The sequence below is a fragment of the Sulfuriroseicoccus oceanibius genome (assembly GCF_010681825.2).
GTDB lineage: Bacteria > Verrucomicrobiota > Verrucomicrobiia > Verrucomicrobiales > SLCJ01 > Sulfuriroseicoccus > Sulfuriroseicoccus oceanibius.
Genome location: NZ_CP066776.1, coordinates 2,420,123 through 2,535,465 on the forward strand (window position 1 = coordinate 2,420,123; position 115,343 = coordinate 2,535,465).

At 58.8% G+C, this 115,343-nt stretch carries 102 protein-coding genes, 2 tRNA genes and 1 other RNA gene (2 of these 105 running past the window's edge); 69 read left to right on the forward strand and 36 right to left on the reverse strand.

The genetic code is table 11. The features are described from left to right. From G3M56_RS09730 to G3M56_RS09755, 6 genes are all read right to left on the reverse strand, one after another. A protein-coding gene (locus G3M56_RS09730) for a purine-nucleoside phosphorylase (RefSeq protein WP_235203370.1) crosses the window boundary here: on the reverse strand, nucleotides 1-687 show its 5' portion. The gene continues 120 nt to the left of window position 1, outside the view; 687 of the gene's 807 nt are visible here — the first part of the coding sequence; it begins with the start codon at nucleotides 685-687; its stop codon lies off the left edge, out of view. Between the two features lie 5 nt (nucleotides 688-692). Beyond that, complete coding sequence (ptsP, locus tag G3M56_RS09735) at nucleotides 693-2,486, reverse strand: phosphoenolpyruvate--protein phosphotransferase (protein WP_164362468.1); 1,794 nt, start codon at nucleotides 2,484-2,486, stop codon at nucleotides 693-695. 220 nt (nucleotides 2,487-2,706) lie between these two features. Next, a complete protein-coding gene (locus G3M56_RS09740; protein WP_164362467.1) occupies nucleotides 2,707-2,973 on the reverse strand; it encodes an HPr family phosphocarrier protein in 267 nt (88 codons plus the stop codon). A gap of 43 nt (nucleotides 2,974-3,016) precedes the next feature. Continuing rightward, entirely contained in the window at nucleotides 3,017-3,994 is a 978-nt protein-coding gene (gene hprK / locus G3M56_RS09745; protein ID WP_164362465.1) for an HPr(Ser) kinase/phosphatase, read from the reverse strand. Between the two features lie 181 nt (nucleotides 3,995-4,175). Then, nucleotides 4,176-4,415 carry an acyl carrier protein gene (gene acpP / locus G3M56_RS09750; protein ID WP_164362464.1) on the reverse strand — a complete coding sequence of 80 codons (240 nt, stop codon included), beginning with the start codon at nucleotides 4,413-4,415 and terminating at the stop codon, nucleotides 4,176-4,178. Nucleotides 4,416-4,516: 101 nt separating this feature from the next. Next, nucleotides 4,517-5,236 (reverse strand): hypothetical protein, encoded by a 720-nt coding sequence (locus G3M56_RS09755; protein ID WP_164362462.1) that lies wholly within the window; start codon nucleotides 5,234-5,236, stop codon nucleotides 4,517-4,519. A gap of 123 nt (nucleotides 5,237-5,359) precedes the next feature. Here G3M56_RS09755 and G3M56_RS09760 point away from each other — a divergent pair, with 123 nt between their 5' ends. Beyond that, nucleotides 5,360-6,226 (forward strand): bestrophin-like domain, encoded by an 867-nt coding sequence (locus G3M56_RS09760; protein WP_164362461.1) that lies wholly within the window; start codon nucleotides 5,360-5,362, stop codon nucleotides 6,224-6,226. 16 nt (nucleotides 6,227-6,242) lie between these two features. Here the strand turns inward: G3M56_RS09760 and G3M56_RS09765 are convergent, their stop codons facing one another. The 5 genes from G3M56_RS09765 to argA form a co-directional block, all read right to left on the reverse strand. Next, nucleotides 6,243-6,869 carry a peroxiredoxin gene (locus G3M56_RS09765; protein ID WP_164362460.1) on the reverse strand — a complete coding sequence of 209 codons (627 nt, stop codon included), beginning with the start codon at nucleotides 6,867-6,869 and terminating at the stop codon, nucleotides 6,243-6,245. 179 nt (nucleotides 6,870-7,048) lie between these two features. Further along, nucleotides 7,049-10,816 (reverse strand): CotH kinase family protein, encoded by a 3,768-nt coding sequence (locus G3M56_RS09770; protein ID WP_235203372.1) that lies wholly within the window; start codon nucleotides 10,814-10,816, stop codon nucleotides 7,049-7,051. Between the two features lie 227 nt (nucleotides 10,817-11,043). Then, nucleotides 11,044-11,517 (reverse strand): YehS family protein, encoded by a 474-nt coding sequence (locus tag G3M56_RS09775; RefSeq protein WP_164362458.1) that lies wholly within the window; start codon nucleotides 11,515-11,517, stop codon nucleotides 11,044-11,046. Between the two features lie 131 nt (nucleotides 11,518-11,648). Beyond that, nucleotides 11,649-11,723, reverse strand: a tRNA-Val gene (locus tag G3M56_RS09780). Between the two features lie 93 nt (nucleotides 11,724-11,816). Continuing rightward, the gene (gene argA / locus G3M56_RS09785; protein ID WP_164362457.1) at nucleotides 11,817-13,088 is read right to left on the reverse strand and encodes an amino-acid N-acetyltransferase; all 1,272 of its coding nucleotides are present in this window, start codon (nucleotides 13,086-13,088) and stop codon (nucleotides 11,817-11,819) included. A gap of 107 nt (nucleotides 13,089-13,195) precedes the next feature. Here argA and G3M56_RS09790 point away from each other — a divergent pair, with 107 nt between their 5' ends. Together G3M56_RS09790 and G3M56_RS09795 are read left to right on the forward strand one after the other, a co-directional pair. Then, a complete protein-coding gene (locus G3M56_RS09790) occupies nucleotides 13,196-14,419 on the forward strand; it encodes a glycosyltransferase family 4 protein (RefSeq protein ID WP_164362456.1) in 1,224 nt (407 codons plus the stop codon). A 7-nt stretch (nucleotides 14,420-14,426) separates the two neighbouring features. After that, nucleotides 14,427-14,909: a septal ring lytic transglycosylase RlpA family protein gene (locus G3M56_RS09795; RefSeq protein WP_164362454.1), complete on the forward strand. Its 483-nt coding sequence runs from the start codon at nucleotides 14,427-14,429 to the stop codon at nucleotides 14,907-14,909. 17 nt (nucleotides 14,910-14,926) lie between these two features. Here the strand turns inward: G3M56_RS09795 and lnt are convergent, their stop codons facing one another. Then, nucleotides 14,927-16,822 carry an apolipoprotein N-acyltransferase gene (gene lnt, locus G3M56_RS09800; protein WP_164362452.1) on the reverse strand — a complete coding sequence of 632 codons (1,896 nt, stop codon included), beginning with the start codon at nucleotides 16,820-16,822 and terminating at the stop codon, nucleotides 14,927-14,929. Between the two features lie 46 nt (nucleotides 16,823-16,868). Then, nucleotides 16,869-18,815: a phospho-sugar mutase gene (locus G3M56_RS09805; RefSeq protein WP_164362450.1), complete on the reverse strand. Its 1,947-nt coding sequence runs from the start codon at nucleotides 18,813-18,815 to the stop codon at nucleotides 16,869-16,871. A 69-nt stretch (nucleotides 18,816-18,884) separates the two neighbouring features. Here G3M56_RS09805 and G3M56_RS09810 point away from each other — a divergent pair, with 69 nt between their 5' ends. Continuing rightward, on the forward strand, nucleotides 18,885-19,829 hold the full coding sequence (locus G3M56_RS09810) for a class I SAM-dependent rRNA methyltransferase (RefSeq protein ID WP_164362448.1): 945 nt from the start codon (nucleotides 18,885-18,887) through the stop codon (nucleotides 19,827-19,829). Nucleotides 19,830-19,982: 153 nt separating this feature from the next. Here the strand turns inward: G3M56_RS09810 and G3M56_RS09815 are convergent, their stop codons facing one another. From G3M56_RS09815 to rpmH, 5 genes are all read right to left on the reverse strand, one after another. Then, complete coding sequence (locus G3M56_RS09815) at nucleotides 19,983-20,306, reverse strand: HigA family addiction module antitoxin (protein ID WP_164362446.1); 324 nt, start codon at nucleotides 20,304-20,306, stop codon at nucleotides 19,983-19,985. 234 nt (nucleotides 20,307-20,540) lie between these two features. Continuing rightward, entirely contained in the window at nucleotides 20,541-22,412 is a 1,872-nt protein-coding gene (locus G3M56_RS09820; RefSeq protein ID WP_164362444.1) for a YidC/Oxa1 family insertase periplasmic-domain containing protein, read from the reverse strand. 81 nt (nucleotides 22,413-22,493) lie between these two features. Then, a complete protein-coding gene (yidD, locus tag G3M56_RS09825; RefSeq protein ID WP_164362442.1) occupies nucleotides 22,494-22,796 on the reverse strand; it encodes a membrane protein insertion efficiency factor YidD in 303 nt (100 codons plus the stop codon). Then, nucleotides 22,793-23,197, reverse strand: a complete 405-nt coding sequence (gene rnpA / locus G3M56_RS09830; protein WP_164362441.1) for a ribonuclease P protein component — start codon at nucleotides 23,195-23,197, stop codon at nucleotides 22,793-22,795. The genes yidD and rnpA overlap by 4 nt, the downstream gene beginning before the upstream one ends. A 265-nt stretch (nucleotides 23,198-23,462) precedes the next feature. After that, the gene (gene rpmH / locus G3M56_RS09835; protein ID WP_164362439.1) at nucleotides 23,463-23,642 is read right to left on the reverse strand and encodes a 50S ribosomal protein L34; all 180 of its coding nucleotides are present in this window, start codon (nucleotides 23,640-23,642) and stop codon (nucleotides 23,463-23,465) included. A 225-nt stretch (nucleotides 23,643-23,867) separates the two neighbouring features. Between rpmH and G3M56_RS09840 the strand changes: the two genes are divergently transcribed. After that, nucleotides 23,868-24,776 (forward strand): endonuclease/exonuclease/phosphatase family protein, encoded by a 909-nt coding sequence (locus G3M56_RS09840; protein ID WP_164362437.1) that lies wholly within the window; start codon nucleotides 23,868-23,870, stop codon nucleotides 24,774-24,776. A gap of 4 nt (nucleotides 24,777-24,780) precedes the next feature. On the opposite strand, the gene G3M56_RS09845 is transcribed toward G3M56_RS09840, so the two are convergent. Next, complete coding sequence (locus G3M56_RS09845; protein WP_164362435.1) at nucleotides 24,781-27,081, reverse strand: NfeD family protein; 2,301 nt, start codon at nucleotides 27,079-27,081, stop codon at nucleotides 24,781-24,783. Between the two features lie 209 nt (nucleotides 27,082-27,290). Between G3M56_RS09845 and G3M56_RS09850 the strand changes: the two genes are divergently transcribed. From G3M56_RS09850 to G3M56_RS09870, 5 genes are read left to right on the forward strand one after another with little or no spacing between them, the layout of a single operon-like run. Further along, the gene (locus G3M56_RS09850; RefSeq protein ID WP_164362434.1) at nucleotides 27,291-27,569 is read left to right on the forward strand and encodes a BrnT family toxin; all 279 of its coding nucleotides are present in this window, start codon (nucleotides 27,291-27,293) and stop codon (nucleotides 27,567-27,569) included. Between the two features lie 25 nt (nucleotides 27,570-27,594). Next, a complete protein-coding gene (locus G3M56_RS09855; RefSeq protein ID WP_164362432.1) occupies nucleotides 27,595-27,876 on the forward strand; it encodes a CopG family antitoxin in 282 nt (93 codons plus the stop codon). A gap of 28 nt (nucleotides 27,877-27,904) precedes the next feature. After that, entirely contained in the window at nucleotides 27,905-28,387 is a 483-nt protein-coding gene (locus tag G3M56_RS09860; RefSeq protein WP_164362431.1) for a VanZ family protein, read from the forward strand. A gap of 21 nt (nucleotides 28,388-28,408) precedes the next feature. Next, nucleotides 28,409-30,613 (forward strand): NAD-dependent DNA ligase LigA, encoded by a 2,205-nt coding sequence (gene ligA / locus G3M56_RS09865; protein WP_164362429.1) that lies wholly within the window; start codon nucleotides 28,409-28,411, stop codon nucleotides 30,611-30,613. 27 nt (nucleotides 30,614-30,640) lie between these two features. Further along, nucleotides 30,641-31,198: a DNA-3-methyladenine glycosylase I gene (locus G3M56_RS09870; RefSeq protein ID WP_164362428.1), complete on the forward strand. Its 558-nt coding sequence runs from the start codon at nucleotides 30,641-30,643 to the stop codon at nucleotides 31,196-31,198. A gap of 414 nt (nucleotides 31,199-31,612) precedes the next feature. Here the strand turns inward: G3M56_RS09870 and G3M56_RS09875 are convergent, their stop codons facing one another. The 4 genes from G3M56_RS09875 to G3M56_RS09890 form a co-directional block, all read right to left on the reverse strand. Further along, a complete protein-coding gene (locus G3M56_RS09875) occupies nucleotides 31,613-32,611 on the reverse strand; it encodes a Mul1B family putative transporter subunit (RefSeq protein ID WP_164362426.1) in 999 nt (332 codons plus the stop codon). Nucleotides 32,612-32,695: 84 nt separating this feature from the next. Then, a complete protein-coding gene (locus G3M56_RS09880; protein ID WP_164362425.1) occupies nucleotides 32,696-35,629 on the reverse strand; it encodes a tetratricopeptide repeat protein in 2,934 nt (977 codons plus the stop codon). Nucleotides 35,630-35,967: 338 nt separating this feature from the next. Further along, complete coding sequence (locus G3M56_RS09885; protein ID WP_164362423.1) at nucleotides 35,968-36,927, reverse strand: acetyl-CoA carboxylase carboxyltransferase subunit alpha; 960 nt, start codon at nucleotides 36,925-36,927, stop codon at nucleotides 35,968-35,970. A gap of 170 nt (nucleotides 36,928-37,097) precedes the next feature. Next, nucleotides 37,098-37,547 (reverse strand): hypothetical protein, encoded by a 450-nt coding sequence (locus tag G3M56_RS09890; RefSeq protein WP_164362421.1) that lies wholly within the window; start codon nucleotides 37,545-37,547, stop codon nucleotides 37,098-37,100. Between the two features lie 137 nt (nucleotides 37,548-37,684). Here G3M56_RS09890 and G3M56_RS09895 point away from each other — a divergent pair, with 137 nt between their 5' ends. The 4 genes from G3M56_RS09895 (at nucleotide 37,685) to G3M56_RS09910 (ending at nucleotide 40,745) form a co-directional block, all read left to right on the forward strand. Next, the gene (locus G3M56_RS09895) at nucleotides 37,685-37,951 is read left to right on the forward strand and encodes a hypothetical protein (RefSeq protein WP_164362419.1); all 267 of its coding nucleotides are present in this window, start codon (nucleotides 37,685-37,687) and stop codon (nucleotides 37,949-37,951) included. Nucleotides 37,952-38,005: 54 nt separating this feature from the next. Then, complete coding sequence (locus G3M56_RS09900; protein WP_164362418.1) at nucleotides 38,006-38,842, forward strand: TatD family hydrolase; 837 nt, start codon at nucleotides 38,006-38,008, stop codon at nucleotides 38,840-38,842. 174 nt (nucleotides 38,843-39,016) lie between these two features. Then, the gene (locus tag G3M56_RS09905) at nucleotides 39,017-39,364 is read left to right on the forward strand and encodes a P-II family nitrogen regulator (RefSeq protein ID WP_164362416.1); all 348 of its coding nucleotides are present in this window, start codon (nucleotides 39,017-39,019) and stop codon (nucleotides 39,362-39,364) included. Nucleotides 39,365-39,524: 160 nt separating this feature from the next. Further along, nucleotides 39,525-40,745, forward strand: a complete 1,221-nt coding sequence (locus G3M56_RS09910) for a glycoside hydrolase family 10-like protein (protein WP_164362410.1) — start codon at nucleotides 39,525-39,527, stop codon at nucleotides 40,743-40,745. Nucleotides 40,746-41,059: 314 nt separating this feature from the next. Here G3M56_RS09910 and G3M56_RS09915 read toward each other — a convergent pair whose 3' ends face one another. Then, the gene (locus G3M56_RS09915; RefSeq protein ID WP_164362408.1) at nucleotides 41,060-41,527 is read right to left on the reverse strand and encodes a Jag family protein; all 468 of its coding nucleotides are present in this window, start codon (nucleotides 41,525-41,527) and stop codon (nucleotides 41,060-41,062) included. A gap of 202 nt (nucleotides 41,528-41,729) precedes the next feature. Between G3M56_RS09915 and G3M56_RS09920 the strand changes: the two genes are divergently transcribed. From G3M56_RS09920 to G3M56_RS09945, 6 genes are all read left to right on the forward strand, one after another. Then, entirely contained in the window at nucleotides 41,730-42,851 is a 1,122-nt protein-coding gene (locus tag G3M56_RS09920; RefSeq protein WP_164362406.1) for an Lrp/AsnC family transcriptional regulator, read from the forward strand. Between the two features lie 74 nt (nucleotides 42,852-42,925). Further along, the gene (locus G3M56_RS09925; RefSeq protein WP_164362404.1) at nucleotides 42,926-43,642 is read left to right on the forward strand and encodes a hypothetical protein; all 717 of its coding nucleotides are present in this window, start codon (nucleotides 42,926-42,928) and stop codon (nucleotides 43,640-43,642) included. A gap of 88 nt (nucleotides 43,643-43,730) precedes the next feature. Beyond that, complete coding sequence (gene dnaX, locus G3M56_RS09930) at nucleotides 43,731-46,025, forward strand: DNA polymerase III subunit gamma/tau (protein ID WP_235203375.1); 2,295 nt, start codon at nucleotides 43,731-43,733, stop codon at nucleotides 46,023-46,025. Nucleotides 46,026-46,065: 40 nt separating this feature from the next. Then, complete coding sequence (locus G3M56_RS09935) at nucleotides 46,066-46,377, forward strand: YbaB/EbfC family nucleoid-associated protein (RefSeq protein ID WP_164362402.1); 312 nt, start codon at nucleotides 46,066-46,068, stop codon at nucleotides 46,375-46,377. A gap of 42 nt (nucleotides 46,378-46,419) precedes the next feature. Continuing rightward, nucleotides 46,420-47,469 carry an endonuclease/exonuclease/phosphatase family protein gene (locus tag G3M56_RS09940; RefSeq protein WP_164362400.1) on the forward strand — a complete coding sequence of 350 codons (1,050 nt, stop codon included), beginning with the start codon at nucleotides 46,420-46,422 and terminating at the stop codon, nucleotides 47,467-47,469. Between the two features lie 27 nt (nucleotides 47,470-47,496). Then, nucleotides 47,497-50,037, forward strand: coding sequence for an AsmA-like C-terminal region-containing protein (locus tag G3M56_RS09945; protein WP_164362398.1), 2,541 nt, complete (start codon nucleotides 47,497-47,499; stop codon nucleotides 50,035-50,037). 295 nt (nucleotides 50,038-50,332) lie between these two features. Here the strand turns inward: G3M56_RS09945 and G3M56_RS09950 are convergent, their stop codons facing one another. The 5 genes from G3M56_RS09950 to G3M56_RS09970 form a co-directional block, all read right to left on the reverse strand. Beyond that, entirely contained in the window at nucleotides 50,333-50,761 is a 429-nt protein-coding gene (locus G3M56_RS09950) for a hypothetical protein (protein ID WP_164362396.1), read from the reverse strand. Nucleotides 50,762-50,791: 30 nt separating this feature from the next. Beyond that, complete coding sequence (locus tag G3M56_RS09955; RefSeq protein ID WP_164362394.1) at nucleotides 50,792-51,391, reverse strand: sigma-70 family RNA polymerase sigma factor; 600 nt, start codon at nucleotides 51,389-51,391, stop codon at nucleotides 50,792-50,794. Nucleotides 51,392-51,421: 30 nt separating this feature from the next. Beyond that, nucleotides 51,422-51,835: an OsmC family protein gene (locus G3M56_RS09960; RefSeq protein ID WP_164362392.1), complete on the reverse strand. Its 414-nt coding sequence runs from the start codon at nucleotides 51,833-51,835 to the stop codon at nucleotides 51,422-51,424. Nucleotides 51,836-52,023: 188 nt separating this feature from the next. Further along, nucleotides 52,024-54,777: a protein kinase domain-containing protein gene (locus G3M56_RS09965; protein WP_235203376.1), complete on the reverse strand. Its 2,754-nt coding sequence runs from the start codon at nucleotides 54,775-54,777 to the stop codon at nucleotides 52,024-52,026. Between the two features lie 69 nt (nucleotides 54,778-54,846). Next, nucleotides 54,847-55,524 (reverse strand): sigma-70 family RNA polymerase sigma factor, encoded by a 678-nt coding sequence (locus G3M56_RS09970; protein ID WP_164362381.1) that lies wholly within the window; start codon nucleotides 55,522-55,524, stop codon nucleotides 54,847-54,849. Nucleotides 55,525-55,778: 254 nt separating this feature from the next. Here G3M56_RS09970 and ssrA point away from each other — a divergent pair. From ssrA to G3M56_RS10055, 17 genes are all read left to right on the forward strand, one after another. Continuing rightward, nucleotides 55,779-56,133, forward strand: a transfer-messenger RNA (tmRNA) gene (ssrA, locus tag G3M56_RS09975). A gap of 947 nt (nucleotides 56,134-57,080) precedes the next feature. Continuing rightward, nucleotides 57,081-57,818, forward strand: a complete 738-nt coding sequence (locus tag G3M56_RS09980) for a hypothetical protein (RefSeq protein WP_164362379.1) — start codon at nucleotides 57,081-57,083, stop codon at nucleotides 57,816-57,818. 575 nt (nucleotides 57,819-58,393) lie between these two features. After that, nucleotides 58,394-59,581 (forward strand): tyrosine-type recombinase/integrase, encoded by a 1,188-nt coding sequence (locus G3M56_RS09985; protein ID WP_164362376.1) that lies wholly within the window; start codon nucleotides 58,394-58,396, stop codon nucleotides 59,579-59,581. Between the two features lie 34 nt (nucleotides 59,582-59,615). Continuing rightward, nucleotides 59,616-60,386 carry a hypothetical protein gene (locus G3M56_RS09990; RefSeq protein ID WP_235203377.1) on the forward strand — a complete coding sequence of 257 codons (771 nt, stop codon included), beginning with the start codon at nucleotides 59,616-59,618 and terminating at the stop codon, nucleotides 60,384-60,386. Between the two features lie 146 nt (nucleotides 60,387-60,532). Continuing rightward, nucleotides 60,533-60,769, forward strand: a complete 237-nt coding sequence (locus tag G3M56_RS09995; protein WP_164362372.1) for a helix-turn-helix domain-containing protein — start codon at nucleotides 60,533-60,535, stop codon at nucleotides 60,767-60,769. A gap of 43 nt (nucleotides 60,770-60,812) precedes the next feature. Then, nucleotides 60,813-61,247, forward strand: coding sequence for a hypothetical protein (locus G3M56_RS10000; protein ID WP_164362370.1), 435 nt, complete (start codon nucleotides 60,813-60,815; stop codon nucleotides 61,245-61,247). Between the two features lie 64 nt (nucleotides 61,248-61,311). Continuing rightward, nucleotides 61,312-61,488: a MerR family transcriptional regulator gene (locus G3M56_RS10005; RefSeq protein WP_164362368.1), complete on the forward strand. Its 177-nt coding sequence runs from the start codon at nucleotides 61,312-61,314 to the stop codon at nucleotides 61,486-61,488. 124 nt (nucleotides 61,489-61,612) lie between these two features. Then, entirely contained in the window at nucleotides 61,613-63,097 is a 1,485-nt protein-coding gene (locus G3M56_RS10010; RefSeq protein ID WP_164362365.1) for a DNA primase family protein, read from the forward strand. Between the two features lie 68 nt (nucleotides 63,098-63,165). Continuing rightward, complete coding sequence (locus G3M56_RS10015) at nucleotides 63,166-64,137, forward strand: small VCP/p97-interacting protein (RefSeq protein ID WP_164362363.1); 972 nt, start codon at nucleotides 63,166-63,168, stop codon at nucleotides 64,135-64,137. Nucleotides 64,138-64,792: 655 nt separating this feature from the next. Beyond that, complete coding sequence (locus G3M56_RS10020; RefSeq protein WP_235203378.1) at nucleotides 64,793-65,662, forward strand: hypothetical protein; 870 nt, start codon at nucleotides 64,793-64,795, stop codon at nucleotides 65,660-65,662. A gap of 5 nt (nucleotides 65,663-65,667) precedes the next feature. Continuing rightward, complete coding sequence (locus G3M56_RS10025; RefSeq protein WP_164362359.1) at nucleotides 65,668-65,880, forward strand: hypothetical protein; 213 nt, start codon at nucleotides 65,668-65,670, stop codon at nucleotides 65,878-65,880. After that, entirely contained in the window at nucleotides 65,877-66,278 is a 402-nt protein-coding gene (locus G3M56_RS10030; RefSeq protein ID WP_164362357.1) for a hypothetical protein, read from the forward strand. Before G3M56_RS10025 ends, G3M56_RS10030 begins: the two co-directional genes overlap by 4 nt. A 197-nt stretch (nucleotides 66,279-66,475) precedes the next feature. Next, nucleotides 66,476-66,925: a hypothetical protein gene (locus tag G3M56_RS10035; protein WP_164362355.1), complete on the forward strand. Its 450-nt coding sequence runs from the start codon at nucleotides 66,476-66,478 to the stop codon at nucleotides 66,923-66,925. A gap of 331 nt (nucleotides 66,926-67,256) precedes the next feature. Further along, complete coding sequence (locus tag G3M56_RS10040; RefSeq protein WP_164362353.1) at nucleotides 67,257-67,883, forward strand: hypothetical protein; 627 nt, start codon at nucleotides 67,257-67,259, stop codon at nucleotides 67,881-67,883. After that, on the forward strand, nucleotides 67,880-68,131 hold the full coding sequence (locus G3M56_RS10045) for a hypothetical protein (RefSeq protein ID WP_235203379.1): 252 nt from the start codon (nucleotides 67,880-67,882) through the stop codon (nucleotides 68,129-68,131). Before G3M56_RS10040 ends, G3M56_RS10045 begins: the two co-directional genes overlap by 4 nt. Then, nucleotides 68,124-68,276, forward strand: a complete 153-nt coding sequence (locus tag G3M56_RS10050) for a hypothetical protein (RefSeq protein WP_164362349.1) — start codon at nucleotides 68,124-68,126, stop codon at nucleotides 68,274-68,276. Before G3M56_RS10045 ends, G3M56_RS10050 begins: the two co-directional genes overlap by 8 nt. Then, nucleotides 68,273-68,476 (forward strand): hypothetical protein, encoded by a 204-nt coding sequence (locus G3M56_RS10055; RefSeq protein ID WP_164362347.1) that lies wholly within the window; start codon nucleotides 68,273-68,275, stop codon nucleotides 68,474-68,476. The genes G3M56_RS10050 and G3M56_RS10055 overlap by 4 nt, the downstream gene beginning before the upstream one ends. Nucleotides 68,477-68,870: 394 nt before the next feature. Here the strand turns inward: G3M56_RS10055 and G3M56_RS10060 are convergent. Both G3M56_RS10060 and G3M56_RS10065 read right to left on the reverse strand, forming a co-directional pair. Then, nucleotides 68,871-68,958, reverse strand: a tRNA-Ser gene (locus G3M56_RS10060). Between the two features lie 49 nt (nucleotides 68,959-69,007). After that, nucleotides 69,008-69,463 carry a hypothetical protein gene (locus G3M56_RS10065; protein ID WP_164362344.1) on the reverse strand — a complete coding sequence of 152 codons (456 nt, stop codon included), beginning with the start codon at nucleotides 69,461-69,463 and terminating at the stop codon, nucleotides 69,008-69,010. Nucleotides 69,464-70,343: 880 nt separating this feature from the next. On the opposite strand from G3M56_RS10065, the gene G3M56_RS10070 reads away from it, so the two are divergent. From G3M56_RS10070 to G3M56_RS10125, 12 genes are all read left to right on the forward strand, one after another. Further along, entirely contained in the window at nucleotides 70,344-71,606 is a 1,263-nt protein-coding gene (locus G3M56_RS10070) for a hydroxymethylglutaryl-CoA reductase (protein ID WP_235203381.1), read from the forward strand. Nucleotides 71,607-71,639: 33 nt separating this feature from the next. Then, nucleotides 71,640-72,569: a UbiA family prenyltransferase gene (locus tag G3M56_RS10075; protein WP_164362341.1), complete on the forward strand. Its 930-nt coding sequence runs from the start codon at nucleotides 71,640-71,642 to the stop codon at nucleotides 72,567-72,569. Between the two features lie 63 nt (nucleotides 72,570-72,632). Beyond that, complete coding sequence (locus tag G3M56_RS10080; RefSeq protein WP_164362340.1) at nucleotides 72,633-75,086, forward strand: PEP/pyruvate-binding domain-containing protein; 2,454 nt, start codon at nucleotides 72,633-72,635, stop codon at nucleotides 75,084-75,086. Beyond that, nucleotides 75,083-76,186 carry a BtaA family protein gene (locus tag G3M56_RS10085; protein ID WP_164362337.1) on the forward strand — a complete coding sequence of 368 codons (1,104 nt, stop codon included), beginning with the start codon at nucleotides 75,083-75,085 and terminating at the stop codon, nucleotides 76,184-76,186. Before G3M56_RS10080 ends, G3M56_RS10085 begins: the two co-directional genes overlap by 4 nt. A gap of 935 nt (nucleotides 76,187-77,121) precedes the next feature. Continuing rightward, a complete protein-coding gene (locus tag G3M56_RS10090) occupies nucleotides 77,122-78,453 on the forward strand; it encodes a diacylglycerol/polyprenol kinase family protein (RefSeq protein WP_164362335.1) in 1,332 nt (443 codons plus the stop codon). A 316-nt stretch (nucleotides 78,454-78,769) separates the two neighbouring features. Further along, nucleotides 78,770-79,720 (forward strand): GNAT family N-acetyltransferase, encoded by a 951-nt coding sequence (locus tag G3M56_RS10095; RefSeq protein WP_164362334.1) that lies wholly within the window; start codon nucleotides 78,770-78,772, stop codon nucleotides 79,718-79,720. Nucleotides 79,721-79,732: 12 nt separating this feature from the next. Next, entirely contained in the window at nucleotides 79,733-81,271 is a 1,539-nt protein-coding gene (locus tag G3M56_RS10100; protein WP_164362333.1) for an AMP-binding protein, read from the forward strand. 751 nt (nucleotides 81,272-82,022) lie between these two features. After that, nucleotides 82,023-82,982 (forward strand): MotA/TolQ/ExbB proton channel family protein, encoded by a 960-nt coding sequence (locus tag G3M56_RS10105; protein ID WP_164362332.1) that lies wholly within the window; start codon nucleotides 82,023-82,025, stop codon nucleotides 82,980-82,982. A 45-nt stretch (nucleotides 82,983-83,027) separates the two neighbouring features. Next, nucleotides 83,028-83,438: an ExbD/TolR family protein gene (locus G3M56_RS10110; protein WP_164362331.1), complete on the forward strand. Its 411-nt coding sequence runs from the start codon at nucleotides 83,028-83,030 to the stop codon at nucleotides 83,436-83,438. A 51-nt stretch (nucleotides 83,439-83,489) separates the two neighbouring features. Next, nucleotides 83,490-84,488, forward strand: a complete 999-nt coding sequence (locus G3M56_RS10115; RefSeq protein WP_164362330.1) for a TonB family protein — start codon at nucleotides 83,490-83,492, stop codon at nucleotides 84,486-84,488. A gap of 91 nt (nucleotides 84,489-84,579) precedes the next feature. Continuing rightward, the gene (locus tag G3M56_RS10120) at nucleotides 84,580-85,752 is read left to right on the forward strand and encodes a PD40 domain-containing protein (RefSeq protein WP_164362329.1); all 1,173 of its coding nucleotides are present in this window, start codon (nucleotides 84,580-84,582) and stop codon (nucleotides 85,750-85,752) included. 50 nt (nucleotides 85,753-85,802) lie between these two features. Next, nucleotides 85,803-86,324, forward strand: a complete 522-nt coding sequence (locus G3M56_RS10125) for an OmpA family protein (RefSeq protein ID WP_164362328.1) — start codon at nucleotides 85,803-85,805, stop codon at nucleotides 86,322-86,324. A gap of 453 nt (nucleotides 86,325-86,777) precedes the next feature. Here G3M56_RS10125 and trpD read toward each other — a convergent pair whose 3' ends face one another. Further along, nucleotides 86,778-87,836, reverse strand: a complete 1,059-nt coding sequence (gene trpD, locus G3M56_RS10130; protein WP_164362327.1) for an anthranilate phosphoribosyltransferase — start codon at nucleotides 87,834-87,836, stop codon at nucleotides 86,778-86,780. 135 nt (nucleotides 87,837-87,971) lie between these two features. Here trpD and G3M56_RS10135 point away from each other — a divergent pair, with 135 nt between their 5' ends. Continuing rightward, on the forward strand, nucleotides 87,972-88,514 hold the full coding sequence (locus G3M56_RS10135) for a YqgE/AlgH family protein (RefSeq protein ID WP_164362326.1): 543 nt from the start codon (nucleotides 87,972-87,974) through the stop codon (nucleotides 88,512-88,514). Nucleotides 88,515-88,902: 388 nt separating this feature from the next. On the opposite strand, the gene tdh is transcribed toward G3M56_RS10135, so the two are convergent. Together tdh and G3M56_RS10145 are read right to left on the reverse strand one after the other, a co-directional pair. Continuing rightward, nucleotides 88,903-89,937 (reverse strand): L-threonine 3-dehydrogenase, encoded by a 1,035-nt coding sequence (gene tdh / locus G3M56_RS10140; RefSeq protein WP_164362324.1) that lies wholly within the window; start codon nucleotides 89,935-89,937, stop codon nucleotides 88,903-88,905. A 153-nt stretch (nucleotides 89,938-90,090) separates the two neighbouring features. Beyond that, entirely contained in the window at nucleotides 90,091-90,687 is a 597-nt protein-coding gene (locus G3M56_RS10145; protein WP_164362323.1) for a hypothetical protein, read from the reverse strand. A gap of 82 nt (nucleotides 90,688-90,769) precedes the next feature. Here G3M56_RS10145 and G3M56_RS10150 point away from each other — a divergent pair, with 82 nt between their 5' ends. Further along, complete coding sequence (locus G3M56_RS10150; RefSeq protein WP_164362320.1) at nucleotides 90,770-91,387, forward strand: 5-formyltetrahydrofolate cyclo-ligase; 618 nt, start codon at nucleotides 90,770-90,772, stop codon at nucleotides 91,385-91,387. Between the two features lie 188 nt (nucleotides 91,388-91,575). Here G3M56_RS10150 and G3M56_RS10155 read toward each other — a convergent pair whose 3' ends face one another. Then, nucleotides 91,576-91,953: an ApaG domain-containing protein gene (locus G3M56_RS10155; RefSeq protein ID WP_164362318.1), complete on the reverse strand. Its 378-nt coding sequence runs from the start codon at nucleotides 91,951-91,953 to the stop codon at nucleotides 91,576-91,578. 81 nt (nucleotides 91,954-92,034) lie between these two features. Here G3M56_RS10155 and thiD point away from each other — a divergent pair, with 81 nt between their 5' ends. Both thiD and G3M56_RS10165 read left to right on the forward strand, forming a co-directional pair. Next, nucleotides 92,035-92,877, forward strand: a complete 843-nt coding sequence (thiD, locus tag G3M56_RS10160; protein ID WP_164362316.1) for a bifunctional hydroxymethylpyrimidine kinase/phosphomethylpyrimidine kinase — start codon at nucleotides 92,035-92,037, stop codon at nucleotides 92,875-92,877. Nucleotides 92,878-93,085: 208 nt separating this feature from the next. Next, nucleotides 93,086-95,158 (forward strand): DNA gyrase/topoisomerase IV subunit A, encoded by a 2,073-nt coding sequence (locus G3M56_RS10165; RefSeq protein ID WP_235203382.1) that lies wholly within the window; start codon nucleotides 93,086-93,088, stop codon nucleotides 95,156-95,158. 44 nt (nucleotides 95,159-95,202) lie between these two features. On the opposite strand, the gene G3M56_RS10170 is transcribed toward G3M56_RS10165, so the two are convergent. After that, complete coding sequence (locus G3M56_RS10170) at nucleotides 95,203-96,498, reverse strand: SHD1 domain-containing protein (RefSeq protein WP_164362315.1); 1,296 nt, start codon at nucleotides 96,496-96,498, stop codon at nucleotides 95,203-95,205. A 385-nt stretch (nucleotides 96,499-96,883) separates the two neighbouring features. Here G3M56_RS10170 and nuoD point away from each other — a divergent pair, with 385 nt between their 5' ends. The 16 genes from nuoD to G3M56_RS10250 form a co-directional block, all read left to right on the forward strand. Continuing rightward, nucleotides 96,884-98,143 (forward strand): NADH dehydrogenase (quinone) subunit D, encoded by a 1,260-nt coding sequence (gene nuoD, locus G3M56_RS10175; protein WP_164362313.1) that lies wholly within the window; start codon nucleotides 96,884-96,886, stop codon nucleotides 98,141-98,143. 98 nt (nucleotides 98,144-98,241) lie between these two features. Beyond that, the gene (locus tag G3M56_RS10180; RefSeq protein ID WP_235203383.1) at nucleotides 98,242-98,619 is read left to right on the forward strand and encodes a GxxExxY protein; all 378 of its coding nucleotides are present in this window, start codon (nucleotides 98,242-98,244) and stop codon (nucleotides 98,617-98,619) included. Nucleotides 98,620-98,708: 89 nt separating this feature from the next. After that, the gene (locus G3M56_RS10185; protein ID WP_164362311.1) at nucleotides 98,709-99,233 is read left to right on the forward strand and encodes an NADH-quinone oxidoreductase subunit NuoE family protein; all 525 of its coding nucleotides are present in this window, start codon (nucleotides 98,709-98,711) and stop codon (nucleotides 99,231-99,233) included. Nucleotides 99,234-99,294: 61 nt separating this feature from the next. Beyond that, a complete protein-coding gene (gene nuoF, locus G3M56_RS10190; protein ID WP_164362309.1) occupies nucleotides 99,295-100,692 on the forward strand; it encodes an NADH-quinone oxidoreductase subunit NuoF in 1,398 nt (465 codons plus the stop codon). A gap of 57 nt (nucleotides 100,693-100,749) precedes the next feature. Beyond that, a complete protein-coding gene (locus tag G3M56_RS10195; protein ID WP_164362306.1) occupies nucleotides 100,750-102,501 on the forward strand; it encodes an NADH-quinone oxidoreductase subunit G in 1,752 nt (583 codons plus the stop codon). Nucleotides 102,502-102,556: 55 nt separating this feature from the next. Next, nucleotides 102,557-103,681: an NADH-quinone oxidoreductase subunit NuoH gene (gene nuoH, locus G3M56_RS10200; protein WP_164362304.1), complete on the forward strand. Its 1,125-nt coding sequence runs from the start codon at nucleotides 102,557-102,559 to the stop codon at nucleotides 103,679-103,681. A gap of 42 nt (nucleotides 103,682-103,723) precedes the next feature. After that, on the forward strand, nucleotides 103,724-104,290 hold the full coding sequence (locus G3M56_RS10205; RefSeq protein ID WP_164362302.1) for a NuoI/complex I 23 kDa subunit family protein: 567 nt from the start codon (nucleotides 103,724-103,726) through the stop codon (nucleotides 104,288-104,290). A gap of 35 nt (nucleotides 104,291-104,325) precedes the next feature. Then, the gene (locus G3M56_RS10210) at nucleotides 104,326-104,685 is read left to right on the forward strand and encodes a four helix bundle protein (RefSeq protein WP_164362299.1); all 360 of its coding nucleotides are present in this window, start codon (nucleotides 104,326-104,328) and stop codon (nucleotides 104,683-104,685) included. A gap of 38 nt (nucleotides 104,686-104,723) precedes the next feature. Then, on the forward strand, nucleotides 104,724-105,308 hold the full coding sequence (locus tag G3M56_RS10215; protein WP_164362297.1) for an NADH-quinone oxidoreductase subunit J family protein: 585 nt from the start codon (nucleotides 104,724-104,726) through the stop codon (nucleotides 105,306-105,308). A 55-nt stretch (nucleotides 105,309-105,363) separates the two neighbouring features. After that, complete coding sequence (gene nuoK, locus G3M56_RS10220) at nucleotides 105,364-105,678, forward strand: NADH-quinone oxidoreductase subunit NuoK (protein ID WP_164362295.1); 315 nt, start codon at nucleotides 105,364-105,366, stop codon at nucleotides 105,676-105,678. A gap of 60 nt (nucleotides 105,679-105,738) precedes the next feature. Next, on the forward strand, nucleotides 105,739-107,583 hold the full coding sequence (gene nuoL, locus G3M56_RS10225) for an NADH-quinone oxidoreductase subunit L (protein ID WP_164362293.1): 1,845 nt from the start codon (nucleotides 105,739-105,741) through the stop codon (nucleotides 107,581-107,583). Between the two features lie 51 nt (nucleotides 107,584-107,634). After that, nucleotides 107,635-109,128, forward strand: a complete 1,494-nt coding sequence (locus G3M56_RS10230) for a complex I subunit 4 family protein (protein WP_164362291.1) — start codon at nucleotides 107,635-107,637, stop codon at nucleotides 109,126-109,128. 58 nt (nucleotides 109,129-109,186) lie between these two features. Next, nucleotides 109,187-110,680, forward strand: coding sequence for an NADH-quinone oxidoreductase subunit N (locus tag G3M56_RS10235; RefSeq protein WP_164362289.1), 1,494 nt, complete (start codon nucleotides 109,187-109,189; stop codon nucleotides 110,678-110,680). Between the two features lie 188 nt (nucleotides 110,681-110,868). Further along, entirely contained in the window at nucleotides 110,869-111,660 is a 792-nt protein-coding gene (locus G3M56_RS10240; protein ID WP_164362287.1) for a helix-turn-helix transcriptional regulator, read from the forward strand. 330 nt (nucleotides 111,661-111,990) lie between these two features. Further along, nucleotides 111,991-112,920, forward strand: coding sequence for a dihydrodipicolinate synthase family protein (locus tag G3M56_RS10245; protein ID WP_164362285.1), 930 nt, complete (start codon nucleotides 111,991-111,993; stop codon nucleotides 112,918-112,920). 120 nt (nucleotides 112,921-113,040) lie between these two features. Beyond that, nucleotides 113,041-115,343, forward strand: the 5' portion of a protein-coding gene (locus G3M56_RS10250) for a sodium:solute symporter family protein (RefSeq protein ID WP_164362283.1). It continues 436 nt past the right edge of the window; only the first 2,303 of its 2,739 coding nucleotides appear in the window; its start codon is at nucleotides 113,041-113,043; its stop codon lies beyond the right edge, outside the window.

Sequence of the window (115,343 nt, forward strand, 5' to 3'; positions counted from 1 at the left end):
CACATTCGTCAGACAAGAAACCCCGGCGACCCGCAGCCCTCTGGCCCTCGCCTCGATCACCTCAAGCACCGTCGACATCCCGACCGCATCCGCACCCAGCGCACCCAACATCCGGACCTCCGCCGGAGTCTCGTATTGTGGCCCACGGACACACGCGTAAACCCCTTCACCCACCCCCACACCGCAGGAAGCCGCCGCATCAAGCAACTCACCCCGCCACTGAGGACAATACGCGTTGGTCATATCGATAAAGCCGGCAGCCCCGTCGAGCGGACTGACTGAGGTCAAATTCAAGTGGTCGGAGAGCACCATCAGCCCACCAACCGAAAGCCTTGGGCTAATCCGGCCGGCCGCGTTGGTCAATAGCAGCGAACCAACACCCGCGGCAGCAAACAACCGGACCGTCGCCGTGACATCCCGCGCGGCCCACCCCTCGTAAAGATGCACGCGGCCACATGCCATTACCACCCGCAACCCGGCAAAGCACCCCCAAACCAACCTCCCCACGTGCCCAGGCACGGAAGAAACCGGCAACTCCGCATCAGAAAACGAACACGCCCCAACCTCGCGCACAGACGAGACCAGACCACCAAATCCGGATCCAAGCACCACACCCAACTCGGGGCGAAACGCCCGCAATTCGGACAGCACCCCGTCGTCGAACTGATCTGAACCCGCGCCCACCATAAAAACTAGGACAACAGCTCAGGATAACAACGCATCGCCATCGCACGACAATCCTCTTCGATCCGATCGGTGCTAGCTCCAGCCACCAAGCGCTGCACCAACTTGGCGCACTCGCTGGAATCGAGCTGACGGATCGCATGGCGGATCGTCAAAATCTGACGCGGCCCCACACTAAGTTCGTCCACGCCCATTCCCACCAACAACGGCGTGAATGTCGGGTCGCCTGCAGTCTCCCCACAAACGCCAACCCAGATCCCTGCGTCATGCGCGGCTTTCACCACGTGCTGAAGCAAGCGAACCACGCCGGTGTGCGTCGAGCGGAACAACGGCGCCACTCGATCATTCACCCGGTCCACTGCCAAGGTGTACTGCGTCAGGTCATTGGTCCCAACACTGAAAAAGTCGACATGCGGAGCAATCAGGTCCGCCACAAGCGCTGCGGACGGGATCTCAATCATCGCCCCCACCTCAATGTTCTCATCGAAAGGCAACTCCTCATCAATCAGCTCCGCTTTGGCAGCCTCAAGAATCTGCTTGGCCTGAACGACCTCCTCCGGCGACGCAACCATCGGGAACATGATGCGAATCTTACCATGTGCGGACGCCCGCAGAATCGCGCGCAACTGAGTTTTGAAAACCTCAGGACGCCCGAGGGACACCCGGATCCCGCGCCATCCCAGAAACGGATTGGGCTCCGGTCCATCGAATGGAGAGTTCGGCAGTTTATCTCCACCCAGATCGAATGTCCGGATGATCACGCCATGCTCTTCGCAAGCCGCCGCGACCTCAGCGTAGGTCTGAGCCTGCTCAGCTTCCGTTGGCAACGCATTGTCACGCAGATAGAAAAACTCGGTTCTGAACAAGCCCACACCGGCGCCACCATTTTCGGTGATCATCGCCATCTCACGCTTGAACTCAATATTGCCGGAAAGAACGATATGCTTGCCATCGATCGTATCCGTCGGCTTGCCGACCTCACCCTTGAGACCGCCGAGCGTCTGGGCGTGACGTTCGATAATCCGCTCGTATTCGTCGAGCGTCTCCTGCGACGGATTCACCACGACCAGGCCACGGTATCCATCGATCAACACCTCCTCACCACTACTGATCTCGTCAGTCAGATCAGGAATCCCGGCAATCGCCGGCAGCCCTAGACTCCGGGCAATAATCGCGGCATGCGACGTCTGACTCCCCGTCTCATTCAGGAAGCCCAACACAAGATCGCGGTCCATGGCCGCCGTATCGGACGGCGTCAACTCACGCGCCGCAATAATGTGCGGGCGCGACAATTCACGCATGACCAGCGGTGTCCCCTCGCCCAGCATGTGCCGCAACACACGCTGCGCCACATCCTTCACATCTCCCATGCGCTCACGTAGGAATTCATCAGGAATCGCATCCATCGCTTCCACGTAGCGCTTGGTCACTTGGTAAAATGCCCAATCCGCGCTGACATTGCGCTCACGCACAGCCTTCTCAACGTCGTCCAGAATCATCCGATCCTCGAGGATCATCAAATGGGCGTCAAAAATACCCGCTTCACGCCCGCCTCCGGCCTCTTCAATCCGAGTCCGCAGCGCATCCAAATCCTGGCGCGTCTTCTCCAGTGCCTCACCCAGACGCTCCAGCTCACGCGCTTTCTGGTCATCGGAAATCCGAACCTTCGGCGGAATCGAAACCCCGCGGTACAAGGTTAAAACCTCACCCTGAGCAATCCCATCAGACAGCCCCACGCCCTGGTAACGTCGCTCAGCCCGGAGCGAGATCGGTGTCGTTCTTTCTTCGTGAAGCTTCTTCATAGGGAAATCCGTGCAGAACACTAAAAGCCATCGCCCCTCACCACGCCAAGATAATTCTTAAGCCGCCCACAACCACCCCACCCGCACAACCCGATACCCCGAACAGGATCAACCACTTGGAACCCACCCACGCCCACATTTTATTAAATCCTTATTAACAAAAAACCCGCCAGCATCTCTGCGGGCGGGTGAAAATTGTACTTGAGAGTCGCGCGGGCGCTTACTCTTCCTTGAAGCCGCTATTAATCAGCTCCTCAACAGCTGCGAGAGCGTCTTCCTCGTCGCCACCATCGACAGAAACCGTGATAGTGGAGCCATGACCGGCTGCCAACATCATCAGCCCCATAATGCTTTTGCCGTTCACTTGCTCGGAGTCCTTCTCGACCCAAATCTCGCTTTCGAACGTATTGGCGAGCTTCACAAGCTGCGCGGCCGGGCGAGCGTGCAGTCCGAACTTGTTGACGACGGTGAATTCCTTCTTGATCATAGCGGTTTGGTGAACTCGACTTTATTCAGAAATTGGATTTTGGCTAACGATTTCTTTCGTTTCCTTGAGCTTCCATCAAATCAATCAACCTGCGGTTGAACTCTTCGGCGGTATCATAACCCAAGCCGCGCAACTTCTGATCAAGCGCTGCCACTTCCACCATCCGCGCCATGTCACGACCCGGCGCCACTGGCAACTCCACGTACGGAATGTCATGCCCCAGCACCTTGACGGTCTTACGCGCAACACCGACCCGCTCGATATCCTCCATATCCCCTTGCGGAGTCATACGCACGACAAAGTCCAGCCGCTTCTCCAGCCGAATCTTCGCGATCCCGAACAAGGCCGCCACATTGATCAAACCCAGCCCACGCACCTCCATGTGTGCACGGGCCAGTTCAGGCGAACGGCCAATCACCTCACCGCCGACAGCACGCAGCCTCACCAGGTCGTCCGCGACCAAACTAGCTCCACGGTCGAGCAAGCCGACCACCGTTTCACTCTTACCGCTGCCACTCTTACCGAGCACCATCACCCCGATCCCCTGCACGTCCACCATGCACCCGTGTACACTCGTCATCGGAGCAAACTCCCACTCGAGCGCCAGCGTTGCCTGATTGATGAACTGCATCGAGATCATCGGCGTGCGGAACACCCCGATCCCCGCCTCATTCGCCACCTCAACCAATCGCGGCTCAAGCGACGCTCCACGCGAAATCACCAGCATCGGCAGATTGCGGCGGCAGAGTTCAATAAAACGCGCCTCTCGCTGCTCCGGCCCCAAGGTCCGCAGGTAGGACATCTCGGAGTTACCCAGCACCTGAACACGGTGGCGAGCAAAATAAGTGAAGAAGCCAGCCAAAGCCAAGCCCGGACGGTTCACTGTAGGCTCACCGATCCGCCGATCACCACCAACCGCAGCTCCCTGCCGCTCCAGCGACAACTCATCACCAAAGCGCTTCAAAAAATCATCGACGCTCAGATCGGTGATCCGGCGCCCCTGGTCAAAATTGTCATCCATGAGTGCGTCTAGAAAAATTATACGTGGCACAAACCAGCCAGCCCGGCAGGCATCACGCTGGTCTGGTTTTGGCGGATAAACCACCAGTCATCAAGTACACCTTGATAAAAAAAATCCGGCTGTGTGAAAATCACACAGCCGGATCGAAAATTTCACTCGTCAGTCGAGTGGCGTGAGGGGATTAGCCCTGTGCCGACTCAACGTAGGAGATCACAGCACCAACCGAAGTCAGCTTCTCTGCCTCTTCGTCTGGCACGTCGATGCCAAACTCTTCTTCGAAGGCCATCACCAGCTCGACGGTGTCGAGGGAATCTGCACCAAGATCATCGATGAACTTGGCTTCTGGTGTCACTTGCTCAGGAGTCACGCTAAGCTGCTCCACGATGATGTCTTTGACTTTTTGCTCGATGCTATCGGACATAATAGGATGGTTGGATTGGTTTAATGAAAACGCAACAATGGGTAACGGTGACCCCATGGGTTGGCAACTAAATAAATCGAAAATTAAGACAGCTTAACGACCTACTCGTTAGGCGCTGTCTCGTCCTCCTCCTGCAGCTCGATCAGCTCACCATCGAAGCCCTGCACAATGCGTCCAAGGATCTGATCGGCGATGAACGGCTCCGGCTTGATGAAGCCTCCGTACTTCAGACCGTCGATGCGTGCACTCCCTTTCGAGCCCGCCTGATCCTTGTAGTAGATCGTGGCCAACCCCTTGTTGCCCCAGCGGCGGGTATCCACTTTATGGATGTCGGCAAACTTCACATTACGCCCGTTGGGCAGCGTCACCGAGTCCCCGTCCACCGAGAGCTTCTTGCCAAGATTGAGGAACATCCAAATCAACACACCCACAGCCAACACGCCCGAGCCCACACCAAAGTTGAACTGCTCCTGAATGTCATCGCTGGTCACCTCGTTGTCAGGAGACAAATCCACTCGGTCAATCTCCCACTCCTTCTCAGCCGACAGATCGACCCACGCTTTCTGCGCAGCCTCCACTCCCTGTTGGTCCCCGATCGCCACAAGCCGCTCTTTCTCGTCGCTGAACTTCGTATACTCCTCCATCGCAGCCTCATACTCCGCCTTTTTCGCAGGGTAGCCCACCTTCCAGTCGTAAAAGAAGAATCCGGAGAGGAAAACAAACAAGCCGAGCATCATCAACATCCGTTTGATGAACCACGGCGTAATCTTCCCAGTTACTACCATCGCGGAGCCCGGGTCTTCAACAGAGTCTGTAGTCATAGAAATCAAGTTATTATCCAGGGCCGTCCCCGAATTACCGGCTCTAACTACCAATCCTCCCTGCACCGGTCAACCCCGAACCTCAGGCTTCTGCACCCCACCGGCAATTCCCCTATCCACGCTATGCAGATCCCCGTCATTTACGAGATACCGATCGTCGCTAGCGGCCTTCTGATAGTCGTCATTCTTCTCGGCTGCGCGGAGCTCAGCTACCGCGTTGGAAAATGGCAGTACAAACGAGGCAAAGGCTCAGCCCAGGACTCCAGAGGCGACTCCATCCTCAGCGCGATGATTGGTATGCTGGCACTGGTCCTCGCCTTCACCTACTCCTATACCGTCACTCGGGCAGACAACCGGAAACACGCGGTCATCTCACAAACCAACGCTCTTGGTACCGCGTTCGATCGCGCCGGACTCATCGATGAGCCCTACCGCACCAGACTGCGCCAACAACTCCTCGATTACACCGCTGCCTTGGAGATCAGAGCCGAATCCATGAACACCCGCGAGAAACGCGCAGCGAAATTCGAGGAGATCAGTGCGCTTGAGGCAAAGCTATGGCCGACAGTTGAGGAATTCATCGCCCAGTCCGATTCCCCCGGCCCTCTAAAGGTGGCCGTTGCGACGTCGATCAACGATGTACTCGACTCGATGAATCTGCGCCTCCACGCCGGCCTCGACCGCCTTCCCACCGCGATCCTATGCATGCTATTGTTCATCGCTGCAGCCGCGCTCTCGGTAGCTGGATTCAGCGCAGGAAGAGCCAACAACCTTAGACGCTGGCGCATGACCGCACTGATCCTGTCGATCGCAGCCATCATGCAAACCATCACAGATTTCGACCGCCCGGGAAGTGGCTTCATCCGAACCAACCAATCCAGCTTCCCTCGCCTCGAGGCGGAAATGAGAGCCCGCCTCGCTCTCCCACACCCACCGCAAAAACAAAACGCCCGCTCCCCGGAGAGATCCAGAGAACGGGCGGTTGATTGAAAATCAACAATTCCAATTACTTGGAGAGGTAGCTCGAGACGCCGCTGTGGTCAGGCGTCATGGCGTCGTCGCCCTTCTGCCAGTCCATTGGGCAAACTTCACCGTGCTGCTCGAAGTGCTGAAGAGCGTCAATCACGCGGATCGCTTCTTTGATCGAGCGGCCGAGAGGCATGTCGTTGACCACCTGGTGGCGCACCACACCGTCTTTGTCGATGAGGAAGAGGCCGCGGTAAGCAACGAGCTCACCCTCGATTTCGATTTCACCGAACTCGTTCTCAACGTACTCACCAGCGAGCACGTCGTAGTCCGACGAGATGGTCTTGTTGGTGTCGGCAACGATTGGGTAGTTCACACCCTGGATGCCCCCCTTGTCGCGTGGGGTCTGGAGCCATGCCCAGTGCGAGAACTCGGTATCGGTCGAGCAACCCACAACCTGCACGTTGCGCTTTTCGAACTCAGCAAGCTCTTCCTGGAAGCGGTGAAGCTCGGTTGGGCAGACGAAGGTGAAGTCCTTCGGGTAGAAGAAAAGAAGAACGTACTTTTCACCGAGGAACTGCTCGAGCGAGAAATCTTCAATGATGGTCTCCCCTTTCACTGCCTTGGCAGAGAAAGCCGGTGCTTGTTTTCCTACGAGAACTGACATGGGTAATTTCGTTTTGGTAACTCAGATCGATAACCGGGCCGCCCGCCAAGCGAACCTCATTAACACCCGGACATTGCAATCTACCGCGCCACAAAACGCAAAATCCGCACAAAGTCAACCAAGAGTCGGCGCAGCAACCCGGTCACCCGTCGTCCGAACATCACGCCCCCGCCTCCGACTCACCGCTCCAACACCTTCACCCGGAAGAACTGGGGCGCTTGCTCAAGTGGCCGCACAGACCGCCACACCTGGGTCGCGCTACCATCTCCATTCGGTGTGTCACTCAGCAGCAGCAAATACGCATCACCGGCATCCCAACCATCCAGCGTCGATGACCACTCCACATGCCCAATGACATCGTCCGCACCGATCTGGTAGCGCACTTCCAAGGTAGGAAAAACCTCACCGAGCTCACTCACCAAGGCCTGACCGACGGTCATGCGGTTCATTCCCTCCGTCGCTACAGAGTCAGACGTTCCAAGAAAATGCTCAACCAATGCCGACACCCCATCTCCATCATTGTCGGCCGAGGCCGTGCCCGTGAATGCGGCCCGCGCGTCTGTCGCCCCTGGGTTTCCGTTAGGCATCTGACTTCCCCGCCAGTTCTCAGCCACCGTGTGATCCGGATTGGACTCGGGCTCTTTCAACACAAGCGAGTAACCAGCACCGTCCGCAGACTCAGGCCACGGAGCAGAATCCTGGTAGGTGAAGTTCTGGTACTCGAAGCCGAGATGCGAGTCGCGCAGCACAATCTGGTCGCTGCTATTACTCAAAGTCCCCACATACTCACCCGCCACCGGATGGCCTGTACCGTGACGAGTCTCGAATGCGCTCCGGTTGGCGACCACCAACACACGACCACCTGGCGCCAGCTGAGCTTGGGAGCCTTGGGCAAAGTCGAAACTCACGCCACCACCGAGCGCGAGCACAGACAGATCCACAGCCCCCGCACCGATATTCTGAAACTCGACATACTCAAAACCATCGTCGCTCGAATACCCCGCTGCCACTTCATCTGCCGTAGGAGCCCCCGGGTGGTACGCAACCTCACTAACCACCAACTCCGGCAACTCCGCTGCCTGGTAGTAATCTTGCACCACCTTGCCGCTCCACCGCCCGCCATCATATGTGCGCGCCACAACCCGCGTCCGCTGCGTCACAACCAACGGCGAGGAATACACACTCGCCCCGGCCGCCACCGCTCCGCCCCACGCCCTTGGGTCCGAACCATCCGTCGTGAAGTAGACCACCCCGCCATCAAGCGGAGCCATCGTCACGCTCACACTGTCGGAAAACTCACGTTGGGTCGGACTCACCGTCGGCAATGGCTCGTATTGAGCATCCAAGTACCGAGCCCGAGTCACCATCCAATCCTTCATAATCTCCAACTCCGACAACCACGTCGAATAGCTCACACCACTCGCCTCAATCTGATCCTGCTTGAGACCTGCTGCCCCGCGGTCGACCAATGCACGCAATGCGTCATCCGTGATTGTCGTCCGACGCGCTTCCTGCCAGGCATCCTGATGAGACTGACGGAAATTGCTGTCACCAAACAATGCTGCATACCAATCCCGGTCAGACGCCCAAAGCGGATGAGCCGAAGCACTTCCCTGAAACGCATACGCCCGGTCAAAATCCCACAGCGGCCCCATCTCAATCTTCGCGCCCGGCGTGCGCTGGAAGATCCGGGTCGAGAGCACGATCGCGTCCTGATTGCGTGAGAAGTTGTGCACCAGGTAATAACGCACCCAGCTGTCGACATCGATGACCGCAGGATACCCCGTCTCTTGGTTGCCAAATCCAGCCGACCACATCATCGCGTCCATCGCCCGAACCCGCGTCTGCACCTGGTTGCGCTGATCCGGCAGGATCTCGTAGCCGTCCGGCTCGGCGAAGTTGAGGAACGAATGATAGTAAGTCGAGATATCGTCCTCGGATTGCGGGCTGCTATCCCCATCGACATCATCAGGAATCTCAAGGATCCCATTCGGCCCGGCACAGTGGAAGTTAGGCTGCACCGTATCCGCAGGCATCCCCACAGGGATGGAGTCCAACCGGTCGATCTCAATCATCCACCCACCACTCATCCCATCGGCACTCATCTCCTCGAAGTCCGTACCAATTCGGTTACGCTCGACCTTCTCCATCAGCACATAGACACCAGCCAGATCGTTCAGCCCGATCTTCCCTCCATCCTTGTTCTGGAAAACCACCACCACCCGGCTCTCCGGTGCCGCCGCTCCAATCAGCTTCCCGAACTCAAAGCTCACAAAATTGTGAAGCAAGGTTCTATCGTAGTTCTGATACGGCGCGTACAACGCCCAGTCAGCCTCCGCCGGCATCCCCAAGGGGGAAATCGTGTCGTTGTCGTCATCGTTGTCGTCCCAGAACTCAACTGAAAGCGACTTGCGAGGGAAGGTACTCGAACTCGAACCGCGCACCCGGCACCCCGTCCGTGATTCCAGCGACGGCGACTGTGAGAATGGCAGACCGTTTCCAGCAACATCGTAAAAACTCACCACATTCCCCTGCCACGGCAACTTCACCACATTATTGCCATCCGCAGACCTTCCCTTGTTCGGATAGGCACCTGCGCCGAAGTTGTCCATCACGATCACCGGCACATCCGAGGCATACTCAAGCAAACTTGCATCGAGGAAGCTGTAGTCACCCTTCGCCACCCGGCCACCTGTTTTATCGGGCTCGTAAGCTCTGGCCCGCAACTGCACAGGATCCGAAATCGCAAGAGGTCCGCTGTACAATGCACTCGATTCATCCGGGTCGGTACCATCCAGCGTGTAACGGATCTCCGCATCTACTGCAGGCGTGCTCAGCGTGACGCTGATCGCCCCGGACTTCACCCCACTGGGCACCGACACCGTCACATCCCCCGACGGCAACCCGGGCTCGGTATTGTTAACACTTCCGGGAGTTGGCTCCACAAAGTACGAATACGCATCAGGCGTAGTGTCTGCCGCGCGCAGCAAATCCAACTTGGGCAACATCAGCAAATCCGAGCTCGTCGTCTTGTGATTCAACAAGTGGATCGCGAGCACATTGGTTCCGTCCCTCAGGCTTGCCAGATGCTCAGAGATGTCCCAGCTATCGAACGTATTAGGATCCGTCTCGGACGCGAGGGCGGCACTGTCCCAGTTTGCCGGGCTCGGAGCATTCTGACTCACCAAAAGCTGACCATTCAGATAAGCGACGAACCCGTCGTCACAAATCGTATGCAAGCGCATTTCTTGAACTGCCGCCTTGTCGGCGAGATCGAACAAGTAACGCAAATAGATGGACGTATGCACTCCATAGGTATCCGACTCGATATCCGTCGTGATGAACGGATCAAACTCATTCCCTGCCGACCTTTCATAGCCCACACCTGAGACCGCAGCGCTCCAGGTTGAGTCATCGAATGCAGCGCTATTCCAATCCGCTACCGGGCCGGTCGGAACGTGATACCGCAAGTCCGCCCCCTCATCCACCACAGTCTCCGCCACCAGGCTTTGCTGAGGTAAGCCATAGGAGATGTCGGTAATTTGCGCCGGATACAGATTGAACTCGGTACTCTTGGTTACCCCGTCAGGCATCACCAACGCCAAATACTCACCTCCCGCAGACAACTTGAAGTTGGTGTGCAATTCACTCCCGGTAACCGCACGGTTCTTCTTAGACGCGAACACAACCAGATAGCCGCCCTCCGGAACACTCACCGCCGGAAATGTCCACTGCGTAGGCACCGCCTCATCATCCGTCAGATGCCATCCCGTCAAATCGACCGCGCCCGGCCCCGGGTTGTAAATTTCAATCCAATCCGCGAACTCACCGTCTTCATCGGCAATCGTCGTGTCATTCGATGCCATGAACTCCGAGATCACAGGAGCTCCGCTCGCCGCCCCGGCGCAGCAGAACATAAAAGATAAAAGGATGGCACTGGTTTTCATAATCACAAAAGCCCCAGCAGATAGTCCATTCATCAAGCTCACCTCATAATCCGCGGCGCGCGGGGTAACACGCCAGCCTCACGACCACCAGTGCTACACAAACGTCACACAAAAACGAACTGCAATCGCAAGGTGTAGTCCTGCAACCTTTTGCGAACAACGTTTCGCCACCTCCCCCCCCCTCGAGCTGTAATCCCCCACTCAGCTCGCACCTACCTCAGCTTTTGTTACTTGCGGTAGGGAGTCGGGCGCAACTTCTTCTGCAAACCTTGCAAGAACATGCGTAGCGCGTGGTCGTTGCACTCGCGGAAGTTGCGGTGCCCCGGTTTGCGGAAATAGGCGCTAAGCTCATGCTTGCTCATCGGGAAGTCGACCAGATTCAAAATCTCCAAAACCGCATCCGCCTGTAGGTTCAGAGCGATCTTCAACTTCATAAAGATGACGTTGTTGGTAAGCTTGCTTTCAGGGGCCGGCTGCGGCCCGTCCTTTTTCCCACGCAAGCGGTTGATCAAACCATTGAGAAACACTGCAAGATCACGATCCGAACACGCAGCAAAACGCGAATCCTCTTCCCGGCTCAACCAGCCCGTCACGCTCTCGGTCGCGACCTCCTCACCAGCCTCCGCGCAGATCGCAGCCATCTCCGCGTCCGAATAGTCAAAGATGTAGCGAAGGCGGCGAAGAATGTCGTTGTTGTTCATAGCGTGTTGGTCGTCGATTTTCCTGCGATGACGCTAGCACGGGATCAGCCCCGCGTCGCATGGGATGTGAGGCCGCTGCCAAATGAACACAAAAAAGCCCGAGCGGAAACACTCGGGCGGATCATGGAAAATGGTGCGCGGTGCAGGATTTGAACCTGCGACATCATGCGTGTGAAGCATGCGCTCTACCCCTGAGCTAACCGCGCTTTGGTCGTCTCGTGACGGGACTGCGACCATACACCCGCCCGCGCCGACGGCAACTTAATTTTACAGAAGAACCCCTCAAAAAATGACCCTTATCACCGCACCTGCTTGATCATCACCAAGCTACGACGACCACTTACTTGCAATTTTTCCGCACGCTCCGTCGGCAAATCACTCTCGCTCCCCAAACTGAAGCCCAGACTCTCCACAAAATAATCTTTCGCACGCGTGGTCAATGCCACCACGCGCGAGACTCCGGCATCCGCAGCCAACGCCAACGCATGCTCGACCAGCTTGCGCGCATACCCTTGGTTTTCGTGGTCGCGCTTCACGTACAAACAGGCCAACTCCGCAGCATCCGAGCCATCGTAAAAGTGCAACGCCACGCTCCCCACAATGTTGTCGTCGACCACGATCACACGGTAATCATCGAGCCGCTCGAGAATCTCGGTCGCCGACCGGGCCACCAAGGCATCGTCCGCCACCGAGTTACGCATCATTGAAACCAACTCGGGCACATCGCGCTCTTCCAGTTTGCGCAGCTGAAGATAATTGTCAGCAAACACCATCAGCCCCACCCCTTCGTTACTGAAGACCTCCGCCAGCAGAGCATCGCTTTCCATACCATTGAGGAAGTGCGCACGCGCCACACCATCCTCACAGGCCCGCCGCGCATGGTCGATCCGCGACCGCCATTCGTCGTCAAGCTTCTCCGCCAGCGCCGCTGCATCGTGCTTGGCCACCGCATAGTGCGGCCGCTCACCAGTCAAAATCGGCACCGGCCCGCCACAAAGAAAGATCAACTTATCAGCACCAACGGCCGCTGCCACTTTCCGCGCTACTGCATCCGAGTTCGCTCGCAATTGGTTTCCTCCCGATGTGATCACCAAAGGAGGAATCACTGGAACCATCCGGCTATCAATCAAGCTGGTCAGAGCCTCGCTGTCGACCCACGAAACCCGTCCGGTAAATTGATGATCCACCCCTTTGACCACGCCCTCGGAATGCCCGTGGATCGCATTCGGCGTCGCCGCCTGAATCCGACTCGACGCCAACTGCCGCAGAACTTCCAAGTTCAACCGCGACACTGCATCCATCACCACCTCGTGCGTGGCAGCATCCGTCACACCACGCCCGTCAATGGAACTCAACTCAACTCCACGCGCCTTGCCCAAATCGACCACCTGGCGCCCAGCCCCCAGAACCAACACCACACGCACACTCAAGGACTCCAGCACAGCCACATCCAACAGTACATTCGAGAACACCTCCGACGCCGCAACTTCGCCGTCGATCGCTATCACGAATGTCTTGCCCCGAAACTGCGGAACATATTGAAGAATTCCTCTGAGGTCGCCAAATCCCATAACGATCTATTCATCCACCAAAGCATCACACTCAGCAAGTCTTGAAACTAAACCGACGCATGCTTCGGAATTGACGCATTTCCGGAACCCGCTCATCTTCCATCCCGATGCGACTGTCTATCATTACCGACACATTTCCACCCGACGTCAACGGGGTGGCGCTTACCCTCCGTCGCCTGCAGAGCGAACTGACCAAGCTGGGCCATGAGGTCACCGTTCTGATGCCCTACCAGCTCTACGAGGACGGACTGAAAGAGGCCACCAAACGCATCCGAGCCGGCGAGATCGTCAGCGAACCCGTGCCAGAGCCGCCCATCACCATTCAGGCACTTCCGCTGCCCGGCTACAAAGGACTGCGTTTCGGGCTCCCATCCAAACAACTGCTGGTACCATTCTGGCGCAAGCCATCAAACCGCCCGGACCTCATCTACGTCGCCACCGAAAGCCCGCTCGGGTTTTCCGCTGTTCAGGCAGCCCGCAAGCTCAATATTCCAGCCGTCTCCGGCTTCCATACCAATTTCCACACGTACATGGCAGACTACAATCTGGCCATGCTCGAAGACATGGCGGCAGACTACCTGCGCATGGTGCATAACCAAACCCTCGCCACATTCGCTCCATCCGACGACGTCATCGCGCAACTCACCAAGGACGGCTTCCACAACGTCCGCCGTCTCGGCCGCGGGGTGGACACGGAACGCTTCTCCCCCAACCTGCGCGACGAGGCTCTTCGCGCCGAATGGGGTGCCGGCCCGAACGACCCGGTCATGCTCTACGTCGGACGCGTGGCTCCGGAGAAGAACATGCCGCTCTTCTTCAAGGCCTACGATGCGGTCAAAGCAGACCATCCGTCGGCCAAAGCCGTTGTTGTCGGAGGTGGCCCAAAGCTCGACGATTACAAAAAGAAGCGCCCGGACATCCACTTCGCCGGCATGCGCAAGCGCGAGGAACTCGCCCGCCACTACGCATCGGGAGATGTCTTTGCATTCCCAAGCACGACGGAAACCTTTGGCAATGTGATCCTCGAAGCCATGGCCAGTGGCGTCACGCCGGTAGCCTACAACTACGCTGCAGGCAAAGCCTACATCCGCAGCGGCGAAAATGGCTATGCTCCTGAGTTCAACCAACCGGATGCATTCGTCCACGCCATACGCCAGGCCATGGACCGCGCATTCGACCAGCCACTCCGCACTGCCGCGCTCGAGACCGCGCAGTCGCTCTCTTGGGCGTCCGTGGCCGATCAGTTCCTCGACGACCTCCGCGACATCGTCGAAAACTGGGAATACACAAAGGACTCCGCCGCCCGAAAGCAAACCACACCAGCCCTCTGACACGCGCATGAAGCCATCCCCCGTTCGTTGGCTGTGCGCGCTAATTCTCGTTGCCGCCATCACCTCGTGCAGCAGCCCCTACCCGGGCTACAAACACAAGCCCTACACCATCAAAGGGCAGCGCTACCACCCTATCCATCCCAACCACGCCGTAGGCATCAAACAACAAGGCGGTGCCTCGTGGTACGACGAACGCCGATTCTTCTCATCGGGCACCACCGCACTTGGAGAAAAGTTCCGCGCCGGTGCCATGGCCGGCGCCCACAAGACGCTGCCCATCCCCTGCGTGGTAAAAGTCACCAACCTGCGCAACGGCCGCAAAGCCATCCTCCGCATCAACGACCGCGGACCGTTCATCCCAGGCCGGATCCTCGATGTCACCCCGAAAGCAGCTCGCCGCCTCGGGTTCTACAAACAAGGGATCACCGAAGTCGAAATCAAAGTCCTCAGCGTAGGCGACGGCAAACACCGCATCACCCGCCGCCGCTAGGAAAAGCAACGCGGCCGCTATTCCTCTCCTTCGTCCGCCCCCCGATTGCGCAACGCGCCCACTCCGCGCCCAAGGATCACCAGACCGACACTCCCGGCGCACACCATCGCAAACCAGTCGCCCGCCCACGCGTACAACGTCATCTCACCAGAAACCGGCAGGTACGCATTGCCAAACAACACGCCCTCGACCTGCGTCGTCTCACCACTCGCGTCCAGCAGCACCTGCGGCTTACTCCGATCGTCGCGATGCCGATCATAAAAGCTGCCCGTCGAGTCAATGATACACGTCATCCCCGTGTTCGCCGCCCGCACCATAGGCCGCCGCAACTCAATGCACCGGAACATGGCATTCGCCGCATGCTGACGCCCCGCCAACTGCCCGGCAAACCACCCATCGTTGGTGACATTCACCATCAATTGAGGCCGCCCCTCACGCACAAACTGGCGCGCATGCTCACCGATCGTGTCCTCGAAGCACAACAACGGGATCATGTCTGCTGACGGTTCGCCATTGCGCAACAGCAAGTCCAGCGGTTCGGTGCTCGTTCCGCGGTCGAAGTCCCCCGGCACGGCACGGCCGGCAATCCACTCGATCGGCGGGATCCAACGCAGGGGCAAATATTCACCAAACGGCACCAAACGCATCTTGTGGTATTCGTCGGCGTAGTCGCGCCCATTCAAAAAAGCCGCCACCGAGTTATACTCCTCCGGGTCTTCCGCATCGATCTTCTGGCCCATCAGCCCCATCACCACATCGCTGCTGGCACCCGCACTCACCAAGCGAACCTGGCGCGCGAACTCATAGCTATGAGGGTCCTGGATCACCCACGGCACCACACTCTCGGGCAGCACCACCAGATCCAAATGTGGCGACTGCAACTCGACTTCCTCTCCACTCAAAATCGCAGCTTCGAGCACCTGCGTCATCTCCACTTCGCGCGCGATCATCTCGTCGCGCAACAACCCCACGATCGAGATCGCATTATCGGTAGCCGCCCGCCTGTCGTGCTTCTGATCCTGACTCATCAGCGGCTGAACCGCCGCCACCTGCATGGACATCACCTCAGGCTTCTCCGACAGCCGCCTCACGCCATAGACAAAACACGCGACCACCAGCAAAACCGCCACCCCGACTTCAGGATGCGGACGCCACCGGCCACGTGAAATCTCCAGATGTACCCGCCGCAGCGTCACATACAACACATAGCCACAGAACACAGGAACAAACGAAAGCCCGGTCACCCCGACCAAATCGGCAGCCTGGATCAACGTTGCATTCTGATGCATCCCGACCGCCAAGCCATTCCAACCAAAGCCGGTCATCAACCAACCGCGCACCCACTCCAGGGCGACCCACGCCGCGGCCGCGATTGCCGCATTGCCCAATACCATCAACGAACCACGCAACCACTTTGGCATTGCCGGGCGCTTGCGAGCTTCCACGTGCTCACTCCAGCTCTCCAGCGTCGGCTTGCCGCCCTCGACCGGCGCAACCGTCACACCGGAAAACTTCTTCTTCTCCTCAGGCTCGAGCAACTGCCAATCAGTCCGCGCCAGCCACCCGACCAACGCCGACCAAACCCCAAAATACATCGCCAGATACGACGACAACAAAAACCAGCCCAACAAACTCAAAACCGGACCGGCACTCCAAATGTCACTCAACCAACGCAGTGTGATCAAATGAAACGTCACCCCAGCCAACCACCCCGTGCGGAAGTTGCGCCAAGCCCAACTCCGCCCGCCGATCTCAAAACAGGCTAACAACAACGGGAGCCAAAACCACAGCCCCACCCCGATATCAATCCCGGGAAAGGCCACCGCCAAAACCGCGCCAGAACCAACGGCAAAAATCCGCCGAACCCAGCGCAGTCCGCGCGTACCAGTCACCATTGATTTGAATTTTGCCATAATGAAGCTGGTACGCGCGAGTTTGATTCCTAACGGACGCCCCCGCTTAAGCGAGGCGCTCGTCGATGTCTGATTCAAGCGCCGCCCACAGTGAATCGATCGAGGCTCCGACCTCAGCCTTGGCTGTGGCGAGCTGGGCGTCGCTCAGTGAGCTTCCCTCGTCAGGGCGACGGTTAGCAAACAAATAATATTTAATCTTCGGCTCGGTACCGGATGGACGTACCGCAAAGCTGCGCCCGTCTTCCAAGTCAACAAAGAGCATCTTCTCTTTCGGGATCAGATCACCCTCTTCGTCGTAAATCTCGTCCTTGGAGAAATCGCGCACGTTGACCACTTTCGAGCCATCCACCTCGGCCGGCGGATTGTCCGCGTAGGAAGCCGCCAGTTTGGCAATCTTCGCCGCACCTTCAGCCCCCTCGAACACCTTCGATTTGTTCACCTCCAGGAAGTACCCGAAGAGCTTGTAGATATCGTCAAGCAGCTCGATGATCGTTTTGCCTAGCGACTTGGCGTACGCCGCCAACTCCGCAAACATCACAACGGCACCATTGCCGTCCTTGTCGCGGATCGCATCATTCCCGAGATAACCGTAGCTCTCCTCTGCTCCGAAGATATAGAAGCGCGAGTGGGCCAAGCGCAGCTCACGGCTCTTCTCCGCCGACAACGAGCGATAATCGTCATAGAGGTCGGTAGGGATCGCGGCCTCGTACTTCTTCATCTTGGCGGCGATGTACTTGAAGCCGGTCAATGTGTTGACGCAGCCCACTCCGTAGTGCTCGCAAATCGCGTCCTGCAGCGCACTGGTCACGAAGGTCTTGATCACCACGGCCTGTTCGCGGTTGGCGTCGGTGATGATCCCCTGGTCGATCATCGTCTTGACTCGGTAGTAGGTCATCAGCGATCCGGTCTGGTTGCCGGTGAGCAAATGCAACTGACCATCCTTGCCGCGCACGGCCACGCCCATGCGGTCACAGTCAGGGTCGGTTCCGATCACAATGTCGGCTCCTGTGGCATTCGCCTGGTCGACCGCCATCTGCAAGGCCGGTGCGTTTTCCGGGTTCGGGCTGGCCACGGTTGGGAACGCACCGTCCTGCACGTCCTGCTCGGCCACGGTGTCGCATGGCATTCCAAGTCGCTCGAGGATCGGCACCGCGATATGGCCACCCACACCGTGCAGGTTGGTGAAGACGATCTTCGGAGGCTCGGCATCCGCGACGAGTTGCGGGTTGAGCAAAAGCGACTCCAGCGTCTTCATGTACGCCTCGTCCATCTCATTGCCCACGCTGTGCAATGTCCCCTGGTCCGCAACTGGATCGTACTGCTCGCTTCGCACTTCGTTCACCAGCTCGATCAACTGGGTCGCCTGCGGCTCGATCAACTGCGCCCCGTCACTGAACGACACCTTGAATCCGTTGTCGTGCGACGGGTTGTGCGATGCGGTCAACACCACACCTGCAGAGGTGCGCAGATGACGCACGGCAAACGACAGCTCAGGCGTCGCCACGGCAGTTGCGAAAAGATAAGCGTCCACGCCGAGATCAGTCGCCACTTTGGCGCAGAACTCAGCGAACTCGCGCGAGAAATGACGCGTGTCATGGGCAATCGCAATGCTTGGCTTGCCCTCACCCTGGTGCTCGCGCTGGATAAATTTAACCAACCCCTGCATCGCGCGCGACAGGTTGAAGAAGTTCATCGAATTGGTGCCCACGCATGGATACTCCGGACGCGCACCTTCATCAGCACTTCCCTGCTCGGCGGAGGTCACGACCTTGCCCACCGTGCGCCCGCGCAATCCACCGGTACCAAATGCCAGCTTGCGGAAGAAGCGGTCGTTCAGCTCCGCCCACTCACCGCCTTCGACGAGTTCTGTGATCGATGCTTCCGCCAATGGGTTCGACGACGAATCTAGCAAGCTGTGAATGTTGTCGAAGGTGGATTCGAGGATCTGACCTCCGTCACGGGCTGCGGTGAGTTTTTCTTGAAGTGTGGACATTGTCGATGAGGGTGTGGAAAATTCCGATCAACCCAGGCGGACAATTCAGTCCCCCAACCCAGGTCGCCGATGCACAGTAATATGCTCAACATAGCTGAACAAAAAAGAAAGGACGGAAAATTTTCGACCCAGTCCGCATTTCGGCTGCTAGACGGAATTGGCGACAATCTTCCCGGCATCACCATCGACAGCTTTGCAGGCCGCCTGCTCGTCCAGTCGGAGGGCGACACGCTCCCACCTGCACTCGTTCAGGAACTTCAGTCGCGCGGCGCGCCTACCTACTGGAAGAAACTCAGCATCGATCAAAAACAACCACCCGCCCACCTCTGTGGCCCTAAGGTCGATGAACCATTTCTAATCGAAGAAAACGGACTGATGTTCGAAATCGATTTCGCCGCCGGCTACTCCCAGGGCATCTTCATCGACCAGCGCGACAACCGCCGCCGCGTCATCGAACGCACGCGCCCACGCCACCGCGTGCTCAACACATTCGCCTACACGTGCGGGTTCTCGGTCGCTGCCGCCAGCGCCGGTGCCACCAGCACCAGCCTCGACCTCTCCCAGACCTACCTCGACTGGGGCCGCCGCAACCTGGAGCACAACGGAATCGACCCGCAATCCCAGTACTTCGTGCGCGGCGACACACTGGAATGGCTCGATGCCTTCGCCCGTAAAGGCCGCACGTTCCACGGCATCATCCTCGACCCACCGACCTTCTCACGCGTCAACTCGAACAAATCACGCCGCGGTAAGTCGAAGGCAAAATCGTCGACCACCTGGCGCGTCGAGCGCGACCTGCCATTGCTCGTCGAAAAAGCCGCCCTCGTCGTCGAACCTGGCGGGTGGATCCTTTGCTCGTCCAACTGCCGCAAAATGAGCCCGGCTGAGTTCTCCGCCAACCTCACCACCGGATGCCGCGCCGCAGGCCGCAAAGCGAAAGTCGTGCACACCAAGATGCCGCTCGACTTCACCGCGCCAGCCTACCTCCACAACGCGTGGCTCGAGTTTGAATAGTAGAGCACCGCACGTTATTCACTTCAACCGGCCACAGATGCTCACGGATGTGGCACAGATAGCCTCTTCCTGAAGCGCCGCGCGAAAGCCACGCACCGCTGGTGGGTTGACATTCCTGTCGACAACCGCCCCACCGAGCGCAGCGAGCATTTCCTACACTGCCTGCTCGACCGGCTTCACCTCCGAGGCGATCGCGGCCTCCTTCTTGTGCCAGGTCGTGCAGTAGTCATGGAATGACTGGGTCTTCACCAGCCACTCAGACGACACGCCAAAGCACTTCTCGAAGCGGATCGCAAATTCGACGCTTACCCCTTTCTTCCCTTTCACGATATCGGAAATCAAACCAGGGCTGACGTTCATCGCGCGCGCCACTTCTGCCTGGCTCAATCCAAAATGCGAAATGGTATCGGCAACGATTCCGCAGGCGGCATTCGTTGCAAGCTTTGGAACTTTGGTCACTTTCATTTGATCGCTCATCGCTAATGGGTGTCTTCAATTTTCACGAGCTCCACATGGCTCATCTCCTGAGTGGCTGTGCCCGATTGAACCCGTGGCGGGACTGGAGCCCGCTGCTCCGTTTCATCCTTCGTGTATTTCGTGCTCTTCGTGGTTCCCACCTCTGAACCCAGTTCGCGTCCTGCCGTAAAAACAAGAAACGCAGCCGGATTGAGCTCCGACTGCGTTTTGTAAAATTCCAGCTATTGCGGCGGATTAACCACCGGTGCGCGGCTGGCGCTTCTTCGGCTTTTTCGGTTCTTCGTCCACCGTGCGGCCCTGGCTCATTGCTGCGCGCTGCTTTTGCAACTCAGCCAGCGATGGGCGCTTCTTCTTTGGCTTCTTCACCAACTCCACGTCCGGCTGGCGGCTCGCCCACCAGGTCTGACCGATCGAGAAGATGTTCTGTGTCGTCCAGTACAACGCAAGCGCCGAGGCGAAGTTGTAACAGATGATCAGGAACACGAACGGCAGGAACATGAAAATCTTCTGCTGCGCGTTGTCCGTGGTCTTCGGCGTGATCTTCATCTGGATGAACATCGTGACAGCCATCAGCAATGGCAGCACATTGATCGGGAAGCCAAAGACATGATCAAGGGTATCCGGCTGGGAAAGGTCAGGCACCCACAAGAATCCTTCGTGGCGCAGTTCCGCTGCGTACTGGAGCATGCGGTAGAAGCCGAAGAAGATCGGCATCTGGAGGAACATTGGCAAGCAGCCGCCCATTGGGCTCACACCGTAGTCGCGGTAGAGCTCCATGGTCTTCATGTTCATCTTCTGCGGGTCATCCGCATACTTTTCGCGGATCTCCTGCATCATTGGAGCCAGCTTCGACATCCGCTTCATCGTCTTCTGCGACTTCGCGTACAGCGGCCAAAGCACGATGCGGATGAGCAAGGTGATGCAGATAATGGCGATACCGTAGTTCACGCTCACCGTCTGGATCTTGTGCATCCCCCAGTTGAGCAAGCGCGAGAACGGAGCCGCGATGAAGCCGATCACCGGCATGTCATCGTAGAACATGACCAACTGACGCTCACCGCCCACCTTCTTGAGCATCTCGTAGTTCTTCGGTCCGGCGTAGAGCTCGAACTCAAAATCCTTTTTGGTGCCTGGAGCCACATTCACGCTCCCGAGCCCGAGGTATCCGCTCACCGCTTTGACATCCTTGGCATCGCCAGGCTGACGTCCTTCCACGGTCACATTCACCGGACGGGCAATCAGACGAGCGTCCCCCTCGAGGCCACTGGTCGGCGACAGCACCAATGCGTAGAACTGGTTCATCACCGCCACCCAGGTCGGGTTGGTCAGTGTCTCGCTGATCTCGTCGCGATCGTCGCTGAACATACCGCCCTTGAACTTGGTCGCGCTGGTGAAATCAGTCTCACCATCAACCAACCAGCCGAAACCGCTGAGCTGCACACCCTCTTCTGCGATTTCCGGTCCGATCTCACCGAAGAACATACCGATCGAATCAGTGGTGATCACCCCTTCGCCCGGAAGCTCAAGGCTGACCTTCACGGTCAGGCGGTAGTTCGCGCCTTCTTTCGATGTCGCTTCAACCAGCTCGTAGCGCTTGGTCGCGACCATTCCCTGGAATGTGTTGCCACGGAACTCAATGAAGCGCTCGCCCTGCGCAACCACCTCGTAGCCGCCGCGCTCGATGTCATTGCCAAAAGTCAGTGCACCGATAGCGAAGTTCGAGTTCTCGTTGACGATCTTCGGTCCATTGGTGTGTTTGTTGGACGGGTCATCCAAGTACTCGATACGGGCCAAGCCACCACCAATGTTGGTGAAGACGTACTTCACGCGCTCGGCTTCCTTGTCCTCGCCATAGCCGGTCTCAGCGACGATCTCGAACTCCTGAGCTTCAACCACGGACTCCGGCTTCACCACCTCCGCCGGAGCGGCAGAGCTGCCAGGCGCGGTGATCACCGGGTTGGTTTCAGCTTCCTCAGAAGTCTGTTCAACTTGAGGCTGGTTCTGCTGCTGCTCGGCGTACTTCTTCGCCTGCTCGGAGCTCCACCACATATTGGCAATCAAGCCAATGCCACACAAAATAACGACAATCCACGCTTTACGGTCCATTGCTAAGTTCTCTCTGGAATGAAAATTCTGGTCTAAAAAATCAACTGCGCCCCGATCTCCAGGGCCAAAAATTCACGTCACTCAATCACCACAGTGATCACACGACTTGGAGGTAGAGACAGGACTCCGGGATTGCCCGTTGTCAACCTCGGGAACACCCGGAACAGGGTCCCAACCACATCCTCCCCACGGGTTACACCGGCAAATCCGCACAAGCGCCAACCAACCACCTCGGATCGCACCGTGATAACGAACTGCCTGCAACCCGTACTCTGAGCAACTCGGCTCAAAGCGGCAGCCCGCAAACGGCCCGCAGATAAAGTGCAAGGGCTTGCTGATGACGATCTGGTAAAACCGGATCAACGCGATCAACAACCACTTCACGCCTCGCCCTCCTTTGATTGCGATGGCTCGGGCAAACGAAAATCCTTGGGCAACAACTTTGCCTTGCGCGCGGTCTTGACCCAATCGTTCAGTAATCGCGCGTATGACGCATTCCCCGCGGGTCGGCGCGCCACGGTCACCACATCAAACGGCCCATCGATCGAATCCCCCAACTCAACCGCCAACGCCTTGAAGCGACGGCGCACCAAGTTGCGCTGCACCGCGCCACCGACATACTTCGGCGTCACAAACCCAAAACGCGGGCGCTCGCCTTGATGTGGCCGCCCCTCACGGCGCACCACACCAATCAACAAATAGCGCCCGGCAAACGTCCGACCCATCTTCCGCACTTTGGCGAAATCAGTCGACGCTCGGATAATTCGAGACCTGGGCAGCTTCATCGTAAAACGAGACTCTCATTTTCAGCCCCGGGAAAATCATCATCCCCGCAAGCTCGGCGCAACGTCGTCCCTGCCACCAATCACAGCAAGCTCAACGACACCACCCCCTACAAAACAACGCATCCAAACTTTCGCAACCCGCCGGACACTCACCGACCGCCAGTTGCCTCGGTCACACGCTCGTTCGTAGCCAAAAAAATACCGCCACCCGGCGCGACCCGCGAACGGAGTCGCCACTGGATGACGGTCAAAAATCAAGCGTAGCTTAGTGCTGGGTGGTGTGACGCTTGTACTGAAGCTCCGCACCTTTCGGAATCAAACGCTTGCGGCCCTTGGCACGACGACGGCGGATGATGTCACGACCGGACTTGGTCTTCATACGTGCACGGAACCCGTGCTGGTTCTTGCGGGAGCGTTTCGACGGCTGGTAGGTGCGCTTGGACATGGTTGGTAAACAGGCTGATGTGAATCTAAAAGGGACTGTCTCGTCAGACCAGGCAGCATTGCCCACAGGCACAATCCCGGTGTGAGAGAGGGCAAAGTAGACACGATTCCCCTCCTGTCAAGCAAGTCCGCCAAGGAAATATTTAGGAAAGCTTAATGACCGCGCCGCAGCTTCCTCCACCCCTGCATTGATCGCCCGCGCAATCCATGTCACGAATGACATTCCATGATTCAGTTAGGTCGCATTGTCTCACTCGTCTCCCTGCTGTGGCTCACTCTCGCCACGATGGCCACCGCTTCGGAGGTTCGCTTCCTAGCCTACAACGTAAAGAACTACCTGACCATGGAGCGCACGGCTGAGAATGGCACCGTCACCGCCCAGCCCAAACCCGAAAGCGAAATCACCGCACTGGTCGAAGTGATCGCCTCCTCCAAACCAGACATCATCGGCCTCTGTGAAATAGGTACCGAGAACGATCTGGCAGACCTGCAAAGCCGACTCAAGGCCGCCGGCATCGAGCTCCCGCACCGCCTCCTGCTCGACGCGCCAGACCCTCACCGCCATCTCGCCCTGCTTTCGAGCTTCCCCATCGTCCCCCACCTTCTCGATCCCGTGCCCACATTTCCGATTGGCGCTACCCGCATGCCTATCAACCGCGGCATCCTCGACGCCACCGTGACAATCCGCCCAGACTTTGAACTCCGACTGATGGGCGTCCACCTGAAATCAAAACGCGAAGTTCCCCAGTTCGACCAGGAGGAGATCCGCAACCAGGAAGCGTTCGTCGTCCGCAACCACGTCATCCGTTCGCTCAACGCCGCGCCCAAGACCCGCCTCATTCTCTTCGGCGACTTCAATGACACGAAGCAATCGACCGCCGTCCACATGATCCGCGATGCAGGCAACCCGGAGCACCTACTCAGCGACGTAAGACTGCAGGACAGCCGCGGCCATGTCTGGACTCATTTCTGGGCGCACAACGAACTGTACTCGCGACTCGACTACGTTTTCGTCAGCCGCCAACTACGACCCTTCGTTGTGATGGACCAATCGCGAGTAATCGACCATCCGGCAACCGCCGAGGCCAGTGACCACCGCCCGCTACTGATCGTGATCAAATCCGAGGCCCGGTAGCGCGCTACGCATCCGGTTCCACTTCCTTGACGACCACACGCAAACCTTCCTGAGCAACGACTTCTACCGCTGCCCCCTGGTTGATGAACTCGCCATCGGACACGACATCGACCACCTCGCCGTCGATCATGGCACGCCCGGAAGGACGCAGCACAGAGTCCGCCACACCACGACGCCCGACATACGACTTGGCCCCCTGCGATGTCTGGTCGGCCGGCTCATTGCCCAACGCCGACGACGTACCCACCGGCACCGATTTCTCCAAGATGAACCGGTGGAACAACGGCACACTCGGCAAATAGCGCATCAACACAAGAATCACAGCCATCGCTCCGGCAAACCCCAGACTCACCATCAACAACGGGTCGATCAACACATCCCCAAGCAACTCCCCCCACTGAATATCCCCACCATCGGGTGCAATCACCGGTGCCTTGTCCACCAACCCAAGCGCCAACGACGCAAACACCATCACCGCACCGATCAGCCCGAAAATAAAGGTCGTCGGGATCACGAATATCTCGAGCAAAATCAACACCATCCCAAGCACGAAAAGCGCGACCAGTTCGAACCCTGCAAGCTTGCCAGCCAAGTGCGCGCCGAAGAAATAGATCCCAAATGCGCAAATCGCCACCAACCCGGGAATCCCGAGCCCTGGGGTTTTCATTTCGGTGTACGCACCGATCACGCCGAGCATGATCAGAAGCGGCGCCAGCTTCACCACCCAGAAAGCGAACTTTTCAAAGCCCATCTGCTCGGCCTTGATGAGATCCTCTGGGGCGTATTCGATCCCCTCGGCCGCCAGCAATTCCTCGATACTGTTCACTTCTCCCTTCGCCAGCACTGGTCGCCCATTGATCTTCCGCGTCGCTTCTGGTGTGTTCAAATTGAGCATCTCGCCAGCCTTCGAGATCACCTCTCCATCGATCACCACCTCCTTATCCTTGTCGATAAACGCCTCGACCACATCCGGGTTGTGGCCATTCTGAATCGCCGCGTTGCGTGCGGTCGAGATCACCATGCTGACCACCTTTTGCTCCATGGTCTCGGCCAAATCCTGACCACCGCCTTGCACCACACCGGCTGAGCCGATCGTCGCGCCCGGCGCCATGTAAATCGCATCGGTCGCCACCGCCACCAGCGATCCCGCCGAAATCGCTCGCGTGTTCACATAGGTGAAGGTCGGGGTTTTCAAATTGATCAGCGTCTTGAGCATCAGCTCACTGGTCTGCCACACCAAGCCCCCCGGCGTGTCCATATCGAACACAATCGCCTTTGCTCCATCTTTGTCGGCTTTCAACAAAGCGCGCTCCATGAACTCAAAGTTGGCCTGATTCACCAACGAATCCTGCCCCACCTCGATCACGACAATCTTATCGGTGTACGAGACTTCATCCACATTGCCAAATGGCACCGCGGGTCCGGACTTTTGCTCGTCACTTTCCGCCACTTGGACATCGCCCGATGCGGAGTCCGCACTCTGTTTGTCCTCGGCAAATTGCTTCTCCTTGGCCGCATCAACACGCTGCTTTTTCTCCGCCGCCCAGCGCTCTACCTCGCGCACCGTACGCAGCTGCTGAGTTTCACCCTCCGCAACATCATCCAACGAGTCCGCACTGCGCACCGCCAGCCCAACTGCCACGGCCTCATCCGCCATCAATACCAGCGGAGCATCTTCCTCACCACTGGCGGCCGGCTCCAACCCGAGCTTCTCACGCGCCGCAGCCTGGTCACCAAACCACCCATTCACCAAAGGCCGTGCCCACGCATGCTCCCGTGTAACCGCCACCAACTGCGCCGCCAACAACCGCGCCACCCGCTTGGCATCGCGCACATCCTTCGCTCGCTCTTTATCCGCGGCCTCGCCGCTGTCGTCCGGCGCGCGTCCCGCTACACTCGAAGGATCAAAGACATCACCGATCACTGCCGATGGAGAAACTACGAGCTCGTCGCACAACAACGCGGCGATCGCCCCGCCGGACAACGCCGTGCCATCCACCCAACCCACCGTCCGCATCTCCAGTGCAGGCAGTTTTCGAACCATCTGCTCAGCCACACGTTGGTCGAAACCTGTCGTCGTCCGGATTTGCAACACGACTTGTTCTTCCCCCGCGTCCTGCAACGCTTGCAACACATCAGCAACCCGGCGCCAATCCGCAGCCCGGCTTACCTCGTCGTTGCCCACATTCACCACAGCCACCGACTCCACGCCGCCATCATCGGCCGCAGCGGTGATCGCACCACCCCACAGCACCACCCAACATGCCAGCCACCGCATTACCCAACTACGCAAAAATTCACTCATATCGATAACAAGCTACGCCGTCACACACCCATCAGGCAACATCCGACGTCACCAATTCCTCAGAGGCTCCAGCCCTCTCCTCCAATCCCAAAAATTTCGTAATTCGTCGGCCGGAATCCTTGCCACCCCAACCAGACCAGCCTACAAACATCCGCGAACCTATCCGGCAGGTCACTGCCGCCCCTTCCACCTACGCCCATCTCTCACTCATGGAATTCGACTGGCTGGACATCGCGATCGACACCTCCAAGATCCAACCGCGTGAACTCGAAGAAGCCTTCGAAGATCCATTCTCGATCCGCGTCCTACCGGAAAGCCCCTACGGAGATGAAGAGTCGCGCTTCATCCTGCTCGGCCGCACGCTGGACTCCCGTTCGCTTTTTGTCGTGTTCTGGTCGGACGGCAAAAAAGTCCGTGTCATCGCCGCACGCGACATGACCGAGCAGGAAAGTCATTTCTACGATCGCCGCAACGCCGAGTTGCTCTGACCCCAGCATCCAACTTCCCACCGCCATGAATGCCATCCAGCACTGGTCCGAGATACCCCCATTCGAGTCCGAGGAAGACGAAGCCGCTTTCTGGGAAAACCACACCCTCGACACCAAACTCATCGACTCCTCGGTCCACCGCTTTGACTCGAAAGAATCAACGTCGATCACCCTGCGCTTCGACCCACGCATGCTCGCCCGCATCAAGCGCCTTGCGCGAGGCCGGTTCCTCAACTACCAGAGCATGATCAAACAATGGCTCGCCGAGCGCATGGAGGAAGAACTCAACAAACAAGACCGCCCGTAAGCCGACGCCACGCCCCCAATTGACCTGCATGACCGAGCCCGCTGCTGGAACCCAAAAGCCATCCATCCCCCCACTCCTCGCCCGCTGGATCCGCCGCCCCGTATTCTGGGGGCTGCTTTTCATCGCTTGGTACGCTCTGCTCTACTACCTCTCAAGCGGCCCGGTCACCGTGCGCACCGGATGGACAATCCCGCACGCCGACAAAATCATCCATTTCCTCTACTTCGCAGGCGGCGGCACGGGGCTCCACTTGCTCTTGCGATTCCACCCACGCTCACGGGAGCTTGCATTGTGGAAACGCATCGCCATCGTCACCCTCACCATCGCCCTGCTCGGATGGCTCGACGAATGGCACCAAAGCACCACCGCTCAGCGTAACGGCAATGACATCTACGATTGGACCGCCGACGTCCTCGGCGGGCTTTGTTCGGTCGTCATCGCCCGCCCGATCGGACGCTTCATCGAGCGCAAAACCGCGCCCTTGGATACCGACACGGACGCAACGAGCTGATCTTACTTTCCCACCTCTCCCATGGACGACCTTTTCGCCAACCTCGACTCGGACCACTCGGACTCGCCACAAGAGCGCATGCAGGAACTCGCCGATGAGATCCGCCGCCATGACGTTCTCTACTACCAAAAGGCACAACCCGAAATCAGCGACGCCGAGTACGACAAGCTCTTCCGCGAACTCGAAAAGCTAGAGCGCAAACACCCCAAACTCGCCGACCCGAACTCGCCAACCCAACGCGTCGGCGGCGCTCCTTTGGATGAGTTCACCTCGGTAGAACACCTCGTACCGATGCTCTCTATCGATGATGTGTTCGAGCTCAGCGATGATCAATTGTCCACCCTCCCTGACGGGCACCCGCGCGAGGCAGAACTGATTGAGTTCTACCAACGCCTGCGCAAAAACACAGGCCAGCAGAAAATCCCGGTCACCATTGAACCGAAGCTCGACGGCGTCGCGGTCAGCCTCGTGTACCGGGATGGCGCACTCGATTACGCAGCCACCCGCGGCGACGGCAAACGGGGCGACGACATCACCGCCAATGTCCGGACCATCCAATCGGTACCGCTGGTGTTGCCGGATTCCGCTCCCGCACTGCTTGAAGTTCGCGGCGAAATTTTCATGCCCAACAGCGGGTTCGCCAAGATGAACGAGGAACGCGACGAAGAAGGGCTACCCACCTTCGCCAACCCGCGCAACGCCACAGCAGGCACCCTCAAACAACTCGACTCAAAGGAAGTCGCCAAGCGCCCTCTCGCCTTCCTCGCCCACGGCCTCGGCGCCTACGACGGCCCCACCCTCGCCTCGGAGGATGAATTTCACCTTTTGCTCGATACCCTCGGCATCCCACGCAACCACCCGATCTGGCACGCCAGCACCCTCGACGACACCCTGAAGGCCGTCGCCGAGCTCAACGAGAAGCGCCACAGCTTCGATTACGCCACAGACGGCGCCGTGGTGAAGGTGCTCGACCGCAACCTGCGCGACACACTCGGTACCACCGCCCGCGCTCCGCGCTGGGCCGCTGCCTATAAGTTCCTGCCGGAACAAGCGGAAACCACGCTCAATGACATCACCATCCAGGTCGGCCGCACCGGCGTCCTGACCCCTGTCGCGGAACTGACGCCTGTCCTCGTCTCCGGCACCACAGTCTCCCGGGCCACACTCCACAACCAGGATGAAATCAACCGCAAGGACGTGCGCATTGGCGACACCGTGATCATCGAAAAAGCCGGAGAGATCATTCCGGCCGTGGTGAAAGTCGTGACTGAAAAGCGTTCGGCGGACAGTCAGCCCTTCGTGCTCTTCGACTTCGTCAATGGACAGTGCCCGTCATGCCACGCGCCGATCAGCCAAGAGGAAGGCTTTGTCGCCTGGCGCTGCACCAACTTTGCCTGCCCGGCCCAAGCCGTCACCAGCATCACGCAGTTTGCTTCGCGCAAGGCACTGGACATCGACAACCTGGGCACAAGCGTCGCCGAGGCGCTGGTTTCCCAGAAGCTCGCCACGACACCTCTGGACCTCTTCTCGTTGGATGTCTACACACTCGCCTCGCTCAACCTCGGCACCAAGTACGTCCCCCGCTTGTTCGGTGAAAAACGCGCCCAAAAGGTGATCGACGCATTGGAGAAAGCAAAGAGCCAACCACTCTCCCGCTGGCTCTACGCCATGGGCATCCGCAATATCGGGGAATCCGCGGCCGCAGAACTGTCGCGCCTACACCAATCCCTCACTGACATCCCGAACTCGGAAGTCATCACCGCTCTGGCCGACCTCCCGAACTACGAAGCGCTCTCCGTCTCGAAGCGCAAAAAGGAGAACCATCCGCTGCTCAAGGACTACCAAATCAACGCAGACCTCGGCGTCATCGCCGCCAAAAGCGTCCTCGATTATTTCCAGTCCGACGCCGGCCAGGCCATCCTCAGCAAACTCAGCGAATTTGGGATCAATCCTCAGTCGGACAACTTCGCTCCCAAGCCCGCGGAGCAAGACACGTCCGACCTCCCACTGACCGGACTCACCTTCGTCATCACCGGCACCCTGAGCGCCCCGCGCCCACAGTTTAAGAAGCGCATCGAACAACTTGGTGGCAAAGTCTCGGGCTCAATCTCCAGCAAAACCGACTACCTCCTCGCCGGTGACAACGCGGGCTCGAAAATGACCAAGGCCGAATCCCTCGGCGTCAAAGTCCTCGATGAAGAGAGCTTCGAAAAAATGGTCGACTAACCGCACTCCCCTCTACAGAAATCCGCCATGAAACGCTGCCCGTGGGTCACCGACGACCCGATCTACATTGAGTATCACGACCATCAGTGGGGAGTTCCGGTGCATGACGACCGGATGCTCTTTGAGATGCTGATCCTTGAGGGTGCTCAGGCCGGGCTCTCATGGCTGACCGTGCTCAAAAAGCGCGACAACTACCGCCGTATCTTCCACAACTTTGAGATCGACCGCGTGGCAGCCATGACCGATACCGAGCTCGAGGAGGCACTGCTGGATCCAGGTATCATCCGAAACCGGCTCAAAGTCACCTCCGCCCGCCGCAACGCACTGGCAGCCCAGAAAGTCATCGCTGAGTTCGGCTCGCTCGACACCTATTTCTGGCAGTGGGTGGACGGCCAACCCATCGTCAACCGGCCAAAATCCCTGGAGGAATACGCCGCCACCTCGGAGATCTCCGACGCACTCTCCAAGGACCTCAAGAAGCGCGGATTCAACTTCGTCGGCTCGACGATCATCTATGCCTTCATGCAAGCCATCGGCATGATGGACGATCACTCCGCCGACTGTGCTCTGGCCCACTCCCGATGATCGTTGGCTTGGGCTCATCAGCGCCACCAGTCGCCTCCTCCCTGGTCGTATCCCGGTAAACCGTCCCTTCGGGACGCACTTCTCACTCTTGCGCTGCCCGGCGGTTGAAACCGCCGGCTAGCCGGTAACCCGTCGCTCAGCGACGCCCCTCCCGGTCCGATCCGTCCGCCCCTTCGGATCTGTACGATCCGTCCGATCTGTAGTTCCAACTAATCGCTCCTGAAAGGAGCACGGACCAAAACACAGGGATTCAGCCCTGTGAGAAATCCCCGCCCCCCATTCGATGCCCCCTGAAAGTGGGCGGGAATCGCCCCACCCTCAGAACACAAATCGGGCGACGATCGTCACCGACCGTCGCCCGACTGAAATGACACATCCGATGACCTCAATCATCGGCTGTAATCGCCGCAAAGATTACTCCCCATCGGCGGCTGCCTCCTCGGTAGGCTCTGCAGCAAAGGACTTATACACGTCGAGGAAACGCAGGTAATCCGCAGGAAGGCTCTTACCGGCAGGCTTCTGCGAATCCACCATCTTGGCGATCCACGCCGCCGAACGGGCTGGAATGGTGTAGCCCGCGTTCGGATTGAACTCCGGACGCCCTTCCAGCAGGAAATATTCCTTCACCTGCTCGTCGCGTTCATAGATCTTGAGCGCCTCAATTGCCGCATCGTAAACGATCTCCTCGGACTCCGCCGCATCGAGCGTCATCGCACGATGAAACTCAAAGAGAGCACGCTTGGCGTCCTTCTTCGACCCGCGGTTATAGCCATAACCAAGGAGATACGAGATCCGCACATCAGCGCCGAGTGGCAACATCTTCTCAGTCTCCTTGAGACCTTCACAAACGGTCACCAGACGATCCCATTCCTTCTTCTGGAATGCGACCCAGGCGGGGACTGTGGAGATCATCCCCTTCTGGTAGTCAGAGAGGAGGCTCTTGTCCAACTCACTCCAAGCCGTCATCGCTTCGTCGTACTGACCCGACTCCTGCAGCGAGAAGACGTGCTTGTAGGCGATTTCCGTGTACGGAGACATCGGCATGCCCTTGTAAGGCTCATAGCGCTTGACCAGCGGCGCGAATGCCTTGGCTGCAACGCGGAACTTGCGCATTTCAAAGGCATCTCGAGCGTCGTTAAGCTCCCCATCCGGGTAGTAACCAACGCCGACTACGTTGTCCACCTCGATGGTATAAGGCGTGCCACCGTTCGGCCCACGGAAGTAGGTGATGGTGCCACCTTTTTCATCGCGCACATAAGTACGCTCGACCTTCTCAGCAGACCCGCCCTCGGTGAAGCGGATCACAGCCTCAAGATAAAATGGCTCGTCTTCAGTCTGAGCGACAGCCGTCACAGGCGCCACCACCGCAGCTGCCAATGCCAGGCCACTGACAATTCGTCCAAATGATTTCATACTCTAAAAATGTTTCGTTAGTTCGTTGATTGCTCGAATCGGCAGGGGCGGTGGCGAACCACCAGCCCCTGCATCAAATCATCGCTACTCGGCAGGCAGTGGCTTTTCCACCACGCCTCCACCGGCGGCGAGGGCTTCCATCGTCACGCGGGCGTCACGAATGATGCCTTGTTCATCCTTCTCTTCCAAGTGGCCGACACGGCTGATCATGTTGTGCAGCGTGTCATAAGCGTCTTGGTTGCGACCATTATCGCGGAAGATGTCCGCCATGCGCTTCCAGGATGGCAGCGAGTACTCAAGGTACCCGGGATCCGAAGCCACCACGTTGGTGTAGCAGGCCTGAGCCCCTCCGTCGTCGCCCGACTCCTGACGGCTGACCCCCATCTTGAAGGTGGCTTCGATCACGAAGCTTCTCCACCCTTCCTTAAGGTAGCCATCCCAGACAGCCTCGGCTTCCTTCCACTTCTCGGCCTTCATCAACGCATTACCCAGCAGCACAGTCCACTTCTCGCGGCTGGCTGCCTTTTCGTTCGGGTTGTTGTCGAGCAAGTCGCGCAGAATCTGAACCGATTCATCCAAATCGCCGGCACCGCCCTGCTTCATGTTGAGCTCAGCCAAGGCGTAACGCGCGTCGGTCTGGTAAGCAGTGTCGTCACGCACAAGGATCTCCTTGAGGTACTTCTCGGCTTCCGCACTACGACCACGATCCACCAGCTGCTGGCCAACCCGGATCAGGATGTAGTTGGAGAGGCGGTCCGGAGCGAAACGATCCTCCATCTGACGGTAGAGCGCGGAAACAGTACCTGCGAGCAAACGCTTACGCGCTTCGTCCTTCTCCTGCTTGATCGCGTCCTCATAGGCGTCGATCACCGCCATCAGAAGCATCGCGCGAGTCACCTCGGCGCTGCCGCTCACTGGGAGGTTAAGCAACTTGTCGCGCAACTCCTCCAATTCCATGCCGCCCTTCACCGCGGTCTGCGAGTATGCGGTGATCAGATCTTCCACACCGAACGCGTCACGCTGGCTTCCGAGGTCGACGATCAGTTCAGCAACTTTTTCCAATCCTTCATCGAGACGCCCCACCTCTTCCAGCGGCTTGAGACCGTTCACCGCGATCTTCGCGCGGTTGAAGCCCTCTGGATACTTCTCGAAGTAGGTCTCGTAGATCTCCACCGACTTGTCCCACTCCTGCTCGTCATTGGACAAGATCAGCAAGCTCTGCAAAGCATCAGCCGCCACGTTGTCGTGAGCGAACTCCTGAGCGGTCTCCAGCGCACGCTGGTACTGCTTGCGCGCCGACTCCACGTCAGGGTTTTCGCTGCTGTAGATCACGTCACCAAACAACTTGTAAGCTTCGTCACGCACCAGCGAGTCCGGAGCTTGGCTGAAGAAGTCGTTGAGACGCTTCTGAGCGGCATCCGTTTCGTCGAGGTAGAAGTGCGCCATCGCACGCGAGTAGAGCGCGCGGTCGAGTAGCTGCCCCTCAGGGTACTTCTCCAAATATTTGTCGAGCATGGCTCCCGCCTTACGGAAGTCACCCAAACGCGCCTGCGTGTCCGCGAGGAAGAACATGGTACTCTCCACGTACTGGCTCTCAGACTCCCTGTACTTGTTGACGTGGTCACCGAGTACGGTCGCCGCTTCGTTCCAGTTGCCGAGGAAATAGTTCGAAGCACCACGGACGTACATCGCCATATCCTCAAGATCCGAACCTTCAGGAATGATGGCCGTCTCCAACACAGTCAACGCACGCTCGTACTGACCATTGAGGAAAATCCCCAGGATACGCATGTTCTCCACACGATCGCGCAGCTCGTGATCCGGGAACTCTTGGATGAACGCATCGGCGTACTTCTGGCATTCGTTCACACGGCCAGTCACGTACGCCGCATTCGCCGCGCGGTAGAGCAGGAACGAACGACGCTCCGCCTTGGGGAACTTAGCCAGCAACTCTTCAAACACGGCATAGCTTCCTTCGAAGTTGCGGTTGGCCTCGTAAATCGCCCCCATGGTCTCAAGAACCAACACTTCGATTGGATTCCCCTCGGCCACATCCTTGGCAATCTTCGCCTCAATCGCTTCGATCTGCTTGCCAAGTGGTGACTTCACGCCCCCTGGACGATCCATTGCTTCGACTCCACCTTTCGCCTGGCGCAGCCACTCGAGCGACTCATCGGTCATTGGCACGATGGAAAGCAATGCCATCGCGTAACCGTAATCGCCTGCCTGATTGGCGACAGCTCCGAGTGCGCCCATCGACTGAGCGAACTGATAGCGCAGACCCGCGTCGCGGTTGATGTACTGCCGGTTCTCACGGATGAACTCAATCCCGCCCTCGCTGTCCTCGGTATCGAGGAATGCCTTGAGCGTGGCGATCAGCGACTGCTCATTGAGCATTGGGTTCGCCTTGAATTGGCTACCCGTCTTTGGATCACGCTTGCCGTCATCCGTGTAATTGTCGTGAAGCGCGGCAGCTGCCAGCTTTGGCTTACCCTCGCTGGCATAGCAGAACGCCATGTGCGCCTTCAGGTCGCCACGGTTAAAGGCAACCGTCTGACGGTCCGGAATGTTCTTGTCACCAGCGCGCTTCTCAAAGGCCTCGAAATTCTTCAGCGCCTCGGCGTACTGACCAGACATCCGCTGACAGACAGCGGCTTGGTACATCGCCATGGTCTGGTACATGTTCTTCGACTTATTGGCATCCGCGACGTTCTTGAACTGAGAGAAACAGGTCGTGAAGTCGGACGCCGCCTTTTCCCAGTCTTGTTTGCGCATCGCTGCCACACCGCGGTGAAAGTAAATCGAACCAAACACAGGTCCGATCTCATTCGCTTTGCCGCTGTGAGCGCGAATAATGGCATCAAAAGTCTCGTAGGCCGCCTGGGAGTTCCCGTCTTGGAGGAACGTCACCCCCTTGGAGAAGTCTTTATTGATGTCTTGAGCGTGAATACTCACTGTACCTGCCGCCATCACACTGGCGGCTGCGATCAGTTTGAGAAAGCTAGGTGGTTTTTTCATAGGGAAGATCAGTTGCAATCTATGGTGCAAGCGGGGTCAAGGTGCGCAAACCTCCAAATCCCTGCAAGGGTAAAATCTCAATTATCCGAATCACCATGCGGGGCTGGAAGGATGGTCAATCGGCCCTCCGATCCACTCACACGGCATCGTGCCAAGGATACGTACCGAGGCTCGCTTCAGGCACTGATTATCAGCGACAGACAAGCTCCGATTCATTCACCTTGTGCCGGACACCCCGAACATCAGGCCTCAGGGCGCCCCCGAAACGACGATTGCCGGGGCCCTCAGCTTAGAGGACACCCGGCAATCAAAGTCATTTTCTCCTGGAATCTACCGAATCAGGCTTCGGTCCACTCACCGAACTTGCGGTACTTCTCGTAGCGCTGGTTGAGCAATTCCTCGTCATCGAGCTTGGTGAGCTCCGCGATCTGTGCGGCAATGGCACCCTTCAACGCAGCAGCTGCGCTCTCTGGGTTTTGGTGCGCGCCACCCTTTGGCTCGTTGATCACTCCGTCGATCAAGCCAAGCTCGGCAAGATCAGGAGCGGCAATCTTCATCGCCTCGGCAGCTTCGGGCGCGTGCTTGCGGTGCTTCCAGAGAATCGCAGCACATCCTTCAGGGCTGATCACCGAGTAGTATGCGTTTTCCATCATCAACACACGGTCGGCAACACCGATACCCAGTGCACCACCCGATCCACCTTCACCAATCACGACAGCCACGATTGGAGTCTTGATCCGCATCATCTCACGCAAGTTGAAAGCAATCGCTTCAGCGATGTTGCGCTCTTCAGCACCGATACCAGGGAAAGCACCCGGGGTGTCGATGAAGGCAACGATCGGCATATTGAACTTCTCAGCCATGCGCATCAGGCGCAGCGACTTGCGGTACCCTTCCGGGTGCGCGCTGCCGAAGTTGCGCAGCAGGTTCTCCTTGGTGTCGCGGCCTTTCTGATGTCCGAGCACCACACAGGCCATTCCATCCAAACGCGCAATGCCTCCAGGCATCGACTGATCGTCACCAATGTGACGGTCGCCGTGCAACTCGAGGAAGTCGTCGAAGCAATGGCCTACATAATCGAGCATGAACGGACGCTGGGTGTGGCGAGCGATCTGAACACGCTGCCATGGTGTGAGGTTGGCGTAAATCTCTTCTTTGGTCTCGATCAGCCGCGCACGCATCTCGTTGATCTGATCACTCAGATCGATATCGCTGCGCTGGGATTCGTCCAGAAGCTGGTGGAGCTTCTCTTCCAATGCCACAATCGGCTTTTCGAATTCAAGAATTTGATGGGTCATGGATAGCAGGAATTGTTCACCAAAGGAAAGGAGGATCTGTCACCAACCTAATGCCGGTTCAGCTTCCGGATGGTAGCCCTTAGTTTGTGGTGGGACTGCAGCAAAGCAATCACTTTTCGCTCGAAGCACCGTGAAATCTCGATCAACGCCCACTGGATGAACATCAATCATTACGCCGCCAACATCCCGCGCAGCAACGCCAGAAGCTCACGGTTCTCGCGACTCACACGCCTCCCGAACCAAGAACGCCGCGCCCCGGCTCGCGCGACGGCATCGGCCAAAAACACCAAGCCCTGCCGGTATTCCTCCACCTCATCCGAAGTCACAGGCAAGCGCTTCAACACCCCGCAAACCACCAACAACTCCACAGACGGATCCAACACACGCCCCGCAAATGCCGCACGAATCATTTCATAGTGCTCCGCCGCATCCGACAACGCCGCGGCAAACAACGGCGACGGCACCTGATCCGCTCCACGCAACACCGCCGAAAACGCCTGCTTCTGTCGCTCCGCAGCTTCCTGACCGGACGGCGCCACCAGCAACAAAAAGATGAGCACGGGAGCCGCCCTCAAGCGCTCCTGATCGGATTTGCTGATCTGTTTTGGATAATTGATCATCGTCTGTGGGCCGTTTTTAACGAATCTGGTAATTCACGGGCGATCATCAAGAGATGATGAAAAAAGTAAAGCGAATGATTGATCGCCCCTGTAGCCAGCCAGTAGATAAGGGCGTCACGAATCCCCCCGATTAAATTATGAGCACTCCCCAGCAAGCAACCTCACGCCAGACTCCGGAACAAGCCTTCGGCCATGACTACCTGGAAATGCGGATCCGGCTGATTGAGATCGGTGCCATGCTCGACCGCCTCGACCGCGCACGCACCAGCCACCCGGACGCGCCGCAACTCACCGAAGACGACCGCATCGATCGCTGCCGTCAGGCGCTGGAAGTCATCATATCGGAGGCAGAGACTCCCAACAGGGCGGAACGCATCGCCTTGATCTTCTCCGATCTCGACTAACCCCAGCCCGGACTCCATCCGCCCGCAACCACCCCACCCCTCACCCAATCTCCCATGTTCATCATTCAACCTCACTACCACGCGATTGCCCGAACCGCGCAGGACTACGAGCGCATGGCCATGTCTGGCGTTGTCGCCGTCGCCGAACCCGCCTTCTGGGCCGGTTTTGACCGCGACTACCCGGAAACCTTCCTCGACTACTTCAAGCAGATCACTGAATTCGAGCCAACGCGTGCCGCTCAATACGGGATCCGCCATTTCAGCTGGGTCGCGGTGAACCCGAAGGAAGCAGAAAACCCAGAGCTGACCGACGCCGTCTGCGCCGAGATGCCAAAGTATTTCAAGAACAAGAACGTGCTCGGTGTCGGCGAGATCGGACTCCATAAATCCACACCGAACGAGATCGCTGGGTTTGAGCAACAAATCCAACTCGCTCTGGATCACGACCAGCTCATTCTTATCCACACCCCGCACCTCAACGACAAGCTCCACGGCACCAAGAAAACTCTCGAGATCCTCGAAAACTTCTCAGACCTCGATCGCAAACGCGTTTGGATCGACCACGTCGAGGAACACACCGTCAAGATGGTGCTCGATGCCGGCTATTGGGCTGGCATGACCCTCTACCCACAAACCAAAATGACCGGCGAACGCGCCGCTGACATCCTTGAGATGTACGGCTGGGACCGCATGCTGGTGAACTCCTCGGCAGACTGGGGCCCGAGCGACCCATTCACCCTGCAGGAATGCGTCATGGAGTGCCGGCGCCGCGGCCTCGACCGTCAGGAACTCCTCGACATCTTCCACAACAACCCATGCAGGTTCCTGTCCCAATGCCCAAATTGGGACATCGCGCCAATTAAGGTTGTTGATGACCCGCTGACCACGTAAGTTGCCTATTAGCTGGCGCTGCGCGAGCTGCGCACGCCGGCATCTCCTCCATCCATTACATTTGGCACGGTATCCGCTTACCCCTAACTCAAGGCTTCACATCCGCCGTGATCACAACCGGCCCGTTGCCGCAGATTCCAACCACTCAATAATCTATCCGCACCTAGCCCAGGCATGAAAAAAATCGAATCCATCATCAAGCCCTTCAAACTCGAAGACGTTAAGGAAGCCCTCTCGGAGATCGGCGTGCAAGGCATGACCGTGACCGAAGTCAAAGGTTTCGGCCGCCAGAAGGGCCACACCGAAATCTACCGCGGCTCGGAGTACACCGTCGACTTCCTGCCAAAAGTGAAGCTCGAAATCGTGGTGGACGACGACCGTGTCGACGACGTCGTCGATGCAATCGTCAAGAGCGCCAACACCGGCAAGATCGGCGACGGCAAAGTCTTCGTCTCGCCTGTAGACCAGGCAATCCGCATCCGTACCGGAGAAACCGGCTCGGACGCTGTGGCCACCAACTAATTTAGGCTGGCCCGATCCCATTTCTTTGGAGTGCGTATCCTCCGCCACCCGATCGCCGGGCGGCGGAGGATTTTTTTTATCGCCATCACCCCACAGATTTCAAAACGTCGAACCTCCTCACCGACGCTTGATTGCGCAGAACCCCAGCCCCACCCCGACCGTGACGACCAGCCGCCGCCAATTCATCACCACGTCCGCGCTCGCCGCAGCATCCGCTCTCGTCCCTGCCCCACTCACCGCTTTAGCCGCCCCCGCACGCCGCGGACCGGCTGAGTTCCGCGGCGGATGGGTCGCTTCCGTCTACAACCTGGACTGGCCGAGCCGTCCCGGGCTCTCACCAGCGGCGGCCAAAGCGGAACTGATCCGCCTCATCGACCGCATGCAGGCCCTTCACATGAATGCCATGATCTTTCAAGTGAGGCCGAATGGCGACGCACTCTACCGCTCGTCCATCGAGCCCTCCAGCCACTGGCTCACGGGATCCATGGGCGCACGCCTGAGCTGGGATCCTCTTGAAGTTGCGGTCGAAGAATGCCACCGCCGCGGCATGGAGCTCCACGCTTGGTTCAACCCGTTCCGTGCACTCTCGGGTTTGAAAAAGGCACCATCCCGCAAACACCTCAGCCGCAGACGGCCGGACTGGGTGCGCACCATGGGCAAACACATTTGGTTCGATCCCGCGGAGCCAGGCGTCCAAAACCACGCGCTGAAAGTCATCACCGATGTCGTCCGCCGCTACGACATCGACGGCGTCCACCTCGACGACTACTTCTACCCCTACCCGAAGAAGAAAGCCGGACGCCGTATCGAAGAATTCCCAGACATGCACGCATTCCAGAAGAGCGGCATGACCAACCGGGACGCTTGGCGCCGAGCCAACATCAACCACTTCGTCAAGAACCTGTACCATCAAGTCCACGAAACACGCCAAAGCGTCAAAGTCGGCATCTCCCCGTTCGGGATCTGGCGCCCAGGCGTACCAGCCGGCACCAACGCCATGCTTGACGCCTACAACGACTTGGCGGCGGACTCGCATTTCTGGCTCCGCCAAGGCTGGGTCGACTACATGAGCCCACAGCTCTACTGGGCTGACGGCGGTGAGCAATCCTTCTCCGCACTCCTTCAATGGTGGCAAAGCATCAATCCAAAAGGCCGCCACATCTGGCCTGGGATCGATATCACCGGCGAGCGCGGACACGCGACCTCGATGGTCTCGCGCCAGGTACGCATTACCCGCACCACCCGTCAGGCCCCGGCGCCCGGACAAGTCCTCTGGCGCACCGGCCAACTACTCGACTCGCGCAAGCACATTGCCCAGATGCTCCGCCGCGACCTGTACAATACCCCAGCCACCATTCCACCCTGCCCGTGGCTGGCGTGAAGGCGCTGCGCCTCCGATTGGGATATGGATAACGATAAGGATAAAGACGCCTGCGGCTACCTACGCTTCTCGCACGAACGACGCCCAACAGAGCTTTCCCTGAAAGGGAAACGCAGACCAGCCCAGCGGTGAAGGGAGCCTCCGGCGACTTCACACTGCGGAAAGGCGACCTCCCTCTGGGGATTTCCGCCCGCACACAAAATTGGCCGAGCGGGCGTCGCCGTCGAACCCGCCCGATGGCCGCCCGATTGCCGCCGTCAAACCGCCGCCAAACCGCCGCCAAACCGCCGCCAGGCATCAAACAGCCTCCCGCATTAGCCCTGCTTCTTGCGGATGGTAATCCGCTTCATGCGCGAGCGATCCTGTGGGCTCGTTGCCTCGACTTCTGGGAACTCTTTCAATGCTCCGTAAACGATCCGGCGGTGGTACGAGTTCAACGGGTTCAAAATCACCGGGCGCCCACCCGCCGCCACACGCGACGCCACCGCCTTCACCTTTTCCACCATCTCGCTTTCGCGCTGCTCGCGGTAGTGCCCAACATCCACGCGAACCCGCGGAGCATCCGGCAGCTTCTCCTGCAGCACGCGGTTCACCAGATACTGGATATCATCCAATCGGTCCCCCTTGTTGCCAATCAGGATCGCGGAGTCCTCGGTTTCGATCTGCAAACCCGGCCCACGCTCATCGTTTTCTTCATGGATGGTAACAAAGAACCCGAGGGTACCGAGCATCGTGTCCAGGATCTCGCGGGCGGTCGTCAGTGCGGCAGCTTGGTCAGTCATAACAAAAAATTCATCGATTAATGATGCGTGGGCGAAACATGGATCCGCTCGCATTTCCGCGCAACCTCAACAAATCCCTACCTTCCGCGCAAATAGAAACGCCGCGCATCGTTCCCCACCCACACCACCAATCCTCACAATCGTCTACCGGACCCATCGATCGCATTGCAATCGTTGCTCCATCGTCTACCTTGCGCCCGACATGAGCGCAGAAACATTGCCTGTAGAGCACGACGATCCAATCAACGCCCGCATTCTTGCCGTTTCCGAGGACAAGATCGGCGGGTTCACCGCGACCCCATTCCAAGACATCGCCGAACAATCCGGCGTGGATTTCGACACGGTGGTCACCCGTATCCGCGCCATGCTGGAAGCCGGCGTGATCCGCCGCGTGCGCCAAACTCTCCTCGCCACCAAGCTCGCCCACGGCGCCCTCTGCGCCTGGAAGCTGCCTGACGACAAAGTCGATACCGCATTCGACTTCATGGCGAAAAACGATCCATTCTCCGGCCACGTAGTGATCCGCTCGACCGACCGCCAGATTTCCGGGTCGGACTATAAACTGTGGACCACCTTGAAAGTGCCACAAGGCGAGTCGCTCGAAGAACACGCCGACGTCCTCAAGCGCATCGTCGGTGCCGAGGACTACATCCTGATGCCTGCCCACGGCGTTTTCGCCCTGGGTGTCGGCCACGTCCGCCGCAAATCACTCGAACTCGGCGCGAAATACGATGAGCCAGCCACCATGATGACCACCAAAACCGTGGAGCTTTCCCCGGAACAGTGGGACGTCTTGCTGGCCCTGAAAGAAGAGCTCACCCTCGATGAAGTCGGACCAAACCCATGGGAAGGTCGTGCCAAGATCGCTGGTGTCTCGTTGGAGCGCTTCATCGAAGTCGCCAAGCAGCTCGACGAAATGAAAGTCATCGGCCGCTTCTCCACATTCCTCGAGCACGTCAAGCCATCGACCACCGGCAAGCGCGTGACGCGTTTCAATGGTCTCTTCCACTGGAAAGTTCCTAAGGGCATGGAAGAAAAAGCCGGCAGCGAAGTCGGACGCCACCTCATCATGACCCACTGCTACTGGCGCGAAGGCGGCCCACAGTTTGGCGGAGTCAATATCATGGGCGTTGTCCACGGCACGGAAAAAGACCGCGTCCTCGAACACAAGGCAGCGATCGACAAACACCTCGAGGAAATCGGCATTCCGGTCGAATACACCAACGTCTTCTGGGGCGGCCGCTCGGAGATCAAGCCATCCGAGATCTCGCCAAAGGTCTACCGCCAATGGCACGAGGAAAATGCGGAAACGACACTCGACTAACCGCAAACCATCCCTCTAACGTATCGGCCGCCGCTGCACCTCCCGCAGCGGCGGCCGTTTCTTTTGTTCCCCCCATGACCGCACCCGCTCTCGTCGAACTCAAATGTACCAACTGCGGATCCCAACTCGATCCCCAGAACATTTCGCCCCAACTGGCCGCCGCCCGTTGCCCGCACTGCAACTCGCTCTTCGCAATCCCGACCCACACGAGCGCTCCACCTCAGCCCCCTGAGCAACCGAAAATCCGTCCAAAAGCGCGCCAGCCAAAGAACATCAACGTCTCCACCCAACGCGGCGATCTAATTCTTGAGCGCCGTTGGTTCTCGCCTGCGATTCTCTTCTTTCTCTTCTTCGCGCTTTTCTGGACCGGTTTCTCGGTCTTTTGGGTAATCGGAGCGTCGGCAGTCGGCGGATTCTTCGGGCTCTTCGGCCTGCCTTTCGTTGCCATTGGAATCGGCATGCTCTACGCCGTGGCCGCAGGCATCATGAACAGCACCACCATCCAGGTAGGAGCCAGCGCTCTCAGCGTGAAACACGGCCCGCTCCCGTGGGCAGGAAACAAAAGCATTCCGCGCCACCAAATTGCCCAGATCTTCTGCCGCGAAGTCACCAGACAAACCAAGAACGGCAGCAACACCACCTACACGGTGGAGGTCGTCAGCACCGACAACCACCGCGAGCCATTGATCAAGAGCCTCAACCAAGAAGACGAGGCTCTCTACATCGAGCAACAACTAGAGACATTCCTCGGCATCAAGGACAGTCCGGTACGCGGCGAAATGGAGCGGTAATCCCTTGATCCTCATAGCCCAAGGAGTCGAATCCAGAGAATCCTCAAAAAAGGGTTTTCATTCCTTCCGCTCCCCGTAAATTGGGCGCGTGAGTTATCAGGTTTTCGCACGTAAATATCGCCCCACTACATTCGCCGACGTCCTGGGCCAGGAGCACGTCGTACGCACACTCCGCAATGCCATTGAGCAGGACCGGATTGCCCAGGCTTACCTCTTCGCCGGACCACGGGGAACCGGGAAAACCTCGACCGCTCGTATCCTCGCCAAGGCTCTCAATTGCCCGGGCGGACCAAAGATCGACTTCGATCCAAACGACCCGGTCTGCATCGAAATCGCCGAAGGCCGGTCACTCGACGTGCTCGAAATCGACGGTGCCTCGAACAACAGCGTCGACCAAATCCGCGAACTGCGCGACACCGTCAAGTTCGCCCCTACCAGCGGACAGTATAAGATTTACTACATCGATGAGGTGCACATGCTCACCACCCAGGCCTTCAACGCGTTGCTCAAAACGCTGGAAGAGCCACCACCGCATGTGAAGTTCATCTTCGCTACCACGGAGCCGAACAAGGTTCTTCCGACCATCCTCAGCCGCTGCCAGCGCTTCGACCTGCGCCCGATCTCGGAAGCAATCATCGCCAAGCACTTGCTCCACATCGCTCAAAACGAAGGAGTCGTCCTCGAGCCCAACGCGGCACAAGCGGTGGCAAAAGGAGCCGACGGCGGCATGCGCGATGCCCAGTCGATGCTCGACCAGCTCGTCGCCTTCTGTGGCAACACCATCACCGAGCAAAACGTACTCGAAATCTTCGGCTTCTCGTCGCAGGAAACCATCGCCCGCCTCGCCCAGTGCCTGCTGGAGCGCCGCACCGCCGAAGCGCTGGAGCTCATCCACGCGGAACACACCGGCGGCCGCGATTTGGGCAGCCTCCTCTCGGAGCTCATCCAGTTCTTCCGCAACCTTCTCTTGGTCAAAGTTTCTCCGGCCAATGCGTTGCCGGACCTACTTCCAGAAACCCGTCAGCGGATCGATCAACTGGTCAACCACACGACCACCGACCGCCTGCTCGAAGCCACTGACAACCTGGCCGAATACCAGAACAAAATGCGCTGGTCGGCGGACAAGCAGCTCCACTTCGAGCTCGCCGCGATCAAGACCATCCAGATTTTCGAGGAGTCGTCGATTGGCGATGTGGTTCGCATCCTGCGCGACGTGGCGGGCGGTGCTCCAGTACCAGCCCAGCCGGTTCCCGCTCCAGCACCGGCAACAATTCCAGCTCCAGCGGCAACTCCAGCCGCAGAGCCTGCTCTTGAAAGCGCGCCACAGCCGACAGCCCAGCCTGAGCCAGCTCCGCAGCCGGAGCCAACACCCGCTCCAGCCCCAGAGCCGACTCCTGAACGGGTTCCAACTCCAGCAGAAGAAGTCACCCCTGCAGTGCCAAGCCCACAAGCCGAGGCGGATGCGGAGCCCCCACAGCAACCAGCGGCGGAGGAAGCTCCAGTCGCATCTGCCGAGCCGACAGAAAGCCCTGAGCCAACTCTCGGTATCGAGCCGGCTCCGGAACCAGCACCTCTGCTGGAGCCAGAACCAACTCCAGCGCCCGAGCCTGCCGCATCGGAACACGTTCTCGAAGCAGAGCCGACACCTGCTGCAGAGCCAGAATCACAGCCAACTCCCGCGGAACCCATCGCCGAGACCACACCGGCACCAAGCGCCGACACACCGGCCGCCGGAGAACCCACGCCAACTCCGGACACCGACCTGCTCGGCCTCGATCTGACCGGCGACTTGCTCGCCGAGCTCGACAAACAAGCCGAACAACAGCAAGCCGCAGCAAAAGTCGAAGTCGCTCCGGTTGAAGACACCACCCCTGCTCCCGACGCGGAGCCCGCACCGGAAATGAACACCAACGAGGAAGTGCTCGCAGAAATCCTGCGCCGCCTCGACGCCCGGTCCGAGGGTATGGTCGTCGCCGCATTCGAAGGTGCGGAGGTCACGCAGTTCGGCCCGGAAGGCGTCACCGTTGCCTTCCCAGCCGAAGCGGAGTTTGAAATCGACACCGTCGTCCGCCCGAGCACAGCGCTGAAACAAGTCGTGCGCGAACTCAACTTTGGCGATACCCTGAAAATCGAACTCAGCGACGAGCTCCAAGCTCCGGAAGTCGACCTCAGCACACCAGACCTCAGCGACTTCATGCCTGAACGTCCGGCAAAAGAAGAACAGCCCGAGCCCGTCGCTGAAGAAGAACCACCTGCAGCAGACGAACCGGACCCGAATGAGCCGCTTTTGATCGCACAAATGCCAGGCTTCTACGAAGACCCGGCCATCGCCAAGCTCGCTGAAGAATTCGGCCTGCGCGTGGTCAAGGAAGCCAAAAAGTAATCACGAATTCACAACCAACACTCACACCAAACTTACCATTATGAACATTGCCAAGATGATGAAGCAGGCCCAGCAAATGCAAAAGCAGATGGGCGAAATGCAGGAGAAACTCGCTGCCGAGCAAGTGGAAGCCAGCGTCGGCGGTGGCAAAGTCACCGTAACCGCTACCGGCGGTGGCGACGTCGTCGCAATCAAGATCGACAAGTCGGTCGTCGATCCTGAAGACACCGAGTTCCTCGAGGACCTCATCCTTTCGGGCGTCCAGGCCGCCATCTCCAAGGGCCGCGAGCGCGCCGAAGGTGAAATGAAGAAGATTACCGGCGGCATGGGCCTTCCGGGCATGGGCTTCTAAGCCAGACATTGGATCTCAACTATCGCAGCACCACACATCTTCATGGCAGCAAATCTTCGCCAGCGGATCCCTGTGGTGTTGACCTTGGGAGCGTTTCTCCTCCACGGAGTCACGCTCCTTTTGTTTCACTTCCGCTGGGACAAACTCGCGCTGGCGACGGTCATTCCCGTCTGGGTCTACGTTCTGACCGCACTGGCCATGCTGGCCATCGCCGCGTTGATCAACCGCAACCGATGGACCGCAATTGTCGCGGTCATTTGGCTCGCCTCGGTTCCATTCCTCGTCGATGAATCCCGCGGCGTGCTACGTGCGGTCACCGGCAGCGAACGTCCGGCCGCCGAGCGCACCGTCACCACCGAATCCCCCGCCCCACTGCGCCTCGTCTCGCTCAATTGCCAGGCCCGCAACACTGCCGCGGCAAGGCAGGTCGCCCAATGGAATCCGGACATCGTCTTCTTGCAGGAGGCGCCCTTTTTCAACGACCTCAAAAAGATGGGCGATGAATGGTTCGGAGGCGACGCCGTCTTCCTGCGCTCACGGGAATGCGCCATCATCGCCCGCGGCAAGCGCCTGCGCTCGGTTCCCGTCAGCCCCGGACGCACTCCTGCGTCACCTCGCGGGATCGTCGCCCAACTTGAGCTGCTCGACGGGCGAGTGATCGAACTCGTCAACGTCCACCTCGACCACGCCACCACCAAGCTCTCGCTCTGGTCACGCGAAACCTGGCGCCAACACGCGACCAACCGCCGCAACCGACGCCACTCGCTCTATTTTATCCTGCAACACCGGCACCTCATTCCCTCGGTAGACGGCGTTGACCATACGGATCACAACCCATTGCCATCCATTGTCGCGGGCGACTTCAATGCCCCAGCCGGAGACGCCGCCACATCTCCGCTGCGTACCACTCACACCGACGCATGGCAAACGGCCGGCGTCGGCTGGGGTAACACCTACCCGGCCCACCTCCCCGTTCACCGCATAGACCAGGTATGGACCAATGCCAAGATCACTCCGCTGACCATGGCTTCCGTTCAAGTCCCCGGTACCGACCACCGCATGGTGATTTGCGATTTCAACACAGCACCGTAACCTGAAGTCCCACCCTCGTTTTACCGCATGCCCGTCAGCTCGCTCAGATGGATCAAACGCGTCCTCTCCATGGTTGCGGTTTTGTTGCTGCTCTTCGGCATCTGGGCCGGCGTCTACGGAGCTAGCAAAGGCCTGACAAAGAAGTGGCGTGGCATGGTGCAGGAGGAATTCCACCGTCACGGGATCTCGGTGTCGCTACGCCGCCTCACGCTCGACCCCTTCCACGGCCTCGTCGCCAAAGACGTGCGCTTCTACCACAAGGATAACGATGAAGCGTTGATCGCATCGATGGACCGCCTGGCACTCGACGTCAGCCTCATTGCCCTCGCTCGCGATGAGCTCTTCCTCAACCACATCGAGGTCACCGAGGCTCAAATCACCATCCCCCTCACCCCCAAGCGCCAACGATCCAAGAAACCGTCGGAGGACGGCAAGGACGAACTCCGCATCACCGGCTTCAACGGCCGCATCCACCTGGACAACCACCGCATCTCGGTCACCAATGCGGAAGGTGAGGCGCTCGGCATCAAATTTCTCCTCAATGGAGAGTTCCTCCATCAGGACGCTAATGACGACGGCATCCCGGACATCGCCTTGACCACAGACGGAGGAATCCAGACGCCCCCGGATTCATCGGAAACCACCAACCTACCCGAGCCGGGCTCTGACCAGTGGAATGAGTCGATCAATACCGCCCTCAGCCGCCTGCAAAAATCCGTCAACCTACTGCGAGAACTCGAGTTCCCAGACGGCTCACCACGCCTCGTCATCAACACAAAAGCCGAGCTCGACGCCCTGGAAGAAGCCACAGTCGACTTCCAACTCAATGCCCCCGCCGTTCACTGGCGCAACGCAACGCTCAACGATTTGGACATTCAAGCCACCTACGTCGATGGAGTCGCCTCGGTCAGCCGCTGCACCTACCGCGACACGGACGGCGAGTTCGACGGCGAGCTCGAGTTTGTCCGCGCTACCAAACGCCTCCGCTTCAGCCTGCGCAGCCAGACGAAGCTGTGGGACCTCATCACGTCCGCAGCACCTGACCTCGCCAACAATTACGTCTCGTGGAAGGACTCCCCCCTGCTCGAACTCGCCGGTGAACTGGATTGCGCCCAACCCATCACGCCAGCCAACCTCCCTGGGCAGTTCGAAGGTCTAATCGCCTGCGGCAAAGTCCGTATCTGCGAGGTCCCGTTCGACTACGTCTCATTCCACTTCGCCGGTGAGGGCACCACAACCTTTGCCAGATCGATCAAACTGCGCCATGCATCCGGATTAATTGAAGGCGACTTCTTGCGTGAGGACGACCGCTTCAAAGCGCGCGCCGTGGTCACTGCCCACCCGGAAGAGCTTACCTGCTTCGCCTTCGGTAGCCGCGGTGTGGAGCGGTTCCTCAAACGCTTCGACTGCACGCGCTCGTCCAGAGTCACCGGCAAGCTCACTGGCAGCGGGAAGTTCGATGACATCGGCACGTGGGATCTGCAGGCCGCCGGCAATTTCGAGGACGTTCGGTTCAACGAAACCTCGGTGAGCAAAGCGTCGCTTCATTGGCAGTTCCTCAACCGCGAGCACATCATCACGCAACCATCCGTTCGCTTCGCCGAGGAAGGAACGGTCACCGCCGGACGCATCGTCCACAAACCATCCCTCAGCCTAACCGAGGTGACCGACCTCAAAGGAACTGTCCGCCCGGTCACCCTGCTCGGCTTGGTAGCACCGGACGCCGCCCACATCCTCGGCTGCTACGAGTTCTCCCAGCCACCGAAGGTCACGCTCGACGGCGTCATCGCCAGCGGACTCGGCAGACTCAACAACTTCCAAGCCACCATCACGACTCCGGGCACCGCCTTCATCCCCGTCTGCGGCACGCCGCTCCCGCTGAAAGCAGCCAACACCCAGCTCCACATGGTCGGCAACGTGCTCGATATCCCGACAATCAAGGGCACCCTGCTCGGCGGCCCGCTCCAGGCCAACCTCACCGTAGACTTCGCATCAGAGGCCACCGGCATGAAAGGCGGAGTCAAAGTCCGCAATGTCGACTTCTCAAAACTCACCAACCTCTATCGAGACACCCCGGCCAAGGACTCGGCTGAAGCAGACGGTAGTGAAGGCCAACTCACCGGACACATCGAATTCTCATGCGACGCCGGAGACCCGCGCTCCCTCAATGGCGAAGGCGTGGCTGCCATCCTCAATGGCAATATCTTCTCACTCGCTCTCTTCGGGCCGCTCTCGCCACTGGTCGAGGCCGCCCTCCCCGAGGCGGGCGTTGGTTATTCAGTAGCCCGCGAAGCCACAGCCAACTTCACCATCAAGGATGGCGTCTTTAAAACCGACGACTTCGAAGCGCTCACCCCCGCGTTCCGCATGATGGTGAAAGGGACGGTCGATTGCGCCACCCAGCGCCTCGACATGAATGCCCGCCTCAACGCCCGCGGCGTCGCCAAGGTCGCTACCATTCTCTTCAGCTACATCTTCGAGTTCAAAGCCCGCGGCACCATCGACGATCCAAAGTGGAAAGCTCTCCACTTCACCAAGCAGGAACAAGCCCAGCCGCTGGAAGATTGACCGAGCGATCCGCACCGTAAGCGCTCCCATCGGTAATGCCCCGTGCGCCAGGCCGAGGTCAACACGCATCGCGTCCTGAAGGGCCGCCTCAACGTCGCGCCCCGCCCTTCATCTCCGCCCTGGGCAGGCATCACGCCCCCCTCCTGAATGGAGGCCGGAACAAAGCACAGGGCTTCAGCCCTGTGATGGGATTTGATCCTTCAAACAACCCTTGAATGGGTGCCGGAATAGCCACAAAAAGGCGGCTGCCCGGTACGCTCCCGGACAACCGCTCGAAAAATCAACGCTGCGTATGCTACTTCTCCTCAGCCTCCTGCGTCGCCTTGCGGCGCTCATTCTCGGAGACTGACTCCACCACCGGCACCACCACCTTCTTCGGCGCCGTCAGGCTCACTGGAGTCACCAGCAGGTCCTCGTGCACTCCATCCGCCACCGAATCACCGGAAACCCCGCGCTGAAAGGTCATCACCGCCGCCAGCGCAATCGCGCCATAGGCAACCGCTGTGCCCAACACAAAACGCGGCCTGTCCTCTAATCGCTGGACCAGTTGCACCACCTTTCGCTTCCACACTTCTAACAGAGACGGCTTGTATGCCTTCGCGTCTTCTGTCGCACGAAACTCGTCAGCAAAGCGATCGAAGTACCCCAGATCCGGCTGCTCATACCGCTTGAGTTTTAACAAGGCGGAGAGCTTCTCGTGATTTGGGTCGGTCTGCTGGCTCATAATAGGGGGGCTTTTTGGGGGATTCTAACTTCACAGCAAATCACCAAGCTGCGTCTGCAACTGACGATGTGCGTAGAACAATCGCGAACGGACCGTGCCCTCGGATACACCCAAAATTTGGCTGATTTCCGTGTGTGGCATCCCTTGGATGTCAAACATGGTCACTACCGCTCTGTGGTCATGGGACAATGTTTGAAGCGCATCGTTCAATCTTTTTTGAATTTCTTTAATTTTCGCCTGCCGGACCGGGTCACTAACATGGTGATCGTCGACAAATGCAGGGTCGTTCACGATCCCATTGTCGACGTCATCCAAGCTCATCGCCGCGCGCCGTTTCCGCTTCTTGAGGAAATTCAACGCAAGATTCACCGCCACCGAGTGCAGCCACGTCGAAAACGCGGACTTGCCCTCGAAGCGGTCAATCATGCGGTAAGCCCGCGAGAACACATCCTGCATCAGGTCGTTCGTGTCCTCGTGGTTTGAGGTCATGTTATACAGCAGACCATAGATGCGCCGCGAGTGCCTGCGCACCAACTCGTCATAGGCACGCGTATCCCCCTGTTGGGAACGCGCTACCAACTCCAAGTCGTCCGCCTGCTCGGGACTCTGCTCCTGTGGGCTGCCTGCCATCAATGATCTCTCTAACGGATAACCCCGTCACTAGCTACCAACGTAGCGGAAGGTCAGAGGCTTCTCCATCTCCGGATGAAGACTCTGGTGCACCGGGCAACTCAAGGCCGCACGCTCAAGAGCCGGAGCATCCGGGTGACCTTCTTCAAGCGGCACCTCGATCACCGTCTCCAGCTTGGCAATCCGACGCGGCGCATCAGTCGACATCACTTTGTTGACCGTGATCTTCATTCCCTCGAGAGGGATCTCTTTACGTCGCGCGTAGATGCCCATGATCGTCGCCATGCAACCGCCCAGCGCCGTCGCCACAAGATCGGTCGGCGAAAAGCTCTCGCCCTTGCCCTCGTTGTCTTTCGGCGCATCTGTCGTCAGCGATTCGCCGGATGGTGTGTGAACAGCCGAACAACGCAGCTGACCTTCGTAGGTAATGTCAATTTGTACCATTGGGATGGAGTGTTTGCTATTTATTGCCAGCCATCACAGCCGACAGGAAATTGGAGTATGTCGGTGCTTGCCACGGTAAACAACCACGGCAGCCACAACCCGATGAGAAAACGCGCAAGTTCGGCAAGTTTGCCTACCAATCCATCGGAATCCAACAGACCGGTGCCCGGGCCCCAACTCGCCTGCGACTACTCCGATGTACGTTCATACATCTCATCGGAGTCGAAATCAAAAATCGAGGTCCCCACATCCGCGCCGGAATCCCTCAGCGGACCACCCAAATCGGTAGCCTCACCGCGCCGCTCACGGCCATTGCCAGCAGGGCCGTCAGCAAATGGGTCAAACGATTCAGCAGGCACCCGGGCGATCACCACCCGGAATCCATACAACCCGTCCCCACGGTAATCCGGACTGAATACATTGCGCATCGAACTCAACAACGTGTCCCGCCGCGCATCGCCCCAGCTCGCCCCACGGCACACCGCATGGTTGGCCATCCGGCCGCCATACGGATCAGACACCCATTCCCACACATTGCCACCCAAATCATACAAGCCCGACTTGCTAGGCGCGTACGATCCCACCGGCGCCGTGAAACGCGCACCGTCCACATATCCATCCAACACGCCAAGCCGCTGCAAAAACGGCGGCGCATCATCATCCGCGTAGTTACCCACCCGGTTCGGCGGCGGGAACTGCCGCCCCCATGGGAACTGCCGCGTATCCACGCCATCAAGCTCCACAGGTTCGCTGTGCGGTGCCTCGTCCAGCCCCACCACCAGACTCCACTCGCGGTCGGTCGGCAGTCGGTACTCGTAGCTGTTGCGGATCAGCCCCTCGGCGCGCTCTTTTCGGGTCAGCCACTCGCAGAACGCTTCAGCATCCTCGCGGCTGGCACGCCCCCACGGATGCGTCGGCCCCTGCTTGAAAAGCGGAGCACGCAGTGCCTCGCGACCAGTTTCCTCCTCAAACCGACGCCAATCCTGCACCCGCGTCTCCCAGATCGACCACATCAAGCCCCCGTTCGGCACAAACTTCATCTCCAGGCTGTTGGTCCAAGGGCGGCTGAACACCACGCCCCGACTCTCCGGCAGGTCCACATTCACCGTCGCCACCTCGTTCGCCTCGATGTCCACCGTCACCGTGCGGGTCTCATACCCGTCGAGATGGAATTCAAACACACGGCTGCCCGGCTTCAAGCGCTCGAGCACCAGCGGCGTCACCCCTGGCAAAATTCGCCCACCCGAATCCGAAACCATCGCCCCTGGCGGAGACGTGATCAAATGCACCCCGCCAAACACACGCTTGCGCACCACCAAATCATACGCCCGCAAAACCTCACCACCGCTCGTCGTCTTCGCGGGCACTTTGTCATTGGCAGCAAAAACATAGTAGTCCTCCTCGCTCATGAACCCGTCGAGAATGCTGTGACGCGTCAACCACTCGGCAAATGGCTTCATCTTGCGCTCGCTGAGCATCACCACATCCACCGACTCCGATCCTCCATCCGGGGCCACCACCTCCACCAGCGTCGACTGCAGCATGTCCGGTCCCAGACCGACAAACTCACGGTACACATCAGTCGTGACCGGAGTGATGCTCACATGCTCGTCCCCAGATGGCGCAAACAACATCCCAAACTCATTGCGCCAAGGAACCCCGGCACGAGGCGGCTGCCATTTGCCCAAGGTCGCCGCGACCACATTCCTCCGACCATCGCGCAAATCCACTTCCACCACCTCGTCGCGATGGTTCGTCTTGCGGAACACAAAAACCTGCGGCCCCACCCCCAAGTCATCCACCGTCTGTGGAGTCGTCGCGATCAACTCGCCATTGTGATAGACCTCCGCCGCTTCCGGTTCGGAGATAAACTTCACCACACTGGTCATCTCCGCCACGTCCGGCATCTCAACTCCCGTGCCCCCACTACCGCCACGACGCGCCGCATCCTCGGCAGAAATCACCGGCTGCCCGTCACGCCAGCCATCGACATCGCCCACGGCATCACCTGCCGATTGCCAGCCAGCCAGAGTCGAAACCAATACCCCGACCAAGGCCACAAACGCCACCATTCCCACCACACCAACCCAACGCACGCGACGCTTGCGCGCATTCACCCGCCGTACCTCACGCCCCTCAGCCACATCGCTCAGCATCTCACCCAGCACCGCCGCCGAATCCAACCGATCATCCAGCACCGGCGCACACGCCTGGCACAGCACATCGTTCAGCGAACGCCACAACGCCCACTGCTCCGCATCGTCAAAATCTTCCGGCAACTCAGGGAAATCCATTCGGTCCCTGCCGCTGCTGATCTCATACAACACCATCCCCAGCGAATACACGTCCGCCGCCGGTGTACCCGGCCCCTCTGGAGGGACAAACCCCATCGTCCCGACAAAACTCCGCCGCCCGACCGGCGCCACCAACCCCACGTCCGCCAACTTGGCCCGGCCATTCACAAAAATCACATTGGCCGGCTTGATGTCACGGTGCGCCAGCCCATGCACGTGCAAATGCTCAAGTGCACCCGCCAGCGTCATCCCAATCTGCAAACACTCCTCCAATGGCAGCCGCCCCGCACGCCGCACATCCGACTGCAACGTCCGCGGCTCGTAGTCGATCGGGTTCACGTCCGCTCCCCGCTCCACATCATCCCCCAGCTCCATTACATAGTAATAGAAGCCATCCTCTGTGTTGCGCCCGACATGCAGAATCGCCACCAACCCCGGGTTCTCACGCGAGCGCTGCTCGTACTGAAGGATCCCGTCAAACTCCCGCTCAAACGTCGCCTCATCGTCGAAGTTCGAGCGATGCACCACTTTGATCGCCCGAAACGCGCCAGTCACCCCCTTGCCCAGCCAAACATCACCATACGACCCCACACCAATCCGTCGCAGGATCTGATAGTCGGGAATGGATGGGGCTGCGGGCTGAGACAAACTCACGTCAGGGTTTAACGAATCAATCGGCGGTTTCTTCTAAAGAAATCTTAAATTTTCACCACCACCCTAGCGGTAGTCGGTATCCAGCTGGCTGATCTCTTTGCGCAAAATCGCCCCCACCCGATGCTTCGCAAGGTACACCTGGGTCACGCTCACTCCGAGTTCACGGGCCACCTTCAGAGTGTCCCATCCCTTGATCACATAGCAATCGTAGATCTGAAACTGCTTCACGCTCACCTTGTTCTTCACCCGCTGCAGCGCTGCCGTCGTCAGGTTCGCCGCCCACTCGTTGTCCCACACTTTCTCCAGCGTGTCCTCCTTCGGATCCGCAAAACGGTCGATCACCGCCGTGCTGCGGTCATCCTCGCCACCATAGCTCATCGCCGTGTCTTTCTTGCGCTTGCGGAACTGATCGCCAATCCGCCAGCGTGTCATGTTCAACAACCACGACTTGAACGACCCCGCATTCGGGTCATACCGGTTCTGCTTCGACTGCTTGGCAATCCCGAGAATTGTCTCCTGCACCACGTCAAATGCCTCGTCGGAGCGCAACCCCGCCTTCAACGCCACCGCGTAGATCAACCGCCAATACGTCTTGTAGAACTCATCCCACGTCCGCTGGTCCTCCCAGTTCTCCAACCGGGCAATCAAGCTCTTGCGAGTCGCCTCATAGCGCTCGTTGATCTCTTTCTCCTCCAAGTCCTCTTTGGAGTCAGCTTTCGCACGTGGATTGTCGTCTGGCATCGTGGGGTCAAATTGACACGATTCTTCGCACCGGCGAAAGCCAATCTTACGCAAGAATTCATAATTTCCAGAATCCGCAGGCTTCCGCTCATTCCAATTGTCGCCACCACCCGGAATTTCCGTCTAATAGCCAGCCCCCCGGCCACTCCATGTCCGCTCACCCCGCATTTTCCACCGCTCCCAGCAATTTTCCCCCTTCCCATCCCAACAATCCATGCGATAATACCCCTGTTCCATCTGTGGATCATTCAGCCGGGGGCGTTCTGGTTTCGACTGATGATTAGACGGGTGGGTTGCATGTCGAGGTTGATCGGCTGGCCTCGTAAAAAGCCGCTCAAAAAAATTAATTGCAGATTCCAACGAATACGCAATGGCTGCTTAATTGACAGTCAACGTCCGCTTGCCAACGCCTGCTAGGTGAGCCGACGACAAATAGCAGGCTGATTTCAACGCCGCGCACTCCGGCTGCGAAATGAGATCTAATGAGTGATCGGGATCAGCAAACCGCCGACCGGATAGCGCATCCCTAAATTCTCCGGACGGCTAAACATGTAGATGCTCACTTTGAAGATCATCAGGACAGGGGTTCGACTCCCCTCGCCTCCACCATCTTCCCGCCCCCCGGGGCACCCACAAAAAGGCCCTCGCCACCAGCGAGGGCCTTTTTGCATCCCCACCGCAGGCCGGGCGACACCCACCTCACGAATCACAGCGTCCCCGTCAAACACGCGCCACATACGTCCGCTTTGAGGAACCGCAGATGACGCCGATTTTCACAGATCAACTTTTTGCTTCACGAGGATCTGAAATTCGCCACCGCGCCCTCCTAATTCACATCCGTCATTCAATACCACTTGAACGGTCAAATTGACTGAATGGCGGAGAGCTTTTTCGTGTGAGGCAAGGCGCGAACCGCGATGCTCGCGGGCTGCCTGAGCTGTAAGCAACAGCAGCATCACTCAACAAAATCCCGTCACGATCACGTCCTTCATCTCTGATCCCACATACTCCTCCCTCGGTTCCGACCAGGTGACCGTTTAAATGGTACAAACCCTGTCGAAAAAACACCCGGGCAGGACTCCCCCCCCCATTTTCGTGGCTTTTTGTGTTCTTCGTGGCCACCTCCACCGGCTTCGCCTGCAATCAAAAGCAGTGATTCTCACTGCACTCCAAGCACCGCCCCACGGCCCACAAGTTTCCCATCCGGGCACCCAACACGGGGAATCCGACATTCCCTGTCGACAGCCATCACCGCAGCGCAGCGCCCCACCGGACCGCCGGATTTCACCCGGCCACCAAACCAAAGGAGCGCAGCGACCTCTCCCCCTAAAACATAAAACCTAACACCTAAAAACCATCCCAACCCACCGCCCCCTCCCGACACGACGACGCACCCTAAGTTAGTGCCATTCACGCCCGCAGTTACCAAAAGGTAAGTTTTTTATAACAGCGGACATGAACAGCCGCGTACATCTTTCCTCACCGGGCTTCCTTAACAAAGAAGCACCACAAAAAAAACTAGACGAGAAAGACATTAGTTATAACTTCCCGCCACAATGCAACATAACATATGGATCCTGGCTATCCTCCTACTCCCCTATTTAGCCAGCGCTGAAATCGAAGTCGCGGATACCAAAGGCCGCAAAATGAACGTAGAGGTACTCTCGTACACCGAGGGCAACAGCAGTACGAGGATCCAGCGCACAGCAGACGGCGCAATCTTCGATGTGAAGCTCTCACTCTTCGACGCCGAATCACAGGCTAAAATCAAGCAAAGCGCGCCCAAGGTCCGGGCGGATCTCAACGCATCCGTCTCGGTCGGTCGGCGCAGGGAGCGTATCGGATCGAGTTCCTATATGAAGCGGCAGACGCTGACGGCAACGGTCAAGGTCGTGAACAAGTCGATGAAAATCAATTTCCTCGACGGCACGGGCACTCTGCTGCTGGTAGCCCGCCAGACCAAACGCTACGCCGATGATGACGCCGACTACGGCAAAATCCTCTCAATTCAGACATTCACCCCGATCATCCACTCAGGAGGCACCTTTGAATGGGACGCCAAACCAGTGGAGACCAAATACGACTCCGACAAAGACAGGAGCAACATTGGAGGTTGGGAATACTACGGCTGGGTGCTGGTCATTCAGGACACAGACGACACCGTGGTTGCCGTCGAAACCAACATCGGAAACCTGCAAAAGGAAACACGTGCCGATCCCTCGATTGGAAAAATCTTCGCCGAGCTCGAAGAGGACGAATTAGTGAAAAAGAATCTGTCGAAGCTCTACGATTAAGACTCCGGCCCAGACTCTTAAGAAGCGACTCACTACAACACTACGATCAATCCCGAGCCCCGTTCATGGATCAACCACCATGAGCGGGGCTTTCTTGTGCAGATTCCTTTACGAGACGTAGACACCAGCGCCTCGCCCTTTAGCGCGCACAAACAATACAGCCAAACTGTCACTGGAAGGCTGAGAAGATCATGATCCCACCGAACCTGGATACAAAAACGCCTGTTAGCTCAAGTGAACCAACAGGCGTTTCAAAATGAATGGCGGAGAGGGTGGGATTGCCCGCTCCTTCGTCGCGGCTTGCTTCGCTGCGCGAAGGATCGAACCGTTCCTTCCAGACCGCGGGCTCGAATCCCACCGAACCATGGATACAAAAACGCCTGTTAGCTCAAGTGAACCAACAGGCGTTCTAAAATCAATGGCGGAGAGGGTGGGATTCGAACCCACGGTACCTTTCGGCACGGCGGTTCTCAAGACTCATGCACACCCTTTAAAAATAAGGGCTGGCGGAGCCGTCTACTCTCAATCTACTATTTTATCTTGCTTGTCTACCAGTTTCGTGCGATTGCGTAGGTATGCGAAACATTGCAACCGTGCAGGAGATCAAACACCCCAAATACACGCATCGCGTTAGATTCCCGAAAGCTGGCGGGAAGTGGGGAACCAAACATTTTGAATCTGCCGAAGACGCAGAGGCGCACGCCGACGAGTTCAACAAGGATCTGATAAAACACGGAGCCGAAGAGGCGAGCATCTCGAAGGCCGACCGCGTAGCCGTCTCCACGTTCTATCGTGAGGTTGCCGAACTGCAAGGTGGATCAGTCAAAGTGAAAGTAGCAACCGCGTTGAACCACTACCTCGAAACACTACGAGCACGCTACAAGTCCGTCCCGTGTTCTGAAGTTGCGAATCAGTTTGTAGACGCGCACGATAGAAAGTGGAGTCATGAACAACGCCGATCCGTACGACCACGCATCAAACGCTTCCTAGATGAATATGGCGATTGGTTCGCGTGTGACGTGTCGCCGGAGATCGTGAGCGAGTTTCTGGACGATTTGACCGCGCGCAGCGGTAAGAACCAAGGGCAACCGATCAGCGACCAAACCAAACTGCATTATTGGCAGGTTGTGCATCAAATGTTTAAGACGGCAATCAAGACGGGAGCCGCTCAGATCAACCCAGCCAACGAGGACAACAAGCCCGGAGTCATGAGCAAAAAGCCGGGAACGCTCAGGCCGCGCGAGGTTGCCGCACTATTGCACGCCGCCGACTCTGATGTTGTCGCAGCCATCGCCATTTCATTCTTCGCCGGAGTCCGCCGGTCGGAGCTAGTTCAACTCGACTGGAAAAACGTCGATCTTGAATACCAGTTTATCGAGATCCCCCGCGAGATCACTAAGACCGCAGAGGGCGAGCGGAATATTCACATCGAGCCGAATCTTATCGAATGGCTTAAACCGCACGCGCAGATCGGCGGGAAGGTAGTATCAAGCCCAGGCCGATACCGCATCGGATTAGCCGACGCAATCGCCAAGGCAGGAATTGAGGAATGGCCGCACAACGCAGGCCGCCACAGCTTCGCCACCTACCACCGCGCACACTTCAAGACGGATGCCAAGACCGCGACACAGCTCGGCCACAGCGATTCGAAGTTGCTCAAAACTCGCTACTCCAAAACCGTGCACCCGAAGATTGCCGCCGAGTATTGGGAGATCCGCCCGACCGCGAAAATTACCCATCTCAGGAAGGGCAAACAGGCCTAACCGCCCAACACCAAATCAACCGCCATCGTCGCCCGTGGATAGCCAATCCTACCAACGATCAGCGCTCGACCTTGTCCAAAGGTATCGAGCGCAGTTCTACGACCAGATCGTAGCCGCGCACCCGCTACTGCCCGTCATGGTCGCGGTTGGGTTATCTGTGCCGCCGGATGTGAGAGCCCGCGCCATGGCCGACCCCGACGCCATTCTCGGCGGTGGGAGATTGCTCATGCTCACCCACGCCGCGAAGATCGAGAGCGACGAAATCACCGGCGACCTTATCGCATTCTGCGCGACGGTTTTCGGGTGTGAATTGGTAAACGCGTTTCGTTGCGCTGAAACACTAGGCGCTGAGTACATCGTCCCCTTTATCGAGAGCACGAGGCGTGAAGGTTTCATTGACGCCCTTTCGGCAATGACAGGAGACGGCAAGCACCCGACCAGCGCGACGATTGAGAAAACGATGGCGGAACTTGCTATTTACTCCCAATTAAGCGACGACCACGCCGCCGAATGTGATCGCCTATGGCTGAAAGGGAGATCGTTACTCGCTCAAGATAACCTGTCCGCGATGGCACTTGATATGATGCTGGCCGACGAGATCAGGAAGGCGGAGCGGAAGATCAAAAAGCGGAAAGGCGTTGGATTATCCGAGAAACTTAGAACGCTATGGCTTCCCGCCGCACTTTGGGCGATGAGCAAAGAGCGAATTGCGCGGACGATTGCCGGAGGCCATGCGCCGAAGGAGGTCGGGAGAGCGATTCAAACCGACCCCGCGTTACAGCGGAGCCATCGCCCACGAGCGTAAGCGCACCCTATGCGCCGCAAATTGAGCACCCGTGATTTTTGTCGCGGGTGTTTTTTTGTGATTTTCTCCCCTTGTTTTTACGTTCGCGAAACGTGGTGCACGCTTGGCGAATAACGGTTTTCGCCAAACTTGGACATGGTCGGGGCATGAAAGTAAACGCATCCACCACCACCCCGACCGAACGCCCTACCCCATCCGTCGCACTCGCGCCCAACGAGTTGATTGATACCGCAGAACTCGCACGCCGCTTGAAGGTAACACGACGGAGTATCGACAACTACCGAGCCCAGGGGCGCATTCCCGCAATCAAGATCGGGCAATGCGTAAGGTTCAATTGGCTTCGAGTGATCGAGGCACTGGAAGGCATTAGCGAGAGCAAATAGCAGGAGGCCGAACCCGATCACAGAATCCAAACCGCCCGAAGATATGAGCCAGCTAACAGACGGCCAGATCGCACGAGTTGCCAAATACACAGGCATCGAACCCGACGCACTCCGCCGACTCGCTCCCCAGATGCTCACCGCAGCAGACCCACAGACCGCGCCACGAGAGCGCGTGAACGTGCCGGTAAATCTTGGCAGCAAATTGTCCGAGCGACTTCACCGCGAAGCGGAGCGGCAACACATGAGCGTTAATCGCGTGATTGAGATGCTTTTGGCTTATGCGCTCAACAAAGTGGAAACCGGCCAAGCTGGAATCGCCGCGCCGATCACAATCGAGATCGACGACGAGACGGCCGCCAACCTGGCATCGCGAGCGAAAGCAGCCGGACGCACAACCGGCGAGCAGCTAAAGGCCGAGGCACTCACGCACGCCGCGACCGCCGGACGCGTACCAGCGCAGTCGAGCGACGGGAAATAACAGGCGGATCGTTCCTAGAAGGTGACCCAAACTCCCCGAGCAGGGTGACAACTCTCGTAAGGATATGAAACAAGAAATCCTGACCCGACCAGAACTTGCCGCCCGTCTCCGAGTGTCCACCAAAACGGTCACGGAATGGACTATCAAAGGCCTGATCCCGTGCCTGAAGGCCGACCGCGCCACGCGCTACGATTGGCGCGAAGTGCAGGACGCACTCAGCACCCGCAACAAGGCGAAATAACCCCGAGCACAAAAAAAAGCCGCTGCCCGGGGACGACGGACAACGACCTAAAAGAGAAGTCTTGGCGGCTTCAATCTAGGCGAGATGTCACCCGCGAGGCAAGGGGCAAAATTCAATCCCTTCCATGCAACAACACCAATATCAACTTGATAGGCAGCTTGAGCCACTAGAGCCACGCAGCCCAGACCTCGCCGCAATTATTGAGGGCGCGGGAAAAGCCAAGCATTACAGCACTGCCGAAGATGCAATCAGCCAACTTATCAAAGACGCTGAATTCGCAGACTTCTGCGAACTGGCGCTTGAATACATCGGTCACAAGCTTCTGAACGCGGAAGGCAAGGTTCGGAAGCCGACAGCGAAAGAGGCCGCCGTCATCATTGCCGAACATTTCAAGAAACACGCCGAGCACGCCGCTGGAGGCCTAGCGCGGATCAATGGATCCGTGCACTACTTCACCGGCAAACATTGGCAACCACTGGAGGCTGAATGCTTGGAATCATCGCTCGGCCAATTCGCTGAGGCTATCGGGCATTGCGTTACCGACTCCAGGTATTACGAATCGCGCCGGAAGCTTGCAGAGCAGCTCCGCACCGTGACCCCGCAGCTACAGCCAACCGGCGGATCAATGGTCAATTTCTCCAACGGCACGCTTGAGCTAAAGCGAGATCGCGAGGTTATGACCAGCCACAGCAAAGCGCACGGATTTACCTACGTTTTGCCGTTCAACTACTCACCGGATGCGGATTGCCCGATCTTCAAGCGCTACCTTGATCGAGCGTTGCCAGATGCGGAAAGCCAGCAACTTGTGAGCGAGTTTTTCGGGTGGATCTTCCTACGAGATTTGAAGCTTGAGAAGATGCTTGTTCTGCTAGGACACGGTCACAACGGGAAGTCCGTCTTGTTTGATATTATGTCCGCAATGCTTGGAGCTGATAACATTTCAAACATCAGCTTCGATTCGCTCAAGAAACCAGAGAGCCGGTTGCCGATGCTTGGCAAGCTTCTCAACTACGGATCCGAGATTGCGGGAAGCGTGCCGCCCGATACGCTAAAAAAAGCATCATCAGGCGAGCCGCTGGAATTCCGCCGGTTATACCAAGACCTTGTGACCAGCAAGGACTACGCTCGACTCGCGTTCAATGCGAACAATCTGCCGAGCCTCACAGAGCAAACGGAAGGCTTTTTCCGCCGCTTCCTGATTGTTCCATTTGAGCAGACGATCACGCCCGAAGAGCGAGATCCTGACCTTGCCCGCAAGATCATCGAATCTGAATTGCCTGGCGTGATGAATTGGGTTCTCAGCGGTATGCGACGAGTCCGCGAGCGGAAAGGATTCAGCCCGTGCGCCAAGTCTGACGAGTGCTTGCGCCGCTACAAGCTGGAGTCCGACAGCGTTGCGCTATTTCTGGACGATGAAGGACTCGCGCCATCAGCCAGCGAGCAGGTGCTGAAAGGCGAGCTTTATCAGGAGTATCGGAACTATTGCGCCGACAACGGTTATCGAGCGTGCGGGAAGCGAGAGTTCGGAGCCCGTTTGACGAAGCAGCACCGGATCTTCGAGCATCGCACCAGCACCGGCCGCTATTGGCTGATCGAGAAGAGCGCCTGAGAAATGACGCAAATGACAGAAATGACGGCTCAAACAATCGGAACAAAATTCTTCCCCCCTTCCTTAAAATGAACTCCCCAACTTTTCCTGAGACATGCGCCCTTGATCCTAACCGGCTCGAAGCGCTTCGCATAGTTGCTGGTAAGGTTATCGCACAATGCCCACAATGCGCCGCTGGAGGGCGCGACACCGCGAAGGATAATCTAGCCATCTTTGAAAGCGGAGCGTTCTATTGCATCACAGGATGCGACGCTAAGGCGATTCACTCGCTAGCAGGCAGAGAATCGGACTGGAAGCCCGACCCTGACGAGAAGCGCCGCTGGCAGAAGGAACAAGCGCAGCGACGAAGGCAGGAGGCCGAGCAGGAGGCACGCGCCAAGGCAGCGCAGGAATACCGCCGCCCGTTGATTGATCGCCACCGATGGACAAGCGGGGAAATCCTGGCAGATAGCCCCGTGAGGCTCGACCGGCCAATGCTGAAGAATTACCCTGACCGTGCAATGCTCGCCGCGTTATTCGCCCCTGACGCTCTGCTATGGACTGGCGAAGTTTACGAGTCGGGAACCGCTCACGCCGCCCGATGGCAGAAGACCAGCGGCCACCATTCAACCGCGCATCGGTGCGGATCCATGACCACGCCCGCAACGTGGAAGGAGGGCACAACAAGCCGCACAAGGGACAACGTCGCAACATCGCCATACACCGTGCTGGACTTCGACGGCTTTGACGGAACCGCACCAACCACCCCCGACGAACTTCGAGCACATCTAGCAGACTCCGCCGCAATCATCCGATGGATGCGCGAAGACTTGCACTGGAGGCTTGCCGCTATTGTCTTTACTGGATCAAAGAGTCTGCACGCTTGGTTTCATACTCCGCCGCAGCAAGCCATTGCTGACCTTCGCTCAATCGCTCCGCAGCTAGGCATCGACGCCGGACTAGTAGGACACCCTGAGCACCCGTGCAGACTACCAGGACACCGACACGAGAAGACCGGCAACACGTCAAGACTACTCTGGCTCGACCACGCCGCCCGATGACCGGAAGAATTTTGTTCCATCATTTCAGCCCGTCATTTTTGTCATTTGTGTCATTAGCTCCGCCGATGAAGCCAAGCCCCCAACAAACACGCGCCGACGACCGGAAGCTCGAACGCATCGAATTCGACATTCAGCAGACCGCAGCAGAACCCCCAGAATCGCCACCACGAGCCGCAGGACTCGCGACGGGCATCAACCGCCAAGCACTCGAGCGGATCGGGCTGAGCCGATTACTCGCGACCACACCGGACGCTTTGAAAGGTTGCACGACTACCAAACCGGAGCCGCCGACCGATGAGCCCGCATTTCATGCATTGCCGATTAGATCGCCGCGACGATGACCACCCAGCGTCGCAGAGGATCCGCAGCCCGATCAATTAGTTTCCGTTTACGGAAATCAAAACGCCCGCCGGAGAGATCCGCGCGGGCATTTTCGTGCATGGATCCGGACACGAGAAAGGCGAGCGCGACGCCCCCAGCTCCCCAGCCGATACGCCGCGCCCGCCCCAACAATCGAGAGAATGGGAGGACTCTCACCCCTGCTCACTTGTCACCGCACATCGCCGGAAGTCCGTGAGGGTGACAAACGGTGCTTCTGTGAAGGCTCCCCACCACACGCGCACGCGGGAGCTCCAATTTTTAACAGCTCCGCAATATGGGATTTCTCGACAGATTCAAGCGCCGCCGCTCTAGCAAGACTCTAGCACCCAAGCACGACCAACCGATCAGCATGGCGGAATTCGACCGCAAGATCGAGGAGATCGAAGAAGCCAAAGCACGCGCAGCAGCACGCGATCAGCAACGCCGCGCCGAGATCACCGACGACTTGCCAATGGCGATGGCGCCGACCACGCCGATCACCACGAGCGCGACCACCGAGGCCACCGCGACAACAAATCAAGCGATGCCACAAACGGCACGCACTACCCAACCCGAACCAAGAACCAATATGCCGACATTCGACACTACACCAGGAACCAGCATCCACGCGTTGAAACAACAAGCCGCCGCCGCACAGAAAGCGGTTGCGGATGCCATGGGGATCAAAGACGCAGCCCAGATCCGTGCCAAGCTGAAGCTTATGCTTGCTAGCGGGAACGTTTACTACCCAGCTTGTGACATTAGCTTTGGATCAGTCTCAAAGAGGCCATCTAGCACGACTATGTTTCGCGTGGTGGAAATCGTTTCGAGCGTGGACGGTAAAAAATATCGTTACCTTGATACCATTCCCGAGCAATCCGTTCGCCGCTTGCTGGAGAAAGAAGGCTTGTCCGCCAAGCGCGAGGTCGTCGAGCCCGAGCCGCTGACGCCAGAGGAAGCGCTGAAAGTGATCGAAGGCAAGGCAGACCCGCAGAAGCCGGTTGAGCAGCCATCGCAAATCGACCTGGCGATTGAAGCCATCAAAAAACGTGAGCTCATCACCCCTCGCACATGGCTTATCGCGCGCGAATTCAAGCCCGCGTCCGTTGTCCCGCGTGATCTTTACGACGTTGGCCGCAAGACCTTCGAAGAGCTCGAATTCTAGCCGATATGATCTTCCCGTACTTAGTAACAGAGGAAACGCTACCGGATCGCGAACCTCGCGTCATTCACATCAGCAACGACCGCCGCGCCGCGATGGACGCTTACGACGACGCATTGAAGGACGATCCCGAAGCCATCGTCTATTTCTACGAGTTGTCCGCACCGTTGAAACGCCGCAAGCCGTCCGCAATTCTCCAATCCAAATATCAAGAACCATGAAACGAATTCCTATTCACGAGCAGCCCGCCCCGATCAAAAACCCGCCGCTGACCGAAGCCGACTTCATCGCGGCCGCCGATGCAGCCCAACAGCACGAAAGCCCCGTCCGCGTAGCAGCGTGGTCTAACGCCGTACTTCTACGCAATAAGCGAGGGATGTGGCGCGAGATCCCGAAAGGCGATTGGGAGGCGCGTATGCGCCTGATGGGGATTCCTTCGCAGCGCTTGCAGGTTCCAGCAACCGACAAAACTCCGCAGGAAGCAAGCGAAGCGATTGCAGCCGGAGCCGATGCCTTATCGGATGATGCGTATCGAAGCGCCACCCAGATCGAATTCGATCGCGTGAAAGCGCTTGGTGTCATTAGCCGCGAAGCCTGGGCGCACATGCCGAAGAGCTAACGACGATCAAGGCTCAGATTGCCAACGTAAAACCTTCAGCCTGACGGGAAACCGCCGGGCTCGAAGTGGTAAGAGAGCGGTTGTTTTATCCCATATCGTTAGCTCTCTAGCTTCCGCCGGACGGTTCACCGAGCGAAGCCCCGCCGCTGGCAATGGTGTTGGCGGCGGGATTCATTTCTCTAACGCCGCCGAGACAGATGCCGATCACTGACCCACTCGCACCAGAGATTACCGTGCCGCTCTCATGCGCTGGAGACGTCGCCGTCTTCGATCACCCCATCGAGCACATCGAGCCCGAGCCCGACCGCGAGCAGATCCAAGCCGACCCTGCCGAAGTGCTTCACGCAATGATTCGCGCAGTTGCGCAGATCGACCTGGACGCAGTCGAAACAATCACACCCGACGACGTGGTGAAGATTCAGCGCAGATTCATCGCATTGCTTTATGTGGTGAGGCCGGACGTTATTCGAGGCGCGACCGTGCGCGATATTGCTGCCGCGTTAGGCATTAGCTTTCAGCCATTCCACCGCCACGTTCGCAAAGTCTCAAAGGCGACCGGACTTCACTACAGGACGGAAAAAACAAGTGGCAACTACCGAACAGCAGCAACCGCAGCGCATAAGCGCAAACGCGCAGGAAAGCCATAGGAGGCCGTTTAACGCGGTTTTATCAATTCGCGGCACTCTATACCAAAACACAATCAAAACGCCATGAGCGACGCGAGAGAGCGCGAGAGAGGGGCAACCCTACCCACCCCCATTGGGACCCCTATAATTTTGAACCTTTCATTCAGGTCGCACCGAAGCTCGGTCAAAATTCGTCAATCTGAGATCGCGCTACTGCGGGATTCATAGCAAGCGATTGCTCCCACAGTCCAGCAGCGTCCCGCAATGGTGACAACGTGAGCACCAATGAAGGCTCGAATTCCACAGAAAGCACGACGCCACGAAGCGGAACGCGAGCGGGACAAATTCCACTATGAAGCAATCACTCGACACAATCGCGGAACGCCTATGCGCCGCCTATGGATTGGAGCAAGGCACTATCGCCAAGAGCACAATCCACCGCTGGAAACAACGGCAGTATCCGATCACGCAACCCGCAGCCCTTCTAATCATCCTGGGCAACCTACAGCGCCAGCCAGAGTGGTTTGAACAAGCCAAGCGCCACCTTCACGCGACCGCAGCGGAGGCAGGATCACCGACCACCCCGCCGCAGGACATCGCCGACGCTATCAATGCGCAACTGGAGAAGCTTCACGCCGAGATGAGCGATGCCACCGACTACGCCACCGCGCGGACGCTGAAGACCAAGACGAGCGCAGCCTATGATTTGTTGAGGCTATCCCGTGCGATGGGTGAGCTAGTGAGCGTTGAGAAAGCTCACGACGCTGGCTTCAGGATGGGAACAATGGTGAAAGCGATGCTTAACCGAATGGTGGACACGTTGCCGCCAATGCTCGCCGGTCTGGACGAGGTGGGAATTGTGAAGGTGCTCAGGCCGTACTTGGATCAAACGTTGCGCGAGTTCCACGAGGCCACCGCGAGAGAGCTCGAAGCATTGAAAGACGAGGCTGAAATTGAAGGCGAAAGGGGCGCCAAATGATGAAGCGAGATAACAAGAATCTATTCGCGCGGGCTGTCGTTCGCGGGATGCAGGATCCTGAGCCGGAGACAATCGAGAAGGCCGCCAAGCTCGCGCTGAGCAAGCTCAGGATCTATGACCTGATCCACGACCAGGAAGCCGAAATGCGCCGCGTGGCTGAAATCTACCGAGACGCGTTCGTAAAGGTGCTGGCTGAGCTCGAAGAAGATTGGATCCGTGAGGATAAGGAGAAAGGACTTCATGAGTAAGCACAAGCCCGGAAAGAAAGCACGCAGGAAGGCGAGAGAGGCCGAGAGACTGCAAGCCATGGCGATGAGTTACACCACCGCCGCCGGAAGCATTGACGCGTTGCTAGACGCCATTGCGCAGCCTCAGCCACACCACGACCGATGAAAGATCCGTTCAAGTGGATTGCCCGACTGTTCGCGACACCGCCGCAACATCACACCGCGCCGGACGCCGCCAACCTGCCGGACGGGATCAGCTATGATGCACGCCGCCGACGTTATCGCGTGCAGCTCGACCACGGCACAGAGCACCGAATCACGCTAGCGGACGCGATGACAGCGAGACGCGAGACGATAGACGGTTGAGCGTGGATCCGCACCGACGATCACACCGACGACGCGACAGGAGCACCGGCACGCGACACGGTGAGCACCGACGACGACGCGGCACACCGATCACACCGGCACACGCGGCACGACCACGACCGGCGGAGATGACCGGCGGAGATGACCGGCGGAGATGAGTAGAATTCGAGCAGACTGTACCAAGCCGACGACGTAGCCGGAGTGGATCCGATGTGGAGAGATCCGCGCCGAAACGATCCCGAAATGCTCGAAAACCGCCCCAAAAAAATCTACTCAGAATCTACTCGAAGGCGTGCGAAATGACGCGCAAACCCTGATAACTCCGTTACAGGCGAAAAAAGAAGCGACCCCCATTTTCAGGGAGTCGCTTTCTTTGTAACTCATTCAAAATGAATGGCGGAGAGGGTGGGATTCGAACCCACGGAGACTTTCGCCTCGGCGGTTTTCAAGACCGCTGCATTCGACCACTCTGCCACCTCTCCGCTTTGTCGGCGAACCGACGAAATCTTTTGCAGTGGCGCGAGTCTGTTTTTAGGAAACAGGCTCGAGGTCTGGATTGCTGTCCTCCACTGTATGACCAATGGCAGCGAGTGCAACCAAAACTGCGTTAATTGCGATGGCAACACCGGACCCGAGGAAGCCTGAGACAACTACCACTTCTTTAGTCTTGTCGTTAACCAGTTCAGGGTTAGTCCACAGCGCATCAGGGAAGATAGCGACCAAGACGTTGAGCGTCCCTGTAAAAAATGCGAATGCACCGACCATCATCCACAGATAGTTGGCGGCGATGCCACTGCGACCTGTGGCTACCAAGCTGATGAGCTGGAAGAACAAAACGGCTCCGAAAGCGACGATAGCGCCGCCGTAGATCTTCTGCCAGAAGCCTTCCTGGAACAAATTGCCCCCGGCGGCCAGAACGTTAAGCATTACGACGAACAACGCCCCGATGGCGAAGACACGACTAAAAGCGGTGGATGGTGCGGACATGGCATGAGCATTAGCCGACTCATGGCCACTGCGCAACTGGAAAGCGCAATCAGATGCATCGGCCGGATTCCCACTCACAATCAACGAATCCGCCTGTAATAGACGGGTGAAAGCATCCCACCTTCTCTGCTGGAGCATCCATCGAGGATAGAGGAAGCGATCGAGAAATGGACGGAGCCCAACGCTTCAACGGCAAGAGTGCCGTTGCTCCAGCGGGGGATGGTGGTCGCACGGGGTGCGATGGAGCGACCACCCTCCTGAATTCGAAGGGGATGGCGACCTCGACAATAAGCCTGCCCTCCCTCAAAACATCTCCGATCCAGGAATCTGCGGCAACCGCTTGGCTCACGCCCTCGCCTCATACTCTCTACGGGCTCTTTGCCCTGAATGATGGCCTGAATCCTGCAGGACAGCGCCCTCCCTCATGACGGCAGGAATGCCGTCCCTCCAGCGCTGCGCATGCCTTGGACGGCAATCATGAACATGTTGTGAATCCAGTCTAAACCCGCACTACGAATGATCCCCATTCTGCGCCTTGGCATATCTGCGTGAGCTCAGCTTTAGAGAAGCTGCCGCGAAGTGGACGGAGCCCAACGATTCAACGGCAGGAGTGCCGTTGCTCCAGCGGGGAATGGTGGCCGCACGGGTTGCGATGGAGCGACCACACTCCTGTGGTCGAGGGGGGATGGAGCCATCCCTTTTAACGGCTGGAATGCGTCCCTCCAGCGCTGCGCATGCCTGATTCCGGTAATCATGACCATCTTGTGAATCCTGTCTAAAAACAGACCTCCCCTGCGTCTTTGCCGAGCATTGCCTGCAAAAACTCCTAGCAGGCCGATAATTTCTATCCAAACACCCGCATCCTTTGCATCATCGCGCCATGTCCGGAAAGCGCTCATTGATCAACCACCACATGCGGCAACTGCTCGACCAACATTCGGTCGATGAGTTTTCCCAACGGCTCCAACTCGACACCGAAGACCTGCCGCGTGCGCTCCCCGCCACCGCAAAATGCACCGCTGGGCGCGCGGACAAGCTGTGGACCCGACTCAATGCCCCGGAAGCCGTGCGCGAGACCTTGCTCGACCCCACCACCCGCGACCAGATCGAGTCCTATTCCGGCAACATAGAAAACTGCATCGGCTCGGTGAACGTGCCGGTTGGTGTGGTCGGGCCGCTGCGCGTGCGTGGGTTCTTCGCCCACGGCGACTACCCCGTCCCACTCGCCACCAGCGAGGCGGCACTGGTGGCCAGCTACCATCGCGGTGCACGATTGATCAGCGCTGCCGGAGGGGCCCGCTCCGTGTTGCTCAATCAGGCGGTCACGAGATCGCCCGCCTTTGCGTTCCGCGACATGATCGAAGCCGGCCGCTTCATCGCCTGGATCAGCGAACAGTTCGACCACCTGTGCGCTCGCGCCAACGCCACCACCTCACACGGCGAGCTACTGGACATGAGCATCACCGCCGAGGGCAACCACGTGTACCTCAACTTCGAGTTCAGCACCGGCGACGCCTCGGGCCAGAACATGGTCACCATCGCCACCCAGCACGCGTTTGAATACATCCTCGAGCACAGCCCGATCGCCCCCCAGGAGGCCTATGTCGAAGGCAACCTCTCCGGCGACAAAAAGGCCAGCGCCCAAGCGTTCACCACCGTCCGCGGGAAAAAGGTCAGCGCTGAGGTCATCATCCCCGCCGACCTGCTGGAAAAACACGTCCACGCCACACCGCAACAACTCGTGGACTACTGGCGCATGTCGGCGGTAGGTGGCGTACTCAGCGGTACCATTGGCGTGCACGGGCACTTCGCCAATGGGCTCGCGGCCCTTTATATTGCCACCGGTCAGGACGCCGCGTGCGTTGCCGAGTCCGCCGTGGGGGTCACCCGCTTCGAGACCACCGACGACGGATCACTCTACGCCGCTGTGACACTGCCGGGCATCATGGTCGGAACTGTGGGTGGTGGAACGGGGCTTCCGTCACAGCGGGCGTGCCTTGAGTTGATGGGACTGAGCGGGGCAGGAAAATCCGGAGCCCTCGCCGAGGTCACCGGTGCTTTGTTGTTAGGCGGAGAAATCTCCATCATCGCAGCACTCGCGGCCGGGCACTTCACCCGAGCCCACCGCAAGTTGGCCAGATAACCACCACCTGCTGCAGCATCGCTTTCCCGATCCATGGAATCCACCGCATCAAACGAATCCGCGCTCTCGTTCCCACGACGCTTCTGGCGCTACCAGTCCGAGCGCTTTCCATTGGTTCAACACAGCCCGTTGGTTGCCGCGTTCAGCGCGTGTGCCGTCATCTTCCCCACTCTGCTGGCCGACGCCGTACTGCCCGGTTGGGAAGCATTCGCCGGTGCGTTTATCGTCTGCCTGTGGTTCTTCTTCCAACTGCGCATTGCAGACGAATTCAAAGACAACGAAGAGGACACGCAGTTCCGCCCCTACCGTCCGGTTCCCCGCGGGCTGATCAAGTTGCGCGAGCTGGGCATACTCTTTGTTATTGGCGCGCTGATCCAAGCCGCGGTGGCTTGGTATCTGGCGCCGGCATTGCTGATCATTCTCGCCATTGCCTGGGCCTACCTCGCGCTGATGAGCGTCGAGTTCTTCGCCGGCGACTGGCTCAAAGCGCGCCCCATCACTTATCTGTGGACGCACATGCTCATCATGCCGCTGGTCGATCTGTTTGCCACCGCGTGTTACTGGCTTCCGGCGGGCAGCCACCCTGGGCTGCCATTGGTGGCATTCCTCGCAGCAAGCTTCGCCAATGGCCTGGTGATCGAAGTCGGCCGCAAGTGCCGCCAACCCGACGACGAAGAGGATGGCGTACCAACCTACAGCAAACTCTGGGGCCGCGACCGCTCGGTGACGGTGTGGCTCGGCTGTCAGATCGCAACCGGGGCATTTGCAATTCTAGCAGCCCTTGCCGCCGGCACAGTGTGGCTGGTCGCAGCCGTGCTCGGTGCCGCGTTCGCCTACTCGCTGGTCCAACGCCGACGCTTCATCAATGGCCACCACGGCAAATGCATCGAAACCGCCTCCGGCATCTGGACACTCGCCCTCTACCTCGCACTCGGACCACTGAGCTGGCTGCTAGTCAGGTAGCCCTTCTATAACCAGCGGGCACCACCTAAAACGTAAAAACCTCACCACCTAAAACCTCACCCGATGTCCATCATCCCCTTTAGCCACGAGCTGGCGACTGATCCTGCGGTTGTCGGAGGAAAATCCGCGGCGCTCGCACGGCTCACCGCTGCCGGGCTTCCGGTTCCTGCTGGTTTTTCCGTTCCTAACGACGACGCCCCAACGACCGCCGAGCTCCAACACGCCGTCGATTCACTGGGAGGCTCACTTTTCGCCGTCCGCTCATCGGCCACCGAGGAAGATGGAGCCAACCACTCATTCGCCGGCCAATTTGATTCATTTCTCGAACTGAGCGCCGACCAGGTAGCCAAGCATGTCGAGAAAGTGCGGGCATCCGCCAGCGCTCCGGCGATCCAACAATACGCCAAAGAACACGCCCTGCCCGCCCCATCGGTCCCTGCCGTCTTGGTCCAACGCATGATCCCCGCCGAGTTCGCAGGTGTGGCTTTCAGCGCCGACCCGGTTTCCGGCCGCCGCTCGGTCGTCGTCATCAGCGCGGTCACGGGCACGGGAGAGAAGCTCGTTTCCGGTGATGTCGACGGCGAAACCTGGACCTGTGACCATGGCGGCCACATCCTCAGCCAGCCGGAAAAACCGGAGCTCTCCGCAGCGCAGGCCGGCAGGGTGGCGCGGCTTGCCATTGCTTGCGCCGAATACTTCGAGCACCCGCAGGATATCGAATGGGCGATCGTGGGCGACGACGTTTTCCTGCTCCAAAGCCGGCCGATCACCACACTCGGCGCACTCCCCGACCCGGACGAACCTCTCACCATCTGGGACAACAGCAACATCGCCGAAAGCTATAGCGGACTCACGTTACCACTCACCTTCAGCTTCGCCCGCCGCGCGTACGAACACGTCTACCGCGAGTTCTGTAAAATCCTCAGTGTTCCGGAAAGCCGCATCGAAGCGCACGACGACGTCTTCCCGAAGATGCTCGGACAGTTCCGCGGCCAGGTTTACTACAATCTGGTGAGCTGGTACCGGGTGCTGGCAATGCTTCCCGGCTATCAGGTCAACCGCCGGTTCATGGAGCAGATGATGGGCGTCAAAGAACCGCTGCCCGATGAAATCTCGGAGCGCATCGCGGCGGAAATGAAGTCGTCAAAAGCGGCCGACACCATCGCCCTGTCCCGCACGCTGGCAGCTCTGGTCTGGCGCCGCATCCGCCTCGGCGGCACCATCGACCGCTTCAACCATCGCCTCGAAGCGGCGCTGAGGGAAGAAACACCGGTCGCCGAGATGACAGGTCCGCAGCTCGTTGCCCACTACCGCGATCTGGAACGTCAGTTGCTCAAACAGTGGGATGCTCCGCTGATCAACGATTTCTTCGCCATGATCATCCACGGCGTGCTCCGGGCCACAGCGATCAAATGGCTGGGCGATGAATCCCACGCCAACGAACTGGTCAGCGGATGCCGCGACATCGTCAGCGCCGAGCCGCCGCGCCGCATCGCTGAAATGGCCACCATTGCCCGCACCAACCACGCGCTGGCAAAAACGCTCGCGGATCCTGACATCCCAGCGGCCACCAGGCTGAATGCCCTGCGGCAAAACCACCAACTGGGTGAGCTTTTCACCAGCTACCTTGATAAGTTCGGCGACCGCTGCCTCGGTGAGCTGAAGCTCGAAAGCCCGACCGTCGCCGACGATCCGGCAGCGCTGCTCCAATCCATCGGCGCGATGGCTCTGCGCCCACCGGCACCAGCTGATGCCGCTCCACCCGAATCCACGGATGAGCAAACATTCAAACAAATCCGCTCACCGCTGAAGCGCTGGATGTTCCGCCGCATCGTCAACGAAGCCCGCGACCGCGTGCAAGACCGCGAGAACCTGCGCTTCGAGCGCACCCGGTTGTTTGGACGTGTGCGCAAAATTGCCAAAGCGCTGGGAAGACATCTAGCCACCGACGGCCTCCTCGACTCCGCGGACGACGCATTCCATCTGGATCTCGCCACGTTGCTAGGGGTTTACGAAGGCACCCACGAGGCATCGCAGCTGCGCGACAGTGTAGAGGCTAGCAAACAGTGCTTCGCGCGCCATGCGGCGGCGCCCCCACCGCCGGACCGCTTCACCACCCGTGGTGCCATGCACCGGCATGCCGATGTTCAGGAAAGCGCGCCGGCCGCAGCCTGCGACGGTGATGCGCTCCAAGGGCTGGGCGCGTGCCGCGGCGTGGTGCGTGGCAAAGTCCGCGTAGTCATCGACCCGACCGACGCCCGCCTCGAGCCCGGCGAAATCCTCGTCGCCCGCCAGACCGATCCGGGTTGGGTCGTGCTCTTTCCCTCGGCCAGCGGCCTGTTGGTCGAGCGCGGCAGCTTGCTCTCGCACTCCGCCATTGTCGCCCGCGAACTGAACCTCCCCTGCGTCGTCTCGCTGAGCCACATCACCCGCACGCTGCAAACCGGCGACGAAGTGGAGATGGACGGTAGCACCGGATCCGTACGCATTCTAACCCAAGCCAACTCCCCCTCATGACGCGCAGTGAAGTTCAATCGCGCACCCGTTTCGACCTCGTGCGCTACGCCAACACATGGGAGGATGCCGACATCCTGGTCGAGGCCCTTGCTCCCGGGAACCGGCACTGCCTAAGCATCGGCTCGGCGGGTGACAACTCGTTCTCCCTCCTCGCCGCGGGTGCCGCATCGGTCACGGCCGTCGAAATGAACCCGACGCAGGTCGCATGCATTGAGTTGCGCAAGGCCGCCTACCACCGCCTCGATCACGCTGGGTTCCTCGCCCTGCTCGGTCACCGCGAATGCCCCGATCGCAGCGCGCTCTACCAACAGTGCTCTCCTGACCTTAGCGCATCATCCCGCGACTACTGGGACAGCCAACCGGAAACGATCGCAGCAGGCTTCGCCACCGTGGGCAAGTTCGAGTCCTACTTCCGCATCTTCCGTACCCGCGTGTTGCCACTGGCGCATTCAAAACGCCGTGTCGCCCGTTTGTTGGAGCCGAAGGAGGCCACGGAACGCGCCCGATTCTACGATGATGAATGGAACACATGGCGCTGGCGGGCGGTGTTCCACCTCTTCTTTTCGCGCCAGGTCATGGGGATGCTGGGGCGCTCGCCGGCATTCTTCAAGTACGTCGAAGGCAGCGTCGCCGACCGCATCCTCGAACGAACCGAGCACGCCCTGCGCGAACTGGATCCCTCCTGCAACCCCTACCTCCACTACATCCTCAGCGGCAGCTACCCCGACCACGCCCTGCCCCACGCGCTGCGGCCGGAGAACTTCGAGCGCATCCGCTCACGGCTCGACGACTTCCACATCGTCAACGCACCCATCGAACAGATCCTGACCACCAGCGACCAACCATTCGATGCATTCAACCTGAGCGACATCTTCGAATACATGTCGGAGGAGAACTACCACGCTCTGCTCGCCCAACTGGTCGCCAATTCCTCACCGGACGCGCGGCTCGCCTATTGGAACATGCTCGCCCCACGCTCGCGCCCCGAGTCGATGGCCGGCCAACTCGTCCCACTCACCGAGCTCGCCCAACGCCTCCACCTTGAGGACAAGGCATTCTTCTACTCACGCTTCGTGGTGGAATCGGTGACTGGGGATTAGCCGAGCAACTAGGATCCGATTCGCAACTCTCGGTAAACCGCACCTTCGGCGCGAGGTCACGGCGTCGGTCAATCCAGCGGATGAATCCGCTGGCTAACCAGTAAGCCATCGCTACGCGATGAACCCAGGATCGCCTACGCAAGCCCCCCGCAGGATCCTGCGCCGACACCAGACCGCGCCGGATGTGCATCCCAACGATCCATTCCTCGCGTTGCGGTTCAACACCTTGCCGTCGGCGCTAACCACAGACAAACGCAAGCCCCCCCACCGCAGGATCCAGACCCGACATCAGACCGCGCCGGAGGCGCATCCCAACGATCCATTCCTCGCGTTGCGGCTCAACACCTTGCCATCGGCGCTAACCACCGACCAACGCACGCCCCCCACCGCAGGATCCAGACCCGACATCAGACCGCGCCGGAGGCGCATCCCAACGATCCATTCCTCGCGTTGCGGTTCAACACCTTGCCGTCGGCGCTAACCACAGACCAACGCAAGCCCCCCCACCGCAGGATCCAGACCCGACATCAGACCGCGCCGGAGGCGCATCCCAACACAGCCCTTGGCAACGCCATGGGGATCACCGCCCCGCCATTCTGAGCCCTGCAAGGGCGGCATAACAATGCGTCAAAGGAGACGGAGGCGTATTAGTGAGCAATCGTCTTCGATCACGCTTCGTCCCCCACGCCAGACGCGGACGCCTATCAGCATACCTCTGACGTTCCAATGTGCGGAACGCACATCTCATACAACCTTGGTGTCAGCGAGCCTCAGGCGAGTGCCCCCGTAGGCACCCCTGCCTCCCTGTGCCTCACCGCCACGTCACCGAGATCCGCAAAAAACCATCGCAAGGCAGTCGCGAAAATCATGTCACTCATGTTAATCCTGTCAAAACCCACCCGCGCCTAAAGCTGGTGCCACAATACGAGTCCACCATGCCCACCGCGATTTTCATCCCACTCGCCCTGCTCACCGTGGGCATCCTGCTCGGCGTCTCGTCGCTGCTGCTCAAGCTGCACATGGTTTCCGCGGAGATGGCGCGCAAAATCGTCCACATCGGCATGGGCCTGGTTTGCCTGGGCTTTCCATTGCTGGAAGTATCTACCACAGCGGTGGTTCTGCTCACGTTCATCGCATCCGCAGTGTTGTTACTCATCCGATTGACCAAAGCGAGCAATCCATTTGCCTCCGCCCTCTTTAGTGTGGACCGCAGTTCCTCCGGTGAGCTGCTCTTTCCGATTGCCGTGGCCTGGGTCTATGCGGCAAGTGCCGGCAACACCGTGCTCTACATCATCCCCGTGCTGGTGCTCACCCTCAGCGACGCCGCGGGAGCCTTGGTAGGAACACGTTACGGAGCGGAAAAATACCAATGCTCCAACGGCACGAAATCGGTCGAGGGGTCGGCTACTTTCTTCCTCGTCACCTTCCTCGCCATTCACATCCCGCTGTTATTGCTCTCCGACACCGGACGCCCCGAATGCCTGCTCATCGCGTTAGTCATCAGCGGCTTCATCACCGCGGTCGAAGGCATGTCGGGCAAAGGCACGGACAACATCCTGGTCCCCATTGGCACGTACTTCCTGCTCGATCGTTATCTCCCCATGGGCAGCGCCGAGCTGATCGGCCGTGGGCTGGCGCTCGGTGCGATTTTGCTCATCCTTCTCGCCACCCGCAAAATGACCACGCTCAATGGCGGCGCCATGTTGGCAGCCTTGCTTTACGGGTTCGGCGCACTCCACTTGGGCGGCGTGGTTCCGCTCGTCTCACTGCTTCTGCTTTTCGCACTTCACGTCGCCACCAGTGGCAAGCTCAAGAAGGCAGACTACCACAAGCCCACTCGCCACACCTCAAACCAGATCGTCGCGCTGGCGCTGCCCGCACTCGGCTGGCTGCTCACCGCCCGCTCCGGGGTGATCGCCCCGACCTGGGGACCACTCGGGTTCTGCCTCACCACCGCCTTCCAGGCCGGACTCCTCCACATCGGCATCCTGGCGCCGGACACCAACCTGAGAAAACCGCCGCTCAGCGTCATCCTCAAATCACTCATCGTGGCGGCACCAATGCTCCATATCGTCGAACCGCTGACCTTCGGCTCGCTGATGCTATTGGTCGCAGGGGCGGCCTGGGGCTGCGCCGTTCTCTTCCGTGCGTGGCGTTTGCCCATGCAACCGGACGACCCGCTAAACGGCTGGGTCAAACTCACCCTGGTCGCCACCACCGCCTCCATCGCCGTCTATCTCGTCGCCCAGCTACCCGTAGCGATCTAACAGAATTCGAGCCATCTAAGGTTCCAGAAAAGAAGCGAAAACATTCGGCGTCCGCAGCACGCGCTACCTCCACCATCCCTCGACCTGATACTCTGGCATCCAGACCATCTGCGGTTCCCCAAAAAACGAACACACTCGGCGTCCGCAGCACGCTCGTTTCCCGACTACCTCCCCCTCTGCGTCTTCGCGTCTCTGCGTGAGCCCTCATTCCGCCTGATCCATCACCGACAAAAATCATGTCCATCACGGGAATCCTGTCTAAAGGTACCCTCGCCCTATCGCTCTCGGCTAAATCGCTCCAATTAGTTCCCCAGCCATGATCATCACCCGCCCATCGCACCCCAACCCATCGCACTCCGCACTTACCGCGTTTCGCACCGGCGCGTCCATCTGGACCTCGTTCGGCGAAGCCGGTGCCGCCCTTTGGTTCGACTCGCTGCCCGCTCACGATGGTCTGCCGGTGGTCGCTCTGGGCAACGCCATGCTCCCGGACTCGGCACAGTCCCACGAGTTCCTCCAAAACCTCACCGACTTCGTAGCTGAGGAAATGAAGCGCGACTGCCTGTTGGTCGGACCAATGAATGGCAACACATGGATGCCCCACCGACTCGTCGTTGAGTCCAATGGCCGCCCACCCTTCATGATGGAGCCGATGCCGCCGTCGCACTGGCAGGGATTGTTCCGCGCCGCAGGATTCGAGGAACTTTCGCGCTACTCGTCAGGCTTGATCGACCTCAACTCTGCTGCCGCTTTCGCCACCGACTTCACCAGCGTGCGCGACCGTCTCAAGCAGTCCGACGTTACCATCCGCCCGGTCGATCCATCCCGGTTCGAAGATGAACTGCACGCCCTTCACGGCCTGTGCCTGACCGCATTCGCCAACAACTTCCTCTACACCGACATCGACGAAGCCACCTTCCTGCAGCTCTACCTAAAGGCCCGCGCCGTGATCGATCCCGAGTTGGTCCTCATCGCCGAACGCGAGGGCAAACCTGTCGGCTTCGTCTTCACCCTCCCCGACCCGAGCGCCCCGGACGACCAAGCGACCCTCGTCGTGAAAACGCTCGCCGTCGCACCCGAGCGCGACCTCCGCGGCCTCGGCTCGGTACTCGTCGACGACGTCCAGCGCCAAGCCAAAGCAAATGGAATGGCACTCGCCATCCACGCCCTCCAACACGAGAACAACCAATCCCTGCGCGTCAGCCAACGCTTCGGCGCCGAGATCTTCCGCCGATATGCATTGATGGCGAAGAAGATAACGGTCTAGGATGACCGCCGCATGAACCTAACGCAGCACCTCACCCGCCACGCCGCGGAGCGACCAGACCAAGCGGCGATCATCGATTACGTATCCGGCCGCCCGCGTTCCATCAGCTTCGGCGATCTGGAGCAGCAGGTGAATGGTGGAGCCGAGGCACTGCTGCGCTCGGGATTGCGCAGTGGCGACCGGGTGGTGGTTTTCCACCCCATCGCCATCGAGCTGTATGTTTTTCTGCTGGCGGCAATGCGCGCCAATCTGGCGGTCGTGCTGATCGACCCGGCCAATGGACGCGATTTCGTCAACCGCTGCGTCCATCGTGTGATGCCCTCGGCATTCTTCGGATCCGGCAAAGCGCACCTGCTGCGCATCGGCTGCCCGGCATTGCGTACCATCCGCCGCAACTGGCACAGTTCGGGAGTAGTGCCATTTTCCAAACGCTGGAAACCGAGCCCGTCCAACCAAGCCCCCACCCTGAACACACCGGGCACGCCCCCGGCCTTGATCACCTTCACCAGTGGAGGCACCGGCGAACCGAAGGCGGCCAGCCGCACCCACGACTTCCTATTGGCACAACACCGCGAGCTCTCCACGGCTCTGGAACATGAAGCCGGGGCCGTAGAGCTGGTTACCTTGCCAGTGTTCACCCTGGCCAATCTGGCATCCGGCATGACTTCGGTGATCGCCAACACCGACCTCCGCCACCCTGGTGCCGCCGATGCAGCCGCCATTGCCAAGCAGTGCGAACGCCACGCGATCACACGCTGCGTGGCATCCCCCGCGTTCTTCCAACGTCTCATTGCGAGCGACTGCTGGCCCGGATTCCAACACATCCACACCGGCGGGGCTCCAGTCTTCCCGCCTCTGCTTGACGCGATCGCCGAACGCGGCACCGATGCTTGGGTCGTCTACGGGTCCACCGAGGCCGAACCCATTTCTGACCAACAATGGAGTACGGTTAGCAAAGCAGACCGCGAACGCATCACGAACGGCTACGGCATTCCGGTCGGCCGCCCATCCGCCGGCACGGAGCTGCGCATCCTCATCGACCAAACAGGCACTCCACTGATCGACCTCACTCCGGAGGAACTCGACCGCCTCACCCTGGCACCCGGCCATTGCGGTGAAATCATCGTCAGCGGCGACCATGTGCTCTCCGGCTACCTCGACCGCCACGGCGACGACCTCAACAAAATCCACATCGGCTCGACGACCTGGCACCGCACCGGCGACGCCGGCATCATCGACGAATCCGGCAGACTCTGGCTACGCGGCCGCTGCAGCGCCCTGCTAGAAGACAAACCCGGCGAGACCGACGTGCTCTACCCATTCCAGATCGAAGCCGCCGCCCACACACTCGCTCCGCAGATTACCCGCTGCGCAGCCATCGACCACAACAGCCAGCGCCTCCTCATCATCGAAGGCACCATCCCCGAGAACCTCGAGCAACAACTCGCATGGGCCAAGCTCGACGCCATCCGATCCCGCCCAAAAATCCCCGTCGACAAACGCCACAACGCCAAGATCGATTATCCGAGGTTGGTGGAGGTGTTAGGGTGAGATCGCTCCCCCTGCCCGACGGAAGAAATGCGGTGCCACCAGCGCTTCGTGAGAGCGTGCGGAGTCGAGTGGATCCGTGCCCCCATTCCCGGGATCATCGAGCGGACGGACCTCCGCACTGTTAAGGTTCCTGAAAGGAACCCGGATCAAAGCCCAATGGCTTTAGCCTTGGGAACCCTAGGCACGATCTATTATCCACCCTGCAAGGGTGGCGGAAAACATAGCTTAACCCACGACTTCCAGCATCCATATCAGGATACGATTCGCATTTCTTCGTCTTCCCCTAGGGATGAATCCCTAGGCTTCGTTACGAGCTCCCTTCAGGAGCAATTTCCCCGAACATGATCCTCTGCTCTTTGGGATCTTAGAGACTTTGCGTGAGCCTATTGCCGGCTCCGCCTCCGATCGAAAGCAGTGATTCTCACTGCACTCCCAAACTCGGCATCTCGGATGCGGATCTTCATCTACGAAATCTGCGCAATCTGCGGATCCCCCCCCTCATCTTGCCCATCTGCGGACTACTCCAAGACTCACACGGCTTAGGGGCGATTGTGATTCTCACTGCACTCCCAAAACTCCGCATCTCGGAGCGGGAATACCCCTGTGAAATCGGCGTGATCTGCGGACTTCCCTCTGCGTCTCAGCGTCTCTGCGTGAATTCTCCTCCGCCGTGCAGCCAGACTCCGTGGGGATTCGCATTGCCATGGCGGATTATCTAGGATTTATTAACCATTCCCGCATCACCCTGCCCATGACCATTGCATCGCCTATCCTCGCCTCGAACGGATTTCAGTACGCCATTGAGCAATCGTCGGTCGCCGGGGTGCTGGTTTGTGTAGCTCTGGGCGTCTTGTCGGTGATCGCCTGGACAGTGATGATCACCAAGTTCATCACCCTGCGCCGAGCAGAAGAGGAAAACCAAAAGTTCCTCGAAACCTTCCGCACCGCTGGCAGTCCGTTGGAGCCCTTTGAAAAACAAGTCCAACCCAAAGGAGCGCCGCTCTTCAGCGTTTATGCCGCGGGGTGCCGTGAACTTTGCATCCACCTGCTGGGATCAGCCGAGCGCGACGAGTTGTTTGGCGCGCGCGTACGGAGTGCCGAGCGCATCACACCGAGCCAGATGGAAGGCATCCGCACAGCAATGGACCGCGCGGTGGGCGAAATGGCATTGCGTTTGGAATCCCGGATGAACTTCCTGGCCACCGCAGTCTCGGGCGCACCATTCCTCGGTCTGCTCGGCACGGTTTGGGGCGTGATGGACACATTCTCCGGCATTGCGGATGCTGGTGGCGGGGCCTCGCTGGCTGAAATGGCGCCGGGCGTGAGTGCCGCGCTGGTAACAACCGTCATCGGCCTGTTGGTCGCGATCCCGGCGATGTTCGGGTACAACTACTTGATCAACCACATCAAGTCGATGGTGATGAGCCTCGACCATTATGCCGCCGAACTACAGACCCGGTTTGAGCGTCGCTACGTGGACTACGGGCGCAAGCTCGACTCTGAAATCGCAGCGATTGCTCCAGATCCGACCGATGTTCCGGTTGCCCAAGTTGCCGCCCGCAGGACAAAATCGCGCAAGACCGCTGCTCCACCGCATCAGCCGTCCAGCTCCGCATCAGAAACCCCGTCAACGGAGCCGGAGGAGCCCGAGGACGACTTCCTCAACTTGGGTGTAGGCGACGACGATCCAGACGCCCGACACTCCGGCTAACGAGACGCCTCTAGGTAAAACCTCCATCAGAACACCCTCTGATTCATGCGCAAACGCACCAGAGAATTCGGTACGCTCAGCGAGCTCAACATCACCCCGTTGCTCGACTTGGCATTCGTGTTGCTGATCATTTTCATGATCACCGCGCCACTATTGGGCAATAAAGCGGATTTGATCATTCCGACCTCCACCGCCAACCGGGAATCCCTGCCACCGGATCGGGTGCATGTGGTGACCTTGGCTCAGGATGGCAGCATCGACGTCAATGGCGACCCGACAAACCGGGAATCGTTGCCTGACGTGCTCAGCGCGCTGGCTGCCACCGATCCGGGTATTGCCGTCGTGATCCAGGCCGACCACCGGCTCTCGGTTCAACCGGTAGTCGAGGTGATGGACGCGCTGGCTGCAGTCAACATCACCAAAGTCGCGCTGGTCACGAAGCCTAGCACGGATTAGCCCCACCCACCGATGACCCGCAGGCTCGTCGATTGAATCCCTCCCCGCCCCATGCGCAACAAACCGACCACAGCTCCCCGCCGACGCCCGGAAGGCGATGGCTTCAAGCGCTGGCTGACCATCATTCTGGTGGTGCATTTACTGGCACTTGCCGTTGTTTTTGTGCGTCTCAACAGCGGCCAACCGGCGACCGATGACCAACCGGTCACGATCACCAAGCCATTACCTGATCCGGACTCCCAGATCCGTTTCTTCGAGCTGGCAGCCAACGCAACCCAGCGGCTCCCAAGCCTCCCCAATACACGGGAAAACGGCCACAGTAGCGAGATCGTCCTACCTTCGGAGCAACAGGTTGCCGAACTCAAACGCCGCCACGAGGAAGAGGTCGAACGCCGACGCCAGGCCGAACAAGCTCTTGAACGGATCCGTCGTGAACGGGAAACCGCCGAACGAGAACTAGCAGAGCGCAAAGCCCGCGAAGAACGCGAACGAATCGCCGCCCGCAAGCGTGAGGAATTGCGCAAAAAGCAAGAGGCCGAGCGCCAACGCAAACTCGCCGAAGAACGCAAACGGAAGGCCGAACAAGCTCGCATCGCCAAAGCAAAACGCGACGCCGAGCGCAGGAAAGCGGCTGCGGCCGCAGCCAAGGCAAGAGCCGACGCGGAAGCCAAGCGCGTCGCCGCAGCCAATGCGAAAAAGCGCGCTGCCTCCAGTGGCTCCGGAGGCGGCAGAGGATCCGGCAATGGCCACCTGCCCGCTCCGGACATGGGGTGGTATAACAACGAAGTGCTTGGTCCGGCTTTCTACGCGGCTTGGCAACAACCCGCCGGCCCAGAGTTCACGGGCAGTAAGTTCTCCGTCACCGCCAAGATTGTCGTGCGCAAGGACGGACGAGTCATCAGCGCCGAAATCACCCGCCCATCCGGGAACCCAACCGTGGACGCCAGCGTCCGGCGCGCGCTCGACCACGTCAAACAACTCGCGCCGCTACCACGAGGGTACCGCAGCAGCAGTTATACCGAATCACTGACATTCGCCCTCGACTCGTGACCCACAATTTCTGAATGATGTCTGTGGTCCGCGCACGTAGTGGGCCCATCTACCAATTTCTGATATCAACTGCTGTCCCCATTTCAGATCCATGCCGCGCCCCCCTCTTCTCATCCGTAGTTTCCGTGCCGTTACCTTGGTGGTACTGTCGCTGCTAATGGTCGCACTTCCCGATGCCGACGCACAGGTTGTGATCAAGAAGAGCAGCCAGATCAACGTCGATGTCGAACGCTTTGGGGGACCCAATGGAAGTTCAGCGGCAGCAGTGGTTCAGCAGGACTTGAAGGCCACACCGGGGTTCCGGTTGGCGAAAGTTGCGGGATCGACTTGGACGGTGAAGGGCGTGGTGCAAGACAATGCGCTGCAAGGCTCGTTGATCGACCCGACCGGCCGCGCGCGTTTCAGCCGCCGCTACACCGCGCCATCCCTGGCCACCGCCGCCCATCAGCTCAGCGGCGACGTCATTTACGAGATCACCGGAACGCGCGGGCTCCCCGGTAGCAAGATTGTATTCTCTGGCAGCGCGGGGCGCGGGCGCGAAATCTTCATCTGCGACTGGGACGGTAAGAACCTCAAGCAGCTCACGAGCGATGGCTCGCTCGCGGTCTCCCCAGCAATTTCTCCGGATGGACGCAAAGTAGCATTCACCAGCTACCGCAGTGGATACCCCGACGTTTGGGTGCTCGACCTACCGACCGCACGCCGCCAGCGCGCATACAATTCACCGGGCACCAACACCGGCGCAGCCTTCTCACCAGACGGACGCCGCATCGCCCTGACGATGAGTTTCAGCGGTAACCCGGAACTTTACGTCGGACCTGCAACCGGAGGACGCGCCCGCCAACTCACAAAAACCATCGAAGTGGAATCCTCACCATCGTGGTCACCCGACGGCCGCCAAGTGGCCTACGTCACCAGCCGCGGTGCCGGCCCGCGCATCGCGATTGTCAGTGCGGGCGGTGGCCGACCGAAGATCCTCAACACAGGCCATGGCTACAACACCGAGCCAAGCTGGTCGCCAGATGGCAAGCAGATTGCCTTCAACGTCCGCGGCTCGGGGGGCATGCAAATTGCAGTCTATGAAATCTCAACCGGCCGCACCCGGATCGTCGGCAGTGGCGAAGCTCCCCACTGGGGACCGGACTCACAGCACGTTGTTGCAACCAAAGGCGGCGACCTCGTTTTGATCAACACCGCCGATGGCTCCACCCGCACCATCGTCAAGGGACGGCGCGCCAAGGAACCATCCTGGACTATTCGCTAACCCCACCGGACTCACTATCATCTCCCTGACCCGCTAATCTCACTTCTGTCATGAACGCACGCACCCTCCTCGCCGCCGCAGTCGCACTGGCTATCATTCCACTCACATCGTGCCAGCAAACCCGCACCGATGACTTCGCTGCGGATCCTAACTTCGACAGCTCGGCCTACGAGGACTTTGCCAATGTCACGCCGCTACCGCAGCGCGACAGCTCGATTTCGTTTTACGGTCCCGGCAGCGAACGCTTGGACAAGAGCATGTTTGGCCCGGTCTACTTCGACTACGACAGCTACGCCATCAAACCGACCGAGGGGGCGAAACTCGAGCAGATGGCCACACGTCTCCGCTCGAACCGCAAGCGCTTGATCATCGCCGGCCACACCGATGCCTCGGGCACTTCTGAATACAACCGCGCACTCGGCGAACGCCGCGCCCAAGCAGTCCGCTCGACCCTGCTTGCCATGGGCGTCGCCTCCAACCGCATGCAAACCGTCAGCTTCGGAGAAGACGCCCCCGCCCAACCAGGCAACGCCAGCGCCAACCGCCGCGCCGAGTTCGGGGCGTACGATTAAACCTGTTCGCTGAGGGGGGCTCACGAGGCACCACCTCCATCCGAAGGACGGCGCCGCGCAGTGATCTCACGCCCGCTTCGCTCAAGACGCAGAGACGCGAAGAAGTATAAGTAGGAACCGAGACTCCAACTCGACACGCAGCTCCGCGCTTGCGCAAAATCAACCTAATCTGCGAAATCTGCGGATAACAAAACAACCCTCCGCAGATCATTCACCGCAGCAGAGCGCAGCGAAAACACAGCTCCCGAACTCATCCACAGGACGGCGCCGCTCAGTGATCTCACGCCCGCTTCGCTCAAGACGCAGAGACGCTAAGGTGTTATAAGTAGAATCCCGGTTCTCCTCCTCACAGCGCCGCCCCGCGCTTGCCCAAAATCAACCTAATCTGCGAAATCTGCGGATAACAAAACCAACCCTCCGCAGATTATTCACCGCACCAGAGCGCAGCGAACACTAAGCATTGGTCGCATCGATGAGTGCCTTGAGGCGCTGGACGGCTTTTCCGCTATCGAGCGATTCATTGGCCCGATCGAGCGCTTGCTCCATCGATTCACAAACGCCGGCAGCACAAAGGCCTGCCGCAGCATTGGCCACCGCCATGCGTCGTGGTGCACCGCGTTCGTCACCCGACAAAATTGCTTTGGTGATCTGTGCGTTCTCTCGCGCGGTTCCACCTACCAACTGTTCGAGGCCATCGGCATCCACGCCCCCCACCTCGGCGGCGGCCAGCACCGACCGGGTGATTGGCTGCCCTGACACCACGCGGGCAACTTGAGTTTCTCCCAGAATTGACACCTCGTCCATACCTTGGCCCTCTCCGGTCGTGCCATGCACCACCCAGCCCGACTTGCGGCCGAGTGCCTTCATGATCTCAGCGAACTGATCGACCATCGCAGCATCGTAAACGCCGATAAGCTGGTGATCCGGCTTCACGGGATTCAAGTGTGGCCCGAGCAAATTAAAGACCGTGCGCACACCGCGGGCCGCCAACTCCTTGCGGACAGGTACCACTGCGGCAAACGCAGGATGATAGACTGGCGCGAACAAGAAGCCAATTTTGGCCTGCTTGAGTGCCTCGGCAAACTGCGACGGAGCCAGGTCGATCTTCACCCCCAGAGCATCCAACAAATCAGCACCACCTGACTTCGACGTCACCGCACGGTTAGCGTGCTTGACCGGAACCACGCCGGCACCTGCGAGGATGAACATGGCAGTGCTCGAGACATTAAAAAGGTTCAGCTTGTCCCCTCCGGTTCCGACAATATCGAAAAGCGGCTCCTCAAAATCCGAAGCGTCCACCTGCGGATCGACCGCATGACGCAAGAACGCGCGCACGAAAGCTTCAATCTCGGCGGTGGATTCTCCCTTTGCCGCCAGGGCTTCAAGAAATGCCAGGCGATCGGCATCCGCAGTGTCTTGGGCGATCAACGCATCTGCACACAGGGTGACGAGATCCACGGGCAAATCCTGACCAACACGCAGGGAATCGACAGCAGAGGTGAGAATATTCATGGCGCGCACCTTAGCAGTGGTCATGAAATCAGCGCAACGCGATTGTTTGCCAAAGATCCGCTCCATGGCGTATCATGGAAAAGAATCGATTTTTGCCCCGAAGCCTCCCCCATGCACCAGGATCCCACACCCCCATTGACCGAAAAATCACCACTCGAAGGACAACTGCTCGTGGCCACTCCCGTCCTGCGTGACCCTCATTTTTTCCACAGTGTGATCTATCTGAGCGACCACGACGACGATGGGGCACACGGGTTGGTGCTCAACATGCCGGTTGAATCCTCCGTCAGAGAGCTGCTGCGCGGCCAGGAATTCGACGCACTCAGCGACGTCCCCGTCTACCGAGGCGGCCCGGTCAACCAGGACAAACTCACCTTCGCCAAGCTCGACTGGGACAACAGCAAACAGAGCTTCACTTTCGAGAACCACCTGTCCTCGACCGCTGCCACGGAAGCCTTCCAGAAGGGCGAAGACGTGCGCGCATTCGTGGGTTATTCCGGCTGGACCGCCGGCCAGCTGGAAAACGAACTTGAGGAGAACGCGTGGGTAACCCACCCGCCGATCGCTGCAGTTTCGTTCACCGATGCCACCCCGCAGTTGTGGTCAACCGTTCTGCGCTCGATGGGGCCATTCTACGAACTACTGACCACCACGCCGCGCCGCCCCGAGCTCAACTAACGAGCTCCGGTAAAGGTAAACCGCACCTCCGGCGCGCATCTAATTGTGGCGTCCCCCTGAGGTTGAAACCTCAGGCTAGCCGGTCAGCTATCGCTCCGCGATGATGACGGCCACGCGCCGCGCATCCCACAATTGGTCGAGAACCGGAGGATCGCTGTTGTGCAAGCCCCCCCCGTCGCGACGCGACGACTTACCGGCTAGCCTGCGGTTTCAACCGCAGGAATAGCACCCAATCCATCCCGCGTCCCGTAGGGACGGCTTACCCCGGCTTACCGTTTGCCGAATGATCCCGGCTACGATCAAGACGACCTTCCCCCCGCTCAAAAAAAAATCGGCGGCAGAGCGAAATGCCCTACCGCCGATATACAAAAACGGTTCAGATCAGACCTTACTTCTGCTCGGTCCAGTCGAGCACAACCTTGCCGGACTGGCCGGAAAGCATCGCATCGAAGCCCTTCTTGAAGTCGGTGTAGTGGAAGCGATGCGTGATCACGTCCTGCACGTTGAGGCCGCTGAGCACCATCGAGCTCATTTTGTACCAGGTCTCGTACATTTCGCGTCCGTAGATCCCCTTGAGTTCAAGGCCCTTGAAGATCACCTTGTCCCAATCGATCGCCACTTTTTCCGGGAAGATTCCGAGCAACGAGATCTTGGCACCGTTGGACGAGTACTCAAGCAAGTCATTGAGACCGCTTGGGTGACCGGACATTTCCAAGCCCACATCGAAGCCTTCGCGCATGCCGAGCTCTTTCATCACGTCGTCGAGCTTCTCCTCGGCCACGTTGACCACTCGGGTGGCGCCCAACTTCTTGGCCAACTCGAGGCGGTATGGGTTCACGTCGGTAACCACCACGTTGTGCGCACCAGCCTGGCGGCAGACGGCAGCAGCCATGCAGCCGATCGGGCCGGCTCCGGTGATCAGCACGTCTTCAGCAACGAGATCCCAGCTGAGTGCGGTGTGCACGGCATTCCCGAGTGGGTCGAAAAGCGACACGATATCCGGGTCGATGCCTTCAGGGATCTTGTAAACGTTGGTAGCAGGAATCGAAAGGTACTCGGCGAATGCGCCGGTACGGTTCACGCCGACGCCCTTGGTGTTCGGGCAGAGGTGACGGCGACCAGCGAGGCAGTTACGGCAGCGGCCGCAAACGATGTGCCCTTCTCCGGAGACGATGTCGCCCACTTTGACGTCGGTCACGCCGGCTCCGACCTCTGCGACTTCACCGCAGAACTCGTGTCCGACGGTCATGCCGACGGGGATGGTTTTCTGAGCCCACTGGTCCCATTTCCAGATGTGGACGTCGGTACCACAGATAGAGGTTTTGTTGATCTTAATCAGCACGTCCATTGGCCCGACTTCGGGCATTGGGACGTCTTCGAGCCAGAGGCCTTCGGCCGCCTCTTTTTTAACCAGAGCTTTCATAGCGGAGTTGTCAGAGTTCAGGGTGAGCCAGCACCATCATTGCGCGCACACGATACGCAAGCGCAATCCACCCATTCGGCAGGAAATTTAGCCGTATTATAGTCTCGAAACCAGAGCTCAGAAACCCGTCATACAGAACTCCGCACCAAGCACTTATTCAGCCCGCCCGATCTTCGCCCAATCCGGAGCGTGGCCATCCATGCGCAGCAATTCCAAGCCGAAAATCGCGTCCTCATTCTGCGGGTCCAGCGCCACCGCCAGATCCAGCAAACAACCGGCAAGGTGGATATTCTCCGCGCCGCCCTCATCCAGCAATCGCGTCGCCCGCATCTGCATCAACGAAGCCAACGTGCGAGGCTGGACCTCCGGCTTATAATGCTTGGCCACCAGTCCCTTCTTAAGCTGATGGTTGATCACGATCGTCGCCTTGGTCCGTGGCGAGAGCTCGACGGCGAGCGCCATCAAGCGGTTGACCAGAGGCATCATCGCTTCGGCCTTCTTCGCATCCACTTGAAGCTCCCCGTCATCGGAGAGCGCAGACTCGCGCAACAGCTGGTTCGCCGTCGCCGCTAGATTACGCGAATACTCCTCGCGCTCGGCCATGATCATCCCCAGGCCCTCAGCCGAAAACACCTCACCATTCTGCTCCGGTACGATGTAACCAAATCCATCGTCTCCTGCCCGCAATGGGTTCACCGCGCAGATCAGCGCGGCGCAGAGTAGTGTCAGCCATCGATTCATCTTCATCATATCGTGCATCATGCCCAGAAGCGTCAATCCCGGATCCGGCTTGCATGTTGTGCGGAGAAAAACCATTCTCGGCAACTCTGAAATGAACGAAAAAATGGCGCACCCCACCGACATCCGCAACTCCAAGGCCCTCCTCCGCCGGGAAATTAAGTCGCGCCTGGCCGGCACCACCGATGCCGAACTGGAGCGCCAGGACGGTGAGATCGCATGCCAGATTGTTGGAATCCTGAACACAGCCCAGACGGCCCAGACCGTTTTAATGTTCTCGCCCATCCGTTTCGAGCCTCAGATCGCATCGGCTTTCGATCATTGCCTCAACGGAGGCCACCAGCTTGTCCTCCCGCGCATCACCGACGCCGCATCCGGCGCCATGAACCTCCTGCGGGTCGATGCACTCGACACCATGGTCAACGGCCCATTCGGCATCACCGAACCAGACCCCGACTTTTGCCCACCAGTCGACGCGGGATCCATCGACCTCGCCTTCATCCCGGGCTGGGCATTCAACCCACAGTCCGGCGCACGCCTCGGCAAGGGCGGCGGCTTCTACGATCGCCTGCTCGCCAACCCAAACTTCCGCGCCCGCACCATCGGTGTCGCCTACTCCGACCAACTCGTCCCCGACCTCCCCATCGAAGCCCACGACCACCCAATGGATGCGGTGCTGTCACCGGAGGGTTTAGTTGAGGTTGAGAAGTAGGATTCGCCCTTGAGCCCTCATTTCCAGCTTCTCCCAGTGATCTCTGCTCCATAAAGGAGAACGGACCTTAACAGAAGCCAACGCACACGTTCGGAGTTCCCTTCAGCACCGACATTCTACGACGCGTTCTCGTCGCTTAACGCCCCCCTTGAATCAAAGGCAGTGCTTCTCACTGCACTCCAAGCTCCCTAACCTGGCACGTTCATTTTGAACTCGGGAATGCGGACGCAGACCGGTTCGCCGTTGTCCAGCCTGCCGAAATAAGCGCCGCTGGCAATGCTGTTGGCAGCAACCGTGTGGTAGGAATTGTAGGAAAAGACCTCCTCGGGGGAGATGCGCGGCTTTTGGCCAATGATCCCATCGCCCTCGACCACGGTCCGCTCACCGCTCTCCGAGGTGACCACCCATTTTCTACCAAGAAATGTCACCGCCTCCTCTCCTTCGTTGCGGATAGCGATGATGTACACGAATGGATAGGGCTGATCGAGGGGGGCCTCCAACGACGGCATGAACACGACGTCGCGCACCTCCACTTTTACAAAATCGATTTCACGGATAGCAGCCACAACAGTATCGTAATGATCAGTACGCCAATTCTGACCGACAGGCGATACTTTGCAGGATCCACGAATCACCTAATAAACGCAATGAAAGAATCACCTGCCACCTCACAACCAGCCTTCACTGCTCCCCCCGTCGCCCTGACCATCGCGGGCTCTGATTGTTCCGGGGGCGCCGGAATCCAGGCGGATCTGAAGACCTTTCAATTGCTCGGTGTCCATGGAACCAGCGCACTGACTTGCGCGGTGTCCGAATGTCCGGGCATCGTCGAATCGATCGAGGCGCTGCCACCTGAGTTCACCGCGTCCCAAGCCGCATTGATTTTGAAACACTATCCGGTCGGAGCCATCAAGACCGGCATGCTTTTAAGCCCGGCACACATCGAGGCGCTGCTTCCTTTGTTATCCGAACGCCCGGCTCCACTCGTCGTGGACCCTGTGATGATCGCCTCCAGTGGCGACGCCCTGGTAGAGCTCGACGCGGTCGAATTGATCAGCAACAAGCTGTGCCAACTGGCCACCTTAATCACACCCAACCTTCACGAACTCGCAGCGCTCACTGGTACACCTCTTGCCACCGATGAAGAATCCGCCACCGCCGCTGCCAAACAACTGACGGAAACCTCGGGCGCCGCGGTGCTCGCCAAGGGTGGACACTTCGACAACTCCGACGAAGCCACCGACCTGCTGGTTCTCACCGGGGGCAGCGTTATCCGCTTCACCGGCCGCCGTATTGATGGCGTGTCCACGCACGGCACGGGTTGCACATTGTCCGCAGCCATCGCCGCCGGACTCGCCCACGGGTTACCGGTTCAGGAAGCGGTAGCGAAAGGCAAGAAAGTCATTAGCACCGCCATCCGCACCAGCCACCGATGGCAAGATGGCGAGAATGAACTGCAAGCACTGAACCTGCTCGCATCCCATCATTGAACCCGTGCGGCACGCCTCGAGACGGCAGCCACAAACCCACCGCCTCCCGGTCGATGACTCGGCCCATCTGAACCGCCTCCACAGCAGTCAGGGCTAGAATTGCGTCGATTCCCTTGCATTCGCGCAAATATTTCGGGAATGTGAAGCAATTCTTCCGGCGAGCCTCCCCTGCCCGCCGGCGTAGAACCCCGCGAATCCATCCCTCTCGATGACTCCAGGAAACGACCAAGACCAGCCAGAACCGGACGACGCCCATGCCGACCCAGCCAACGATTTGGAGATGGGAGAGCCAGTGAGCGACGAAGATGCCGGCATTGCCGAAGGACAGGAAAAGGTCGATGACATGTACTCGAAGTATTTCCTCGAGTACGCATCCTACGTCATTCTGGAGCGCGCCGTCCCACATATAAACGACGGCCTCAAACCGGTGCAGCGCCGAATCCTCCATGCCATGCACGGCATCGAAGACGGCCGCTACAACAAGGTGGCAAACATTGTGGGAGACACGATGAAGTACCACCCGCACGGTGACTCGGCCATCGGCGACGCCATCGTACAACTGGGGCAAAAGGATCTCTTGATCGATACCCAGGGAAACTGGGGCAACACACTGACCGGTGACCCGGCGGCCGCGCCACGATACATCGAAGCACGACTCACCAAGCTGGCACTCGCCATTGGGTTCAGCCCTAAGGTAACCGAATGGACAGTGAGCTACGACGGACGCCGCGACGAACCGGTGACCCTGCCGGTTAAGTTCCCGTTGCTTTTGGCTCAAGGCGTGGAAGGCATCGCCGTCGGCTTGGCTTGCAAGATTCTGCCACACAATTTCAACGAACTGATCGACGGCGCGATCGCGGCGCTGCGCAACCAGCCATTTACTCTGGTGCCGGACTTCCCGACCGGCGGTACCATGGATGCCACCGAGTACAAAGACGGCCTGCGCGGCGGCAAGATCCGCGTCCGCGCCACGATTACGATCGAAAAGGCCAAGCTACTGCGCATCACCGAGATCCCATTCTCGACGACCACCGGCTCGCTGATTGACTCGATCGTGGCAGCCAACGAAAAGGGTAAGATCAAGATCGCCCGCATCGAGGACAACACCTCGGCCCACGCAGACATCCTCGTTCACCTTCCTACCGGAACGGATGCCGAGACGATGCGCGACGCGCTCTATGCCTTCACCGACTGCGAGGTCACGATTTCCCCGAACGCCTGTGTGATCAACGAAGGCAAACCGCGCTTCCTCGGCGTCACCGAGATCCTGAAGGAAAACGCATTCCAGACAAAAGCCCTGCTGGGCCGCGAGTTGGAGATCAAGCTTGGCGAACTTCGGGAGAAGTGGCACTTCAGCTCGTTGGAGAAGATTTTCATCGAGGAGCGCATCTATCGCGATATCGAAGAGTGCGAAACTTGGGACGCCGTGCTCGAGGCAATCGACACCGGCCTAAAACCTCATATAAGCGGCCTGCAACGCGAGGTCACCACCGACGACCTGATCCGGCTCACCGAAATCAAGATCAAGCGGATCTCCAAGTTCGACAGCTTCAAAGCGGACGAGATCCTCAAAGGGCTGGAAGCGGATATTGAACAGACCGAGAAAAACCTCCGCAACCTCACCCGCTTTACCATCCGCTGGTTCGAGAACCTCCAGAAGCAGTTCGGCAAAGGACGTGAGCGCAAGACCGCTATTGAGGAGGAAGGCTTCGGCAAAATCAACCGCACCCAGGTCGTGGTCTCGACCGAAACCCTCTACGTCGACCGCAAGAACGGCTTCGCCGGCTGGGGGCTGAAGAAGGAAGAGCCGGTCGAGAAATGCTCGCAGCTCGATGACGTCATCGCCATCACCCGCGAAGGCGTGATGCAGGTACAGAAGATCGCCGAGAAATCCTTCATCGGAAAGAACGCGCTACACGTCGCGATTTTCCGCAAGGAGGAAGCCGCTCAGAAGATCTACTCGATCATCTACCGTGACGGCCGCCAAGGCTCAAGCTACGCCAAGCGGTTCCGCATCGGCGGCGTCACCCGCGACCGCGAATACGACCTCACGCAGGGGAAAAAGGGCACGCGGATCCTCTACTTCGCCGTGCACGACACCGAGGAAGAGTCCGACGACAACCTCGTGCGCATCCACATGAAGAGCGGACTCGGTCTGCGTAACCTCTCGCGCGACTTCCTCTTCGGCGAGCTGGCAATCAAAGGACGAGGCGCACGCGGCAACATCGTCACCAAACGCCCGGTCGACCGCATCGTGCGGGCGCCGAAAGAGGAGCAATAAGCGCGAAACCAAGATCCGTCCGATCCGCCTGCCCCCCCCTCGCACTACGGCTGCACGACGTGCTCCTTGAACTTCAGGAAAATCGGCTCCAGCGGCGTTCCGGCATATTTCTCGGCGTACTTCTCACCGGCTTCCACGACCTCTGGATAGAGCGTCTTGTAGGACCTGTACTCGCTGCCGCAGACCTTCTTCGCCATCTTATCCATGTCCGCCAAGCCATCGACAAAACGTTGGTTTTCTGGATTCTTCGAGAGCTTGCGCATCAGCCGCGCAAACCGCGTGGTGCGCGTGCCACTGGTCAGCCCACGATCGATCATGAACTGCGTTAACATGTAAGCACGGTGCGGCTCTGCCTCGAGACAACTCTCGATCACGCTAAGCACATCCACTTCAAAGCGCGCCTGCTGCTGCGGGTAAGCTTCTCCGTTCTGCTCGAAAAACACACCATTGAGATGGACCATCGCATCCTCAAGCAGCGCCCCACCGGCCCAATCGTGGTTCCCCACAAAGAAACGCAAGACACTGTCAGGATTCGTCATTTTCGCGTGTGATCTGGACATGTCGTAGCGGTTGAAGCAGTTGGTCCCGCACAATCCGTAGGTCACCACATGATTGTCGGGAACCCGCTCACCATGTTTGTGGCAGCTAGAACCAGCCCCACAGGCGATAATACCGGCCACGTCGTTCTGGCTGGCGGTAAAGAACGAGTACCGACTGCCGCCGGAAAACCCACTGAGATAAATCCGCTTTTCATCGATCGGAAGGTTCTCCTTCACGAACTCCATCATCGCGACAATCGCCTTGTAGCTCGCGTCATAGTCGAGCTTGTTCGAGGACTGCGGAGTGGTGGCCAGAATCCATCGGTTCATCTCCGCTGCCTTCTTGTAGCGGTTCAACGTGCCTACCCTCCCACTCCCTGGGTCCTGAATAAACAGAACCGGATGAGCATCATCATCCCGGAGCGACGTCGGCAAATAGAGTCGGCAGGTGTAGCCGTTGGCTGTCGGGATCTCATCGGTGATCTTCCCCAACGGGTATTTGAGCTCCGCAGGTTTCTCACTGGCGAACTTGGCAGCCTCAGCGGCTGCCTCCGCTTTGTTGTAATGGTCTTCGATCGCGTCCTGATCCTCCTGCACCAATTTATCCAACGCGACCACCACGGTTTCGCCGTCCGGCTTCTCCAAGCGAATCTTCCCCATCTTGAAGCCGGTGACCATCGCCTCAATTTGGTGACCTGATTTCGCGGTCCACATCCGCATTTCAGTCGCAGGAGTAGGCTCACCACGGCTGTGTATGAGGAGCACACTGGCGAGAGCAAGGAGGAGAAGAGGGTTTTTCATCACAATGGGAAACAGAATATCGAAACGATGTATCACCCGCACAGCACACACGCCACCATATTGTTAAGCTCACCAAACCACTCGCCGCAACTGCAACCCAGTCTCAATAAGAACGCACCTACCGAACTCCCCACCCGCTCCGAGCCGCCCGCAACGGGCTGAATCCCCCCGGTTAGCCGCGCCGGATTCGACAAGCGCATTCAAACAGCGTACATTACCCACCCACTGGGACCAAAACCCAAGGAAAAAGCATGCTTCGCTCCGCTTGTGAAAAATTTCACAAAATCACCTTGCGAGGGTATGCGAGCGGTCAAATACTGCCCTGTGGTTTTATTCTGGGAGACCTCTGATTTCCCGTTACGACCCGCCCCACACCGATCTCATTATGGCTGAATCAGTTAAGGAATTCGAAGTACCCGACATGGCTGCCAAATCCGCGAACCAAGCGGAGGCCTACCAGCAGACCACCGATGACATTGTCGGCGAAAAGTTGACGGTGAACATGGGGCCCTCCCACCCCGCAACCCACGGCGTGCTGCGTCTGGTGCTGGAATTGGACGGCGAAATGATCACCAAAGCCCAGCCTGAGCTCGGCTACCTGCACCGCGGTGCCGAAAAGATCGCGGAGAACATGCATTACAACCAGTTCGTGCCATACACCGACCGTCTGGACTATCTTGCACCTCTCGCCAACAACGTCGCCTACGCAACCGCAGTCGAGAAGCTGATGGGCTGGCAGTTGCCTGAGCGCGGCCAGGCGATCCGCGTGATTGCCTGCGAGTTGGCACGCATCTCCGCTCACCTGTTGGGCGTTGGCTGTTACGCCATGGACGTCGGTGCGATGACCGTCTTCCTGTACACCTTCACTGAACGTGAAAAGATCTACAACCTCTGCGAACTGCTGACAGGGGCTCGCTTCACGACATCGTGGACACGTGTCGGCGGCCAGATCCGCGACATCGATGACAAGACCTTCGCAGCGATCAACACATTCCTCGACGGCCTGCCGCCAGTGATCGACGAAGTCGACAAGCTCCTCAGCCGCAACAAAATCTTCCTCGACCGTACCGTCGACGTTGGCACCATCACCCGCGAAGACGCTATCGGCTTCGGTCTTACCGGACCGAACCTGCGCGGATCCGGCGTCGACCACGACGTCCGCAAGGCCCGCCCATACCTCGGCTACGAGCAGTATGAGTTCGACATCCCAGTGGGTGAAAATGGTGACAGCTACGACCGCTACCTCGTACGCATGGAGGAAATGCGCCAGTCGATCCGCATCCTCAAGCAGGCTCTCAAGTCGCTCCCATCCGGACCGATCAATGTGGTCGATCCAAAGAGCACCCTCCCACAGAAAGAACGCGTGCTGATGTCGATGGAAGAACTGATCCACCACTTCATCGTCGCAACCCAAGGCATCGACGCACCGGAAGGTGAAGTTTACTTCGCAGCGGAGAACCCGAAGGGCGAACTCGGCTTCTACATCAACAGCAAAGGCGGTGGCGTACCTCACCGACTCAAGATGCGCAGCCCGTCATTCTGCAACTTGTCCATCCTTCCAAAGCTTCTACCGAACCACATGGTCTCCGACGTGGTCGCCATCCTAGGCTCGCTCGACTTCGTGATGGGCGAATGCGACCGCTAACTCAGAATTTATTCAGACAGGATTAACATGATGGACATGATTGGAGCTGCCGGGTTTGCAGCTCTGGATCAGTCCGGAACCAACAGAAACTTCAACGAGTGAACGACCTCCTTACCGAGAAAATTATCGGATGCGCCATGAAAGTGCACCGGACACTCGGCCCGGGATTCTTGGAAAGCGTTTACTCAAATGCACTCTGCCACGAACTTCGAACGTCCGGAATACAGTCCATCCAAGAAGATGCCATCTCCGTCGTGTACGACGGTATTGTCGTCGGCGAATTCAAAGCAGACCTCCTCGTTGAAAACCGAATTATCGTTGAACTAAAAGCCATTGAGACTCTTCACCCAGCTCATGAGGTACAGCTCGTAAACTACCTCACGGCAACCAACATCGAAGTCGGCCTACTCATCAACTTCGGAAGCAGCAGCCTTCAGTTCAAACGAAAGCACCGCACCTATCGCCCTCATTCTTAAGCACAGGATTTAGTCAATCATGTTCCTCATGTTAATCCTGTCTAAAACAAGACCTTTCCCCGTCACCCGCCAACTTCCCTACCGATCCCATGTCAGACTGTGAAAATTTCTCCGTACCCGCCGAACTTGAGGCGGAAGCGGACAAGCGCATCACCCATTACCCTGAGAACAAGCGATCGGCCGTGTTGCCGTTGTTGCACTTGATCCAGCACCACTTTGGATTCATCTCCGAGCCAGCGGTGAAGTGGGTGGCAGCCAAGCTCGACTTGGAACCGATCAAGGTTCTTGAAGTGGTGACCTTCTATCCGGGCTTCCGTCAGGAGGCTCCTGGCAAGTTCCACATCCGAGTTTGCCGCACCCTTTCCTGCGCGATGGGCGGCAGCTACGAGCTGATGGACAAGCTCTGTGAACTCACCGGCATCGACCGCAGCAAGACCAGCCATTCCAACCCGATCGCGGTGAGCCCGTGTGGCAACTTCAGCGTCGAGTTTGCCGAGTGCCTCGCCTCCTGCGGAACCGCACCAGTCTGCATGGTCAACGACGATTTCCACGAGGCGATCACCGACGACAAGGCGGCCGATCTCCTCAAGCAGTACAAGAACGACAATCAGTGAGGATACTTCCCGCTGGAACGCAAACCCGCCCGAACCACCCACTGATACCCGCTTGTAAACCATGAGCCAAATCACTTACCTCGCCGGCAAGGAACCTGATCCACGCGAACACCGACTGATCTTCAAAAACGTCGACCGCGAAGGATGGGACCCATCGATCGCCACCTACATCAATGACGGTGGCTACAAGATGCTCGAGAAGGCCCTGAAGATGGAGCCGTCCGAGATCACCAACGAGGTCAAGACCTCCGGCCTCCGCGGCCGTGGCGGCGCAGGCTTCCCTACCGGCCTCAAGTGGACGTTCATTCCACCAAACAACACCAAGCCGGTTTACCTGATCTGTAACTGCGACGAATCCGAGCCCGGTACATTCAAGGACCGCTACATCGTCCACCAGGATCCACACCAGTTGCTTGAGGGCATGGTGATTTCCAGCTTCGCAGTAGGCGCACACACCGCCTACATCTACATGCGCGAAGAGTTCCCGGAAGCGGCCAAGATCATGGAAGCCGCCATCGAAGAAGCACGTGAAAAGGGCTTCATCGGCAAAGACATCCTCGGATCCGGCTTCGATTTGGAAATCTACGTCCACCGTGGCGCTGGTGCCTACATCTGTGGTGAAGAGACCGGACTCATCGAGTCGCTCGAAGGCAAGCGCCCGTACCCACGGATCAAGCCACCATACTTCCCAGCGGCTCTCGGACTCTACATGTGCCCGACCATCGTCAACAACGTGGAATCACTCTGCCACGTGAAGCACATCATCGAGATGGGCGGCGACGAGTACGCCAAGCTGGGTGTGCCTCGCAACACCGGCACCCGCATCGTCGGTGTCTCCGGCGACGTGAAGAAGCCTGGCTACTTTGAGATCCAGGTGGGCAAGGTCACCATGCGTGAACTGCTCTACGATATGTGCGGCGGACCAAAGGACGGCCGCGAGTTCAAGGCGGTGATCCCTGGCGGATCGTCGTCGAAGATCCTGCGCTGTGACGAGTCGTTCAAGATCAAAGGCAAGGACGGCGACGAGGACCTCTCGTTCTGGGACATCCCTCTCGATTTCGACACCTTGGCCGCCTGCGGCTCGATGGCCGGCTCCGGTGGTGTGATCGTCCTCGATGACTCGCGCAAGATGTCGTGGGTGCTCAACAACCTGAACCACTTCTACGGACACGAAAGCTGTGGTCAGTGCACACCATGCCGCGAGGGCTCGACCTGGATGCGCAAACTCTCCGACCGCATCGTCTCCGGAGAAGCCGCACCGGAAGACGTCGCCACTCTGGAGTCGGTCGCCTATCAGATCGACGGCAAAACCATTTGTGCCTTCGGTGAAGCCTCGTCCTGGCCGGTAGAAGCGATCATCGCCAAGTTCCGCGATGAGCTGCTCGCCGAAACCAAGGAAGAGAACGCCGCCATTTCCACCCCTGAGGCCCTCGCCCAGCGCCAGTTCCTCAAGAAGTAACCGCCAGCTTAACAAGCACTGGCAACCCAATTTTCCAACTCTCGCATTTCTTTCACCATGAGCGACGCTCCAGCTGAAACCAAAGAACTACCGAAAGACATCGCGGCGCGCGATGGCAAGGTGAACGTCCAGATCAACGGAGTCTGGCATCAGTTCCCACGCGGCACCCGCATGATCGAGGCCTGCAAATCGGTAGGCGTGGAAGTCCCTCATTACTGCTACCACCCGAAGCTTTCGTCTCCGGGCAACTGCCGTATGTGCCTCGTGCAGATGGGCATGCCTCCGCGTCTCGCACCGGGACAGGATCCGGAGTACGACGAAGACGGCTACCAGAACATCGGCTGGATGCCACGTCCGGTGATTGCTTGTGCCAACACGGTTGCCGAGAACATGGGCATCCGCACCGGCGGCGAGCTCGTCGAGGAAGTCCGCAACGGGGTGATGGAGTTCTTGCTCATCAACCACCCTCTGGACTGCCCGATCTGTGACCAGGCTGGTGAATGCCGCCTGCAGGAGTTCTCGGTCGAGCACGGCCGCGGCGAATCACGATTCAAGGAAAGCAAGGTCAAGAAACCTAAGAACGTCGACATCGGACCACGCATCCGCCTCGACGACGAGCGCTGCATCATGTGCAGCCGCTGTATCCGCTTCATGGACGAAGTCGCGGATGATCCGGTGCTTGGGTTCACCGACCGCGGAACCCACACCACCCTCACCATTCACCCTGAGCGCCGCCTCGACCACAACTACTCGCTCAACACCGCAGACCTTTGCCCGGTTGGCGCACTCACCTCGAACGACTTCCGCTTCCAGATGCGCGTCTGGTTCCTCAAGGAAACCAAGACCATCGACACCTCGTGCGGAACCGGCGTCAACATTACCGTCGGCGCACGCTCGAACACCATCCACCGCGTGACCCCACGCGAAAACAACGAGGTCAACTCCTCTTGGATGCCAGACAGCCATCGCATGAGCTTCCACGCGGTTGCATCGGAAGCACGCCTCACCCACCCGTTGGTGAAAGAAGAGGACAAACACGTGGAGACCAGCTGGCAGGATGCAATCGCAACTGCAGCCGCAGGACTCAAGCCATTCTCAGGCGAGGAGGTTGCCGTTATCGCATCGGCGCGCATGACCAATGAGGAACTCTTCCTCGTGGCTGACCTTTGCGGCGCACTCGACACCGTCGTGTGCGACGTGGTTCCACGCGTTGGTGAGCCGGACAACATCATGATCTCCGCCGACCGCAACCCGAACACGGAAGGAACCAAGCAAGTACTCGGTCTTGAATCACCGGGCACCACGCTTGCCACCATCCGCGAGGGATTGCAGAGCGGAAAGATCAAAGCCCTCATCGTTCTCGGCGAAGACGTGCTGGAAGATGCAGGCTTCACCGAAGATGAGCTCTCTGCTGCCAAGTTCATTGTCGCCAGCCACACCCACGCCAACGCGACCGCTCAACTCGCAGACGTCGTGCTGCCAGGTGCACACTCGCTTGAGAAGCGTGGCTCGATGATCAACGTCACCGGCCGCATCCAGCGACTGAACCAAGCGGTGCAGGCACCGGGTCAGGCGCTCGAAGATTGGGAGATCCTGCGCGATTTGACCAAAGCTCTCGGCGGCAAGGACAACGGCCTCTACCTCATCGAGGATGTTTTCAAAGCCATGAGCACGGAACTCGAACTCCTCAAAGATCTGTCGCTCGGCAAGATCGGCGACCAGGGCATCCAGCTCTATGAGACCGGCGTGGAGATTCCTATCCTCAAACGCGAACAAGACCGCGTCTCCCGCGGCGAAATCGTTGGCTAACCGCTCCAGCCCGCAAGCCCACTAACGACAGCATTTCCTCACTCCCTTCCAACCAATGGATCCCACCCTACTCTCCATCCTCATCACGCTGGCAAAGATCTTCGGCTTTACCTTTGCCCTGGTGCTGCTCCTCGTCGCCTACTCGGTGTATGCCGAGCGCCGCGTGGCAGCCGCGATGCAAGACCGAGTCGGCCCTAACCGCACCGGTCCATTCGGCCTGCTGCAGCCGATCGCCGACGGCTTGAAGTTCGTTCTCAAAGAAGACTTCACACCGGGCCACGTCCGAAAGTTCTACTTCTGGCTCGCCCCGGCATTGGTCATGGTGCCTGCCCTGATTACCGTGGCGGTGATTCCATTCGGCAGTGAGGTCGCTGTTCCATGGCTGGAAGAGCCGATCAAGCTGGTGATCGCGGACATCAACGTCGGCCCGCTCTTCATCTTCGCCATCGCCTCGCTCTCGGTCTACGGCATCGTATTGGCCGGCTGGTCGTCGAACTCGAAATACCCATTCCTCGGCGGCGTGCGTTCGAGCGCCCAGATGATCTCCTACGAGATCTCGATGGGACTTTCGTTGATCCCGGTTCTCCTCATCATGGGCGAACTCAATCTCAACGACATCGTGCGCTACCAGTCCGAGAACGGCTGGCTGCTCTTCCCAGTGCTGTGGAACCACGAAGGCTTTTCCACATCGTTGGAAGCATGGGCACTGTGGGTTCCGGCCATGATCGCCTTCATCATCTTCACCGTTTCGATCTTCGCTGAGACCAACCGTACGCCATTCGACCTTCCGGAGTGCGAAACCGAGCTCGTTGCTGGTTACCACACCGAGTACAGCTCGATGAAGTTCGCGCTCTTCTTCCTCGGTGAGTACGCCGCTATGATCGTCGGATCGGGCTTGATCGTCACCCTCTTCTTCGGTGGCTGGTCTCTTCCATTCGGCTGGGACCAAAGCATCATGGAAGCCAACGGTGGCGCCAGCCCATGGTGGCTTGGTCTGGCACACGTCGGTGTGTTCCTCGCCAAAGTCATCTGCTTCATCCTCTTCTTCATCGCCATCCGCTGGACCGTCCCACGTTTCCGCTACGACCAACTGATGAAGCTCGGCTGGGTGATCTTCTTCGAACTCGCCCTGGTCAACATCTTCATCGCAGCGGGCATCAAGATGCTCTTCCGTAACTAATCCGGCCGCACTGTCATCCCCACCCATTTCACCTGACTCACTATGGCAACCGTCACAGTCAAACGTCCTAAACTTACCTTTTGGGAGAAGATCTACCTCCCAACGGTGCTCAAAGGTCTGAAACTCACCCTCGCCCACGCCAAGCGATCGTTCCGCGGCAAGACCACCGGCAAAGAACAACTCAACGCCGGACGCCTCGGAACCACCATGCAGTACCCGGAAGAAAAGTGGGACGACCACCTTCCCGAGTACTTCCGCGGTGCACCTGCCCTGGTGACCGACGAAGTAGGCCGTGAGCGCTGCGTCTCGTGCCAGCTGTGCGAGTTCATCTGCCCACCAAAGGCAATCAAGATCGAGCCCGAGGAAATCCCGGCGGATGAAAAATGGTCGAAAGTTGAAAAGCGCCCGAAGGAATTCGAAATCGACATGATCCGCTGCATCTACTGCGGCATGTGCGAAGAAGTCTGCCCGGAACAGGCTATCTTCCTGCGCAAAGACTACGCCATCACCGGCCTCTCCCGCGAAGAGATGGTCCACGACAAAGAGAAACTTTACGAAATCGGAGGCAAACGCGTCGGCCTCGTGAACAAATGGAATGAGCTCAAGTAGCAGGTAGGCAGTAGGTTGTAGGAAGGGAATCCCTGATGGAGAGCGCCAGATCATTCGAAGACCTCATGGCCTGGCAAAAAGCCCACGCTCTCGTACTCGAGATCTACAAGATCACACAATCATTCCCCTCCTCTGAGACCTACGGACTCACTTCACAAATCCGCCGCGCGGCCGTCTCCATCGCATCCAACATCGCCGAAGGCTTCAATCGCTTCTCCCCCACTGAGAAAATCAGATTCTATAACATCGCCGAAGCCTCCGCTGAAGAAGTCCGCTACCAACTCCTGCTCGCACACGACCTCCAATTCGCCGACACCTCTCACCTCCAAGAACAAGCTACAGAAGCAAAACGACTGATCATCGGGCTCATTAAAAGCATTCGGGCCCGCAGCTAGTTCCCCTCCCCACTTCCTACTACCTACTCGCTACTCCAATGGAATCTCTTCTCTTCTACGTCTTCACCGCGATCATGCTTGGCAGCGCGATTGGTGTGATCGTCAACCGCAACCCGATCAGCAGCGCGCTTTGCCTGGTGCTTTCGTTCGTCGGAGTTGCCGGATTGTTCATTCTTCTCAGTGCCTTCTTCATCGGCATCATCCAGATCCTCGTCTATGCAGGTGCGGTGATGGTGCTTTTCCTCTTCATCATCATGTTGCTCGACGTGAATGTGGAAGAGAAGCGCAAGGTCAACCTCGGTGCAGTCGGCGGTGGTATCTTCATCGCCTTGATCTTCCTCGGCCAACTGCTCTCGGTCGTCGGGGACATCCCGGGCGCCAGCGAGCCTCTTGCTGACATCGACCACCAGCAGGCACTCGTTGCCCGCACCGAAGCCCGCGGTACCGACGCCATCGATGGCGACCGCATCGCCGAAGAACTCGCCGAAGGCAGTCTGCCGGACGTCCAGCTTATCGGTGAGGCGATCTTCACCAAATACAACTTCCACCTGCAGATGGTTGGCGTGCTCTTGCTGACCTCGACTGTCGGCGTCGTGCTCCTCTCGAAGAAGAAGCTTTCCTAACCACGCCGCGAAGGCCACTCCGTTCATTCCAGATTTTCATCCCACTCCTTTCACGATGACCTTAGCCAACTACCTGATCGCCTCCGGTCTTCTTTTCACCATCGGATTCCTTGGTGTCTTCGTTCGCCGCAACATCATCGTCGTCTTCATGTGCCTGGAGATGATGCTTACCGCGGCCAACATCACACTCGTTGCGTTCTCGCGCTTCAACGGAACCCAGGGCCTGCCAAACTTGGACGCCCAAACGCTGGTCTTCTTCATCATCACCGTAGCCGCAGCCGAAGTCGCCGTCGGTCTCGCCATCATCGTGGCGCTCTACCGCGCCAAGCAAAGCATCCACACCGACGACATCCAATCGATGAAGGGCTAAGCACCTGCCGACACCCGCTCACCTCCCAAATCGAAAGACTCATCCACGCACCATCCTGATATGGAACTTTCCCTCCTTCCCTGGCTCCTACTTCTGCTCCCGCTCGTCAGCGCGGCGTTGATCCGGTTCGTCTTCAAAAAAGCCGCCAACCTCAGCGCCTACATCGGCACTGCATCGGTCGCCGCTACCTTCGGCATCAACCTGATGTTGCTCACAAACCTGGGCGCCGAATCGCTCGCTGAAATCAAACCACTCAAGTGGTTCGAAGCAGGCTCGTTCTCGATCGACCTCGGAGTCACCGTCGACCAACTCGCGGTCGGCATGATGTTCGTCGTCACCACCATCGGCTTGCTCGTTCACCTCTTCTCGCTTGGGTACATGAAGGACGACGCAGGCAAGTCGCGCTACTTCGCCGGGCTTTCGCTCTTCATGTTCTCAATGACCGGCATCGTGCTCTCGGACAACTTCCTGATGATGTTCATCTTCTGGGAGCTCGTGGGTGTCAGCTCGTACATCCTGATCGGCCACTGGTTCGAAAAGAACTCGGCAGCCGAGGCCTCGAAGAAAGCATTCCTCACCAACCGTATCGGTGACTTCGGCTTCATGGCCGGTATCCTCATTCTCTTCGGTGCAACCGGAACCGTCAGCTTCACAGGAATCGAAGCCGCATTCGCAGGTGCCAACGCACCAATCGCCGGCGGCCTCCTCACCCTCGCCGTGCTCGGCATCTTCTGCGGCGCCGTCGGTAAGTCGGCCCAGCTTCCACTCCACGTCTGGCTGCCAGACGCGATGGAAGGCCCAACCCCAGTCTCCGCGCTCATCCACGCAGCCACCATGGTTGCCGCCGGTGTCTACATGCTGGTCCGCGTTTCGTTCCTTATCGAGTCCGATGCATGCGCGGCCAACGTGATCGCCTGGATCGGTGGTATCACCGCACTGCTCGCCGCACTCATGGCCACGCAGCAGAGCGACATCAAGCGCGTACTCGCCTACTCCACCCTTTCCCAGCTCGGTTACATGGTGATGGCCGTGGGTCTGCTTGCCGGATACGCTGGTATGTTCCACCTCTTTACCCACGCCTTCTTCAAGGCGCTCCTCTTCCTCGGCTCCGGTGCTGTGATCTACGCCTGCCACCACGAGCAGGACATCTGGAAGATGGGCGGGCTGTTCAAGAAGATGCCGCTCACCGCAATTACCTTCATCATCGGTACGCTCGCACTGATCGCGGTTCCTGGCATGTCCGGATTCTGGTCGAAGGAGGCCATCCTTCACGCCGCCGAGGACGCCAACCCTGCATTGTTCTGGATCGCAGTCTTCGTCGCCTTCCTGACCACCTTCTACATGACCCGCCTGGTGATCGTCACTTTCTTTGGCAAAGCCCGCGCCCACGGTGCGGAAGAAGCCAAAGAAGTCGGCCCTACCATGCTGCTTCCGCTGCTCGTTCTTGCCGTACTCTCGGTGATTGCCGGTTTCGGATTCTTCGGTGCCAAGTTCATGCCAGAGGCTTTCCACTCGAAGCTTCACTGGGGTGACCACCCTGCAGAAGTTGCCGAAGGCAGCCTTGCATTGATCGCCTCGATCACGACGCTCGTGCTCGGTCTCATCGCAGCCACAGTCCTCTACAAAGGCAAGGACAAGGATCCGATCTCGATCCCACTCTTCCGCAACAAATTCTACATCGACGAAATCTACGCCTGGGTCGTTCGCCTCGGCCAGGACCTCGTCGCCTTTGTTGCCAACGTGATCGACCGCTTCGTCATCGGTGGCGCAATCGTCCGCGGAGCCGCTGGTCTTTGCTCGGGTGCCGGTCTCTTCTTCCGCCGCATCCAGTCCGGCAACCTTCAGGCCTACGCCCTCATGCTCGGCGTTGGCGCCATCGTCATCATCTACATCGCGCTGAACTAACCCAAGCCGCAGCGCCCGTCCCGCACTTTTCACCGCACCATCCATTCCAAGATGTCCGCTATCCCAGTCATCATCCTCCTACTTCCGATCCTCGCAGCGATCGCGATCGGTCTCCGTGCCCCGGCGCGCAACACCGCACTCCTCGCGGCGATTGCCAACGTCGCACTGACCGCCGTCCTGTGCTTCAACTTCGACCAAAGCCAAGGCACCGGTGACTTCCAGTTCACCTCAAGCCTGCTGGTTCTCCAGTCGCCTGAGATCTCCCTCGCCTTTGGCGTGGACGGAATGAGCCTCATCATGGTGCTGCTCACCGTCATCGTGACGCTCGCCGCACTTTGGAGCATCAAGCCTCAGATCGCCAACGAGCGCCTGCACTACATCTCGTCTTTGCTGATTGCAGCTGGTGGTCTCGGTGCTTTCCTCTCGACCGACGTCTTCTTCTTCTACGCCTTCCACGAACTGGCGTTGATTCCGACCTTCCTCATGATCGGCCTCTGCGGGCGCGGTGAAAATCCAAAGCGCGTCGCCTGGACCATCACACTCTACCTCGCTCTCGGCTCGCTCGTGCTCCTCGCCGGCATCGTTGCGTTGGTGCTCAACAGCGGCGGCTCCGACGGCGGACTCACCTTCTCCATGAGCCACTTGCTCAGCATGGGCTCCCAGATCGATCCATCAACTCAGAAGTGGATCGCCGCTCTGCTCCTCGTTGGCTTCGGCACCTTGGTTTCGCTCTTTCCATTCCACTCGTGGGCGGCACCAGCCTACGCCGCTGCACCGACTTCGGTCTCGATGCTCCACGCCGGTGTGTTGAAGAAGTTCGGTCTTTACGGCCTCATCCGCCTCGCCGTCCCTCTCCTTCCTGAGGGCATGGCCGAGTGGACCAACGTCCTGCTCGTCCTGCTGCTCTGCAACATCCTCTACGTCGGCTTGGTCACCGTTGCCCAGCGCCGCCTCGACCTGATGCTTGGCAACTCGTCAGTGATGCACATGGGCTACATCTTCCTCGGCATCGCTGCCCTGATCTCTGACAAGGGACCAAACCCAATCGCCACCAACGGCGCGGTGCTTCTCATGTTCGCCCACGGTGTTTCGATTGCCCTTCTCTTCGCGCTCGCCGGTAAGATCGAGGAGCGCACCGGTCGCCTTGAGCACGACACCCTCGGTGGTCTCGCCAAGAAGATGCCGTCGCTCGGCTTCCTCTTCGGTCTCGCGGCTTTCGCATCCATCGGCCTTCCAGGATTCGCCAACTTCGCCGGTGAAGTTGCCATCTTTGTCGCTGCCTTCGCTGGCGTTTACGACGGATCCACACTGACCGAACTCGGCAACCTGCAATGGGCTGCAATCGCCGCCTTCTGGGGCGTCGTGATCTCCGCGGTCTACATGCTCCGCTCGTACCGCTCGATCTTCATGGGCGAGGAACCAAAAGGCGGACTCGAAGTCGATGGTCGCCTCACCCTCGATGAAAAACTGCCACTCGGCATGCTCGCCGCCGCCCTGCTCGTGGTCGGCTTCTTCCCGAACATCATCCTCCAGTACCTCAACTAAGGTAGCCGTCTCGGATCCACACATCCCCTCAGGTCACTCTATTTTCCCAATTCCAACCATGCCAGCCCACTACCTCGAATTTCTCCTCCTCGGATTCGGTCTCGTGCTCTTGCTTGTCGAGGCATTTGTCCCACTTCGTGACAAATCGTTCATCGGCAAACTCGCCGCCGCCGGATTGCTCGTTGCCTTTGGTTTGCTCTTTGCCATCGACCGCAATCCCGTCCAGAGCGACGTCTTTGCCAACTACTACCACGTAGACGCCGCAGCACTCTTCTTCAAAGGCATCGCCATTCTGACTACGTTCTGCGTCGTTCTGCTCGGCCTCGACTTCCTGCCTGTGCTCAAGCAAGGCATCAATGGAGCCTCGGACAGCGAGCGCACCAGTCAGGGAGGCATCGCTGAATTCTTCAGCCTCCCGATCTTTGCCTGCGCCGGCCTCATGTGGATGGCCTCCGCCAAGGACCTGATCACCATGTTCGTCGCACTCGAAACCGTGACCATCACCTTCTACGTCATGGTCTCATCGATGCGCCGCAACGTCGGTTCTCTTGAGGCCGGGGTAAAATACCTCATCCTCGGTGCCCTCTCCACCGGCGTCCTAGTCTTCGGTATGGCTTGGGTCTTCGGTGCCACCGGTACACTGTCGCTTGAGGTTCTTACCAATGCCGGCCCGGAGCAATGGGCGACCTGGTCGTCTTCCTCAGCCCTGCTCTTTGGTGTCGCACTCGTTCTCATCTCGCTAGGCTTCAAAGTCGGTGCCGTCCCAATGCAGGTCTGGATTCCAGACGTGTACCAGGGTGCGCCAACCCCGATCACCGGATTCCTTTCCGTCGGATCGAAGGCTGCAGGATTCATCGTCCTGTGGCGCTTCGTCCAGCCATTCCTCGGCCGTGGTGAGCTTACCGAGACCATTCTCCTCATCCTCGCGGTTATGACCGCCGCCACTCTGCTGGTCGGAAACCTGGCAGCACTCGGACAATCAAACTTCAAGCGCCTGCTTGCTTACTCGTCGATCGCTCATGCCGGATTCCTCCTGCTCGGTCTCGTCGCCGGCACCCCATTGACCGTACTCGGCTTCTACCTCGGTGCTTACCTGCTCATGACCTTCCTCGCCTTTGCAGTGCTCGCCATCGTACGCGTCAAAACCGGCAGCGACGAACTGGTCGCCTTCAACGGATTGGCCAAGCGCTCGCCATTCCTCGCCTTCGCATTGGTTGTGGCCGTTTCCAGCCTCGCTGGCGTCCCTGGCACAGCCGGCTTCATCGGCAAGTTCCTCATCATCATGGGCACAGTCAGCGCCAGCGCATGGGTGCTTCTCGGCTTCGCTGTCCTCGGCGCGGCCTCCGGCTTCTACTACTACCTGAAGGTGCTGCGCAACGTGTTCTGGCTTGAAGGATCGGAAGACTCCATCACCGTCACTCCGCTGACCAAGGCATTCATCACCGTTCTCATCGCGGCGATCTTCTTCTTCGGAATCTATCCTAAGCCGATCTTCGACGCCCTCGGCGTCCAAACGACTGAGACCGCGACCGAGCTGGTCAGCCAGCCGTAGTCCACCCGCGGCTAATTCACATTCTCCTCCAATGCGGAGCCTCCAGCAGGCTCCGCATTTTTTTGTGTCTATTTCACACCGGACAACCGCACCCGTCATCGGATTCAGATTCGTACCCCATCTCACGGAAGCCGCTGAGCCCCTCGCTACAGCGGGCTCAAGATGATCACCCGAAGTTGACCCTCCTGATGCCACACCTCCCGCCCCCTCAGCTCAATGAAAACGACATCCGCTCGATCGTACGACTGCTAGGACAAGTCGCAGTCGAAGGCAACTGCCTCCGCGAAAAGCGCAAGCTTCTGATGACTGGGCTCATCTCGCTCATCGACGCCGACTCTTGGGCCTGGGGCGTCTACGCAAACGAAACACCAGGTGAACTACAGCAGCCGTCCCTGCTTATGTACGATGGTTTTACCCCCGATGAATTCGGCGCATTCGCCATCGCACAAAACCACCCGGACATGGCGCGCCTCAGTGCCCCCTTCATGGAAGATTGCCGACAATCCGACGGACGCGTCACCCGCCTGCGCCAACAAGTCGACCCCGAAAACACATTTCCTAACTCAGAGGCCTACCATCTGTGGCGCGCAGCTAATGTCGACCCGCTCATTCTCTCAAGCAAATTGAACCGATCCGGCCAACGCGGCGTAATCGGCATCTACCGCAAGTTCGGCCGTCCACTTTTCAACGAGAGAGAACTCCGCATCACCCACATCGTGCTCACGGAGGTCTCATGGCTCCACGAAGAATCCTGTCAGAAGATTCCCACTGAAGCCGTGAGCTGCTTGTCCCCAAGGCTCAATACCATCCACAACCTCCTCCTCGCGGGCCAGACAAGAAAGCAAATCGCCCACGAGCTCAGCATCTCGATCAACACCGTCCACAGCTACATCAAAGAGCTCTATCAACGCTTCGAAGTTCACTCTCAAGCCGAACTCATCCGCCGCTTCATCCAAGGCGACGGGGGGGATGGGCTCTGATCGCCCCCCCGCAGGCCTGTTCGGCACCGGCACGCCACAACCTACACTCCCCCAACGATCTCCCCCCCCGGACAACAGCAGACATTCCAGCCAACCGAATGTAGCTTCTGGGTCGCATGTAATTGTCGGGAAATCGGCGCAATTTTCGCTGTACGAAAAGCTTGCTCCTCCTATCCTCACTCGTGTCTAAAATCCCTGCATAATCATTGATTATCGCTGGATCGTCGGCCAAAAGAGTCTCCAACTGGTCGCACAAGAAGACCAGACAACTACGAGTGACTCACCCCAACAAGCAAGCTACAGATTGCATACATTTTCCCCAAGATTTCTATGAATCCATTGAACATTGATGGCTTGGTCGCCGCCACGGTGACCCCGATGCACGCAGACGGCTCGGTAAACTATGACCTCATCGCCCCACAGATCGACTACCTCGTCGACCAAGGCATCAAAGGCGCATACATCCTCGGTAGTACCGGTGAAGGCATGTTGCTCACCGACGACGAGCGTAAGAAAGTCGCCGAAAAGTTCGTCACTCTCGCCGGTGACCGCCTCCCTATCTTCGTTCAGGTCGGCCACAACAGCTGGCAAGCTGCCGCAGACCTCGCAGCCCACGCCGAATCACTCGGTGCAGCTGCCGTTTCGGCCACCTCGCCGGGCTACTTCAAGCCAGACAACGCTCAGAGCCTCGTCGACGGCGTAAAAGAGGTCACCGATGCCGCTCCAAACACACCATTCTACTACTACCACATCCCAGCCCTCTCCGGCGTATCGGTCGACATCATCGAAGCCGCACGCCTGAGCAAGGAACAGCTGCCAACCTTCACCGGTATCAAGTACTCGGACGGCTCGACCTTCTACAACCTGCCACTGCTCCAGGAAGCCGCTCCAGGCTGCGAGTTCTTCGCTGGCTCGGACGAAGCCTACCTGATGTCGGTTGCTCAAGGTTTCAAGGGTGCTGTCGGTAGCACCTACGGCTATGGCAAAGTGATCTACGACAACGTGCGCAAGCATGTTGAGGCCGGCGAGTTCGAAGAAGCCCGCATGTGGCAGGCCCGCGCTCTCTCGATGATCACCACCTTCTTCTCAACCTGCGGCCGTTCCGGCATCAAAGGCATGTGGAGCGCCATCGGCCTTCCAATGGGTGCCAGCCGCAACCCGATCGCCAGCACCACGCCTGAGCAGATCGACGCGCTGCGCAAGGGCCTCGAGCAAATTGGCTTCTACGACTGGGCTGCCCAGCAAGTGGTCTCCAAGTAACCGCTCACGCTCAACCTCAGCACTTCCCTCTTCATCCGGCTGGTGCGCACTGCCCAGCGGTGCCACCAGCCGGATCTTTTTTTAGCCTCCCGTTCCATCTTCCAAACCACCCGATCCACCATGTTTCGCAAGCTCTTCCCCCTGCTCCTAGCCCTGATGGCTTCCCTGCCATTGATGGCATCAGACGCCATCAAGTGGTCGTCAGATTTCCCTGCCATCCCCGATGACTACGGATACGCGGGCGCATTTGCGGGCGTGATCGGTAAAAACGACTCACCGCGCACGCTGGTCATCGCGGGTGGTGCCAACTTCCCAGATGCGGATCCTTTCACCAGCAACGTCGGCAAAGCGTGGCACGACACCGTGTTCACCATTCCGCTTGAAGGCAACTCGCTGAAGGCCGCCGGAACATGGACCGTCAGCGGAGCCAAGCTCCCTCTTCCCCTCGGTTACGGAGCATCCGCCACATTGCCGCATCACGGCTCCGCCCTTTTCATCGGCGGCAGCTACAAGGTCGACGGCGAGGAAATCTTCTCCAACAAGGTCTATGAAGTGACCATCGCCAACGGCAACCCGGTCTTCACCGAGGTCGCGCAATTGCCAACCGGCACGTCCTACATGGCGGCGGCCACCATTGACAAAAATGTCTACGTCTTCTCCGGCCAGGGCGCCGAAGGCGAAATCGAGCAGGCTCTCGTGCTCGACACATCCTCCGACAACCGCAGCGACTGGCAGTGGAAGTCCATGCCATGGCCTGAGTATTCCGAAGGCGTACCAGCCCGCGCCCGCGCGCACTACACAATCGGCACCATCGGCAACAAACTCTTCGTCTTCGGTGGCCGCGCCAAGCAACTCGCCGGCGACCACCGGGTTCATAAAGACGACGTCAACGACCTCTACGGCACCGACGACTTCCGCGACTGCTACGTTTACTCACCAGGCGCAACCGACGCCGCAGCCGGAACCTGGGCGCGTGTCGCAGACCTCCCGACCGCGATCTCCGCAGCACCTACCAATGCGGTACCAGCAGGTGCCAGCCACCTCCTCGTGCTCGGCGGCGTCGACCTGGCCACGCTGGTCGACCTGCAGGATAAAGACAAGTATCCAAGCCTCAACAACGCCCGCCACGGCTTTGACCATCCGGGCTTCCCACGCAAGGTCCTGGCTTACCACACCATCACCAACACCTGGGCAGAACAAAGTGAGATCCCTGCCGAGATGAAAGCTCCGGTGACCGCACCGGTCGTGATCGCCGGCAATGACTTCCTCGTGCCATCCGGCGAATGGAGCCCGAAACTCCGCACATCCAATGTGCTCGCCGGCACCATCACACCACCAATCCCTGACTTCGGATGGATCAACTGGTCGGTCGTTGCCATCTACCTGCTCGGCATGGTCGGTGTCGGTTACTGGTTCATGAAGCGCGAAGCCGCATCCAGCACCGAAGCGTACTTCCGTGGCGGACAAAAGATCCCATGGTGGGTCGCTGGTCTTTCGATCTTCGCCACCATGCTCAGCGCCCTCACCTTCATGGGCATCCCGGCACGCGCCTACCAAACCGACATCACTTGGTACATCGGACAGCTGCCTATCCTCCTCGTGGCACCGCTCGTTGCGTTCTGCTACCTGCCTTTCTTCCGTCGCCTCAACATCACCAGTGCTTACGAATATCTCGAGAAGCGCTTCGGCCTCGGCGTCCGCGTCTTCGCCAGCTTGTCGTTTATTCTCTTCCACATCGGCCGCATCGCGATCGTTCTCTACCTCCCGGCACTCGCGGTTTCCGGCGTGACCGGCATCCCTGTGACCACAGCCATCATCGTCATCAGCGTGCTTTGCATCATCTACACCGTGATGGGTGGCATCGAAGCAGTGGTTTGGACAGACGCCATTCAGGCAATGGTTCTCATCGGCGGCGCACTGCTTTGCTTCATCCTCGTCGTGTTCAGCCTCGACGGTGGGATGGGTGAACTCTTCACCATCGCCCAGGCCGACGACAAGTTGTTCTCCAACTTGGAATGGGGCAGCTTCGACATCAAAGATGGAACAGCAGCCGTCTCGGTCCTCTTCCTCGCCTTCACCTTCAACGCCCTGGTTCCATACACCTCGGGACAAGACGTGGTGCAGCGTTACGTCACGACCTCGGACGAGCAAGCCGCCCGCAAGTCGCTCTGGACCACCATGTGGATGTCAGTCTTCGGTTCGTTGATCTTCTTCGGTCTCGGCGCGGCGATCTACGCCTTCTACAAGACCCACCCGGACCTCCTCAGCCCGGCCATGGCGAAGACCGACAGCATCCTGCCATTCTACATCGTGCAGCAGCTGCCAGTCGGAGTCTCTGGCTTGATCATTGCAGCGGTCTTCGCGGCAGCGCAGTCGACCATTTCCAGCTCGCTCAACAGCTCGGCCACAGCTTACATCAAAGA

Bases quoted from the DNA above. Each gene is read 5' to 3' on its own strand.
- G3M56_RS09925 (WP_164362404.1), top strand. From the start codon at position 42,926: ATGACCGCACCCGCTCTCGTCGAACTCAAATGTACCAACTGCGGATCC.
- G3M56_RS09805 (WP_164362450.1), bottom strand. From the start codon at position 18,815: ATGTCCACACTTCAAGAAAAACTCACCGCAGCCCGTGACGGAGGTCAG.
- G3M56_RS09890 (WP_164362421.1), bottom strand. From the start codon at position 37,547: ATGATCAATTATCCAAAACAGATCAGCAAATCCGATCAGGAGCGCTTG.
- nuoH (WP_164362304.1), top strand. From the start codon at position 102,557: ATGGATCCCACCCTACTCTCCATCCTCATCACGCTGGCAAAGATCTTC.
- G3M56_RS09955 (WP_164362394.1), bottom strand. From the start codon at position 51,391: ATGGCAGGCAGCCCACAGGAGCAGAGTCCCGAGCAGGCGGACGACTTG.
- G3M56_RS10025 (WP_164362359.1), top strand. From the start codon at position 65,668: ATGATCTTCCCGTACTTAGTAACAGAGGAAACGCTACCGGATCGCGAA.
- acpP (WP_164362464.1), bottom strand. From the start codon at position 4,415: ATGTCCGATAGCATCGAGCAAAAAGTCAAAGACATCATCGTGGAGCAG.
- G3M56_RS10195 (WP_164362306.1), top strand. From the start codon at position 100,750: ATGAGCGACGCTCCAGCTGAAACCAAAGAACTACCGAAAGACATCGCG.
- G3M56_RS10145 (WP_164362323.1), bottom strand. From the start codon at position 90,687: ATGATGAAGATGAATCGATGGCTGACACTACTCTGCGCCGCGCTGATC.
- hprK (WP_164362465.1), bottom strand. From the start codon at position 3,994: ATGGATGACAATTTTGACCAGGGGCGCCGGATCACCGATCTGAGCGTC.
- G3M56_RS10040 (WP_164362353.1), top strand. From the start codon at position 67,257: ATGAAGCAATCACTCGACACAATCGCGGAACGCCTATGCGCCGCCTAT.
- G3M56_RS10030 (WP_164362357.1), top strand. From the start codon at position 65,877: ATGAAACGAATTCCTATTCACGAGCAGCCCGCCCCGATCAAAAACCCG.
- G3M56_RS10015 (WP_164362363.1), top strand. From the start codon at position 63,166: ATGAACTCCCCAACTTTTCCTGAGACATGCGCCCTTGATCCTAACCGG.
- G3M56_RS10165 (WP_235203382.1), top strand. From the start codon at position 93,086: ATGACTCCAGGAAACGACCAAGACCAGCCAGAACCGGACGACGCCCAT.
- G3M56_RS09970 (WP_164362381.1), bottom strand. From the start codon at position 55,524: ATGCCAGACGACAATCCACGTGCGAAAGCTGACTCCAAAGAGGACTTG.
- G3M56_RS09855 (WP_164362432.1), top strand. From the start codon at position 27,595: ATGAATGCCATCCAGCACTGGTCCGAGATACCCCCATTCGAGTCCGAG.
- G3M56_RS09845 (WP_164362435.1), bottom strand. From the start codon at position 27,081: ATGAGTGAATTTTTGCGTAGTTGGGTAATGCGGTGGCTGGCATGTTGG.
- G3M56_RS10035 (WP_164362355.1), top strand. From the start codon at position 66,476: ATGCCGATCACTGACCCACTCGCACCAGAGATTACCGTGCCGCTCTCA.
- ptsP (WP_164362468.1), bottom strand. From the start codon at position 2,486: ATGAAGAAGCTTCACGAAGAAAGAACGACACCGATCTCGCTCCGGGCT.
- G3M56_RS10215 (WP_164362297.1), top strand. From the start codon at position 104,724: ATGGAATCTCTTCTCTTCTACGTCTTCACCGCGATCATGCTTGGCAGC.
- rnpA (WP_164362441.1), bottom strand. From the start codon at position 23,197: ATGAAGCTGCCCAGGTCTCGAATTATCCGAGCGTCGACTGATTTCGCC.
- G3M56_RS10045 (WP_235203379.1), top strand. From the start codon at position 67,880: ATGATGAAGCGAGATAACAAGAATCTATTCGCGCGGGCTGTCGTTCGC.
- G3M56_RS09860 (WP_164362431.1), top strand. From the start codon at position 27,905: ATGACCGAGCCCGCTGCTGGAACCCAAAAGCCATCCATCCCCCCACTC.
- argA (WP_164362457.1), bottom strand. From the start codon at position 13,088: ATGGGATTTGGCGACCTCAGAGGAATTCTTCAATATGTTCCGCAGTTT.
- G3M56_RS09880 (WP_164362425.1), bottom strand. From the start codon at position 35,629: ATGAAAAAACCACCTAGCTTTCTCAAACTGATCGCAGCCGCCAGTGTG.
- G3M56_RS10070 (WP_235203381.1), top strand. From the start codon at position 70,344: ATGTCCGGAAAGCGCTCATTGATCAACCACCACATGCGGCAACTGCTC.
- G3M56_RS09810 (WP_164362448.1), top strand. From the start codon at position 18,885: ATGCACAGTAATATGCTCAACATAGCTGAACAAAAAAGAAAGGACGGA.
- G3M56_RS09790 (WP_164362456.1), top strand. From the start codon at position 13,196: ATGCGACTGTCTATCATTACCGACACATTTCCACCCGACGTCAACGGG.
- G3M56_RS10125 (WP_164362328.1), top strand. From the start codon at position 85,803: ATGAACGCACGCACCCTCCTCGCCGCCGCAGTCGCACTGGCTATCATT.
- G3M56_RS10085 (WP_164362337.1), top strand. From the start codon at position 75,083: ATGACGCGCAGTGAAGTTCAATCGCGCACCCGTTTCGACCTCGTGCGC.
- G3M56_RS09900 (WP_164362418.1), top strand. From the start codon at position 38,006: ATGTTCATCATTCAACCTCACTACCACGCGATTGCCCGAACCGCGCAG.
- G3M56_RS09840 (WP_164362437.1), top strand. From the start codon at position 23,868: ATGATTCAGTTAGGTCGCATTGTCTCACTCGTCTCCCTGCTGTGGCTC.
- G3M56_RS10205 (WP_164362302.1), top strand. From the start codon at position 103,724: ATGGCAACCGTCACAGTCAAACGTCCTAAACTTACCTTTTGGGAGAAG.
- nuoL (WP_164362293.1), top strand. From the start codon at position 105,739: ATGGAACTTTCCCTCCTTCCCTGGCTCCTACTTCTGCTCCCGCTCGTC.
- G3M56_RS10240 (WP_164362287.1), top strand. From the start codon at position 110,869: ATGCCACACCTCCCGCCCCCTCAGCTCAATGAAAACGACATCCGCTCG.
- G3M56_RS10055 (WP_164362347.1), top strand. From the start codon at position 68,273: ATGAAAGATCCGTTCAAGTGGATTGCCCGACTGTTCGCGACACCGCCG.
- G3M56_RS09820 (WP_164362444.1), bottom strand. From the start codon at position 22,412: ATGGACCGTAAAGCGTGGATTGTCGTTATTTTGTGTGGCATTGGCTTG.
- G3M56_RS09945 (WP_164362398.1), top strand. From the start codon at position 47,497: ATGCCCGTCAGCTCGCTCAGATGGATCAAACGCGTCCTCTCCATGGTT.
- G3M56_RS09885 (WP_164362423.1), bottom strand. From the start codon at position 36,927: ATGACCCATCAAATTCTTGAATTCGAAAAGCCGATTGTGGCATTGGAA.
- G3M56_RS10005 (WP_164362368.1), top strand. From the start codon at position 61,312: ATGAAACAAGAAATCCTGACCCGACCAGAACTTGCCGCCCGTCTCCGA.
- G3M56_RS09770 (WP_235203372.1), bottom strand. From the start codon at position 10,816: ATGAAAACCAGTGCCATCCTTTTATCTTTTATGTTCTGCTGCGCCGGG.
- G3M56_RS10090 (WP_164362335.1), top strand. From the start codon at position 77,122: ATGCCCACCGCGATTTTCATCCCACTCGCCCTGCTCACCGTGGGCATC.
- G3M56_RS10105 (WP_164362332.1), top strand. From the start codon at position 82,023: ATGACCATTGCATCGCCTATCCTCGCCTCGAACGGATTTCAGTACGCC.
- G3M56_RS09765 (WP_164362460.1), bottom strand. From the start codon at position 6,869: ATGTCAGTTCTCGTAGGAAAACAAGCACCGGCTTTCTCTGCCAAGGCA.
- G3M56_RS09905 (WP_164362416.1), top strand. From the start codon at position 39,017: ATGAAAAAAATCGAATCCATCATCAAGCCCTTCAAACTCGAAGACGTT.
- thiD (WP_164362316.1), top strand. From the start codon at position 92,035: ATGAAAGAATCACCTGCCACCTCACAACCAGCCTTCACTGCTCCCCCC.
- G3M56_RS09850 (WP_164362434.1), top strand. From the start codon at position 27,291: ATGGAATTCGACTGGCTGGACATCGCGATCGACACCTCCAAGATCCAA.
- G3M56_RS09775 (WP_164362458.1), bottom strand. From the start codon at position 11,517: ATGAACAACAACGACATTCTTCGCCGCCTTCGCTACATCTTTGACTAT.
- G3M56_RS10095 (WP_164362334.1), top strand. From the start codon at position 78,770: ATGATCATCACCCGCCCATCGCACCCCAACCCATCGCACTCCGCACTT.
- G3M56_RS10050 (WP_164362349.1), top strand. From the start codon at position 68,124: ATGAGTAAGCACAAGCCCGGAAAGAAAGCACGCAGGAAGGCGAGAGAG.
- G3M56_RS09815 (WP_164362446.1), bottom strand. From the start codon at position 20,306: ATGAGCGATCAAATGAAAGTGACCAAAGTTCCAAAGCTTGCAACGAAT.
- G3M56_RS09795 (WP_164362454.1), top strand. From the start codon at position 14,427: ATGAAGCCATCCCCCGTTCGTTGGCTGTGCGCGCTAATTCTCGTTGCC.
- G3M56_RS09950 (WP_164362396.1), bottom strand. From the start codon at position 50,761: ATGAGCCAGCAGACCGACCCAAATCACGAGAAGCTCTCCGCCTTGTTA.
- lnt (WP_164362452.1), bottom strand. From the start codon at position 16,822: ATGGCAAAATTCAAATCAATGGTGACTGGTACGCGCGGACTGCGCTGG.
- G3M56_RS09895 (WP_164362419.1), top strand. From the start codon at position 37,685: ATGAGCACTCCCCAGCAAGCAACCTCACGCCAGACTCCGGAACAAGCC.
- G3M56_RS09920 (WP_164362406.1), top strand. From the start codon at position 41,730: ATGAGCGCAGAAACATTGCCTGTAGAGCACGACGATCCAATCAACGCC.
- G3M56_RS10170 (WP_164362315.1), bottom strand. From the start codon at position 96,498: ATGAAAAACCCTCTTCTCCTCCTTGCTCTCGCCAGTGTGCTCCTCATA.
- G3M56_RS10120 (WP_164362329.1), top strand. From the start codon at position 84,580: ATGCCGCGCCCCCCTCTTCTCATCCGTAGTTTCCGTGCCGTTACCTTG.
- nuoF (WP_164362309.1), top strand. From the start codon at position 99,295: ATGAGCCAAATCACTTACCTCGCCGGCAAGGAACCTGATCCACGCGAA.
- G3M56_RS09985 (WP_164362376.1), top strand. From the start codon at position 58,394: ATGCGAAACATTGCAACCGTGCAGGAGATCAAACACCCCAAATACACG.
- trpD (WP_164362327.1), bottom strand. From the start codon at position 87,836: ATGAATATTCTCACCTCTGCTGTCGATTCCCTGCGTGTTGGTCAGGAT.
- nuoD (WP_164362313.1), top strand. From the start codon at position 96,884: ATGGCTGAATCAGTTAAGGAATTCGAAGTACCCGACATGGCTGCCAAA.
- G3M56_RS09915 (WP_164362408.1), bottom strand. From the start codon at position 41,527: ATGACTGACCAAGCTGCCGCACTGACGACCGCCCGCGAGATCCTGGAC.
- G3M56_RS09935 (WP_164362402.1), top strand. From the start codon at position 46,066: ATGAACATTGCCAAGATGATGAAGCAGGCCCAGCAAATGCAAAAGCAG.
- G3M56_RS09755 (WP_164362462.1), bottom strand. From the start codon at position 5,236: ATGACTACAGACTCTGTTGAAGACCCGGGCTCCGCGATGGTAGTAACT.
- rpmH (WP_164362439.1), bottom strand. From the start codon at position 23,642: ATGTCCAAGCGCACCTACCAGCCGTCGAAACGCTCCCGCAAGAACCAG.
- G3M56_RS09960 (WP_164362392.1), bottom strand. From the start codon at position 51,835: ATGGTACAAATTGACATTACCTACGAAGGTCAGCTGCGTTGTTCGGCT.
- G3M56_RS10235 (WP_164362289.1), top strand. From the start codon at position 109,187: ATGCCAGCCCACTACCTCGAATTTCTCCTCCTCGGATTCGGTCTCGTG.
- G3M56_RS10210 (WP_164362299.1), top strand. From the start codon at position 104,326: ATGGAGAGCGCCAGATCATTCGAAGACCTCATGGCCTGGCAAAAAGCC.
- G3M56_RS09875 (WP_164362426.1), bottom strand. From the start codon at position 32,611: ATGAAATCATTTGGACGAATTGTCAGTGGCCTGGCATTGGCAGCTGCG.
- G3M56_RS10065 (WP_164362344.1), bottom strand. From the start codon at position 69,463: ATGTCCGCACCATCCACCGCTTTTAGTCGTGTCTTCGCCATCGGGGCG.
- G3M56_RS10230 (WP_164362291.1), top strand. From the start codon at position 107,635: ATGTCCGCTATCCCAGTCATCATCCTCCTACTTCCGATCCTCGCAGCG.
- G3M56_RS10245 (WP_164362285.1), top strand. From the start codon at position 111,991: ATGAATCCATTGAACATTGATGGCTTGGTCGCCGCCACGGTGACCCCG.
- G3M56_RS09760 (WP_164362461.1), top strand. From the start codon at position 5,360: ATGCAGATCCCCGTCATTTACGAGATACCGATCGTCGCTAGCGGCCTT.
- G3M56_RS09940 (WP_164362400.1), top strand. From the start codon at position 46,420: ATGGCAGCAAATCTTCGCCAGCGGATCCCTGTGGTGTTGACCTTGGGA.
- G3M56_RS09870 (WP_164362428.1), top strand. From the start codon at position 30,641: ATGAAACGCTGCCCGTGGGTCACCGACGACCCGATCTACATTGAGTAT.
- G3M56_RS10185 (WP_164362311.1), top strand. From the start codon at position 98,709: ATGTCAGACTGTGAAAATTTCTCCGTACCCGCCGAACTTGAGGCGGAA.
- G3M56_RS09995 (WP_164362372.1), top strand. From the start codon at position 60,533: ATGAAAGTAAACGCATCCACCACCACCCCGACCGAACGCCCTACCCCA.
- G3M56_RS10010 (WP_164362365.1), top strand. From the start codon at position 61,613: ATGCAACAACACCAATATCAACTTGATAGGCAGCTTGAGCCACTAGAG.
- G3M56_RS09740 (WP_164362467.1), bottom strand. From the start codon at position 2,973: ATGATCAAGAAGGAATTCACCGTCGTCAACAAGTTCGGACTGCACGCT.
- G3M56_RS10100 (WP_164362333.1), top strand. From the start codon at position 79,733: ATGAACCTAACGCAGCACCTCACCCGCCACGCCGCGGAGCGACCAGAC.
- nuoK (WP_164362295.1), top strand. From the start codon at position 105,364: ATGACCTTAGCCAACTACCTGATCGCCTCCGGTCTTCTTTTCACCATC.
- G3M56_RS10075 (WP_164362341.1), top strand. From the start codon at position 71,640: ATGGAATCCACCGCATCAAACGAATCCGCGCTCTCGTTCCCACGACGC.
- G3M56_RS10080 (WP_164362340.1), top strand. From the start codon at position 72,633: ATGTCCATCATCCCCTTTAGCCACGAGCTGGCGACTGATCCTGCGGTT.
- G3M56_RS09980 (WP_164362379.1), top strand. From the start codon at position 57,081: ATGCAACATAACATATGGATCCTGGCTATCCTCCTACTCCCCTATTTA.
- G3M56_RS10110 (WP_164362331.1), top strand. From the start codon at position 83,028: ATGCGCAAACGCACCAGAGAATTCGGTACGCTCAGCGAGCTCAACATC.
- G3M56_RS10115 (WP_164362330.1), top strand. From the start codon at position 83,490: ATGCGCAACAAACCGACCACAGCTCCCCGCCGACGCCCGGAAGGCGAT.
- tdh (WP_164362324.1), bottom strand. From the start codon at position 89,937: ATGAAAGCTCTGGTTAAAAAAGAGGCGGCCGAAGGCCTCTGGCTCGAA.
- G3M56_RS10150 (WP_164362320.1), top strand. From the start codon at position 90,770: ATGAACGAAAAAATGGCGCACCCCACCGACATCCGCAACTCCAAGGCC.
- G3M56_RS10020 (WP_235203378.1), top strand. From the start codon at position 64,793: ATGGGATTTCTCGACAGATTCAAGCGCCGCCGCTCTAGCAAGACTCTA.
- G3M56_RS10000 (WP_164362370.1), top strand. From the start codon at position 60,813: ATGAGCCAGCTAACAGACGGCCAGATCGCACGAGTTGCCAAATACACA.
- ligA (WP_164362429.1), top strand. From the start codon at position 28,409: ATGGACGACCTTTTCGCCAACCTCGACTCGGACCACTCGGACTCGCCA.